Here is a 115,343-nt window from a genome sequence, read left to right on the forward strand (position 1 = left end):
TAAGTATAGACATTGGAGGAACTTTTATTAAATATGGAATTTTAGATCATTCAGGTAATCTTATTTCTAAAAATAAAAAAAGAACTTCAAAAAACATAAATGACTTAATATTAGATTTATCAGAAATAGTGGAAGAACAATCTGAATATATAAGTGGGGTTGGTATTAGTACTCCAGGAAAAGTGGATACAAAGAAAGGTGTAATTTATGGAGGTGGAAATTTAGCTTTTTTAGATAAGTGTCCTATAGTATCAATTTTACATAATAAATATAGAATTCCTGTTGCAGTAGAAAATGATGGGAAGGCAGCAGCTCTTGCAGAGATGTGGTTAGGTAATTTACAAGATGTTGATGATGGTGCTGCAATTATACTTGGTACAGGAATTGGAGGTGGAATAGTATTAGATAAAAAATTAAGAAAAGGAAAGAATTATTCGGCAGGTGAAATTAGTTTCATGATAAATAAATCAGAAGAGACTAGTGATTTAAAGTTTTATGGATTTAATGCTTCAGCTGTAAGAATGGTAAAGATAATTGGAGAATATTTAGGTTTAGAAGATCCTTTAAATGGAGAAGTTGTATTCGAAGCTATCATTTCTGGTAATGATTTTGCAAATAAAGTATTTAAAGATTATTGTGATAGTATTGCTGAACTTATCAACAATATTCAATGTATTTTGGAGTTAGAGAAGTACGTAATAGGAGGAGGAATCAGTGCAAATAAAATAGTAATTGAAGGAATTCAAAATTCATTTAATAGATTGAGAATGAGAGAACCATTATTGCAAAAGTCAGTACATTGTCCCATTATTGAGGCTACAAAATTTAATAATGACGCTAATCTTTATGGGGCTTTATATAATCTACTATTAGATGAAGAGAGTATTAGTATAATAAAAAATAATGAAAAAATGGGAGATTAATTATGAAAACAAACTTTCCAGAAAACTTTTTATGGGGTGGTGCAGTTGCAGCCAACCAATGTGAAGGAGCATATAACATTGATGGTAAAGGATTAAGTGTGCAAGATGTAGCACCAAAGGGAATAAAAGCTGGTCCCACATTAGAGCCTACACAAGATAATATGAAACTTATAGGTATAGATTTTTATCATACATATAAAGACGATATTAAGCTTCTTGCAGAAATGGGATTTAAGGTTTTTAGATTATCAATTGCTTGGTCAAGAATATTCCCAATGGGAGATGAAAAAGAGGCAAATGAGCAGGGATTGCAATTTTATGATGATATTTTTGATGAATGCTTGAAATATGGAATACAACCATTAGTAACTTTATCTCATTATGAAACACCACTACATTTATCTAAAAGCTATGATGGTTGGAAAAGTCGTAAAATGATTGATTTTTTCACACACTATGTTTGCACAGTTTTTAAACGTTATAAAGATAAAGTAAAATACTGGCTAACTTTTAATGAGATTAATTCGATTACTCATGCACCTTTTTTAAGTGGAGGAATTTATACACCTTTAGAAGAATTAAGTAAACAAGATATTTACCAAGCAATTCATCATGAATTAGTGGCAAGTGCAAGGGCAGTAAAAATGTGTCATGAAATTATCCCTGATGCTAAAATAGGGTGTATGATTTTAGGTATGCCTGTCTATCCAATGACTCCATCACCTGATGATGTTTGGGCGACTCTGAATAAAGAGAGAGAAAATTTCTTCTTTTCAGATATTCAAGTACGAGGTCAGTATCCATCATATGCTAAAAGATTCTTTAAAGAAAATAATATTGAATTAAATATTACAACAGAAGATAAAGAAGTATTAAAAAATACTGTTGATTTTATTTCTTTTAGCTATTATATGAGTATTTGTGAATCTAGTGATGCTTCGATTGAATCTGGTGAAGGAAATATTATTGGTGGAGTACCGAATCCTTATTTAGAAGCAAGTGAATGGGGATGGCAGATTGATCCTAAAGGGCTTAGATATTATCTTAATACCTTATATGATCGTTACCAAAAACCATTATTTATTGTGGAAAATGGATTAGGAGCAGTTGATGAATTAGTTGAGTTAGAAGATGGAACCAAAACGGTATTAGATGACTACAGAATTTCTTATTTAAGAGATCATTTAGTTCAAGTAGCAGAAGCAATTGAGGATGGAGTAGAATTAATGGGGTACACTTCTTGGGGATGTATTGATTTAGTCAGCTTCACTACGGCTCAATTAAAGAAACGTTATGGTTTTATATACGTAGATCGTCACGACGATGGGACTGGGACATTAAAGCGTTATAAGAAAAAAAGCTTTAATTGGTATAAAGAAGTAATTGCTAGTAATGGAGCTACTGAAGCATTATATTCTAATAAGAATATTGATAAAAAAATAATATTAAACTAAGAAGACAGAAGATAAAAATTTAAATAGTATAAATAATTGTTACATATGATAATATCTGAGATAACAATTAATTAAGAGAAATAGATTAACTAAGGCTAACTATAAATGATAGTTTAGCAAAACATATAAATAAAGAAGAAGGAGTATCTATAATAGAAGGTACTCCTTCTTCCTTTTGGTGTGCCTAGCATGGGTAAACACTAATATATGAAAATCTGTGAAGGGAGATAATTAAGAAGACGGATTTGGGGCATAATCAAATGTCATTTATTAAAACATTATCAAAAATCAATCAGAATAATATCGGATAAAAAATTAGTAGGATTGACAAATAAGAAGTAAATGCTATAATTCACAATAAATGGAACAAATGTTTTTGCTTTTTCAAGCAATTACAGAAGGAGTTAGGATATAAACCTATTGAAACATGAAAACCAATCATTATAAAACTATATTTACTACTTGTAGAAATTAAGAAAATACAATAAAAGAAAGGAATGAGAAGAAAATGACAAAGAATAAAGATAGGTATTCAGGCCATTTTTTTAATAGCTATGTTATTACACGCATGAATCTATACAAACATACAGTACCAATGGAAAATGATAAAAAAAAGATTTCTCGTGTATATGGTTATCCCATGGAAAAGGTAAATGAGGTATTCAGACAACTGGATGAAGAACTTCAATTGTCAGTTAATTTCATTAATAAGAAGTACAAAAGTGAAATGGATGAGAAGCTCTCTAAGTTGGAGGCAACTTTTGTCTTCATTGGAGATCAGTTTGTCAGCGAATATCAGAGCTTTTTCAACGTTCTTCGTAAAGTGTTTGAGCCATATACCAAGATTAAAATGGTTTGTGCTGCTGCAACAGGTGATAATTCCAATCAAACAATCCAGCATATCTACGACCTTGTGGTTAGTGAAAAACCTATGATTACTTCGGTGTTAATTGGTATAAATGACATGCACCAGAACAATGATATATATTCCAAACCGGTATGTTCACCAGATGAATACCGAGGAAATATAGACTATATGGCAAAGGTTTTGCGTCACTATAAAAGTAAAATTATATTTAATACACTTCCACCATTTGATAATGTAATAGTAGAAAAGTCATTTGTGCATATGAATTGGACATACAATGTGGATATCTGGGATGAGTACAACAACATTATTCGTGAGGTAGCCGAGCAAAATGGCTGCACCTTAAACGATATGGCTGAAAAATTCAACAAATTCGATGGTCTGATTAACATACCTAATGATGGGTTGAATCTTACCTATCAGGCACAATGTTTCTTTGCTGATAAGTTTCTTGAGGTAATGCTCAAGATGCTATAGCTAGAATTCTCTGTCAAGATAGTGTATGTACAATTAATATTGGAAAGGATAGTGGTTTAAAATGAGACAGTTAATAAATAATTCAGAGTATAGTAATGAATATATGGACATACGGTTTAAAGCTTATCAGGGCGGAATCCCATCGATTGAGAATAACAGGGAAATGATAGCCTATGCGTTTGGGTATCCGATAGAGGATGTGGACACGATCTATAAAGAACTCGATAGGGAACTTCAGAGTTCGGTTGATTATATAAATACCAAATACAAGAAGGAGATGGATGATAAACTAAAGAATTTAGAATTCACATTTGCTTTCATCGGATGCTCGTTTGTAAGTGATTACCAGAGCTTCTTTAACGTTGTTCGCAGAGTGCTTGCCCCATATTCAGGTATTAAACTTATAGACGCTAGCGTTACTGGTGATACAACTCCTCAGACGATTTCAAATATATATAATAGGGTATTGCGATATAAACCACAGATTACAGCAGTGTTTATAGGAATTAACGATATGCGTCAGAATAACGATGTGTACTCTAAACCAAATGTGAGCCAGGAGGAGTACCACAAGAACATGAATTATATAGCAAAAATCTTACGCCATAAGGGTAGCCGCATTATTTTTAACACATTATCAGGATATGATACAGAGAGAATGGAAATTGCTGTAGCGGAAAAACGATGGACATATAATGTCGAATTTGATGATGCTTATAATAAAATAATTCGTGAAGTAGCTCTAGAAAACGGATGTATTCTCAATGATATGGATAAAAAATTTAAGGAGTTTGATGGTCCAATGAATATTCCTAATAATGGGTTACACCTAACCTATCAAGCACAGAGCTTTTTTGCTGACAAATTCATGGAGACATTCTTAGGAATGTTATAGGTAATTATAATTCTTACGTGTGTATAGGATAATAGTATTGCTGTATTACACAAATTATTAGTAGCCCATAAAAAGCACTAAAAAGTAAGCCACCCTTAATAAAAAATACTCTTATGTACATAATAATTGGCATAAGGGTGTTTTTTATTAAGGGTTATAAATTTCATGAATAAACAAGATATAATAATATGATATCTCATCCAGAAGATAGATATATAGTGGATTGTTTCAAAGTAGAAAGTAAATTTCTATTTTAGACAGCCCACTTTTTTTAATGCGCATAAACTTAAGGAGTATATATAATAAATATGACATATTGCTTTTTGTTTTCTGTAGATAAAGACTTTGAACAATAAACAAAAGACTTATTTTAACAATAGCAATCAAAATGTTCACATATTATTTCTTCCCACTAACCCAAAGCAATTATTGCACTATCAAATGCAACAGGTAGGAAACCACCAAGATAAACAATAAGAGATTGTCCAGGTGAAATAATTATTTGTCCACCATCATTTGGAGGTTTAGTAATTGTAGTCAAATATTTAATTTCTCCTTTAGACAAATATGTAACTTTTATTTTATGGACAAAGTCAAAAAACTACTATTTTTTAGTCAAGAAAGTTACTTAAAAGAAGGAAATGATTTTTGTAAAATATAAATGTAAAGGATAACAATTATAAAAATTGATGAAAAGGGTGAAGATGATGAAAAGCATTAAACACATTTATAGTAATGGAAAAGATTTTTGGAAAAAGGGAACAGTAGAAAATAAAGAATATGAAGACACTTTAGAAATAACAAATGAAACTAAACAAACTTTAAAAGGCTTTGGTGGTTGCTTTAATGAAATTAGTTGGGATATTTTAAAAAAAGTAGATGAAAATAAGAGAAAAGAAATTTTAGATAATTTATTTACAGAAGACGGTTTGAATTTTAATATAGGACGTTTACCAATTGGAGCTAGTGACTATGCATTACAATGGCATAGTTATGATGAAACAAATGGAGATTATGAATTAAAAGATTTTACTATAAAAAGAGATGAAGAACATTTATTACCATATTTAAGAGAAGCATTAAATCGTAAGTCAGATATGGCATTGTTTGCTTCACCTTGGAGTCCTCCAACATGGATGAAAACAAAGAAAGCATATAATTTTGGAACATTATCTTGGGAACAAGAAAATTTACAAACTTATGCAAATTACTTTGCTAAGTATGTAGAGGAATATAAGAAATGTGGAGTAAAAATTGAACAAGTTCATATTCAAAATGAACCTCATGCTGATCAAAAATTCCCATCATGTATGTGGACAGGAAAAGAAATGAGAGATTTTATTAAAAATCATCTTGGACCAGTGTTCAAGGAAAAGGGTATAGATTCAGAAATTTGGCTTGGCACAATTAACGGCCCATTTCTAGATTTTCAGATATCTCTGCCAGGCTGTGCTCCATTCTCACAATTTTATGATCAATGTGTAAATACAGTACTATCTGATAAAGAAGCAAGAAAGTATATATCAGGAGTAGGTTTTCAATGGGGTGGAAAACATGTAATTGAACAAACTGAATTAAGTTATCCAGAAATAAGACTTATGCAAACAGAAAATGAATGTGGAGATGGTCAAAATACATGGCAACATGCAGAATATGTTTTTGGACTTTTCTGGCATTATTTCGTGCACAATGTTGAAAGCTATGTTTATTGGAATATGGTACTTCCTAAAGGCGGAGTAAGTACTTGGGGTTGGGAACAAAATACAATGATAACAATTAATCCAAAAACAAAAGAAGTAGTATATGAACCAGAGTTTTATGTTATGAAGCATTTTTCACATTTTGTAAAGCCAGGAGCAAAAAGAATAGTAACTAAGGGACACTGGACATCAAACTCTCTTGTATTCGAGAATCCTAATGGAGAATTAGTAGTTATTGTTGGAAATGCAATGGATATAGATCGTGAGTTCACATTTAAGCATCAAGGTGTAAGTTTTTCTACTATTATAAAGGCACATTCTATTAATACATTTTGCATAGAAAGCTAAAGACATTTAATTAAAATTAAGGAGGATGCAGTATGATAAATCAAAATAAAAACAATGTAAACTCAGTTGGCTTTATAGAAAGGTTAGCTTTTGGATCAGGAGATTTAGCAAATAATATTATATATGCAGCCATTTCAACATTTTTAATATTTTATTATACAGATGTAATTGGAGTAAGTGCAGCCGCAGTTGGAACAATAATGCTTATATCACGTTTTTTAGACTGTATAGCTGATTTGACAATGGGAATTATAGTAGATAGAACTAAATCAAAATATGGTAAAGCTAGACCATGGATAATCAAGATGGCAATTCCTTTTGCAATAGGTGGTGTGCTACTATTTTCAGTCCCGACTAGTTTAAGTGCTAATGGTAAACTAATATATATTTTTATCACTTACAACTTGGTATCTACAATAATATACACAGCAATTAATGTACCATATGCAACATTAAATGCACTTATTACACAAGATCAATATGAACGTTCAGTACTTAGTATATTCAGAATGATATTATCAACAGTAGGATCAATGGGAATTGCTTTATTAACTTTACCAGTAGTTAAAATGTTTGGAAATAATACGAGAGCATGGTCATATACTTTTGCATTATTTGGTGTGGTTGCTGCAGGATTATTCTTATTTACTTTTTTAGGAACAAAGGAAAGAGTAAAGCCAGCAGATGAATCAAAAGCAAAAGAAGATGTACCTATAAAAGTTGGTTTAAAAGTTCTTTTTCAAAATAAATATTGGATGTATATCACATTAATATTAATATTAATATTTATTGGTCTGACTATAAATGGAGGGGCTACTGTTTACTATGCTGAAGTTGTATTAGGCAATAAAGAACTTGTTGGAATGTTAACTACAGCAACGAGTTTATCACAAATTGTTGCTATGTTTTTAGTAGCTGGATTGATTAAAAAATTTGGTAAGAGGAACATTATGATATTAGGATCTGCTATTATTATATTAGGATATATTATAATAGCAATATCTCAAAAAAATATACAATTACTACTTGCAGGCAATATTATAAAAGGCATAGGTTTAGCAGGTATAGCAGCTTGTATGTTTGCTATGGTATCAGATACTATTGAATATGGCGAATGGAAAACTGGAGTGAGAATAGAAGGTTTGACTAATAGTGCAGCAAGTTTTGGATTTAAAGTTGGTGGAGGTCTCGGAGCAGCTTCTATAGGTTGGATATTATCAGCTTCAGGGTACGTAGGTACTGCTAGTGTACAAAGTGCTACAACTATATTTGCTATAAAAGCACTATATATATACATACCTATAATTATAACTATAGTTCAGATAGGAATATTAATTTTATATAAGCTAGATAAAGAATATCCTACTATATTAAAAGAACTACAAAAAAGAAGTAAATCAAATTAAAAGTTTGGAACAAAATGCATACTTATAAACTTAATATAGAAATAGTACATAGATATAATTAAAAAAGTAAATTTAGAATCAATAAAAAAACAATAATGATTAGCAAAATATATAAGAACATTCCTTATTTGGTGTAATTGAATCACGACAAACCAAGATGGAATGTTCTTCTAATTTCCGTGGCACATTGTGTACATGTTCTTATTGTTAGTAGAATATTGTTATGCTATAATTCAAACAATAAATATAATAAAAGGTGATTATATGGATTTTGAACATGAAACGATAAATATTAATGAAGATATTAGTGTTAGGTTCCAATATTATGATGATAAAGGCAGTATAATCTCGAAACACTGGCATCGTAGTATTGAAATTATATACATTATAACTGGAAGTCTTGAAGTAAACATAAATGGTGTAGATTATAATTTGGAGGAAAACGATTTAATAGTTGTTAATTCTCTTGAAGTTCACTCAACAATCTGTAAATATGGAAATACGGCAGTAGTATTACAGATACCTTATCAGTTTTGTGAAAATTATATTGAAGATATGTCTACAACAAAATTCTTTTGTAATCCAACTATTGCAGAAAAAATGCTTGCTATTAATAAATTGAAAGAAATTTTAGTTAGTTTTCTTGTCGTTTATAATAAAAAGGAACCAGGCTATAAACTTAAAATTAACAGTTTGATTTTTAATTTACTATTCATTTTAGTAAAGGAATTTAGTAAAATAGATAAAAAATTTGACAACAAAAACAGCGATAAATATCTAGAGAGATTAGCTTTAATCATAGATTATGTAAAAAAACATTATTCAGAGCATATAACGCTTGAATCTGTTGCACGTGAACTTTATTTAAACTCAGAATATTTCTCTCGTTTTTTTAAAAAATATATGGGAATTACATTTTTAAAATACTTAAACACTATTCGTCTGGAGCATGCTTACATAGATCTTGTAAACACAGATAACAATATTTCTCAAATTGTGGAACATAATGGTTTTAAAAATTATAAAATGTTCGTGAAGTTATTTAAGGATGAATATGGCTGTTCTCCTAATGAAAAACGTAAACAAATTAAAAGTAACAATAATTAAAATGTTTAAAGAAATATATGAAGTATCTTTAATAGAACTTATATATTTTAATTTAAATAATAGTGGAGGTTATGAGTGTTGCAATTCACCTCTACCATGAAATACATGACAGTTGAGTTTGTGATGGATTTTTTTAGATTAAAATTTATTAAATGTATTAAAAGAATATAGTTTTAAGGAAGAGAATAGATAAAGAAAGGAAGAAAAATATGAATTGGAAATATGAAAATGAGCGTATATACAGTATAGATGAAAAAGGTGAATTGATGGCCGAAGTTACTTTTACTCATAACAAGAATAGTGAGATAAATATAGATCATGTTTATGTTAATTCAATTTTACGAGGAAAGGGTGTAGCTGGGGAGGCAATGTTAGTTGTTGTAGATTATTTACGCAAGGAAGGTCTTAAAGCAACAGCCACATGTTCATATGCTAGTACATGGTTTAAAAATCATAGAGATTTGTACTCCGATGTGATTTCAAAGGATATAGAAAATCAAGTTGTTGCTTGTAAAATAAATGGAAAGCATTAAATATAGATACTGAAAAATATTTTTTATAAAATTAGTAGGAGCTGTTCAGAATAAATTTATATCATCAATTCTGTGATAGCTCTTTTTTATTTTAAACAGTTGATCATAACTAAGTTTTTTTCATGCTATTTACATAGTCGTGAAACTTATAGTAATCAACTGGATTATGGTATTTATCAATGATCATTACGTCAGGTTTAGTAGATTTAAATATAAGGTGAAGTTAGTATTATTATGAACAATTAACTATATTCAGATTAATTTAAGTATAACATTTTATAAATATTAAAGTATCAATTTGATTTATTTGGTAATAATAATCTAAAACATAGAATAAGGAGATGTGATTTATGGAAACTACCATTATGGCAATAACTATTGATCCAAGAAGTGTTCATGCTAAAGAGGTTCAAACTATTTTAACTAAATATGGATGTATTATAAAAACTAGAATAGGTCTTCATGAACTTAGTCAGGATTCTTGTTCTGAGCAAGGATTAATAATTTTACATATTAATTCTAACTTAGATAAAGTAAAAGTATTTGAAAATGATTTGCTTGATATTGAAGGGGTTAAAGTAAAATATATGATTCTATAATCAAAAGTCACATTTAATGTGGCTTTTTTCTTATATGTATACTAACGATTTAATAAAAGAACAATTAATAAAATCTAATTTAAATAAATGCTTGATTACCATAAATAAATCCATTTTGTCACTTATGTTTTATTATATCTAAATTTTAGTTTATTATAATAAATTTCGGGTTTGACACAAATATTTATCTACCTTATAATTTAATTACAAATTTGAAAACACAAGGAAGCGAAATTGACATGATAAGTATTATTAAAACTGCAATTATAACCATAATAATATCATTTATCTCTGGACTACTATTAGAATACTATAAGAATTTAGCACCTAAGATATTATGCAATATAGGTGAGGGCATACCTTTAGTAATAAAGAATAGAAATGTTTATGCATATATTCTTACCGTTAGAAACCTATCTAATAAAACAATCCATAATATAACATTAAATATACATGATTCTCATAAAGATTTAAATTTTGGAGATGCTGAAATAACAAAAGGATTAAAATTTGATTCCTCTATAAAGGATAACATTTTAGATGTGTACATACCTTTTTTAAGTAAAGATGATGAATTTAAAGTTACACTATATGTAGATTATGATGATGGAGAGTATAATAAACCTACTGTTATAATTAGATCACCTGAAAATTTTAAGGAGGTAGACTCTGTAGAAGCAACTGGAGTTCTAGCCTTATTAATGAATATGCCTAAAAATATAACTAATTTATTTTCAAATGATAAAAAAGAGAATAAAAGAATAAGGATTAATAAAAAAGAAAATTTTACAACTATTATAAATACTTCATCAGATGACACAAAAATTGTAGATAAATCTGATAGAGAGATCTTAAATAGAAATAAGAATAAAAAGATTTTTATAGGTATTATATCTATTACTTTAATTATAAGTATTGGGATTTTAGGAAGATTTTATTTTCAAAAGGTGTCTGCTCATACTCCAAATTCTGATATAAAGGCTGATGCTAAGGAGCAATCAACTGATGTAACAAAATCATCAGAGGTGGAAGATAAAAATAAAGATAAAAAAGCATCAACACATGATACAACTAAAAATTCAAATTCAAAGACTTCAACAAATGAAGAAAATAAGAATACAGAAATAGCACCAGATGTGACAAACAAAAATTTAGATGAAAAACCACAAACAGATAAAGAAAATCAAAATACAAAGCCAGAAGTAAGTAAGCCAACTGAAAATGCAGATACAAAAGTCCCAACTAATAAAACAAATGGAAGTGTAGATGAAAAGTCATCAAATGAAACTACTAAAAATGTAGATACAAAACCTCAAACGGAGAATCAAGCTAAAAATGTACCTTCAAAATCGTCAACAGATGAAACTAAAAATACAAATACATCAGCAACAGGAACAACTGGAAATATAACTAACTAGTAATTAATAAAACCGTATTGGAGAAATCTAATATGGTTTTATTTTATTTAAATTTATGTAAAGTATATTATTTAAGTTTTATTTACATATACCAATTTTATAATAAAAATATAGAAATATTATAAACTAATGTATATTCTTTAAAATATTTATGAGTAATAAAATCTTATAAATATTTTAAGGGATTTCTAATTATATAGTATTAATACAGACATTTTTTTATAAAAATTAAAAATTTATTAACTTAATTGGAACATATATTAATTAAATTATAAATTAGTTACTATATTTTTAAATTAGGAATTTATAAAAAATAAATAATTTAATAAGGTTGATAGACTAAATTACCTTATATAATGCATTCAAACTATAAAATCGTTATGGTAAAATAAAGCTGATTTAGATAATTGATAATTATATCCAAGTAAACATATATTAAGGTTATTTGGATATTATCTTTAAGAATAAAGTAAGCATTTTTATAGGAGATATATTTATGGATTTTACTGATTACAGAATTATTGAGATACTTTTAGAAGATGGAAGGATACCTATGAAGGAACTTGCTAAAAGGGTATCACTTAGTGCACCAGCAGTTGCGGAGAGGGTAAAAAGACTTGAGGAGGAAAATATTATAACAGGCTATAAAGCCAAAATAAACTATGATAAACTTGGAAAAAAAATCAATGTGCTTATAAATATAGATATAAGTGGTCAAAGATCAGAAAAATTTACGGAATTTATTAAGAATGAAGAGTCTATAATAGAATGTTATCATGTTACTGGACCATATTGTAAGATTTTAAAAGCTAGACTTGAGGATATTCCAAGCCTAGAAAGACTTATTGGAAAGATACAAATGTTTGGAAATACTGAGACATTTATAATATTATCTTCATTAGAAAAAGAACATATACTAAACAATGAGAAAAATATTTAATTAAGTTAGAACACTTGAATAATATAAGTGATAGCTTAATTAATGGAATTATAGATTAAAAGATATATAAATTATTATAATAATAAGTTGATTATTACTAAGGAGGAAATATAATATGGATAATTTTAGTCTTCAGCGCAAAGAAATAGAGGAAGTTTACGGGAAGATAAGTCCATTTGAACTTAAAGATAAATTAATTAATCTTGCTGAGGAATCGAAGAAAAGGGGTACACATTCATTACTAGATGCAGGTAGAGGAAATCCTAATTGGATTGCAGCTACACCAAGAGAAGCTTTTTTTACTTTTGGTCAATTTGCCGTTTCAGAAAGTCGCAGAGTATGGAATGATTGTGATTTAGCTGGAATGCCCAATAAAGAAGGAATTGCAAAACGTTTTATAGATTTTACAAAAAAACATAAAGATGCTCCAGGAATTGAACTTCTTAGTAAAATGATTAATTATGGTGTAACAGTAAAAAGATTTGATCCTGATAAATGGATTTATGAGTTAGTAGATGGGATTATTGGTGACAACTATCCTCAGCCAGATAGAATGTTACGTCATGTTGAAAGTGTAGTTAATGACTACCTTATTCAAGAATTATGTTATAATGAACCTCTTGAAGGGAAATTTAAAACATTTGCTGTTGAAGGGGCTACTGCAGCAATGTGCTATATTTTTGATTCATTGATTGCAAACAATATATTATCAAAAGGAGATAAGATAGCGCTTATGGCGCCAATTTTTACACCTTATCTTGAGATACCTCATTTGCCACGTTATAATTTTGAAGTTATAAAGATTATGGCTGATGAAACAACTGAAGATGGTAGACATACATGGCAATATTCGTCTAAAGAAATTGAGAAAATAAGTGATCCATCTATAAAGGCGTTGTTTATAGTTAATCCAAGTAATCCACCTTCTGTTGCAATGAAATCAGAAACTGTTCAACAATTAAAAAATATTGTTGAAAATGATAATCCTAATTTAATGATTATTTCAGATGATGTATATAGCACCTTTGTAGATGATTTTCGTTCATTAATGGCAGATTTACCATACAATACAATAGGAGTATATTCATATTCAAAGTATTTTGGAGTAACAGGATGGCGTCTTGGAACTATTGCAATTTATGAAGATAATGTATTTGATAAATTATTAAGAGAACAAGATGAAGATAAAAAAGAAAGAGCAAGAAGACGTTATGGTGGAATTTCTACTGATCCAGATAGCATTACTTTTATTGATAGAATAGTGGCTGATAGTCGTCAGGTGGCTCTTAATCATACTGCAGGATTATCAACACCACAGCAAGTACAAATGGCTTTCTTTTCTTTATTTGCTATAATTGATAAAGAAGATAGATATAAACAACTAACTAAAAATATTTGTCGTCGTCGTAAAAAACTCTTGTTTGATGGATTAGGATTAGAGTTTCAAAAAGATCCTTTTGATGCTGCTTATTATACACAATTTGATTTACTTGAGTGGGCATATCATAATTATAATGATGAATTTGTGAAGTATTTACAAGAAAGTTACAAACCAGTAGATATTCTTATACGTTTAGCAGAACAATCTTCTATAGTTTTACTAAGTGGTAGTGGATTTGATGGACCAGAATGGTCTATAAGAATATCTCTTGCAAATCTTAATGATGAATCTTATTCTAAAGTTGGTCAAGTTCTTCGTAAAGTATTAGGAGAATATGCAAAAGAATGGAAAGAATATAAAAAGAAAAATATATTAAAATAGAAAATAGCCTAAAGCATGATATAGTATGCTTTAGGCTTAAAAAAGATATGATGTATTTAATTAGACTTTAAAATATATTTACTTAAGGTTATAATGATAAAATGTGGAAGTATATAAGTTCTTTACCATAATAGTTGGGTATATTATTTGTAAATATTGTAAGTTTTATATTAATGAACAAACTTTATTGGAACTTATATATGATTTTAAAAAGTGAGGAGATACATATGAAAACTATAGAAGTAGTTGCAGCAATAATTAAGAAAGAAGATAAAATATTTATTACACGTAGGGGGTATGGCGAATTTATTGATATGTGGGAATTCCCAGGGGGGAAAATTGAAGCAGGAGAATCAAGAGAAGAAGCACTTAAGCGTGAAATTAAAGAAGAATTAGAGTTAGATATAAATGAATTAGAATATTTAACTACAATAGATTATGATTATCCAAATTTTCATTTAACGATGCATTGCTTTATTTGCCAAATAGCAGGTGGTAAATTAAATTTAAATGTTCATAATGATGCTAAGTGGATTACTTTAGATGAGTTAGATAATCAAAAGTGGGTTCCAGCAGATATTTTAGTGGTTGATAAACTTAAAAACAAATAACAAATTGGACATATAAAATTTTAATAGGCAATTAACAAGAGTATTCATTGTTAATTGCCTATTAAAATACATTTAATTAGATTCTTAATATTGAAGCTTTTGGTATTTATATTAAGAAGTAATATATTCATAAATATCTTCTCTTATAGGTGTAATTAATTGATAGTTTATTTCTACAGCTGTTTTAGATAAGTTTGTTGAGCATTTTATTAGAATTAAAAATATATGTAGATAAATACAAAGCAGATTAGATTTTGAACTTGGATATTGTCTTATAATTATGTAATATAATATGTGGGATTAAAATGTAATAAATTGATTTATATAACAAATTTAAGAGGGATATACTAATAGAAATTTTAATTATAAAAAATAAATTATGTATTTAGAGGTAGGTATTGTATGAATATGAAAAATAAGATTTTAATTGTTGAAGATGAAAGTGATATAAATAAATTGCTTTGTAGTATTTTAGAAAATAAGGGTTACAGAGTAAGAAGTGCTTTTTCAGGAACTGAAGCTTTAATGTGTGTAGAAAATGGAAAGTGGGATACAATTTTGCTTGATTTGATGATTCCAGGGATTAGTGGAGAAGAGGTGATATTAAAAATAAGAGAAATTACAAAAACTCCAATAATTGTAGTGAGTGCAAAAACTTCTAAAAAGACTAAATTAGAGTTATTAGAAAATGGAGCTGATGATTTTATTTGCAAGCCTTTTGATCCAGATGAAGTTGTTGCAAGAGTTAAGTCTAATTTAAGAAGATATTTGGAATTTTCTAATCCGAATGAAATAAATAGTGAAGAAAATTTTTTGAAGTTTAAAGATATTATTTTAAATATGGAAAGTAAAGAGGTGAAGGTTGAACAAAGTACTATTACATTAACAGCAAGAGAATTTGCAATATTAGAATTATTATTAACTAATCCTAAAAAGGTATATAGTAAATCTAATATTTTTGAAAGTGTATGGGGGGAAGAGTTTTTAGGAGAAGATAATACTGTAAATGTACATATAAGTAGATTAAGAAATAAATTGGCAAGCGTTAATAACAAAAATTATATAGAAACTATATGGGGAATGGGATACAAGTTAGTTAAGTAAAGTAAGACATTATTATTAATTTAAAAGATTTAAGAGTTTTGAAAGGTTTTAGTAAAGTTTTCTTATAGAACATTGTTTATTATAAAGACAAGTTCATAAGGAGGAGATAAAATGAATGAATATATATTTAGGTGTAGGAATATCAAAAAATTATATAAAAAGGATAAGGTTTTAGATAATATATCTATGAATATAAGAAAAGGTGATATATATGGACTTATAGGGAAAAATGGTGCAGGTAAAACTACAATGATTAGAGTTATTTCTGGACATATTATTCCAAATCATGGACAAGTTGAATTATTTGGATATAGTGAGAATAAGGAAATTACGACTCAAAGAAGTAGAATGGGTGCTTTAATAGAATCACCAGCTATTTATCTTAATATGACATCAAAGGAAAATCTTAAACTTATAAAAATTCAAAGAGGAATTCCAGGAACTAAATGTATTGATGAAACTTTAGATTTAGTAGGACTTAAAGATGCTGAGTATAAGAAAACTAAAAATCTTTCATTAGGGATGAAACAAAGATTAGGAATTGCTATGGCATTATTAAGTGATCCAGAATTTTTAATTTTAGATGAACCTATAAATGGTTTAGATCCAATTGGAATTAAGCAAATAAGAGAACTTTTACTTAGAATTAATCAAGAAAGAGGTACTACTATTCTAGTATCAAGTCATATATTATCAGAACTTACTCAAATTGCTAATAGATATGGATTTATTAATAATGGGAAATTAGTTGAAGAAATTAAAGCAGATGAGTTAATTAGTAAATGCAGAAATTACATTAACTTAAAAGTAAAAGATTCTACAAATGTTTCAGTTATTTTAGAAAAAGAACTTGGAATAAGTGATTATGAAGTTTTTCCACATAATAGTATAAGAATATATGATGAATTTGATTGTGAAAAAATTACGTTATCTCTGGCTAAGCACAATATAGGAGTTACAGAAATAATTCAAAGAGGCGAATCATTAGAAGATTATTTTACAAATTTAGTTGGAGGAAAAGGTAATGAATAATTTAATTAGAGGAGAATTTTATAAATTAATAAAAAGCAAGTATTTTATTTGGATGATAATTTTGTCATTAGTTTTTGGATTTTTTTTAATGTGTCAATGGGATACTGATGTACAAAGATTACAGGAGGTACATCAAGAAAGGATGAATGGATTATATGCAATAACATATGCATTGCAATATATTATAAGTACTATTTTTATAATTGCATTAATAGCAGGAGAATTTATAGCAAAGGATTTTAAAAATAGTAATATAAGTAAAAGTTTTAGTTATGGATATAGTAGAAGCAAAGTTATATTAAGTAAATTAATAGTATTTATAATATTTTGTTTATTTTTAGAATTGATATATATATTAGTTTTAGTTGGATATGTTTCATATAATAGTGGTTTTTGTAATGTTTTAAATTTAAATACTATTTTATACTTATTTAGGATAAGTAGTGTTGGAGTTATGTATATTTTATCAATAATATGTATTATTGGTATGATTGCAATAATAACAAAAAGTAATTTGTATACAATTATTTCACCTATTTTATTATTTATAATTTTTCAATTGTCTAATTTAACTAATGGATCATATATATCAAAAGCAGCTGGTTTTATGCCTTATATTATTGGTCCAGTTGCAACAAGACCATTTTCTACTAAAGAAGAAATTATAATAAGTATAATTTCTTCACTTACAACTTTAATTATAACAATTAGTGTGAGTTTATTATATGGAGAACGTGAAGAGATTAAGTGATAAATTCTATTTATACAAACTAGGAGGAGTGAGATGTGTTTAGTAGCTATCATTTTAGTGATGATTATACTTATTATATATTCTATAACAATAAGTATAAAAGTATTTTCATATAAGCAACAAATATTAGGCATTACAACTGAAATTAAATGTTTTAACGACAGGCAAATATTAAAAAAAATTAATACTGAAATAAATAATAAATATATTGAGGATTTGGCTTTTGAAATTAATGAGTGCTTAGAATTGTATAGAAAAAATGAACAAGAAAAGGTTAAGTTTGAAAATACATTAAAACAAGGGATAGCTAATATGTCTCATGATTTAAGAACACCTTTAACATCAATAATAGGATATTTAAAATTGCTTGAAAATGATGAGGTAGACAAAGAAGAAGCCTTAAAAATAATCAAAAATAAAACTAATAAGCTAAATGTTCTTATAAATGATTTTTTTGAACTTGCATCAATAGAAAGTGAAGATTATGAATTGGAAATTACAAAAATAAATTTATCAAATATATTAAGTGATGAGATTTTATCATTTTATCAAGTTTTTGAAGATAGAAATATAAAACCTAATATTAATCTTTTTGATAAACCAATATTTATAAATGGAAATAAAGAGAGTTTAGAGCGTATAATAGATAATTTACTTTCTAATACATTAAAATATGCAGAAGATGATATTAAAATAAGTTTAGAAGAACTTAATAATAAAATTATTTTAAGCTTTTCAAATAGGTGTATGGGTATTGATAAAGAAGATATAGTGCATATATTTGATAGATTTTATATGGCGGATAAAGTAAGAAAAGGAAAAGGTGCTGGATTAGGATTATCTATCGTAAAATGTTTAATTGAAAAGATGGATGGTGTAGTAAGATGCAAATATGAAGACAATATAATAACTATAGTATGTGAATGGAATGATGGCAATAATATTGAGGGTGATATAGTTAAGATATTTAAGTTTTAAAATAGTATATAAGTTCAAATAAAGTTTGTTTATTAAATATAAATCAAAATATTTATAAAGATATTATTGTTCCTTATAGTAGTGTTGCTTTATTAATAAGATATTTTTGGATATAATATAGGTAATATAATTTATAGTAAAGTTTAGTAAGTTTAAAGAATTTAAATAAAAAATTATAAATATATTAAATCAATTAGAAAATATACATTAAGAACAATTTGAGAGGAGCAATTAAATGTACACATCAGATTATTTTATAGAAAAACTAGATATGATATCTCATCCAGAAGGTGGATTTTATAAACAAAGTTTTATTTCAGAAGAGAATATCTCAGCTAGAGGGTTAAATGTTGAAAGTGAAGAATCAAAAAAGGTTTGGACTAGCATATATTTTCTACTTAGAGATGGTGAAGTTTCAAATTTTCATAGATTAAAATCAGATGAAATGTGGTATTATCATTCAGGTTCTTCATTAACTATTTATATGATTACCCCTGAAGGAAAACTTATCACAGAAGAACTTGGACTTAATATTGAAAAGGGAGAAAAGCCTCAAGTATTGGTTCCTAAGGGATACATATTTGGTTCTGCAATGAACAATGAAGGTTATGCTTTAGTTGGTTGTATGGTATCACCAGGATTTGAATTTAAAGATTTTGAATTGTTTGAGAGAAATTATTTATTAGATAAGTATCCAAATCATAAAGAAGTTATTCTTAAGTTAACAAGATAGATAGATTGAATTTTTTTAATATATGAGAGGACTAATATATGAAGTTAGAGATAATTCATCATGTAGCAATAATAGTATCCGATTATAAGAAGTCTAAAGATTTTTATGTAAACAAATTAGGTTTTAATATAATTAGAGAAAATTATAGAGAATCTAGAGATGATTATAAATTAGATTTAAAATTAGAAGACTGTGAATTAGAGATATTTGGAATGAAAAACAGTCCTAAAAGAGTATCAAGGCCAGAAGCATGTGGACTAAGACATTTAGCGTTTAAGGTTGAATGTATAGAAGATATTATTAGTGAATTAAATAAAAAAGGTATAGAAACTGAACCTATAAGAATCGATGAATTTACTAATAAGAAAATGACATTTTTCTTTGATCCTGATGGTTTGCCATTAGAGTTACATGAATAAAAATTGAACAATAGAAGTTTAATAAATAAAGCATCAATACTTAAATCAGAGTATTGATGTTTTTTCTTATGTTTTAATTATTGTACTGATTTATCAAGAGAAAATTCTTTAAACTTAAATCAAGTTAAAGTCACTACTGGTTCATCAGCTTTTATTTAAGAACAATATAAAAAAATGTTTATATAACTTTAATTAGGAAAACATAATAATATGTATTTACTAAAAGGAGGATTATTTATGTATTGTGTTAGAAAAGTAATGGATGATCTTTATTGGGTTGGTGGAAATGATCGTCATATAACTCTTTTTGAAAATATTCATCCTGTTCCAAGAGGAATTTCTTATAATTCTTATATACTTTTAGACGAAAAAAATATACTTTTAGATACTGTTGATTGGTCAATTGCTTCTCAGTTTATTCAAAATATTGAAGAGGTTTTAAAGGATAAAGAATTAGACTATATGATAGTAAATCATGTTGAGCCAGATCACTCAGGATGTATTGAAGAAATAATTAACCGCTATCCTAATATAAAGATAATTTGTACACAAAAAGCACATATGTTTATGGAACAGTTTGGATTTTGTATAAAGGATAAAATTATAGAGGTTAAAGATGGAGATGAAATGTCTTTTGGTAAACATAATTTAAGATTTTTAACAGCGCCTATGGTACATTGGCCTGAAGCTATGGTAACATATGATACTATTAATGGAGTCTTATTTTCAGCAGATGCATTTGGAACATTTATAAGTTTGGATGGAAAATTATTTAATGATGAAATTAATTTTGAAAAAGAGTGGATTGATGAAGCCAGAAGGTATTATGCTAATATTGTGGGAAAATATGGAATGAACGTACAGACTTTATTAAAAAAGGTTAGTAATTTTGAGGTGAAATGTATATGTCCTTTGCATGGTCCAATATGGCGTAATAATTTGAAATATTTTATAGATAAATATGATAAATGGAGTAAATATGAAGCGGAAGAAAAAGGAGTTTTAATAGTTTATGGAACAATGTATGGAAATACAGAAAGCGCAGCAAATTGTCTAGCTACAAAGCTTGTTGAAAAAGGGATTAATAATGTAGTTATGTATGATGTTTCAAGAACTCATGTATCTTATTTAATATCAGAAACATTTAAATATAGTCATATTGTTTTGGCGTGTGCAACATATAATTTAAATATTTATCCACCAATGTTAAATTACTTACTTGACATGAAAGAACTGAATCTTCAAAAAAGAACTTTTGGTATTATAGAAAATGGTACTTGGGCAAGTAAAGCTGGAAAACTTATGCGTGATTTATTAAATGAAATGAAAGAAGTAGTTGTTTTAGATGAAGAGGTATCATTAAAAACACTCTTAAAGCAAGAAGAAGTTAATTATATTGAAAATTTAGTTGATAGTATAATTTCATCAATGAAATAAACCAGTTATTACTGTGTAAAAAATACTTAAATATTATATTACTGTCTTAAAATAATTATTTTATATTAATATTTACTTTAGCTTATTAGTTAAGTAAATATTTTTTAAAAGATTATTTTTAAGGCAGTTTTTATTTTAGAAATATTAAAGTCTAATTTCATCACTAAAAGTATATTTATATATATGTTGCAATAAGAATTAATTAAGAAAAGAACTATGTATGCCTTTGTTGTGCATTTAAATTTTCATTATGGCTTAATGTTTTGTAATAATTATTATTAAAAGATAAAAATAGGGTTGTAATAATTTGTTTCAAGTAATATAATAAATATGCAAGGTAAATATATACAATTTATGGATATATTTCGGAATATATAAATATATCATATGTTTATAATTTTATTTGCAAAACTAAATAGACATCAGAGGTTTATTGTAGCAGCTCAAGGTTGTAGTTTAAGAGATTTTATGGAATATCATTAATAATAGGTATTGATTAAAGGGAGGAAAATTTATGTTATTTAAGACTACAGTACAACATGAGAATTTGAGGAAAAAAATCAGAGAGTTTGCGGAAGAAGAAGTTAAACCTATAGCATTTATGCTTGATCAAGAAAATAAATTTCCATCAGAAGTTATTAAAAAATTAGCTGATATTAATATGATGGGAATACCTTATGCAAAAGAGTATGGTGGAGCAGGTCTTGATGTAATAAGTTATGCTATTGCTGTTGAAGAATTATCAAGAATTGATGGTGGAACTGGTGTAATTTTATCAGCTCATACATCTTTAGGATCTTATCCAATTGCAGCATATGGAACAGAAAAACAAAAGAAAAAATATTTGATTCCTTTAGCTAAAGGACAAAAAATAGGGGCTTTTGGTCTTACTGAAGAAAATGCTGGAAGTGATGCAGGTGGTACAGAAACTACCGCTGTTTTAGATGGAGATTATTATATATTAAATGGAGAAAAAATATTTATTACTAATGCAGGTAAAGCTGATATTTATATTGTATTTGCAGTTACCACACCTGGTATAGGAATTCGTGGAATTAGTGCATTTATTGTTGAAAAAGGCTGGGAAGGTTTTAGTTTTGGAAAACATTATGATAAAATGGGAATAAGATCTTCTGCAACAGCAGCTTTAATATTTAATGATGTTAGAGTTCCTAAAGAAAATTTGTTAGGTAAAGAAGGTGATGGGTTTAAGATTGCTATGTCTACATTAAATGGAGGACGTATTGGAATTGCAGCACAAGCACTTGGAATTGCACAAGGAGCTTATGAACACGCTTTAGAGTATTCAAAAGAAAGAATACAGTTTGGCAACCCGATTTGTGAGCAGCAATCTATTGCTTTTAAGTTAGCTGATATGGCAACAAAGCTTAGAACAGCTAGAATGCTTGTTTATAGTGCAGCAGAATTAAAGGGAAACAAAGAACCTTATATTATGGAATCTGCAATGGCTAAGCAATATGCGTCTGATGTTTGTTTGGAAATTGTTAATGATGCTCTTCAAATATTTGGAGGTAGTGGTTATCTTAAAGGAATGGAAGTTGAACGTGCTTATAGAGATGCTAAGATTTGTACAATATACGAAGGTACTAATGAGATACAACGTATAGTTATTGCATCTCAGATTATAGGAAAAACTAAAAAGAAAGCAAGTGTAAATAAAAGTTATGGAAGTGAACCTGAAACAGGTTACCGTAAAAAAACTATTTTTAAAGATGGAACACTTGAAGAAAAAGTTAATAATCTTGTAGAAGCTCTTAAAAAAGACGGTTATGATTTTACAGTTGGAATTCCCATAGATACACCAATTAGTAAAGCGGATAGAGTAGTAAGTGTAGGCTTAGGAATAGAGAAAAAAGAAAATATGAAGCTTATTGAAAATTTAGCAGTACAAGCAGGAGCTGCTATAGGATGTTCACGTCCAGTTGCAGAAACTCTTAAGTATTTACCGCTTAACCGATATGTAGGTATGTCAGGTCAAAAATTTAAAGGAAATCTTTACATTGCTTGTGGTATTTCAGGAGCAGGCCAGCATTTAAAAGGTATAAAGGAAGCTACTACAATAGTGGCTATAAACATTAATCCTAATGCAAAAATATTTAAAAATGCTGATTATGGAATAGTTGGAGACATGATGGAGATATTACCTATCCTAATAAAAGCGTTGGACAATGGTGAGCCTAAAAAAGAAGCTAAACCAATGAAAAAGATGAAGAGAAGTATTCCAAAGAAGGTTGTTCCAACATGGAAACATTATGTGTGCAATGGGTGTGGATATGAATATGATCCAGGCATAGGAGATATAGAAAATGAAGTACTTCCAGGTACATTATTTAAAGATATACCTGAAGATTGGACTTGCCCTGCATGTGGAGAAGAGAAAAATGTGTTTATAGAAGTATAATTAATTAAATATGATAATATATGTAGCTAGTGTGAAGGAGGAATTATATTCATGTATTGTGTTAGAAAAATAACAGAAGATCTTTATTGGGTTGGGGGAAATGATCGTCGCCTTGCTCTTTTTGAAAATATTCATCCAATTCCAAGAGGAGTTTCTTATAACTCTTATTTACTTTTAGATAAAGAAACAGTACTTTTTGATACTGTAGATTGGTCAATTTGTCGTCAATTTATTGAAAATATTAAACATCTTTTAGGTGATAAAACTTTAGATTATATGGTTATTAATCATGTTGAACCAGATCATGCTGCGTGTATAGAAGAAATTATTCTTCGTTATCCAGATGTGAAGATAATATGTACCCAAAAGGCTACAATGTTTATGCGTCAATTTGGATTTGATATTGATGGAAGAGTTATAGAAGTTAAAGAGGGTAATAAGATGTCATTTGGAGAACATGAAGTTGTGTTTGTAGGAGCTCCAATGGTACATTGGCCAGAAGCTATGGTAACATATGATCTTACTAATGGTGTGTTATTTTCAGCAGATGCATTTGGAACATTTGGTTCTTTAGATGGTAAATTATTTAATGACGAGGTTGATTTTGATCGTGACTGGATTGATGATGCTAGAAGATATTATACTAATATTGTAGGAAAGTATGGAGTTCATGTACAAGCTTTATTAAAAAAAGCTAGTAATTTAGATATAAAATTTATTTGTCCATTACATGGTCCTGTATGGCGTAATGATTTTGGATACTTTTTAGGTAAGTATGATAAGTGGAGTAGATATGAACCAGAAGAAAAAGGTGTAATGATAGTTTATGGAACAATGTATGGAAATACAGAAGCTGCAGCTAATGATTTAGCAACAAGATTAGTGGAAAAAGGTATGAAAAATGTTGTTATGTATGATGTTTCTAGTACTGATATTTCAGACTTAATTTCAGAAACTTTTAAATATAGTCATATAGTTCTTGCATCTGTAACTTATAATTTAAATTTATATCCACCAATGTTGAATTATATTATGGATATGAAGGCTCTTAATGTTCAAAATCGTACTTTTGCACTTGTGGAGAACGGAACTTGGGCACCTCAATCAGGAAAGATTATGCGTAAACTTTTAGAAGAATTAAAAAATACAACTATTTTAGAAAATGATGTATCTTTAAGTTCTTCAATGAAGGAAGAAGAAGGCACATCAATGGATGATTTGGCTAACAATATTATTGAGTCAATGAAATAAGGCATATTTAAAAAATAAACTTAGTTCCCATTCATGAACAAAATTTGTGAATGGGAACTTTTTATATTTTAAACATAAACAATAAGAAGTATAGTTTTTTTCTTCACATTTTATTACTATAAGAATTAATAATATAGACTTAATATTTATAGGGAAAGATAATATATAAAAATCTTGTTTATGCAGATTTAAGGTACAGAGAGTATTATGGTAAAATGTTCGTTTCAATAAATGGATATTAGGTTGAGCAATTAAAAGAAAACTTAGAAAAATTTATTTTATCTATATGAGGAAGTAAATTTAAATTCAGAAGCTTTTTTTTCTGGAGAAGAGGATTTCTTATAATATGTATTATTAAAAATATAATGCCAGAGTACTTTTATGATTAAAAGTGATTAAATGTGATAAAATATAAAGAAATTAAAATAACTAAGGAGGAAAAAATAAAATCATATGAAGAAATTTTTAAGTGAATTCAAGCAATTTGCATTAAAGGGAAGTGTGATTGATTTAGCAGTAGGTGTATTAATAGGTGGCGCATTTCAAAGTATAGTAAAATCTTTAACAGATGATATAATATCTCCAATAATAGGTGTGTTTGCTAATAAGGATTTTAGCGATTTAACTTTTGAAATTTTTGGTGCAACTATTAAATACGGCTCATTTATAACTGCAGTAATAAATTTTTTAATAATGGCATTTTTAATATTTTTACTTGTTAAAGGTATGAATAAATTAAGCAATCTGGGTAAAAAGGATATTATTGAAGAAGAAAAAGAAATTACAATTAAAGAATGTCCTTTTTGTTATAGTGAAATTGATATAAAAGCAACTCGTTGTCCAAAATGTACATCTCAATTAGAAGTAAATCAAGATGCATAAAATGAGTTCAATTAAAGTATCTACTTTGTTGGTAGATGCTTTTTTGTGCGTTTAATCTTTTTGATAGGTGGAATAGAGAGTTAAAGTAAATTCCTCTAACGATGAGTTTTATACTAAAAGATTAACACTATTAAAAAATAGCCAAAAGTTAAGAAAAATATCTAAAATTATACTATATTAGGATATTTACAGTTAAATTGTAAAAATAGTGTTGACAATTTATATTATGTGTCTTATAATAGACAAGCAGTCAAGTTGCAGGAAAGTTATATTTGATAATAATATAGGATTTATAAATCACTGAAGTTTAAGATTAGATTTATAATATATATTATATTTCAGATTTTACATATATGCGTTTTTAGCTCAGCTGGATAGAGCAACGCCCTTCTAAGGCGTGGGCCAGGGGTTCGAATCCCTTAAAACGCACCATTTTGGTTCACTAGCTCAGTCGGTAGAGCACATGACTTTTAATCATGGTGTCCCGGGTTCGATTCCCGGGTGAGCCACCAAACTTTAAGCTTAAAGTAGAAATATAAATTTTTACTTTAAGCTTTTTTGATGTAAAGTATTATTAAATAAATGGAATAAATAAAAAGAACGATAAACCTCAACAATAGCATTGTTGAGGTTTATTTTAGTTATAATATAGCAATAAAGTTAATGGTGGGATTAATTTTATTAAAAAATTATAGTATAAAAAATTAAAATAATATATTTGGTTTAGTAGATTTTAAGTCATTTGCCTGTTCAATATTCTCTTCAGTTGGTTGATAATTAGCTTTTGAGTCTGGTAAATAAAGTCGCTTAAATTTTTTAAAATCAGCAGGTCCAGGTTCACATTTAGCAGAATTTAAACCATTTGCCTGTTCAACGCTTTCCATACTTGGACGATAATCAGCTTTTAAGATAGAAGGATAAAGTGTTTTAAAGTTTTCAATATTAGAAGTATCAGTTTCTGAAGAATGTATTTGAGGTATTTCTTCTTTAATAGAGTTTCCTTGAACTTGATTATTTAGAATTTTTTCCTTATTCATAGCTATCACTCCTAACATAATAGTTTTAAGATTAGTTTGTATTAAGTAATATCTCAAATTACAGCATAACTAAATAAAATTTAATTATATTATTATTGTTTGAAAAAACGTGTTTATTAATTCAAGGAATATTTAGATTTTAGACAATATAGTGGAAGAACTATTTTAAGTATGTTAATAAAAATAATGAAGATTTAACAGAAATTTTTATAGTTTATTTATAGTTAATTTTATATAACAAATAAAATAATAAATGCTATTTGGGGAAATAATATAAATAGTAGAAAATATGTTTATTTAAAGATAAAAATTTTTATATAACAAAGTAGTAAGGAGAATATAAAGGTGGAAGAATTAATTAAAAATATAGAAAAAGCAAAGGCAATAGATTTTGATAGTTTGGTAAGTTGTAATGAAGGTCAAATAGAAACTGTTACAATGGCTCAAAAGAAAGGCGTAGGACTTACGGCATTAGCATTTGGAAAAGGAGAAGGAGTTGGACCACACGCAGCTAAAGGTGATGCTATGATTTATATTCATAAAGGAGTGGCAACTGTAAAAATAGGTGATGAGGTAATGGAAGCTGATGAAGGCCAAGTTGTAGTTATGCCAGCTAATATTCAGCATCAAGTGACAGCAAAGGAAGATATGAAGATGCTATTAATAGTAGTAAAAGAGGGATAGATATATGAAATATTTAAGAAATATAGATCCATTTAAACCAATAAAAATCAATGAAATGATACATCACTCAGGAAGTAAAATAGCAAGTAAGGCTTTAGTAGATAATGATAAACATGAAATAAGATTTTTTTCGTTTGCAAAAGATGAAAGTATTGATAAGGAATATTATGAAATGGAATCATTATTTATTATAATAGAAGGAAAAGTTAAAGTTGTTTATAATGAAGATGATGAATCAATAATAAGTGATGGTGATATATTTGCATTAGAAGCTGATATTCAATATGGAATAGAAGCACTAACTGATACAAAATTATTAAACATTTTAATAAAAGAATAATTTATGTTAAATAAAAATATAAATTAAAAAATGAAATTTAGTCGTACTATTTATTATTTGAATAATGGTGTTAAGGTGTATAAATAAGTTAAACTTTTTATAGAATATAGATAATAAGTATATAAAAATAGAAAAATAAAAAACATCAATACTTTAAAAAGAAGTATTGATGTTTTTTATATAAGTTAGAATATTATAATAATAAAGTCAATGATAGAGTTAATTCTATTAGATATTTATTTTATAAATAAAGTATGAAAATTGCTTATAGTATTGAATATTTAGATTTTAGATAATATAGTGCTACAGTTATCCTTTTAAATAAGTAATATAGTAATTAAATAAATAATAAAGATAAAATACGATAGGTTTTTTGAAAGGAATCCGTAATTTTTTACAATAAAACTTGATAAGTATATTTATTTAAATTTGGAGGATAACAGTATGAAAAAAACAATTTATAATATTTTATCTAATACTATACTTTACCGAAGAAATACAGCTAAAATAAAAATAAGAGGAATTACATCAAGGCAGTTTCCTTATAAAATTGAAGTTATTGCTGAAAATTTACATGTACCTTGGGCTATAGCAATAAGTGATGATGGTACTTTGTATTTTACAGAACGGTCTGGTGTAATTAGGATTATCAAAAATGGTAAACTTTTTCCACAGCCATTAATAACATTTAGATCACCGTTTGTAAGTCAAGGGGAAGGCGGTTTAATGGGAATTGCTTTAGATCCTAATTATTCACAAAATCATTATATGTATGTTATGTATTCATATAATGAAGGGAATCAAATATATAATCGTGTCGTTAGATTATTAGAAAGTAATAATCAAGCATCAATCAACAAGATCCTATTAGATAAAATCCCAGGTGGAAGAATTCATAATGGTGGAAGGATAAAGATAGGTCCGGATCAAAAATTATATATTACTACAGGAGACGCAGGAAATTCTGCATTGGCACAAGATCCTAAAAGTATAGCTGGAAAAATACTAAGAATAGAATTAGATGGTACTATTCCTAAAGATAATCCAATTTTTAATTCTCCTGTCTATAGTTTAGGACATCGAAATCCACAAGGTTTAGCTTGGAATTCAGAGAATATTTTATATGAATCAGAACATGGACAGTTAGCACATGATGAGATAAATATAATACAAAAGGGTGCAAATTATGGGTGGCCTCTAGTTCAAGGAAATGAAGAGTCTAAGGAAGTTGTGACACAAAAACCATTAATACAAAGTGGAGAAAATACATGGGCACCTTCTGGAATTGCATTTGTAAATGAAGGGCCATGGCAAGGAAAATTACTTGTTGCTAATTTACGTGGACAACAACTATTGGTAATTTCACTTAATGATAAAGGAACAGTAGTAAAGAATGTAGAATCTTGGTTGAGTAATGAGTATGGACGTTTACGTGAAGTTGTTCAGGGAAAAGATGGATCAATTTACTTAACAACAAGTAACAGAGATGGAAGAGGAAATCCAGATATAACTGATGATAGAATTATTAGACTTGTTTTAAAATAAAGAGATAGTAATGTATAGTTATCTTACTATAGTTCTAAATAGAGAAATCTTATATTTATAATATGGTTAAAATAAAAAATATAACTTTATATTATTTATTTTGTGTTTTAAGAAAATTAATATAGGTTATAATAAAATCAATGTAAATCTGAATAAATAGAGTTAATATATATGTTGCAAATTTAAATCTTCACCAGAATAATATATAGTTATTTAATTTATTGAATAATTATTATTGCAACATATATATTATAGATTAATTAATTTAATAGGTATTCATTGTGTTCCGAAAGTTTCAGGTTATTGTAATAAGAAATAAATTAATATTAAAATTACTTGAAGATAAAATTAAGGAGGAAGTAAAAATGAGTTCAATTAAACTCGCAACTTTTGCAGGTGGATGTTTTTGGTGTATGGTTAAACCTTTTGATAAATATGATGGTGTACTAAAAGTAGTTGTAGGATATACTGGTGGAAACATAATAAATCCAACATATGAACAAGTATGTAACATGGATACAGGGCATTATGAAGCGGTAGAAATAACTTATGATGAAGACATAATAGATTATATAGAACTTGTAGAAGCTTTCTTTAGTAGTATTGATCCTACCGATGAGGGGGGACAATTTAATGATAGAGGAGATAGCTACAAGACAGCAGTATTTTATCATGATGATCATCAGAAAAGAATTGTTGAAGAATATATAAAACAATTAGAAGATAGTGGTATTTATAAGGGAACTATTGTTACTAAATTAATAAAAGCTGAGTTTTTTTATCCAGCAGAGGAGTATCATCAAGATTATTATAAGGAAAATCCTTTAAGATATAAACTTTATTATAAAGGATCAGGCAGACAAGATTATATAAAAAATCATTTAAAGAAAAGTGAAGAAGAAAAAAGAAATTTAAAACAGAGATTAACAAATATTCAGTATGCTGTTACTCAAGAGAATGCAACAGAACCACCTTTTAGAAATGAATATAATGATAATTATAAAGAGGGAATATATGTAGACATTGTAACTGGAAAGCCTCTTTTTTCATCTAAAGATAAATTTAATTCAGGATGTGGGTGGCCAGCTTTTTCAAAACCAATAAATAATGGCTATGTAAAAGAAATTGAGGATTATAGTCATGGAATGATAAGAACAGAGGTAAGGAGTAAGAATAGTGATTCCCATCTTGGTCATGTATTTAATGATGGACCAAAAGAACTAGGAGGACTTAGATATTGCATAAATTCTGCTTCTTTAAAATTTATTTCAAAGAATAAAATGAAAGAAGAAGGTTATCAAGAATGGTTAAATAAAATATAGATTATAATGAAATGAAAAATGCCCAGAAAGATTTTTGGACATTTTTTATGTTCTTTATAGATAATATTAAAATATTAAAAGAGATAATCTAGTAAGATTCTTATAATATCCATAAAATAAAGAAGCTTATATTATATAAAAACATAATAAACATATTAAATTATTATATTTAAAATAAAAACAAATATCTAAAATTAAACTATCTTGGGATATTTTCAGATTAATTGTAAAATAGTGTTGACAGTTTGTAGAATATATATTATAATAGACAAGCAGTCAAGTTGCAGGGAATTTATATTTGATAGTGACATACAATTATAAATTGATTATATTTGACAATTACTTTATAATATGTATAATATTTATGTATTATGAATATGCGTTTTTAGCTCAGCTGGATAGAGCAACGCCCTTCTAAGGCGTGGGCCAGGGGTTCGAATCCCTTAAAACGCACCATCTTGGTTCACTAGCTCAGTCGGTAGAGCACATGACTTTTAATCATGGTGTCCCGGGTTCGATTCCCGGGTGAGCCACCAAGTTTTAAGCTTAAAGTAGAAATATGGATTTCTGCTTTAAGCTTTTTTGATGTTAAGTATTATTAAATAAATAGAATAAAAAATAGGAAAGGAAAATTTTATTATAATCTAAACTAAAAAATATTTTTTAGATAAAACATATCTGTTATTTACCTAAAATTCTTTTAAATTGAATATATGTACCTTGAAAACAAGGTGAAATATACCTATCTTTAACTTTAATATCTTCAACAGATTTGATATATTCTTGAACAATAGAATTAGTATTTTTAACTTCAGTTAATTTAAAATACCTAAATTGCTTTCTTTCAAGAGAATTAACATTTGTTTTAAAGTAAGAACATTTTTTCATCCAAGTAAATTGTTTTGATATATTTTTTTGATTAAATCCAGTTGCATAAGCACCTGGTTCTATTAAGGCTACATCTATATTAGCAGATTTTAATTCCTTAAGTTCTTCTTTTAAAGATGTAGCAATTGCTTCAATAGCAAATTTAGTAGCTGTATATGGTGAAAGAAATGGTAAAGTTATTCTTCCAACTAATGAAGATACAAAAACAATACGTCCAGAACCTCTTTCTATCATATTTTTAAGAACTCTTTGTGTTAATTCAATACTAGAAAACACATTAGTCTCAAATGTTTGTCTATATCTATTAACATCTATTTCACATACGGAGCCAGAGTCACCAATAGCTGCATTATTTATTAATACATCTATAGATAAATCATCAACTAAACATCTATCATTATTAGAGAGAATATCTAATTTAAAACTTTTGAGTGGAAGATGATTTTTTTGAGATATTTTATTTAATTCTTCTGCTTGCTCCAAAGTATGAGTAGTTGCATATACATAATGTCCTTTAGAACTTAGTGCGATAGCTGCCTCTTTTCCAATACCTGTACCAGAACCTGTAATCAAAATTTTTTTCATATATTATTACCACCATTAATTTTATACTAATAGTAGTATAGACATATTTGTGTAATTTTATTAAATTTTTCAATAATAATTAGTAGTTGATTTATTAGTATATAAGAATACATCCCTTAATGTTGTTTGTAAATTTAACATTAAATGGTGTATCTTTATCTATTATATTGACAGATTATTACAACAGATATATACTGAAATTATCAATAAATAATGAAAATTATTATCAATGAATCGAATTTATAAATAAAAAGAAATATATAAATGAAAGATTTTAAAATGTAATCTTTATAATATTATTTGTTTTTGACTAGATTTATTGAAAATATAATTTTGGATATAAAAACTATTTTAAATTTATTATATCTAATAATAAGAATTTAGATAGAAGTAGGTGATAATTATACAAGCTATTATAGAAAAATATAATTTTTTTAATTTGAATATGGAAATAAATAAAAGAACCAATTTAAAAACTATATGTAATATTAAATGTAGAGATGGATTTGGCGTTATGACATGTTATCATGTTTTCCCAGGAATAGATTTAATTTTCAATGATTTTCATTCTTATCATTGTGAAGAAGCCCATAATCAAAAAAGTGAACTAATAGAAATTAATTATTGTCATAAAGGGAGATATGAAAGTATATTTGATGGCAAGAAATATGAATATTTAAAGGAAGGAGATTTAGCATACAATATTGTTGGATCCAACTATGAAGCTGGTGGATTTCCAATGGGATATTATGAAGGCTGTTCAATATTAATAGATTATTCCACAGCAAAAAAATTTTTCCTATGTAATTATAATGATTTAAACATTGATTTAGGGAAAATGAAAAGCTTGTTGTTTGATAATAATTGGTATTTTATTGAAAAATCGAAACCTGAAATTGAAAATGTTTTTAAAGATTTATATCATACACCATCAATTAATAAATTATATTTTTATAAATTAAAAGTTTTAGAGGTATTATTGTTTTTAAGTAAATACAGAGATGTAAAAGATCAAGAAAAATCTTATTATTATACAAAAGAACAAGTCAATTTAATTAAGGATATTAGAGATTCAATTTTTAAATATTATAATAAAAAAATGACAGTAAAGGAATTATCCAAAATTTATAATGTAAGCACAACCTTTTTGCAGAATGGATTTAAAGATATTTTAGGTAAAACAGTAGCGGAATATATTAGAGAATTTAGAATATATAAAGCTGCAAAAATGATAAAAGAGACAAATCAAAGTATTATGGAAATTGCATTATGTGTGGGATATGATAACCCAAGTAAGTTTGCCTCTGCATTTAAAAAAGTTATGGGTAGTACTCCACTTAAATATAGAAAAAATTTCTAATTCAAATGGATTATTTTAATTTTTTTGGAGTAGAGAAAGAATATATGGATTAGTAAAATATGAATTAGGCAGATTAAAGAAAATAACAAGTCAAAGATGCGACGTATATTTTGTGCCAGACAAGGAGATAAAATTATCTCATAGCAGGCTATGTGATGATTTTACCGACACAGTATGACGCAAAATAGACTAGCATACTGCCTTGTTATTTATTTTAACGTGCCTTAGCTAGGGGATTTCTAGATAATTCATATTTTATTATTAATTTAGATTTTAAAAAGATGTTAATATAAAATACCAAACAATAAACAGAATTTTAAAATTTAAGTTTTGATGATGATTGAGAATTAAAGAATAATATAAGTGCCTATTTAAAATGTAGAAAATTATTAAAAGGAGAGGTGAATATGAAAGAAAAAAGTGATGAAAAAATTAGTATACTTTCATTTGCAGGTAATTATAAATATTTAACAATATTAGGATGTATCCTGTCAGGTGTCAGTGCAATATTAGCACTTGTACCATATATATATATATGGAAGGTAGTATATGAGATATTTATGGCATTGCCTAATATTAATAATGCGTCAAATATTGCATATTATGGTTGGATGGCAGTAGCTTTTTCAGTTGGAGCAATTTTAATATATTTTATAGCTCTTATGTGTACTCATTTATCAGCTTTTCGTGTGGCAAGAAATATGAGAAGTCAGGCACTTCATCATATAGTAAAATTACCACTTGGATATTTTACAGAGAATGGAAGTGGTAAGCTTCGTAGAATAATTGATGAAAGTTCAGGACAAACAGAGACATTTTTAGCACATCAATTACCAGATTTAGTAGGTGCAATTGTAACTCCGATTGCTATGTTAGTGCTTTTATTAGCATTTGATTGGAGATTGGGTATAATTAGTTTAATTCCTATTGTTATATCATTTACGTTTTTAAGTAGAATGATGGGTGATAAAAGAAAATCAGCTGTGGAAGAATATCAGAATGCATTAGAGGATATGAACAATCAAGCTGTAGAATATATAAGAGGAATTCCTGTAGTTAAGACATTTGGACAAAGTATATTTTCATTTAAAAATTTTCATGATGCAATTATGAGATATACAAAATGGACAGTAAATTATACTATATCACTTAGAATTCCTATGTGTAATTTTACTGTAGCTATTAATGGTATTTTTGCACTTTTAATTCCAGCTGGTATTTTATTGATTGCAAGTGCAGTAGATTATAAAGCATTTTTATTAAATTTTATATTTTATATTATATTTACTCCAATTATTACAGTTATGGTCAATCGTATAATGTTTATGGGAGAAGGCACGATGCTGGCTAAAGACGCAGTAAAACGTGTTTGGAATATATTAAATGAAGAAACATTAAATGAGACAAAAAATTCACAAAAACCAAAGAATTCAACTATTGAATTTAACAATGTTTCTTTTACTTACAAAGATGCAACTAAACCAGCAATTAAGAATTTATCATTTAAGATAAAAGAGGGATCAACAGTAGCGATTGTTGGACCATCAGGAGGTGGTAAAACAACAGTTGCAAGTTTGATTCCAAGATTTTGGGATGTGGATACAGGAAGCATAGCAATTGGTGGTGTAGATGTAAGAAATATTGATACAAAAGATTTAATGAATATGGTATCTTTTGTGTTCCAAGAAACAAATTTATTTAAGGACAGCCTTTTTGAAAATATTAGATTATCAAAGCCTAATGCTACAAGAGAAGAAGTATTAAAGGCTGCAAAAGCGGCACAATGTGAAGAAATATTTGAAAAATTTCCAGATGGAATGGATACAATTGTTGGAACTAAAGGAGTATATTTATCAGGAGGAGAAGCTCAACGTATTGCTTTAGCAAGAGCAATTTTAAAAGATGCTCCTATTGTACTTCTTGATGAAGCAACAGCTTTTGCAGATCCTGAGAATGAATATCAAATACAGCTTGCTTTTGAAAATTTAACAAAGGGTAAAACTGTGCTTATGATTGCACATAGGTTATCAACAATACAAAATGCAGATTGCATTATGGTATTAAAAGATGGAGAAGCTATAGAGAAAGGTAACCATAGTAAATTGATTAAAAATGGTGAAACTTATGCTTCAATGTGGAAAGATTATCAAAGTTCTATTACTTGGAGAGTAGAAAACTCTTATGTTGAAAATAAGAGAGAGGAGGGAGCTTTGAATGGTTAATTATTTGAGATATAAATTTGCATTAAGTGAACAAGGGGCAAAAGATTTAATTAAAGCAAGTATTGCTTGTACTTTAACAAATATAAGTTTAATGTTTCCAATTGGAATTATATATATTCTTTTAAAGGAAATGATAGATCCTATATTAAATGGAGGAAATCCATTATTTAATTTAGGAAAATATATAGCACTTTCAATAGTAGCCTTAATTCTTATATTTGTATTTCAATATTTTCAATATAATAAAACATTTTTTGCTTCATATACAGAAAGTGCTAATAAGAGAATATCTTTAGCTGAACAATTAAGAAAATTACCTTTATCCTTTTTTGGTAAAAAAGATTTATCAGATTTAACAACAACTATAATGGGAGATTGTGCAGGTCTTGAAACAGCTTTTTCTCATTATATTCCTGAATTAATAGGTGCTGTATTATCTGTAATTATTGCTTCAATTGGTTTATTTGTTATGGACTATAAATTATCAATAGCACTTTTATGGGTTATACCAGTAGCATTTATAATTGTAGCTATTGGTAAGAGACAACAAGACAAAGTAAATAATATAAATAAACAAATAAAGCTTGATTATAATGATAATATTCAAGAATGTATTGAAACAATTCGTGAACTCAAGGCTAATAATAAAAGTGATAGTTATTTAAAAGAATTAGATAAAAAACTAAAAAAATCTGAGAGTATTCAAATTAAGGCAGAACTTAATACGGCAATGTTTGTTGTTTCAGCACAGATGCTTTTAAAGATTGGGATTGCAACAGTTGTATTAGTTGGAGGAATGAGTTTATTAAAAGGAGAGACAGATTTACTTACTTTTATTATGTTTTTAATTGCTGCTTCTAGAATATTTGATCCACTTTCTACATCTCTTATTAATCTTGCAGCTATATTTAGTACATTACTTCAAATAAAGCGTATGCAAGAAATTGAAAGTCAAAAGATTCAAACAGGAATAGATAATGCAAGATATAATGGATATGATATTTGTTTTGAAAATGTTGGATTTTCTTATAATGATGATGAACAAGTATTAAATGATACATCATTTACAGCAAAGCAAGGAGAAATTACTGCATTAGTAGGTCCAAGTGGTGGCGGTAAAAGTACAGCAGCTAAATTAGCAGCGAGATTTTGGGATATTGAAAAAGGCAAGATAACTTTAGGAAGTACTGATATTTCACAGGTTGATCCTGAACATTTGCTTAAAAATTATTCTATAGTGTTTCAAGATGTAGTTTTATTTAATAATACTGTTATGGAAAATATTCGTATAGGTAAAAGAAATGCTACAGATGAAGAGGTTATTAAAGCAGCTAAGGCAGCAAGATGTGAGGAATTCATATCTAAAATGCCACAAGGATATAAGACTATTATTGGTGAGAATGGTTGTACATTATCTGGAGGAGAAAGACAAAGATTATCTATTGCAAGAGCGTTATTAAAGGATGCTCCAGTTGTACTTCTTGATGAGGCAACAGCATCACTTGATGTAGAAAATGAGACAAAGATTCAAGAAGCAATTAGTGAACTTGTTAAAAATAAAACTGTTCTTGTTATTGCTCATAGAATGAGAACAGTAGCAGGAGCTGATAAAATCGTGGTCTTAAGTGATGGACATATAGCAGAAATGGGAGCGCCAAAAGAATTATTAAATAATGATGGAATTTATGCTAACATGGTAAGGCTCCAAAAGAAAAGTAGTGAATGGAAGTTAATTAAGTAAATATAAATAGTTATTAAATAAAAAAAGTTATGTTTTAAGTGGGTGTTAATATTATAGTATAAAGCTCATGTACAGAGGAATTTACTTTAAGAACTCTAAAATAAAGTTTAGTCCAATTAATGCATGTTCCCAATCAAAGATTGCTGACAAGCAGATAATTGGACAAATCTTCATTAAGAGTTCTAAAAAGCAAATTCAAATGCCAGTTCGCCATTATACTAAAATATTAACACTGTTTTAAAAGAGAGTGATAATTTAAAAAGCCAATGCTTAATAATATTAAGCATTGGCTTGAATTTTTTTAAAATTTATATCCAAAATACCGATACTCTGATTTTGACACCTATCTCTCGATAGGTGGGTGTTCTCACAGATATTTCAATCAATTTCAATGCCGTAAAAGGACTCACTTGAAAGTACATTTCTTTATCTAAATATTGAACTCCCGAAACTTAGCTGTAGGTTCAAAATAAGAGCCAGCGAATATTCTAGAAAGTGTGAAGAAAACTATTTGTAAAACAGTTACTCTTTGTTGTGAGATTATAATAACACATTTAAATTCTATATACAAGAGATATATAGGTGGTAATTTAAAGGTGAAATTCATAATTTATTTATTTAATTGTATAAATTTGGTGATAATACATGTTTTTACGTAATTTATAGTTTGTAAGATATTATTTATATTTTAGGCTATGTTTTAGGCTATGTTTTAAATAGATATTGAAGATTTATATATTATAATTAAGTCATATATACACATTTGAAGATAGTATTATGGAAATAATGATATAATTAACATATAAGTAACTATTACAAAATAACTAATATAAAAAATATAAAAATTATTTTTTATATTACTAAGTTTGGAAATAGACAATAATTAATATAAATTTAGAAAAATTATTAATCTATAATAAGCAATTTTGGAGGAGAAATTTATGTTTTATAAAGAAATAAAAGATTTATTGAATGAATTAAATAGTAAAAATATTGATAAGTTAAAACCAACCCTAATAAGAAAAATTAATGAAATCATTTTAAATATAAGTGATAATAACATGTCTGATAGTGATTTAGAATCACTATGTAACTTTTTTATAGTTAGAGAGGATTTAAGAAAAGAGGTAAAAAAAGAAGATGCATTAATTGAAGGTTTACTAATAGAAAACTTTATTAAAATATTTGATGAGTTTATAGAGAAAATTAATACTAAAGAGTATATTGCAGATGCCATTAAATTAACTAATACTTCTATAAGAAGCATAGGAGGAATTGCAAGAGGGTATAGGTTAATGAAAAAATATACTTTATCTAAAGATATAAATAATGTAAATAATGTTGAGTATTTAATAGAATTAAAAGACGAATTCTATAAGCAATTAAGATCATATAGCAGTAAAGGTATTTATGAAGAGCAGTTTGTAATATTTGGTCTTATTAATGTTATAAAATTTGAATTAGAGGAACAATTACAGGAACATGGAAGATATGTTATTTCTATGTTTACAGATTATAAGACAAAAAAAATGAAGAGTTTTGAGGAATTTGAAAATGAACCTCATTTAGATCAATTCAAAGTTAAAATGAAAAGAGAATTTGGGATAGAACTTCAAAGAAGAGTTTATTTATGGACTAGTTTAACAGGAAAGTTACAAGATCATTATTATTTAGAAAATCTATATGAAGAAGAATGTAACAATTTAGAGAATATGAATAAAGAATCAAGTAAGTAGAGATTTTTATAGGAGAAAAAAGAATGAATTTCGTAGCAATAGATTTTGAAACTGCAAATGAAAAAAGAAATAGTCCATGCTCTATAGGACTTGTTGTTGTAAAAAATGGTGAGATTATAGAAAAAGTACATCATTTAATAAAGCCTAAAGAAATGAGATTTATGCCAATAAATATTGGAATTCATGGAATAAGACCACGTATGGTTGAGAATGAGTTAGAATTTGATAAAGTGTGGGAAAAAATTAAGTATTATTTTAATGATAATCTAGTAATAGCTCATAATGCTTCATTTGATATGTCTGTATTAAGAAAAACTCTTGAACTTTATAATATAGAAACACCAAATTTTGAATATATATGTACAATGAAACTTTCAAGAAATTTTTATGGTAACCTTGATAATGCAAGGCTTAATACAGTAAATAATTTTTTGGGATATGAATTTAAGCACCATGATGCTTTGGCAGATGCAATGGCATGTAGTAATATTTTATTAAATATATCAGAGGAATTAAAGTCAAAGGACATTAATGAAATATCAAGATTAGCTGGAGTAACTTTAGGATATGTAAATAAAAATGGATATAAGCCGTCTTCAACTAAAGGGAGAATTTTTGAAAGATCTAATAAACAACCTTCAAGACAGAATGAAGATATAATGGATAATCTTAATTTTACTGCGTTTAAAAACGAGGTTGTTGTATTTACAGGTGGATTATCGTCTATGACAAGAGATGAAGCAACAAGATTAGTAAGAAAACTTAGTGGAACTGTTGGAAGTTCTGTAACAAAGAAAACAACATGTTTAGTGACTAATACAAAGGATATAGAAGATTTACATAGAGAAGAAATGAGTAATAAGCTTAAAAAGGCAGTGGACCTAAAGGAAAAGGGACAAGATATACAGTTTTTAAATGAAGAAATATTTTTAAAAAAATGCAAAAACAAAGTATTTTAAATATAATATATTAAAATTAATAGTATTATAAATAAATTAATCATATTTTAAATTAATGTTGAAAATTAATATATCTTTTTTAATGGTGTTGCAACTAAATATATCAGTAATTATATGTACTGGTTCAAATGGTTACAGTTATTTAAAAATGATAAGAAATTAGTGAAAACCAAAAACTTCATGGTTCAATGCAATGTAACCCATGCTTATACAAAAATAAAGCATTTTAAAGAAAGAGAACCTATATTTATTGATTATATAGAAATTAATGTTATAATTAGGGCACGAGTGGACTATAATATAATATTTATTTGTAGAATTATGTGAACTTGAAAGGAACGTAACTATGAATTACTTAACTATTTTTGGAATTGCAGTAGTAGGGTTATTACTATGGATAGTAAGTAGTATTAGCCAGATGCGAACTGATATAACACGCATAAATAAAAATTTAAATAAGATCGCTGAACAAGTTGGAGTACCTGATACAATAACGGATGAATTAAAAAGCCTTATTTTAGAAGGTAAAAAAGTTGAAGCAATAAAAAAATATAGAATTGCTACTGGAATTGGATTGAAAGAAGCGAAAGAATATATTGATTCTTTAAGTAAATAGGAATTTTAAATATGTTAATAATTTCTCAAAATACGAATTAGGGGAAGTTATTTTTCACTTCACTTAAAATTTGATATGTTATCAAAACTATTCTAAAACATAGCAATAAATTAAAAAGCCAATGCTTAATAATATTAAGCATTGGCTTGAATTTTTTTAAATTTATATCCAAAATATCGATACTCTGATTTTGACACCTATCTCTCGATAGGTGGGTGTTCTCACAGATAGTTCAATCAATTTCAATGCCGTAAAAGGACTCACGTGAAAGTACATTTTCGTATCTAAATATTGAACTCCCAAAACTTAGCTGTAGGTTCAAAATAAGAGCCAGCGAATATCCCAGAAAGTGTGAAGAAAACTATTTGTAAAACAGTTACTCTTTGTTGTGAGATTATAATAACACATTTCAATTTTCTATACAAGGGATATATCAGTGGTAATTTAGAACTAAAATGTATAATGTATTTATTATATATAGAAAATTAGTAAATATAGCAAAGTAACAATTTATATATTTAACTAATATATTAAAATTAAGTATTATATTTAGGAGAAGTTAACATGTTATCCAGTAAGAAATTTATACAACAATCACTAGAATTGCATCTTTTTTTTGCAAGAATTATGAAGGAACATTCATTCTTTTTAGAAGTAGGTTTTACGCCAAAGGACTCAGATTATATAAATGAGGCAGATGCTTTTAGAATGGGATTTGATAAACTTTTAGCTGATGTAATTTGTATTTCTGACGGTGTTGTTAGCAATGATGTATTAAAATCCGGTGAAGTAATAACGCCTTTTACATTAGAAGCTGAACAAGCTTCATCATATTTTACAGGAGTAAAAATTCCAACTAACATTACAAAAATAGAAAAAGGACTAGTGGGTGGTTCTTTATTTGAATATAATTATATGAATTTAGAAAAAAGAGTATTTTCAATTAATAATAGAGCAATAGAATTAACTAAAGGCTTAAAAATTCTTAAAACTAGATTATTATCAGATGTTTTATCCTGTAAGGTATTTACAGTTAATTATCCTTTACTTATAGATCATATTTTAAGAGAAGCAAAATTATATCTTAGGCTAATTAATATGTTACAAAACCGTGAAGAAATTAATATACAGAGAGAAGCTTATGAGCAAGAAGTTTTTTGGAATAGAATTATGGCTGAACATTCAAAATTTATACGAGGACTTCTTGATCCAACTGAAAATGAATTGATAAATACAGCAAATAATTTTGGACATGAATTTGATAAGCTGACAATAAAAGCAGAAGAAGCAATGGATGAATCAATATCAATTTCCAAGGTTACAAATGATAGTCTTAAAGAGACTGAAAAAATAAGTAAGTTTAAGCAAGAAGGCACTAAAGGATTATTAGACTGTAAAATTAAATCTATAATAATACCATTATTGGGTGATCATACTTTACGTGAAGCAAATCATTATTTACGTTTATTAAAAATATTTAGAAAATAACCAAAATTTTATTAATAAATTAAGTTTAATTAGCATCAGATTTATCATAAAACATCAATATAAAAAGTATATTGATGTTTTTTATTACTTAAATCTTTTGATTTTTAATATATTATTATTGAGAAAATCAAAAGATTTATTAGAAGAATAATATATAAACACTTTAGCTATATTTAATTAGATATATAAAGAAGATAAATATATAAACCGTTTTCAAAATTAAACTCATACAGAGAATGTAGTAGGCTTTTCATAATATATAATTATTTATTGCAAGTATACGTTTTTAATTCATTTACTACATTAAAGACTTCTTCATCAGTAGTTTGTTCAAAATTTTCATAATATGAACCTACAGCATAAAAATCATACGGAATAAATAAACAGATAACTTCATCTACAATCTTTTCTAACATAGAAATTGTATTTTGTGGCGCTATTGGTACAGCTAAGATAATTTTTTTTGCATTATGTTTTTTTATTGATTTTATAGCAGCTTGTATTGTAAAACCAGTTGCAATTCCATCATCTATAATTATTACTGTTTTGTTCTTTACATCAGGAAAGTTTTCATTTCCCTTATATTTATTTAATCTTCTTTTAATTTCATCTATCTGTTGAAATATTTCATTTTTTATATATTTTTTAGGGATGTTTAACATATCTATATATTGTTCATCAAGAAGATATGTCCCATCTAAAGATACAGCACCAATGGCAACTTCTTTATTATCAGGTAAACCAATTTTTCTTGGAATAATTAAATCCCATTCAAATTTAAATTTTTTAATAGTTTGATATGCTGTTATTATTCCACCCCTTGGAATAGCAAGAACGATAGGATTTTCATCCTTAAACTTTTTTAGTTTTACAGAAAGTTGTTCTCCAGCATCTTTTTTATCTATAAACATATTATCAACTCTTTCTCTTAATATATATATAGATTAGTTTGATTTTAATTTATAAAATTATTCTATAAATCGTATTTTATAAATATATAATAGTGTATTTAAATAATTAATATAGAATATATAAAATAAAGGGCTGTCTCAAAAAATATCTTTATTTACTATATTTAAATAAATGTTGATTTAAGTATAAGGGCAAATTCCTATGCCCATGAGCTTTATACTTAATATGAATCTTTTTATATAGTATATTAATTTTGAGACAATCCCTTTAAGATTAGAGTATATTATTAAGATACAATTATAAAATTTCTAAAATTTCTACTGTATATTTCTCTTCTGGAGCAATAACTTCGACTATGTCACCTTGTTTTTTGCCAGCTAATGCTTTACCTAAATCAGATTCTATACTTATTTTCATATTTTCTGGATCTAAATCCATAGTAGTTACTAAGGTTATAGTATCTTCAAAGTCATCTTCTATAAATCTAATTTTAGCTTTGCTATTAATACCTAATGTTGATTTATCTATATTGTTATCATCTATTACAGTTGCTGTTGAAATCATAGTTAATAAATATTGAATTCTATTATCATTTTCTCTATAGTTCCTACAAGCTTCTTTATATTCTGCATTTTCTGATCTATCACCGTGTGCAGCAGCTACTAACTTTTCTTTTGCTATTTCAGCCCTTTTTACGGTCATTCTATAGTCTAATTCCTCTCTTAATTTTTTTATATTTTCTTCTGTTAGTATATTATTCATAAAAAACTAAACCTCCCCTAACATGTGTTATATTAATATTATATAATATATAGAAAAAATAAAAGGTATTTAATACATTTTATTTTTATTATAATATATGTACCAATTTAATAACAAAACTTAAATATTATGTATGGCGATGTATTAATATCTTTTATTGATAACAGAAAAACAACGTGATATAATTTTACCAACAATCAAAATACAATATTAAAAGAAGGATAATTATATGAAATTAGATTGGAATACCAAATACACGACCATCTCAACTTATGTTTTTACTGTAGCATGTGCAGTAATATTATTTTATTTATCTATATCGGAACTAAGTCTATTTTTAAGTAAAATTAATAAAGTAATAGTGGTTTTTGAACCAATTATTATTGGTTTTTTTATTGCTTATATATTAAATTTTTTACTTATATTTTATGATAGAAAAATATTTAATAAAATTCATATAAAAAGTAAAAGTAAAAGAATATTAGAAATTATTTTTACATATTTAACAGCTTTTTTTATTATATATCTGTTTTCTAAAATAATATTACCTCAATTATTTATGAGTATTGTAAAGTTAAGTGATAACTTCCCCAAATATATTAATAGATCAATTGAGTTTTCTGATCAAATGCTGTTAAAATTAAACATTGAAAGTGAATACTTAGATTTAATAAATAATTACTTTAAAGATTTTACGAATTATCTATTGAAAGTATTTCCAAATTCAGTGATTGTAATAGGTAAGATTTTAACAAATACTTTTTATAGTATATGGAATTTAATATTAGGATTAATAATTTCATTTTATTTACTAATAGATAAAGAAAAATTCTGTGGATTAACTAAAAAAATTATGTATGGAATTTTCCCTAAAATTATTGTGGAAAAAAGTATTAAAATTACTAAAAGGACCGATAATATTTTTGGAAAATTCTTAGTTGGAAAGATATTTAATTCTCTTATTATAGGTATACTTATGTTTATTGTATTAATAATTTTTAGAATACCTTATAGCTTATTAGTTTCATTTATTATAGGAATAACAAATATGGTTCCATTTTTAGGACCATTTATAGGAGCTATTCCATCTTTATTAATAATTTTATTAGTTTCACCGGTTAAAGCATTATGGTTTTTAGTAATAATAATAGTAGTTCAACAAATAGATAGTAACATCATTAGTCCTAAAATACTTGGAGAATCTATTGGAATTTCAGCTTTCTGGATTCTATTTGCTATATTAGTTGGAGAAAAGTGTTTGGGAATAATAGGATTGATTGTAGGTGTACCTTTATTTGCAGTAATATACTCATTAGTTAAGGAAGTAATAGAAAATAGATTAAGAAGAAAAAATCTAAAAGTTGATACTAAAGATTATATGTAATATAAAGCATAACTTATATTAATAAATATTTTTAGCCCTAAGAGTTAGAGTACATTCTCTATTCTTAGGGCTAAAATATTAATATTGTTTTAAAAACATAACTTTATTAATTTAGATATATTTTAATATTCATCATCTTCGTAGTGAGCCCAACAAAACTGGTCATCAGCTAATTTCTGTACTTTCTCTTTTCCTAAGGATATTTTATTTTCTATATATAATGCTTCATCTTCAAAGATGCAATTTAAATCCATATCTTCACACCAACGAAATTTAGCATATATTATTAATTCTTCAATAGATATTCCTGCACATCTTATTACATCTTCAGTTAATTCTTCAAGTTCAATTTGGGCATTTAAAAAATTATAATCAGTTTGTACAGTAAAATATGAAGTTCCTTTTTTTATAATCTTATCTGAAGAATATATACCTTTTGTGGAAAATCTAATTATTGGTTTATCACACCAAGAGTATTCGTAAGAAAGTAAATTTAATTCATTTGAAGGAATAGAAACAAATTCTAAATCGTTTGTACCTTCATCAGAAAAAATATGTATTGAGCCACATATTTTATCGCTTAAAGTTAATAAATTATCTTTTTCTTCTCCTTCTTTAAAGCAAAACCAAGCATCTGAAAAATGTTCATTTGCAATATATATATTCATATGTAATCACCTCATAATAATATAATTTAGGCATATCAAAGAAAATAACCAATCAAATATATAAACATATTTATGCATTATTTTTTTATGTGCCATTAAATATTTTGTAAACACTTATAATTATATACTAAGTTAAATATTATGTAATTATATAACTAATTATTTAGAAAAAAATAGTATTGACATACTAAATATAAACCTTTACCATATCAATATAACATATAATAATCCTGATTATACCTAAAAAGTATAATTATTAAATTTGACTTGTCAATTAGTAATAGAAGATAAATCAAAGGGGAGATGTATTATGGATAAAGGGAAATATATTGAAGAAATTTGCAGGGCCATGATTAGAGACTTTGAAGAAAAAGAAAGTTTTACGTTAGACGAAGGGATTAAGGCAATAAAAGATTTATATAGTGTAAAAGAAGAGAAAGAATTATCTAACGATATTGCAAGTACTATAGAGAGCACTATTGCTGATATTGCAAATAAAATAGGAATTAGTAGCATTACTATTAGTATTTTTAAGTATAAAAATATTAGAGATAAAGTAACTATAGATAAAAATATGGTACTTTGGTATGATGGTTTTGAACGTATAGGAAAAGAATCAGGAATAAAGAGTATAACAGAAAAAAAAGTGGATAATGTTCAAGAGATACTAATAGAGAAGATTAATGGAAGATCTATAAGAATAAATGATAGAGCTTTTATTTTAGGATGGGAATAGATTTAGTATATAATAAATCCTATATTTTTAGTGATTATTGATATTTTAGTTTATAAGCTAAAATATCAATAATCACTTAATGGGAAGCGAATTGGAATCGGTACCGAAATTATAATTTTTATATAAAAAGGGGATGTTAATAAGATGATATGGTTAGTTACAATAGTTTTTGTTATAGTCGTAATAGTAGGAGGAAAAATATATTTTAAATTAAATACTAAGGAAAAAAGTAATGAAAATAAAAATAAAGATTTAAAAACTTCTTTTAAGATAAATGACATTACAGAAGAAAACTTAAACAAAGAAAAAGACAATAAAACAATGATGCAATATTTTGAATGGCATTATCCTAATGATGGTTCTCTTTGGAATAAACTTAAAGAAGAATCAAAAGAACTAAAGGAAGCAGGAATTACCTCTTTATGGCTACCACCAGCATATAAAGGTGCAAAAGGAATAGATGATGTTGGATATGGTATATATGATTTATATGATTTAGGAGAATTTAATCAAAAAGGTACTATAAGAACTAAGTATGGAACAAAAGATGAGTATATATCAGCTATAAATGAAGCAAAAAAAAATGGTATAGAGGTTTATGCTGATATAGTATTTAATCACAAATGTGGAGCAGATGAAAGTGAATTAGTAAATGCACAACTTGTTGATAAAAATGATAGAAATAAAATTATTGAAGATGCTAAAGATATTAAAGCCTTTACTGTTTTTAATTTTCCAGGAAGAGGAGAGAAATATTCTTCTTATAAATGGAAAGCTAATGATTTTACAGGTGTTGATTTTGATGATTTAAATAAACATGAAGGAATTTTTAAATTTTCGAATAAGCAATGGTCTCAGGATGTAGATAATGAAAACGGCAATTATGATTTTTTAATGGGTGCAGATATAGATATGAATAACCCTAATGTGATTAATGAACTTAAAGAATGGGGAGATTGGTATATAAAAGAAACTAACGTGGATGGAATAAGATTGGATGCAATAAAACATATAAAATTTAATTTTTTTAAGGATTGGTTAGATCATGTAAGAATGACTAGTGGTAAAAAATTATTTGCTGTAGGAGAGTATTGGTCTGGAGATATAAATAAACTTAAATATTATAAAGAGAAAGTTCAAGATAGTATGTTATTATTTGATGTTCCTCTTCATTATAAATTTTTTGATGCAGCAAATTTAGAGGGTGAATTTGATATGAGAAGTATTTTAAGAAATACTTTAGTAGAATATGATGAAAAATGTGCTGTTACTTTTATTGAAAACCATGATACACAACCAGGGCAATCACTTGAATCTTGGATAAAGCCATGGTTCAAATTATTATCATATACCTTTATATTAACAAGAAAAGAAGGCTATCCTTGTATTTTTTATGGTGATTATTATGGAATACCTGAAAAGAATTTTTTAGGTTTTAAAAAAGAACTTGATTTAATTTTAAGAGCAAGAAAAGATTATGCTTATGGAATTCAACATGATTATATAGATGATAAAAATGTTATTGGATGGACAAGGGAGGGAGATGATTTTCATAAACAATCAGGAATGGCTGCATTGATTTCTAGTGGAAGAAAAGATAACAAAACTATGTTTATTGGAGAAAAACATTCGGGAATGACTTTCTTTGATATATCAGGTAATATTAAAGAAAAAGTAGTTATAAATGAAAAAGGATATGGTAATTTTAGTGTGAATTCTAAATCATATTCTATTTGGATTAAAGAATAATTCATATACCTTCAGCTTTAAAGATGACTAAATTAAAAGTCATCTTTTTTAGTGTATAGAGAATTTTATAAAATTTTAAAGAATTATCCATTATAAGTTATGAAATATTATTAAAATATAACATAGTAATTTTATTCTAAAGTAAGTGTTTATGTGATTTATGAAGAGTTTTAAATAAAAATTACAAAATTTTTATTAACATACATAAAATTAGGTTCTATGAATAATTTTGGAATATTAAACATAGTATAAAGTAGAGTAACTTGAGGAGGAATAAGAGATGAATTTTATAATAAATAAGCTCGGTGAAACCTTTAGAGATAAAAAAGTATATTTTTTTATGGTACTTATAATGTTCTGCTTAGGAATATCCTTTGGTCTGTATGTAGTTAAGTATATGAGTCCGTCAAATAGAAACGATCTGGTGAGTTATTTTTCAAGTTTTACATCTTCAATAGGGGATAACCCTGTTAATTATGAAAATTTGTTATTTAATGTTATAAAGAAAAATATATTATTAATAATACCTATATTCATATTAGGTTTGACCTTTTTTGGTATACCATTCATATTAATTTTAGATATGTTAAAAGGATTTACACTCGGGTATACATTTTGTTTTATAATGACAACATTTGATGGAAAAGGTATTGGACTAGCATTAGCATCTGTAATTCCTCAGAATTTAATATATATTCCTTGTTTTATAGCATTAAGTGTTATAGCATTAGCTATGTCTACTCAAAGATTTAAAGGGAAATTTTTAAAAAGAACAAATACCAATGACCCATTCTTAAGTTTTATAGGAAATAAACTAATAATAATATTAGGGTTATTTATAGTAGGAGTATTGGTAGAAACTTATGTATCACCTAACTTTGTGAAATTTGTGGTTTCTAAATTTTATTAAAAAGTAAAGGATAGGACGCATTTTAAATTAATAGTTTTTTATGTGTCTAGTGTAAAAAGTTATAAACTTAGGATATAAATCATGGTAAAAAGGGAAAAAGATAATTTTGTCGAATAATAATCATAATCAATGGTATAGGAGAGAGTAATGATAGATATTATAAATAATTATAAAGAATATTTATTTAATAGTGGAAAAAGTGAAAATACTATATATGCTTATGTAACGGATGTGACATTGTATCTTAAGTTTTTAAATAAAAAAGGTATAGATGTATTTAAAAGTGATGATTTAACTATATTAGCATATATACAACATTTATTAGAGTCTGGTAAATCAGAAAGATCTGTAAATAGAATAGTAATAAGTCTTAGAAGTTTTTACTCATATTTGAAAAGTGAATCTTTAATAAAGGAAGTACCAAAGATAGAATATAAGAGTTCTAAAAACAATAGAAAGTTACCACAAATTTTAACTATTGATGAAGTGGACAAGATAATAAAAACAGTAGAAAAAGATTGTCCGAAGGGAATTCGTGATAATGCACTACTGGAATTAATGTATGCAACAGGAATGAAGGTGTCTGAACTTATATCTTTAAATGTAGATGATGTAAACCTTGAGTTACATTTTGTAAGATGCACTGATAGTAAAAATTATGAGAGATTAATACCAATAGGAAGAAGTGCTTGTAGAGCATTAAGTGAGTATTTAAGTATAAGATATAAAATTGCAGAATGTGGAGTACAAAATTTGTTTGTTAATTTAAATGGAAATAAATTAACAAGACAAGGTATTTGGAGAATAGTTAAAGAATATTCTAAAAAAGCAGATGTGGATAAGGATGTAAATTTAAACACCTTTAGACATTCATTTGCAGTTCATCTTCTTCAAAATGGTGCAAATGTAAGAGCAGTACAAAAATTATTAGGAAATCAAGTATTAACATATATGGATACTTATTATGAAATAATTAATAATGATAAAATCAATTATATATATATGAATACACATCCAAGAGCTTGATTTTATAGGGGTTTGAGAAAAAATATTAAAAATCAAACTTAAATAGATTAATTTAATAAGGTAGTATGTAGATTAATTTCTATGTGCTGCCTTTATTTTTTGACTTAAATTACATAAGATAGTAAAATTATTGAGGAAAAAGATGTGAAATATGTAGTATTTGAGTTAGGAGGCAAAATATAATGAAAGAAAAGTGGTATGAAAAAGGCTTTGCAACTGTATTCTTTTTAATTTTTTTCTGCCCTGTAGGATTATATTTGATGTGGAAATATAGAAGTATGAATAAATTAGGTAAAATATTAATAACAATGTTAATTTTAACTATATATTCAACATATTTAAGCAGTTATTAAAATATAAAAAATAGTTAAAAATTAGAAAAAGTAAATACATAGGAGGTTTTATGCAGTTTAATAGTAGTATACAAGCATTTATGGTTGGAGCATTAATAGCAGGAATTATTTTTATAATTAAAAATGTATTAGATCGTAAAAGAAATGATAAACATAGTTTTTAGATATAACATTTATAAGTAAAAAGCAATAGATAAAAATTAAATATATTTTTGAAAATATAATCCAAAAATAACAAAAATTTCGATATATTCACTATTTATTGCCTTACACTGAATCTGATAGTAAAATAATACAAGAAAATATAAAAGTTGTACAAATGAGAAGGAGAATAAAATGAAAATCACTAAAAAGTTCCTAAGTTTGTTATTAATGTTATTATTAACAATGTCTTTAGTAGGGTGTGGACAAACAAAACCTAATGAATCAACTAATACAAGCACTAAAACTCAACAGAGTACTAGTCAAAATGATTTAACAAATCTAAAAATACATTATATTGATGTAGGTCAGGCTGATTCAGAGTTAATTCAAGTTGATGGAAAGAATATTTTGATAGATGCAGGATGTAATGATAATAAAGCATTAAATTATTTAAAATCTATTGGAGTTAAGAATTTAGATTATGTAATAGCGACACATCCACATGAGGATCATATAGGCGGAATGGCTACTATAATAAATAACTTTAATATTGGAAATTTTTATGCTCCAAAAGTTACACATACAACTAAGACTTTTGAAAATATGGTAAAAGCTCTTCAAAGTAAAGGAGTAAAGATTACTGCTCCAACTGTAGGAGACACATTAAATATAGGAAATGCAACATTACAATTTTTGGCACCTAATAGTAGTAAATATGAAGGTTTAAATAATTATTCTATAGTTACAAGATTAAAGTATGGAAATAAATCATTTATTTTTACTGGGGATGCTGAAGCTTTAAGTGAAGATGAAATATTAGCTAAACAGTTAGATATAAGTGGAGATGTGCTTAAATTAGGTCACCATGGAAGTCATTCTTCAACAAGCCAAGCTTTCTTAGATAAGGTTAATCCAAAGTATGCAATAATTTCTTGTGGTAAGGACAATGATTATGGACATCCACATAAAGAAACAATAGATAAAGTAAATGCTAAAAATATAAATGTCTTTAGAACAGATATAGAAGGAACAATAATAGCAACTTCAAATGGTGATGATATTACATTTAATGTAAGTCCGATAGATAATAAATCAAATGTAGCAGGAAATAAACATGAATCAGGTTCATCAAATGATAATACTTTAAATAATAACTCAAAATCTAATAATAATTCAAATAGTAAAATTTCAGCATCTAATAATGGTGATGTAACTACAAATGAATCAGCACAAGGAAGTAGAATAGTTTATTGGACAAAAGATGGAAAATCATATCATTATGATAAAAATTGTAAATCACTTGCTAGAAGTAAAGAGGTTTTAGAGGGAGCGGCCTCAAGTTGCCCTAAAACAGATCCTTGCAATAATTGTGTTAAATAAATATATTATATAAGACTAAGAGTAATTCTTGGTCTTATTTTATTTTCATTATGTATATATCTTAATATACTATGGGATTATTTTTTAAAATATGAAAGTGTATACAAAGGAGTTAAATTATTTTAAGTTTTTATTAAGATTTTTAGTTATATAAATTTAATAATTTAATGTTATTATAAATATAAAAAGGGGGTGATATGATGGGAAATATAATTAAAATTAATATGTATGCAGAAATGAGAAGAAAAAATAATAATAAATTAAAATTAAAAAGCGTAGAAGAAGCTATTTTAGAATACAATAGTTGGATTAAAAAGACCAATAGAGAGGATAAAATAGAAAACTATGAAAGATTTTTGCAAGCTTAATAATTATTTTTAGAGGTAGATTAGATGTTAAAGTTTAATCTACCTTATTTTTTTTATTGAATATAAATATTTAAAATTTTGACTTTTACTTAAGAATTCTAAAAAACAAATTCCAATGATAATCCCCCTTATACTAAAATATCAAAATTGACTTAAAAACATAACGAAAATTTTAAGTAATATTAAATATGTTATAAAAAGAATAGGCTATTTGGTAACAATAATTCATTAGATAGAATATATTGATATCATACAAAATAGTAAAGAAATTTAAAAGTTTTAAATAACAATATTAAGTATTTTGTTATTTAATATTAGTAAAAAGTAAACATTTATATGTATATGTTTTTATAACACATGAATATGCAAAAGAGTAATAGAGTATTATTTTTTAAATAACAGAGGAGGAGTTTTTATGGGATATAATTATGATTGTAATAATGATAAGGAGAAAATTAAAAATCATAATCACGAATTTGAATCAAGTACAGATTATGCAAGAGATGATGAAGGCGTACTACACAATCATCGAATTAGTGGTGTAACTGGTCCTCCAATTAAATGTGGGGATTCTCATATCCATAAAGTAGCTGTTCTTACAGATACTTTTGACGACCATTTTCATAAGATATGTGATACTACTAGTAAAGCTATTAATCTTCCAAATGGAAAACACATTCATCTATTAAAAGGTGAAACAAGTACTGAAGATGGACATGACCATGATTACTATTTTGCAACTTTGATTCAAGATCCTACTAATGTACCCAAAAGATAAAAAACCATAAAATGATATTAATTTTATATTAAAGATAAAATTATAAAAAGTTAGTTTATTTATATAGAAGTAATGGTAGTAAATATAAAAAAGTATTTACTACCATATTTATATGTTATAAATAATGTGATTTGTTTTAATTCTTTGGTGATTTTAGATTTTATTATCATATTATTTATCCTTTTGGTAACACTAATTCTGAAAGGAGGAAGAATGATGAAAAATAATATGAAAAGATTTGTATCTTTTGCTTTAATTTTAATTTTTACAGTATTATTAATTCCAATAACTTCTGTAAAGGCAACTACATTCAAAGATGAGGCTAAACCTGAAGGAATGAATGTTGAAGCTAAATCAGCTCTATTAATTGAACCAAATACAGGAAAAGTTCTTTATGAGAAAAATCCAGATGAAAAATTTGCTCCAGCATCTGTAACTAAAATAATGACAATGTTACTTACTATGGAAGCAATAGATAGTGGGAAAATGCAACTAGATGATAAGGTGACTTGTAGTGAAAATGCGAAAAAAATGGGTGGAAGCACAATGCTACTTGATACAGGAGAAATAAGAACTGTAGAAGAACTTTTAAAAGGTGTAGCTATAGCTTCAGGAAATGATGCAGCGGTTGCATTAGCTGAATATATAGCAGGGAATGAAGCTGATTTTGTTGTATTAATGAATAAAAGAGCACAAGAATTAGGAATGAAAAATACAACATTTAAAAATTGTAATGGATTGCCAGCAGAGGGACATTTATCAACAGCTACAGATATAGGAATAATGTCTAGAGAATTATTAAAGCATCCAACCGTATTAAAATATACAGGGACTTATATGGACTCTATTTCAGAGGGAAGAAAATCTCCAATTGAACTAGTAAACCATAATAAATTAGTTAGATTTTTTGAGGGCTGTGATGGATTAAAGACTGGTTTCACTAGTGAAGCAAAATATTGTATTTCTGCTACTGCAACTAGAAATGGAGTAAGAATGTTAACAGTAATTATGGGAGCTCCAACTTATAAAATAAGAAATAGAGATGCAGGAATATTATTAAATCATGGTTTTTCAAAATATGAGGGTAAAAAGGTAGTATCAAAGGATGAAGATGTAGAAAAAGTTCCTATGAGCAAACAAACAGATAAATTCTTTATGGCAAAAGCAAAGGATGACTTAACAGCAGTAATACCTAAAGGTAGTAGTGGTGAATTAACAAAGAAAGTAGTTATTGATGAATTAAAGCCAGAATATAAAGAAGGCGAAATTGTTGGTAAATGTGAAGTTTACTTAGGAGAAGAAAAAGTAGGAGAAATAGATATATATTCTGATAGAGATATTAAAAAAGGCAATATATTTGATAATATTAAGTATAATATTAAGAATTTATTTGAAAAAGGCGTATAGAATCACTGTACATAGAAAAGAGATAGGTAAAATGATACCTGTCTCTTTTTATGTGTAAAAATCAGTAGTGGCTTTAAGTTTAAGAAGCTAATTGTTAAAGATTTATTTAAGTGTAAAGTAAGTATTTTACTATATAATTATATTGTAGGATAGATTAAGTGATTTAGGAAATATAGCTGATTTTTAACCAATAATCTTGTTTAAAATCTAGATAATTGTTATTATGTAAAGAAGAGAATTAAAATAACAGATATCCATGCTGTAAAAAGGTGGGTGAATATATGGATTTTCCTAATATTAGGATTAAAAATTTTGAAGGGCCATTTGATTTATTACTTCATTTAATTAAAAAAAATCAAATGGATATTTATAATGTAGAAATATCAAAAATAACCAATCAATATCTAAAATACCTTGATGATATGAAGGTTATGGATTTAGAACTTACTTCTGAATTTATTGTTGTAGCAGCTACATTAATTGAAATAAAATCTAAACATTTATTACCAAAATCTAAAAAGGAAGACGAAGAGGAAGAAGACCAGGAAAAAGATCTTCTTGAGAAGCTTATAGTATACAGAAAAATAAAAAGAGCAGCAGAATTCTTCAAAGAAAAATATATAAGTTCAGGAGAATTATATACTAAAAAGCCAGAAATAATAGAAGAAATCAAGAAGCCAGAAAGTAATGAGGATTTACTGAAAAATTTAACTCTTTTAGAATTATATAATATGTATAATAATCTTTTAGAGATTTACAACAATAAGCGAAATACAGCGAATGTAATCCAAAAGAAAATATTTGTTGATAAATATAAAATTGAAGATAAAATGGAACAGATGTTACTTTTATTAAAAGAAAATAAAAGTAGTAGATTTTCAGAAATAATGGCTGGATGTGAATGTAAGTTAGAATGTATTGTAAGTTTTTTAGCATTACTCGAAATGGTAAAATTAAGAAAAATCAAGGTATATCAAAGTGATAATTTCAATAATATAATAATTGAAAGGAGAGACGATATTGAAGAAGAATAGCACTTTACAAATCCAATTCATAGAAGATTTTACAAAGAAGTCTTTAAAATCAGCAATAGAAGCATTATTATTTGCAAGTGGAGAACCGTTAAGTTTAAAAGATTTATCGATTTATCTTGAAGAAGAAACAGAGGTTGTTGAGTCAGTTATACATGAAATGATTGAAGAATACGATAAACAGGAGAGAGGAATAAAACTTATTTTTATAAAAGGATCATATCAATTAGTTACTAAATCAGAAAATAGTAATTATATTCAAAAGCTTTTAAAAAAGAGTAAAAGGCAATCATTATCTCAGGCATCATTAGAAAGTTTAGCTATTATAGCATATCAACAACCTATAACAAGAATTGATATTGATGAAATAAGAGGTGTAAAATCTGAAAGTGCTATACAAAGATTAATAGAGAGAGAACTTGTTAAAGAAGTAGGAAGATTAGAAGTTCCAGGAAGACCTATATTATATGGTACAACAGAAGAATTTTTAAGACAATTTGGAATTCAAGACTTAAAACAACTTCCATCATTAGATCTTTTTGCAGAAGAAAATTCTCAAAATGATATTATTGATGAAGAGTTTAATGAGGACTAGCTAAGTTTTATTATAAATTAAAATAGGTGTACTGAATTTAATCAGTACACCTATTCCATGTTAATGTGTATGAAATTAAAAAATTAGGAGTTATTTTTAATCAGATGTAGTATCACTAGAAGAAGTATTAATTTCTTCTGTAACATCTACATCGATATTAGTAGTATTACCAGCTTTATCGTTTTTATTCTTTTTTCCTACATCTTTTAATAAATCTTTTATAATATCTATAACTTGGGGAACAGTATCAACAATTCTATCATAAGTACAATCTTGATCAACTGGTAGCATTCTCACACCATCTTCTTTAACAACTAAAAATGCAACTGGTTTAACAGAAACTCCAGCACCAGAACCACCACCAAATGGAAATTTTGATTCTTTATTAGCATTTTGTTGCAATGTGGAGTATTCAGTTCCCCCTGACGCAAAACCAAAGCTTAGTTTGGAAATAGGTATTATATAAGTACCGTCTTTGGTTTCAACGGCATCACCTATTACTGTATTTACATCGATCATATCTCTAAGATTTTCCATTGTACTTCTCATTAAGTTCTCAACGGGTTGTTCATTTGTCATAATATTACCCTATTAAGGGTCCACCTCCTTTGAATAAATCATACATTTAAATATAATGATTAATATATTTATAATGTTTGCAATTGAAAAGAATAATATACTTGAAATTTCAAATTTTACTAAAATTTTATCTTTAAATACAGGATTTAGATTAAATTTGAATTTATTTGTTTTAAATAATATATTAAAAAGAAAATATATTATTGGACAAACTTGATATAAGATTCCATATGAAATTGCAGTATTTGCTGCATCTCCAAGAGAATAAGATAAATCACCTGTTAAATTAATAAATGGTTTAAACTTTGAACTATATAGTTTATTAATTAAATATCTTTTATTTATTTTTTTAAATAATTCAAAATAATTTTTCTTTGAGAGTTTCCTTTTTACTTTTTTATGAGTATCTTCTTTTTCATTTTTTTCTAATTTAACATTATGTGTAGTATTTTTTTTTGACAAAATAATAATTTTATATAATTTTATATAATAATCTTCGTCTGAAAAGTACATACTAATTTTTAAAGGAAAAGGTATTAATATAATTATTAAAATTATTAAGCAAATAAAAAATAATTTCATAAATATACCTCCAACTGTTATGCATTTTATAAGTATTGACATATTATCCAAAAATAAAACCACTTTTTTTTAGAGTATAGGTTTAAAAATTAACTTTAAAGGAAAACTAGGATTAAATAGTGATTAAGAAGGTGAGTATTATGAGAAAAATTATTAAAAATAATATAATAATATTATTAATAAATATTATATTTTTTCAAATTTTCTCAACGACTGTTAAAGCAGATAATAAAATAAAAAATAATTTTAGAGTTAATGCAAGATGTGCAATTGCTTTAGATAGGGATTCAGGTCAAGTTCTTTTTGAACAAAATGGATATGAAATAGTACCTATGGCAAGTACAACTAAAATACTTACAGCAATTATTGCTATTGAACAAGGTAAGTTAGATGATAAAGTAACTATAAGTAAAAATGCTGCAAGTATTAGAGGTTCTAAGGTAGGATATAAAGCAGGAGAAGAAATTACATTAAAAGAGTTAGTATTTGGACTGATGTTTAAATCTGGAAATGATGCAGCAATAGCTATTGCAGAATCATTAGGAGGATCAATAGAAGGATTTGCTAAAATAATGAATCATTATGCTAAAGGAATAGGCGTAATAGATTCGCATTTTGAATCTCCACATGGATTAGATAGTAATTCACATTATTCATCAGCGTATGATTTAGCTATATTGACAGCTAAAGGAATGAAATATGATTTATTTAGAGAGATTGTTGGCAGTAAACAGATTTCAAAAGATAAATATAATTTTACGAGAGATTATAATAATATAAATAAGATATTATGGCTTATACCAGAAGCAAATGGTGTAAAGACAGGATACACAGGTGGAGCAGGTAAATGTTTAGTTTCATCTATTAATCATAAGGGCAGAGATATAATAATAGTTGTTTTAAATTGTCCTGACAGATGGAATCAAACGCAAAAAATATATAATCATGTTTTAGAAACTGTTGCATTTGAAAATCACAATGTTAAGGAACTTGTCTACGAAAACTATAAATAGTTTTTTAATAACATATAAGATAAAATGTAATATTATGTAGTTTCAAATATTCTTATATTTATAAACAATAAGAAAATCAGGAAGTGTTTTAAGCTTCCTGATTTTTATCTGATTTTTAACATAGCTTTTGTTCAAATATATTGTCCAAATTAACTTTCTTAACACGATCTTGTATTTCATCTATATTTGTTGTATAAAGCCCTAGTTCCTGCATTCTCTTGAAGTAACCAGCTCCAGCAAATGTATATCTATTTTTTCTACCTTCTCTTGTATTAGCTTTTTCATTTGCAAAACTTATAATATCCCCAATTGCAATAGAAGATGGAAGTATAAGAAGAGGCATTCCCATTATTAATCTAACTGCATTATGTCCAGCTAAAGAACCAGTGCAAATTGCTTCAGTATGACCTACAAATAAGCCACTTTTTTCCCCAGCACAGAATAAATTATCTACTCCAACAACTTTTAAGTCATTAGTTCTAGGGGCAACAGAAAGATATCTAATTGAATTACCTTTACTTCCGGCATATGGATCAACATATTTAGCATTTTCTAATCCTTTAATTTTCCTTAATTTCTCTAATGGATAATAAGTAGTCATTAGCTTTGCATGTCCAAGGTGAACAAAAGGACAAGCTTTCTATAATATTTTCCAAATCCTCATTTATTTTTTTTTAGAACCTATAATATTAATTTCAATTTCTTGTGTTTCAGAATTATATATAATATCATCTGTTATAGCATTAATTAATTGTTTTTGTTCACTTGTTGGTAAAATTCTGATATTTATACATTTATCTAATATAGTAGAAATAAAACTAATATTTAATTCTTCTTTTTTATTATCTTCGATATCAGTAGTTATCTCTAATAACTCCAATTCTATCTTTTTAACATCTTTTTTTAAAGATTTAATTTTATCAATTAAAATATCTGAGATACTATCATCTAACGATAGCTTGTTTACAAGATTATCTATTTGTTTCTTTTTATCTGCAATTTGTTTTTCTAAAATAACTTTTTTATTACTTTGATTATTTGTCTTTAAATTTTCTTTATTTCTTTTTTTAAGAGAATCTAAATAATCTTGCTTATTTTTTGCTAGGTTTTCTAACTCTGTTAATACAGATGTTTCTATCTCCACAGCTTTTAAGTTCTTAGCATTACATAATTGACTTTTAGATCTTCTTTTCATGCTACAAACATAATAAAAAAGTTGTTTGCCAGTAGTTTTTGAAATTTTACCATGGCTTACAATCATAGTATTTCCACAACTACATTTAAGCTTACCTGTTAATATTGCATTATTTGTTTTACCAAGGTTAGGAAAGGTATCTTTATTTCTTTTAAATTGTTCTTGAACAGAAATCCATGTGTCAGCATCAATAACTCCTTCGACCTTTTCACTAACAGCAGCAATCCATTCAGATTTATCTTTTACCTTTTTTGTTGCTTTACCATTAATAGTAATAGATTCTGTTTTATTATAACTTAATACTCCATGTTCAGCATCAGCAGTACCGTATACGTTCCAACCATCATCATGTAACCATTGTAAAACTTTATCGTTTGCTTTAACATATACAGGATTTTGAAGAATTACTTTTAAAGAAGTTTTTTCTAATAAAACACCTGAATTAGATTTTATATTATGCTGTGTAAACCAAACTTCTGTCTTGTGCAGAGATCCTTCTTTTAAATAAGTTTCATATATTAAATTTACTAATTTTAATTCTTCTTCATTTTTCACTAGTTTAACTGATTTACGCTCATTTCCTTCAGTATCTAAATATAGTATAGACTCACTGTCATAACCTAGTGGAGTTCTTCCACCGGTCCACATTCCACGTTTAGCCATTTCTAACATGTTATCTCTAACACGTTCTGCAATAGTTTCACGTTCTAGTTGCGCAAATACGCTTGCTATGTATATCATAGCTCTACCCATAGGGGAACTAGTATCAAATTGCTCTTTTATACTGATAAAATCACAACTATTAGCTTGTAATAGTTCTAATGTAGAAGAAAAGTCTGCTACATTTCTACTTATTCTATCTAATCTATAACATATTAATACATCATATTCTTTTATGCTTTTCATTAATAATTTAAATTGTGGTCTATTAGTATTACTACCTGTATAACCTTCATCTTCAAATATAAAAAATTCAATTTTATCATTTTTAAATTTACTGTTTGCATAATCTTTACACATTTCTATCTGGTTTTCTATAGATTCTCCAACACCAGTAAATTTTGATTTTCTACTATATATTGCTACTCTCATTTTAAATTCTCCTCAAAATCACATCTAGTTCTACATTCTATTATACAAGGTAATAGTAATCGAGGGCAAATTTCAAGAGCATCTGCAAGCCTATAAAGCATACGTATAGTAGGTGATTTATGTCCTTTTTCTATAGCAGATATATAACCTTGACTGATGCTGAGCATAATTGATAATTGTCTTTGAGAGATGCCTTTGTGTTCTCTATAATACTTTAAATTTATCTTTGGATTATCCATCTTATGTTTAACTCCTTATTAAAGCTACCTATTATAAATATAAACTATAAAGATATAGCAACTAATAGTAGATGGGAGGGAAATATGGTAATATATTGATTATATATATTTTTAGAGTTAATATATATAATAAACTATTTATATTAGAGGTGTATTTATGGTAGATAATTTAGACAATGAAATATGGAAGGATATTATAGGATATGAAGGATTATATCAAGTTAGCAATTTAGGACGTGTAAAAAAAGTAAAAGCCATATATGGAAAGCTTGATAAATTAGTTAAAAATCATAAAAACAAAGATGGATATATAGTAGTAGCATTATATAAAAATAGTTGTAAAAATAAAAAATACAGAGTACATAGACTAGTGGCGGAAGCATTTATCCCTAATCCTAATAACTACCCTATAGTAAATCATAAAGATGAAAACCCAAGTAATCCAAGAGTTGATAATTTAGAGTGGTGTACAATTAAATATAATAATACATATGGAAATGCTATTTCTAAAAGGATAGCACATATTAATTATAAGAAAACAGTTGCAAATACTGATTATAAAAAAAGAACTCAAAATACTAATTATAAAACTAAAAAATTATACCAATATGATGAAAATCTTCATTTAGTAAGAATTTGGAGTAGCATAAAAGAAGCATTAGAACACGGATATAAATATAATGGAATTTATGCTTGCTGTACAAATAAGCAAAAAAAACATAAAAATTATATATGGAGTTATGTAGAAAAATGACATATTTTATGTATATGTCATTTTTTCATTTATTATAGGGAACGAAAATTCATTATTCATTAAAGTATCTCTGACAGAGATATATTTTTGGGTTTATAATAAAAACACAGTAAAGAAAAGAGAACAATTTGAAATAAAAAATATATAATATAAAACAAGTAAACAAGCCATTTTATAAATGTTAATAGAACATGTGTTCGCAAAATAATTGACTAATATATGGATGTAGTAGTAGAATAATAAGAGAACATATGTATGGAATAAGAATAATTTAGGGGTTGGAGAGGATGACAAACAAAATAGATTGTACAAACTTAGAAAAGATATCTTTAATTAAAATAGCAGATTTATTAGATAAGATTCCGGGACACGGAGAAAATATAGATTTAGATTTTCTTGAAAAAGAATGCAAAAAAATAGAAGTATGTACTAGCATTGCCTAGGACTACTTCTATTTTTCTACATTTGCTAATCTTAAAAGCTGTTCTAATTTTTCATAATCAATATTTTCAAGATTTATTCCAGCTTTTTTTATCACGTCTAAAATTTCTTTAGCTTTATCCATTGGATCATATTCTTTTTTTGTATTTTCAACATTATTTGTTTTGCCTAAAAGAAAATCAACAGACACAGAAAATATATTAGCTAATTTTATTAATGTTTCTGCATCAGGAGTTCTATTTCCTTTTTCCCAATTAGAAACGGTTTGTTTGCTTACATTTAATATTTTAGCTAATTCAGGTTGATTATATCCTAATAATAACCTTCTTTCTTTAATTCTTTTACTAAGAATATCAGTCATTTTTATCACTCCTAATATAAAATAATTATAAACTATTTGTTGATTTATATAAATGATAGTAAACAAAAAGAATATAATTTAAAGAAAAAGTCAAAAAAAGTGTTGACAGTCAACTAAAAGTTGATTAATATATAAATATACCAAGTAAACATAAAGTTTACGAAAAGAGGAGGTGGTATGATGATAAATAAAACATTAAAAGCTTATAGGATGTTGAAAGGTATTAAGCAAGAAGAAGTTGCAGAGATACTTGGAATATCTTTAACAACTTATAGTAAAAAAGAAACTGGAAAAACTCAGTTCTCTCTTGAAGAAGCTAAAAAAATGTCAGATTATTTTAATATATCAATAGAACAACTTTTTTTTGCAGATAGAGTAAACTTATCGAATACTATTTGAGTATAGTTTCTTCAAAAAAATAAAATTAAAACTATTAAATAAAATACAACTTAGTCAAATAAATGTAACCAAAATAGGATAAGAAGAATAGATTAACAATGAGGTGGTTAAATGCTAAAAGTCAAAGTTAATCTCCCAGAAGATATGACAGATGTATACAACAAAATAGCTGATTTTCAAGCTGAAATGATAATGAAAAAATGTACGCCAACTCAAGTAGAAGCAATTATCAAATATTTAGAGAGTAAAGAACAATAGAGAAATAGGCAGAAATGCCTTTTAAAAAAACTTTTTATTAGGAAAAAAGCATAGAGTTTCTCAATATATTCTATGCAAGGAAGATTGTATTAATTACAAAAATCTAATAAAAGGTGGGGTAAAAATGATGGAGGGTGGAAAAGCATTTTTAAATTTTTATTCTATAGTAGTTATTTTAATTTTAGGATTTAAATCACTTAAATTAATAGGTACTAAGAAGGATAATCGAGGTTCAATTACATTTGCAGCTATTATTCCAATTTTAATTTACTTAATAAATATTTAGGTGAATGCTATGGAAGCTAAATGTTGTCAATGTAGAGAATACTGAAACATCAGTATAAAAGCTCAAATACCTGTTGATGGATATGTTTGCCCTTGGTGTAGAGCTAAAGAAGCAAAAGAAAAACAAAAAGCTAAAGAATTAAGAAAGGGGAGAATAACAAGTGTTTTGCTTAAGAATAGGCAAAGAGTTCATGCATAAAAACAATAAGCTTGAAGTTGTAAAGATTTCAAGGAATTATTTCTTAGCAGAAGATGAATTTAAGACAACAATTAAACGATTTCCTATATTGAATGTTATTAAGGGAGGTGAATAAGGTGATTTCAATTTATACGCTTAATCAGGATTTGGCTGATGTTGAAGGTCATTTAAATGATGGAAATTTAGAAGCTGCAAAAGATGCATTTTTAAAGTTAAAGGATGATAACAGAGAGGTGATAGAGTTTTTAGATGAATGTTCATCAATACAAAAATAAGCTGCTAAGAAAAGCCTAGGAAACTTAAAACTTAGCAACTTACAAAATAATTCACGTTTAGTATAACACAATTTAATTAAAATTAGGAGGTTATTACATGATTAGACTTAAAAAATTAGAAATTAAAAATTTTAAGGGTATTAAAGAATTAACAGTTACATTTGGAACACTAACAAGTATTTTAGGAGAAAACGGAACAGGCAAAAGTACTATATTTGATGGATTTAGCTGGCTGCTATTTGGAAAAGACAGTCACGATAAAAAGGACTTTGAAGTACAAACATTAGATGAATATAATAACGTAATTCATGGATTAGAACATTATGTAATAGGATATTTAGAAGTTGATGGTGTAGAAAAAACATTTAAAAGAAGGTTAAAGGAAAGATGGGTAAAACCTAATGGCAAGGCTGAAAAAGAACTTAAGGGATGTACAACAGAATTTGAGATAGATGATATTCCAGTAAAGCAAAAAGAATATCAAACAGCGATAAATGAGCTTATAGATGAAAATTTATTTAAGATGGTAACTAACCCTTTGTATTTTAGCTCACTTAACTGGACCAAACAAAGAGAAATCTTACTTGACATTATAGGAGACATAAGTGAAGAAAATGTAATCAACTATAACAAAGATTTAGAACCACTAAAAGCTTTATTAACTGATGGCATTGATAATTTTAATAAGAGGATTAAGGCAAGTATTTCAAAACTTAAAGAACAAGTTAAATCAATACCTTATCGTATAGATGAATGTAATAACTCAATAGTAGAAGTTGATTTTTCAGAATTGGAACTTAAAAAAGCACATATTCAAAGTAAGATTAATGTTATTGATGAACAAATAGCAGATGAATCTAAAGTTAATGATACAAAGTTAAGGCTTCAAGATGAACTTTATAAACTTAAAGAGGAACGTTCTAAAAAACAACAAGAAGTTTTAAAAAGTGCAAATAAACCTTTAGATGATATTCAAAACAATATAAATCAAGTAAGAAATAGAGTTCAAGACTTAGCTTATAAAATTCAAGATTCAGAAAGAGATAAAGAAAGAAAAAATAAATATATTGAAGCTGTTAAGAAAGATTTAGAGGAACAAAAGCTAGAAAAACAAGCGCTACTTGATAAATATCATATTGAATATGATAAAGAATTTGAATTTGATACTTCATTAATTTGTTGTCCAACATGTGGAAGAGAATACGAGACAGATAAACTTGGAGAAATTAAAACTAACGCTGAAAGTAGATTTAATATAGAGAAATCTAAACTTATATCAAAAATTATAACCGATGGTAAGATCATAGCAGCTGATATTGAAAAATTAACTATAAAAATAGAATCTTGTGATAAAGAAATTCAAGAAATAGCAGCATTAATAAAAGGAATGAATTTAGAAAAAACATCATTAGATGAACAATTAGAGTTACTTGAAAAAGAAAAAGAACCTTTAACTATTACAAAAGAGATACATTTTAAAGGGGAAGAAGAACTAAATTCTAAGATTGATAAATTAAAAAATCAAATAGAAGAATTTAAGGAAGTAGATAATTCAGAATTGAAAGCTAAAAAGAGAGCATTACAAGAAGAAGTAGAAGATATTACAAAAATATTAGGCAAAAAAGATACTAATTCAGAGCTTAAGAAGAGAATGGAAGAACTTAATCAAGAAGAAAAAGACTTACAAATTAAGATTGCTGAATTAGAAGGACAACAATATCTAGGTGAAGAGTTTATAAGAACTAAAGTTGAGCTTTTAGAAGATAGTATAAACAAAAAATTTAAAGGAGCAGTAACATTTAAACTATTTAACCAACAAGTGAATGGTGGTCTATCAGAAACATGTGAAGCACTTATAAATGGAGTTCCATTTAGTAATGCAAATACTGCAAGTAGAATAAATGCTGGATTAAGCATAATAAATACTCTATGTCAACATTACAAAGTATCAGCACCAGTTTTTATAGATAATGCTGAGGCTATAAATGAAATAGGTAATACAGATAGTCAATTAATCAAGCTAGTTGTTAGTTTGGATAAAAATATAAAAGTTGAGGTGAATAACTAATGAGCGAAACAGGATTAACTATTACAAAAGAAAATGCATTAAACAATGTAATGGCAAAGATTGAAACTTTAAAAAAAGATACAGGAATAGTTTTACCTAAAAATTATTCAGCATCTAATGCAATTAATTCAGCTTGGTTAAAGTTACAAGATGTTAAAGATAAAACTGATAAACCAGCATTAGAAGTATGTAGCAAAAATTCAATTATAGAAACTTTATACAATATGGTATTACAAGGTTTATCTCCAGCAAAGGATCAATGCTATTTTATAGTATTTGGAGGGAAGCTTCAATTAATGAAGTCTTATTTAGGAAATATAGCTGCAGCTAAAAGATTAAAAGGTGTTGTAGATGTAGTTGCAAATGTAATTTATCAAGGTGATGAATTTAAATATACTATAGATCCTACAAATGGAAGAATGAAAATATTAAAACATGAACAGGAATTTGACAATATAGATGATGATAAAATTCGTGGTGCTTATGCAATGGTAATTTTAGAAAATGAAGAAAATTTTATTGAAATGATGACTATAAAGCAAATAGAAAGTGCTTGGAAAATGAAACCTTTCTTTAAAAATTTTTCAAAAGCTCATATGGATTTTAAAGGAGAAATGTGTAAAAAAACTGTTATAAATAGAGCTTGCAAACACTTTACTAAAACAAGTGATGATTCAGATGCACTTGTAGAGATTGTTAATAAAACATATGAGTATGATGAAAAAGATATTGTTGAAAGTACACATCAAGAAGTTAAAGAAGAAATTAAAGAAAATGCAAACCAAGAAATAATTGATATTCCAATTGATATTCCAGTAGATGAAGTAAAAGCTGAAAAAGTTCAAAGTGAAGCAAATAAACAAATGAAATTAGGAGATGAACCATTTTAATGATTAAAGTAGTTGCTACTGGATCAACAGGAAATTCATATATTATTCAAGCTGGAGAAGAAATTCTCTTGCTTGAATTAGGAATTAACTTTAAGAATATCAAAAAAGCTTTAAATTATGATTTAAGTAAGGTTGTAGGTGCATTAGTAACTCATGAACATAAGGACCATAGTAAAGGTGTAAATGATGCTATGAAAAGTGGAATAGATGTTTATATGAGTGAAGGAACTAAAAAAGGAATAGGATTAGAAAATAGTGAGTATTTACACAGAATTACTATGATTAGTACTAAATATGTGTATCCTATAGGTCATTTTCTTATATTACCTTTTAAAACTGAACATGATGTAAATGAACCACTTGGCTTTTTAATATATCATCCAGAATTAGGGAAAATATTATTTGCAACTGATACTTATTACCTTAGAAACAGATTTAAAGATATAAACCACATCTTTATTGAATGTAATTATTCAGAAGATGTATTACCAACATTACCTGCATGGAGAGCAAGAACTATAAAAAGTCATATGTCATTAGAAACATTAAAAGAAACTCTTAAAACTTGGGATTTAGAAGTAACTAAGGATATAACACTTATTCATATATCACATGACAATGGTAATCCGGATAGATTTAAAGAAGAGATTGAAGAAATGACAGGAATTAAAACTTATGCAGCAATACCAGGACTAGAAATAAAATAAGCTCCCATAAGGGAGCTACAGCAAAAAAACTACAGAATAAAACCTTGGCAGAGGTTTATATTCAACAAATTAAATTAAGTAGTGATATTACTATTACCATACTTAATAAATCTATTTTTATTATATCCAAAATACTAGAAAATATTCAACTAAGGAAGGTGAAAAGATGAATGACCAATTAAATTTTAGTAAAGATTCTATTTATAGAGAAGGTTATGGAATAGTTGCTAAAACCGTTATGAGAAATAAAGAGTTAAGTGCAGAAGCTAAAGCAATTTATAGTTATATTTGTAGCTTTGCTGGAAGTGGAGTTACTGCCTTTCCTAGTGCAGAATTAATGATGCATGAGCTTAATATGGGAGATAAAAGATTTTATAAGTTTAGAAAAGAATTAGTTGATAAAGGATATATAACAATTATTAAACAAAGAAATGGAAATCGAAGAGAAAAGAATATATATCAAATTGAAATAGAACCAAATAAAGTTCTTGAACACCGTCGATTTGAAAGTGTTCAAAATGAAAGCATTCAATTTGAAAGCGTTCAAAATAACGGTAGTAATATTAACAGTATTACTATTAACAATCTTAATAGTAACAGTTCTACTAATTTATTATTGTTATATGAGCAACTAGGATTTGGACTAATTAATCCTACAAATAAAGAAGATTTAAAAATATTATCAGAACAATACACAGAAACTTGGGTAATAGAAGCTATGAAAGAAGCTAATGAACAAGGTGTTAGAAATATAAAGTATGTTAAGGGGATATTAAAAAATTGGAGAACAAAAGGTTTTAAAGCTGCAAAAGGAGGGAAAACAAATGGAACTACCAGCAAGTCTAATGAGAATAATGGAACAAAGGAAGGACCACAGTACAAATTCGAATTCGACTAATTATAAATGTTCTAAATGTAGAGATACTGGTTGGATTCAAACAGATACTGGTTTTTCAAGATGTGAGTGTTATGAAACAGATTATCTTAATAGACTTTGGGAAAATTTTGGTGTCAATCCTATGGATGTTAAAAAGCTTAATGACTATAAACCATACAATGATTTAACCAAAAGAGCTAAAGAAAAGACTTATGAATATATTACAAATTTTAATGATCTAGAAGAAGAAAAGTGGTTATGCCTTATGGGACAACCAGGAGGTGGAAAAACGCATTTAGTATTAGCTGTTGGAAAAGCTTTATTAGAACAAAAAATTAAAGTAGTGTATATGCCTTATCTTGAAGCTACTAGGGAACTAAAATCTAATGCTATGGATGATGAATATTACAACAAATTAAGCAACAGATATAAGAGGGCAGAAGTACTTATAATTGATGATTTATTTAAAGATAAAGTAAAGAAAGGAAGACTTGCAGGAGAAATAACACCAGCAGATATGAATCATATTTATCCTATTATTAATTTTAGATATTCTAATAAGTTACTAACTTTAATTTCTACAGAATGTACGCCTAATATGCTTTTAGATTTAGATGAAGCATTAGCAGGAAGAATATTAGAAATGTGTGGTAAAAGATTTGGAAATGTATTTAACAATGAATGCAATTATAGGTTAAGACAATTTATGAGTTAAAGGGGGATTTTAAAATGGACCTGGCTATAGAAAATAACTATCTTAAGAGAGTTATAAAAACTAAGGAGATTCAAATTACTAATTTAAAAAATGAAAATGCAATATTAAAAACAAGATTGCAGGATTTAATAGAATTAGCAGTTATGAATGTAGAAGCTGGCTTAACTATTAAGAGAGCATTAGAAATATTAAGAACTAATTCAATCAAAGAAGGAATCTTATGATATTAAACTTTATGCAGTTTTAATTTTACAATAGTCAGAAAGGACGAAGAAAGTATGGAATTTAGATTTTGTAAATTTGAAGATAAAAATTTACTTATAATACAACATGAAGAACATACAATAGGAGCTATAAAGCTTGATGATATAAGAGAATTTGTAAATGATAAAGAGCAAAGTGTTAAATTTTTAAATGATGAAATGAATAAATAAATTTAATAAGGGGGAAAGGGTAAAGGAATATGGGGAAAATAAGTAAAGATGAAGCTTACAAGATTTTAGATGCTTATGATACTAAAGAATTAGCAAGAGTATTTGTTGAATATATGATAAGTATTGGCGTTAGAAAGTTTGATAGAAGAAGAAAGGATAAAGTTAATACTTATTCAGTAGATGGAGATAGCACTGGTTGGAATAGAGTAGAGTGCTATTACCATAAAGATTCTATAAAGTATTGTGAAGAAGATTTAGATATAACTTTAAGGAAAAGATCAGGATATTATTTGATTATTGGAAGAAAAGGTGAAAGAGCTTTTGAAAGAAGTTATGATTCAATAGTTCATTATGATTATAAGTTATTTAATGAAATTGTACAAGATCATCAGAAACTATTTCAAATGTTACTTAGTGGAATGTAGAAGTTAGAAAGGGTGTAGAAAGATGAATAAAGATAAAATGCAAGAAGCTATAGAAGTATTGTTAAGGAGTTTTACAGCAAAATCAGATGAAGAAGCTATAAAATTAACAGCAAATGCTTTGGCTAATTTAGAAGAAAGTGAATATAAGATAGATGGGCCAGAAGATTTTAACTGCTTTATTATGTGTAAAGTTAATAATGGTTTAAAAGCAATAACTAGAACAATGCATGAAGCTCCAGGAGAAGAAATAAAAGATAAAAGTAAAGCAGATTTTATATTTATTAATTATGGTTTCTTAGAACGTAATATAAGAGAACTTTGTACATTAAGGGAAGGTTCTGCATGTTGTGTAGATAAATCTAGACATATTTTAAACATGTATTTAGAATATGCTTTGCATGGAACCATACCTAATTTTGATCCTACAATAGAACATTATTGGACTCCTAATTTTGGAGATAATGAGATGTGGATCAATCTTTGTAATGGTCTTTATAGATTATATTATGGGTATACAGAAGAATATTTTAAAGCATATAACTCATTAATTCAATGTGAAATAAGAAGGTTTAAGCATATTCTTCATAGATGGTTTATTGAATATATAAATGGAGAAGTTGTACCATTTACTACAAGTTGGGATGATCGTACTAATAATCCTTTAAAAACAGATAAAGAAGGAGATTATTATATTATCAATAAGAAATATGCTGGATCAATTGAAACAGAACCTTATAATGCAGCAGATGAAGAATTTAAATTTTTATATAAAGATTGTGTTAAGGTTCATAAAGATAAAATAGCACGTATTTATTATGAAGATGAAGAGAGAATGTGTTAAGAGCAATGCTATTCAATATGTAAAGGAGGAAAAAGTATGGATAAGAAATGCAAAAATTGTTGTTATAAAATAATGAATATAAATAATCCTACTTGCACAAATGATAGTGTAAATCAGATTTGTAATTCTCCAAGAGATAAATATGTATCTTGTTTACTTGCAAGAACTTTAATGATTGATTGTAAATTTAAGGAGGAAATAAAAATGTTTTGTAAGAAGTGTGAAGAAATGGTGACCATGAGTGCATTTAGTTATTCCAATTGTGAAAGATGCGGAAAAGCGATAACTACACCACATATTCCACCATATAAAATTTGTGAAGAATGTGCTAAATATTCTGGTGATTGTCAACAATGTGGCGAAAATATTGAGGATAGAAATAATTCGTAATATGTAAAAAGTGCGAACATATTACTGATGTCAGCAAAATGATAAGAGGAGTGAATGTTATGGAGTATAAAAAAGCAAAAATTATTAAAGTGGATAAGTTTGACATTGAAAATGGTATTAAAGTGGGAGATATTGTTGAGGTTAGACAATATAGACAACATGGATACAAAGATAGACATGATGAAATATATACAGAAGACCAACTGGATTTCAATATTAAATAATTCGCAATACTATTATTTAGACAAGTTGTAAATTTGACGAAAGAAAGGTTGATGGTAATGTTTATATTTAAAAAAGATTTTGAGGATGATTCTACCAATATAAAATATAAAAAGGGACAGGAATTATTAATTGAATTAGGCGAAGAGGGACTATGTGTTGATGGTATTTGGATATGTGATATAGATAGTGATATATATAACGAATATGTGAAAGAAATAAACTAATTTTACACAATACTATTATTTAGACAAGTTGTAAAAAGTACGAAGGAGAGATAAGGAATGAAATATTATTATTTCGTAAGTTATGTATGTCAAGATGCATTAAATAGAGGAATGGGTTATGGGAATCTTTTCTTTGATACATTTTTTAAAATAAGAAATAAAGATGATGGTGACTTAGTAATTAAAGAGATTGAAAAAACTGGAGTAAGTAAAATAACTATAATGAATATAACATTACTAGACATGGAGGAGATTAAAAATGAGTTGTCAAGCAGTTAAAAATGGTGAAGTTAAAACAAAAGGTAAGCCAAGTATTGAATATCATGATAACAATGGAAAACCAGTATATTACTGTTATGGTTGGATTGATTATGGTACAGAAGGTTTAATATCAACGTGTTTAAATTGTGAAAAGAATGTGATATATGCACAAAGAGATTTAGAAAAAATAAATGAGAATTAGTTCACAATACTACTACAGGATGAAATAACTAAATAGAGAATGAAGTGGAGATATTTTTGTAAAACTTCATTCTCAATAAATAATCAATTTCATAAGAGGGGGAAGAGAAAATGAGCAACTTAAACGAAGAAGTAAGCATTAAATTAATAGGAAAATTAACATTGTTATTACCTTTTTTAGAACAAAAATTAGATTTGCAATTAGAAATTAAAAGATCTATAGATGAGACTTTATACAACTATGAAGTACAAACAAAATGTACAGAACTAGTTTGTAGTGATATAGAAGAAAAGGCTCAATTATATCTTGCTTGTAAGAAACTAGAAGGTTTAAGCAGTAAGACATTATATAATTACAGATTATTTCTTAATAAGCTAGATCAATATTTTACTAAACCATGCTCTACTATAAGCACAATGGATTTAAGAATGTTCTTGGCACTCTTAGGAAAAGGTAAGAAAGCAAGTACTGTTAATGGATATATAACTTGTTTAAAAAACTTCTTCGGATGGTTGCAATCAGAGGAATACATTTTAAATAATCCAGCTTATAAGCTAAAACAAACAAAGGTGCCAAGAATCATTCAGCAACCTTATAAAGCAGAGAATCTTGAAAAATTAAGAGAAGGATGTAAAACAGAAAGAGAAAAGGCATTGTTTGAATTGTTAGATAGTACAGCTTGCAGAATTAGCGAGATAGACAATATTGCTTTAGATGATATTAACTGGTCAGAACAAAGCATAAAGGTAACAGGAAAAGGAAGTAAAGAGAGAATAGTTTATTTTTCTACTAAAGCTAAACTTCATATGCAAGAATATATAAATACAAGAAAAGGAGAGTCAAATTATTTATTTATATCACAAAAAGCACCATATCAAGTAATAGGAACCAGAGCTCTACAGTTAATTATTAAAAAGATAAGGGATAGGACAGATGTAACTGAAAGGGTTCATGCTCATAAATTTAGAAGAACTCAGGCGACTAGGCTATTAAATAGCGGAATGAGGATTGAAGGAGTTCAAGGAATTTTAGGCCATACTACTCCAACTACAACTCAGATTTATGCGCAATTAAGTCAGGAAAACTTAAGGAATGAATATAGAAGATTAGTAGTTTAATAATTTAGGAGAAAAGATAATGGAATATATAAATGATATTAATATAAATCAAGCTGTAATTCATGTATTAGATAGAAATGCAGCAGAACCAGTTTTAAATGAATATATGTTAGAACTAAATGAAGAAGTGTACAAGTTCTTATATAAGCATGTAGAGAAATGCTTAAAAGATGATGAACTTAAATATGCAAAATTTTTGCAAGGTACTAATACTGTTAAGGAATGTGTTAAAGATTATTTAAATGGAATAGATAATGATTTAATATCTGTTTCAAAAAAATTAGCTAGACAATTATTTGCTGTAATGCAACTAGATGAAAATATTCCATCATGTGATTTAATTGTTATATCTTTAATTACAGATAAAGGGTCAATGATTGGAATTTTAAAGATGGATTATATTAAAAATTTTACACATGAAATTCAATTTATAGATGAAAAAATAGGAGTAGATATAGTACAACAAACAGCAGGGCTTCCAGGAAGAGGTCAAAAAGTTCAAAAGGCAGCTTTTATAAAACCTTTTAGAGAAGATGATTTATTTAATCTTTATGTTTTAGATAAGAAAAAGAGAACTAAGGAAGATACAGAGCTAGGAATTAATTTATTCTTATCAGATTATTTATACTCTTCAATAGTTACAAATGAGAGGGATATGACAAAAGAATTTATTCAAGCAAGTGAAAACTTTGTAAGAAGAGCTATAGTAAATGATGCAGTTCTAGCTGAAAAAGTTAGAAGTACAATTAAAAATAAGTTAGAAGAAAATGATTCAATAAACTTAGATGAATTAGCACAAGAGTTATTTAAACATGACAATAACTTAAAAGAAAGCTTTACTACAGATTTAAAGATGAAAGCTATAACAGAAGATGTAGCAATAGATAAAACTTACATTGAGAAAAAATTAAAGCGAGTAAGACTTAATATTGATAAAGAAATTGATCTTTATATCAATAAAGAAACTTATAATGATAAAAATAAATTTGAGATTATAAAAAATGGTGATGGATCAATTAACTTAGTGATTAAAAATGTTACTAACTATATAGAAAAGTAAAAAAACTAAATATGAGAGTTTAAAAATGCTACGATACTAGTTTTATATTCTCATATGATAATCATTTGATAATAAGGAGGACAAGCAAATGAATGAATTAATAAAATTAAATACAACAGACACTGGTATGAAAACAGTAAGTGCAAGAGAATTATATTTAGGGCTAGGATTAAATAAATCTCAATGGTCAAGATGGTATACAACTAATATAGTAAATAATGAATTTTTCCATGCAGGGCACGATTTTGTAGGGGTTCGACTTGATGTCGAGGGTAATGAAACACAAGATTTTGCTATTAGCTTAGAATTTGCAAAACATATTGCAATGATGGCGAGAACAGAAAAATCTCATGAGTATAGAAACTATTTTATAGAATGTGAGAAAAAAGCTTTTAAAGTTAAACAATTATCACCTATGGATCAATTAAGACTTCAATATCAAGTTTTGGGAGAACATGAGGAAAAGCTTAATAAAGTTGAAAGTAAGGTAAATACTTTAGAAAATAACATGACAATAGATCATGGCCAAGCATGCAATATTAAGTTGGCTGTAGATATAGAAGTCAAAAAACTATGCTGTGGGAATGAAAGTGCTGCATACCAAAATAAAAAGATTAGAAGTAAAGTTTATAGATATGTCTGGAGAAGTATTAAGGAGTATTTCAACATTACTGCTTATCACAATCTATTAAGAAAAGATATTGATACAGCAATTAATTATATTAGCAGTTTAAAATTGCAAGGTGGTTTATTAAGAGAAGTTCAAGAAACTAATAATCAAATGTGTTTTTAATGGGAGGTACAAATGATAGTAGTAGAAGGAAAAATTAAGGGTAAAGCTCGTCCAAGAGTATTTGGTAGACATGCAGTAACACCTGAAGATACTGTTAACTATGAAAACTGGGTAAAGATTTGTTATCAACAACAGGATGGAAAACATATTGATGGTCCAGTTAAAGCAGTAATTAATGTTTATCATAAAGTACCTAAGAGTTACACAAAAAAGAGATTAAAAGCTATAAGAGAAGGACTAGAACGTCCACAAAAGAAACCAGATGCAGATAATATAGCAAAGATAATTTTAGATTCACTAAATAAAATTGCTTATGATGATGATAGTCAAGTAGTAGAGCTTATAGTTAATAAACTATGGACTGAGGAATTGGAAAGAGTTGAATTTGAATTACAGCAACTCTAATTATTCATAAATAAACAGAGTTACAAGCCTGTAGACAAGCTAAATTGAAATATGTACAGGCTTAGCAATTCATAAGGAGGATAAGATGAATCCAGAATTATTAATGGAAAATTTGGATAAATGTATTTTAGCACTATCTAAAGGTAATATAGAGCTTAAAACATTAGGATTAAAGAAAGCTGAAACAGAGAAAAAATACAGAGTAGCATTAGCTCAAGAAATATTGAAACTTAAGACAGAGAAGTATCCAGCTACTTTAATTATATATATGGCCAAAGGAAATAAAAGAGTAGCAGAGTTAAGACTTAATAGAGATATAGCAGAATCAGCTTACTTTGTAGCATTAGATGCAGTAAATAATTTAAGGTCAGAAATTGAAATATTAAGGTCAAAGCTTACCTGGATGCGAACAGAATTAAAAAATAGTTAGGGGGATTAACATGGAATATAAATTTTTAAATATGTGGAACAATGTAAAAACTATAGGAAATAAGGCTATTGTAGAGCAACTTAAAAATATAGATTTAGAGGTAGGACAAACATATGAGGTAAAAAAGAATACAGCTGTAAATATCTATTCAAGTGTTAGATTAAAAGTCATATCTATAAAGGAAAATGAAGTTTTATTAAAGATTGTAGATAAAAAGAGGATATAGCTATGAGCAAATTTTTAATAAATTTAAGTTACAAAGATTGCTGTATATTAAAACACGCATTAAGAGATAAATTAAAATTAAAAAAGAATGTATATGAAGGATTAAAAATGTTAGATGATTGTGACCATGGTTTTTTATCAAAAGAATCGAAAAATGAATTAAAAGAGTGCAAAGAAGAAAGCAAAACTTTAGAAAGATTTACAGAAGAAATAGAACGTAATAAAGAAAATCATCACATGAAGGCTAGGTGATAAGATGGATAAAGAATTGTTTGATAAAACAGAAGATCAGCTTAAACGTTACTATAGATATAAAAATAAAATTAATAAAAAATATCGAAAAGTTGAAATGCTAGAGGATCAAATTAAAGTTATAGATAATCAAATAAGAAATGTTCATAACTATATTAGCTTAGATACAATGCCACCAGGAGCAGGATGTGGAGAAAGAGTTCAATCAAGTATTAGTGGAAGCTCTTATATGGAAAAGCAAATGGAGAATGAGGTTACTAAACTAGAAAAAAGAAAAGTAGAAAAGATAAGGCAAAAGATTAAAGCAGAATCTAAAATAATGGACATGCAATCTTTTATAAGAATTATGGATACTAATATAGAAATGCTTAATGAAGAAGATAAAAGATTTATAGAGCTGAAATATGGAGATGAAAAAGAAGTACCTTATATAGCAATGCAACTTAATATGGCTCAAGCTACTGCTTACAGACATAGGGAAGAATTAGTTGAGAATATTGCTGATTCTATGTGGATGTATAAATAATAGAAAAAGGCATCTAGTTATTTAGATGTCTTTATATTGTTTGTTACAGAATTATTTGGTAAAATTACCTAATGAAAGGGGAGGAGAATGATGAATAAAATATCATTAATAAGAGATACTTTAGTAGTGATAACTACAGCGGCAACTATATTAGGTATATTTATAAAAGCATTAAATAATTTGTTATTAGATTGTATAAGAAATAAATATATAAACGTGCCTGGAAAGCAATCTAATTTTGATGCAGTAACTAGAAGCGTAAGTTATATGCTTATATCCGTTAGTATAATTAATTCATTTATAAGATTAGGAGTAATAATATATAATCCAAGCACACTTATAAATACCACTGTTATTCCTGAAAATGGGATTCAAGTAATAGCATTAATTATTGCTATGTTGTTTACATTTATAGTAATATATACAACTCAACTATTTTTGTACTCAATAGAAGAAGCAAGAAAAAAATTAGAAGAAAAATTTAAAAATGAAATTAAAAAACAGAATAAAAAAACTATATTTGATAATAAGTGGATAAATATTGCTAATAAGATAATATCAATAATTTTTACCGGCTCAAGCATTGCTTTAATACTTTTTGTATACATACCGAATGGAATAAAATTACAAAATAGAGGTGAAATACTTACAATAACATTTTTTGGTTTAGTAAGTTTAAGTACATTCATAATATCAAATAGTGTAACACCAATTGTTAATACATTAAAAAATGAATATTTATATTATTTAGTTACAAAATCAGAAACTGTAGTATGTAAATTTTTCTTAGAATATCCAGAATGCTACTTAGTTATAGAAAAGGGAAGTGAAAGGTATATTAATAAAAGTGAAGTAAAAGAAATTAAAAAATATCATGATAAGAAAATGAGAAGAATTTGAGAAAAATAATTAAAAATAACATTTATAATAATAAGTAAGAGGTATCTATTAGGACATGCCCTTACATGTAATACTGAATATCTTGGGTTATTGACCATATAACCTCTCATAAATTCTCGATCCCCTTTTATATTTTTATGTAAATATATAGAGTAAATGCTTATTACTTGAAATAAAATGGAATTAATTATAAAATAAAAGAAAAATGTTGTAAATTAGGGGGATTAAATTGAAGTATATACAACCAGAATATAAGAAAAAGAGCTTTACATGTCCTAGCTGTGGAGCAATAACAGAACAAAAATGGGATTATAGAACTATGTATAAAGATAGAACCCAAAGAAAATTTACCTTTGACTATATTACATGTTCTAACGAGAATGAAAATAAAGAATTGGCAGTAGCAACATGTAATGTTTGTGGGGGATATTCTTTTTGGATAAATGAAAAAATGATTTTACCAAACGAAATTAATGTACCACTTCCAATAGAAGAAATGCCAGAAGAAATTAAAAAAATATATGATGAAGCACGTAATGTGTATCCAATATCACCTAAAGCTTCAGCAGCACTTTTAAGATTAGCAATACAACATTTATGTAAGCTTTTGGGAGAAAAAGGAAAGAATATAAATGATGATATAAAGGAATTAGTTAAGAAAGGACTTCCTGTACAGATACAACAAGCTTTAGATTCTATAAGGGTAATAGGTAACAATGCTGTTCATCCAGGAACAATAGATTTTGATGATGATAATAATTATGCTATTCAGTTATTTAATATGTTAAATATAATAGTTAATGATAGAGTAATACAGCCTAAAAAAATTGAAGAAATTTATAAATCGTTACCTCAAAATGTATTATCTGGTATAGAAGAAAGAGATAAATAAGAATTATAGCTTTTCTTTAAGACTATTTTTAAATTAGGAAATTATAAGTAGTTTAAATAAAAATGCTCTGTATTAACCGGAAATTTAAGTTTATGTTTGAATGTCTTATGTAGGTTATATATGGAGTATTTTTGTTATTATAAATAAGGAACTTAATAATCTAATAACAAATTGTATACAAAAAAGGAAGGAAAAATATGAAGAATGAGAAAAATACACATTTAAATAAATATATATATTTTATTATATTTTTAATTCTATTGATATCCACTATATATTGTATATCTAGATCAATTGGAAATTCTAATATTGTAATACAATCTAATCAAGAATATACCAAAGATCAGATAGATGCTATAAATGCAGTAGCGGATAGTACTGTAAGCAAGATAAATAATATAATAGCTGTTACAGCTATATTTTTTACTATAATTGTTGCATCAATATCTTTTTTTCAATTCATAAAAATGAAGGACATAGATGAAGTTGTAAAAAGAGCAGAGAATTTAGAAAAAAGTATTGAATCAAGCAAATTTCAAATTAAAAAATTAAATATAGAGTATGAAAAAATGAACATAATGAGAGAAAACTTAGAACTAATAACAGCTAAAACACAAATGGAATTTAATATTCATAAAATTGCAGATATTATTAATACTGAATGTTACTATGTTAAAGATATTATTGAAATAATAGATAAAACAATAGAATTAGATAAAATATATCCTAATATATTAGATAATTATGAAAAGGCTAAGTTATATTATAGAAAAGGATTAGAATATAATAAGATGTCTAAAAAACAATCTCTAACAGAATTTTATAAAGCATTAAATTATATGAAGACTTTAGATATGCATCAAATTGTATATTTAAATTTTACTGAGCAAATATGCCGTGATATTATAGAGATTGAGCGAAGTAATGAAAATATAGGAAATGTTAAAGAATTAATTAATAATATGAGAGATATAATTGAACACTGGATAAGCGATAAGTTTTTAGGTATAGAAGCAATGGATTTTGACATGTTTATTGATACAATGATTGAGTGTTCATCTTATTATGAAGAATTAAGTAAAAAAGAATTAATAAAACTATATCAAGATGGATATTTAAGTAGATTTGAGAAATATAAAAACTTTAAAGAGTTAATGGAAGAAATTTTAAAGAATTAATTAGAACTCTAAAAATAGGGTTCTTTTTTAATACAATAAAATAGAAAGAAGGGAGAAAATGAAAGTTAAATGCTATGTAAGATTTAAAGGTAAAGAATTAAGGTGCTTATGTAAGAAAGATAATCCAGGGTGTGATAGATATAAAAGTTGCAATAAAACAGAAGTAACATTGGATCAATATAAAGGATGGAGAGAATGTTTTAAGAATAGTGAAAGGAGAAGATAACATGATAGCACCATTAGAAAATCCATGCATGAAATGTTGTTTTAATTGTAAAAGATATAAAACAGTAAAAGAAATGAAAAGTAAGTGTGAAACTTATAAAGAACGTAATAGAATTATTAATAGGGAAATATATAAATCTAAAAAAGAAAGAAGGTCATAGCTTGTATATAATGAATTGAGGTGGTGACAGTGAGGTATGGCTAGAGAGAAATATGAATTAGCAGAAGAAGATTATATAAAAGGAATGAAGTATAAAGAAATAGCAGAAAAGTATGATGTATCTATTAATACAGTTAAGTCTTGGAAGACTAGATATAAATGGTGCAAAGATAAAAAAAGTATGCACACAAAAAACAAAAAGGTATGCACACAAAATAAAAGTGGTGCAAGTATAAAAAAGAATAAAGAAAATAATAAAGAGCCTATTGCAGATGAAGTTAAAGAAGTCATGGAGAATGAAGAACTTAACGACAAGCAAAGGCTCTTTTGTGTTATATATGCTAAAAGACAAAATGCTACTAAAGCCTATCAGAAAGTATATAAGTGCACATATGAAACGGCTATGGTTAATGGAAATAAAATGCTTAGAAATACTAAGATAAGAGAGCAAATAGATAAGTTACTAGAAATGGAACTAAATAAGGAGTTTCTTAAGAAAGGATTAATACAACAATATAAAGATATAGCATTTTCAGATATTGGTGATTACATTAAGTTTGGTAAAAAGTATAAGTTAGTATGGACTAAAGATAAGAATGATAAGGATATACCAGTTATAGATCCTAATACTGGAGAACAAAAGATAAATGAATATAGTTATGTGGATTTAAAAGAAAGTACAATGGTTGATACAAGTTTAATAACGGAAGTATCTGAGGGAAAAGACGGAATAAAATTTAAGTTAGCAGATAAGATGAAAGCTATGGAAGTATTGTCTAAATTGAGCAATCTATTATCTGATGAAGAAAAGACTAGACTTGATTTAGAATACAAGAAATTACAAGGTCAAAAACTGCAGGCCGATATTGAAAAGATTAAGGCTGAAACTAATAGAATTACTGATAATGATGAGATAGAGGTTGAAGATGATGGATTCTTAGAAGCACTAAAGGGAAAAACAGCGCAGGTATGGAACAATGAGTAAGAAAAAGAAAAAAGAAAAAGTATTTAAGTTCCAACCTTTTAGCGATAAACAAATTCAAGTATTAACATGGTGGAATCAAGTATCTCCAGTACACGATAAAGATATATTAATAGCAGATGGTTCGGTAAGAGCAGGAAAAACAGTTGTAATGTCATTGTCATTTATAATGTGGGCAACAGAGGAATTTGATGATGAAAACTTTGCTTTATGTGGTAAGACAATAGGTTCATTAAGAAGAAATGTTATAAAACCACTTAAGAAAATGTTAAAAGGTAGAGGTTATAAATGTAAGGATCATAGAAGTTCAAATGAAAACTATCTTACTATATCTAAAAACGGACATAGTAATGATTTTTATTTATTTGGTGGTAAAGATGAAGGATCACAAGACTTAGTACAAGGTATTACATTAGCGGGAGTACTATTTGATGAAGTTGCTTTAATGCCACAATCATTTGTTAATCAAGCTACTTCAAGATGCTCAGTTGATGGTGCTAAAATGTGGTTTAATTGTAATCCAGATGGACCATATCACTGGTTTAAAACTGAATTTTTAGATAAATTAGAAGAAAAAAACGCAGTACATTTACACTTTACTATGGATGATAATTTAAGTTTATCTGAAAGAGTAAAAGAAAGATATAAAAGAATGTATTCAGGAATATTCTATAAACGATATATATTAGGATTGTGGTGTCTTGCAGAAGGTGTCATTTATGATATGTTCAATGAAGATATTCATAAAGTAAAAACCATAAAAAGAAGGTATGAAAAGTATTATGTGAGTATAGATTATGGTACTCAAAATGCTACAGTATTTCTATTATGGGGATTATGTGAAGGTAAGTGGTATATAGTTAAGGAATATTACTATAGCGGACGAAATACAGGAATACAAAAAGCAGATGTTCAATATTCTAAAGATTTAAAGAAGTTTTTAGGAGATATAATTCCAGTTAAAATTATAATAGATCCAAGTGCAGCAAGTTTTATAAAACAGTTACGTGACGATGAATTTAAAAATATATTATCAGCCAATAATGATGTATTAGATGGAATAAGAACTGTCGCAAGTGCATTAAGTATTGGCTTATTTTACGTTAATGATTGTTGCAAAAACACTCTTAAAGAATTTAGCTCTTATGTTTGGGATGCTAAAAAAGGAAATAAGGGCATAGAAGAAGTTATTAAAGAAAATGACCATGCTATGGATGCAATAAGATACTTTATCTATACAATATTAAGATTTAAAGTTGATGAATATGATGATGGAATTTATCAAAAAGGAAAAGGTGTTGTTAAAACTGCAACTACTGATCCATATAATAGAAAAGGAGGAACAGTATTTTAATGGAACAACAAGCAAAGAGTATAAGAGATACGTTGCTTAATCTCCCTGATAATGAAATAGCAGAAAGAAAACGTATCTTTACTGACTATTATTTTTATAGAGGTAAGTCTATAGATTTAGATAAAGCAAAAGATAACCCGGCTTTATATGGTCAAAATTGGCCAATAGATGATGTTGTTGATTATAAGCCTACACAAGACATTAGAAATAAGGTTAAACCGTTGCTTAAGAAACAAGCACGTTGGATGTTTGGTAAGAAACCTACTTTATCCTTTAAAGCTGATGATTTAAAGGATAAAGAACAATGTGAGGAATTAAGAAAGTTTATAGAGGATGTATTTGAAAACAATAATTTCTGGAATAACACTAGAAAAGCTTTTTTAGAAGCTACTATAAAGAAAAGAGTATTACTTAGAGCAGAAGCTAATCCAGGACAACCAGTAGTAATTAAATATGAAAGTATAGAGAATTTCTTTTACAAAGAGAAGAATGGAAAGCTATTAAAAGCTATTTTCTTTGAAGAAGATGAAATGAATGTCTATAGAGAAGAGGATAAGGATAAAATTTATTATCTTCATACTTATTATTATAAAGTCAATGAAATAACTAAATCACTTCAAGCTTGGTATAGAAAAGAAACTTATATAAATACAGATTTACAAAAGGAATTAACAATAGATCAAGATACAGGATTTTCTACTATTCCATGCTGGTTAATTCGTAATGGTGGAGAATTAAATAATACTTTTGGTGAAAGTGATGTTACAGATTTAAGAGATGCTCAAAATCAATACAATAGGAGAAATAGTGATTTTGCTGATGCATTAAGATTTCAAATGTTTGGCTCTGAAAGTATTATTGATGGAAAAGAAGAAGATGTAAATAAGTTAAATGTTGCACCAGGAGCGTTACATGCTATAAGAACATCAGATGAAGCATTGACACAAGGAAAACAAGCAACTGTTCAAAAGCAAGAATATAATATAGGAAATAGTGAAGCTATGAATTCTTATCTAGATAGAGCAGATAGTGACATGAAAGAAACGTTAGATATGCCTAAAATAAGTGATTTAAATAATATTCCAAGTGCTAAGGCTATGATTTACTTATATAATGACTTAATAGCTAGAATGGAAGAAAAATTTAATGATTGGGAAAAACCTTTATTATCTTTAATAAATTTTATTATTGAAGTAGGTTCAATATGTTATCCAGGTATATTTAATAAAGCTTGGACTAATTTAAAATATACTAAAATAATAAAGCAAAATTATCCTATTCCTAACGATATTGATGAAAAGAAAACTTTAGCTATGAAAGAAGTAGAGGCAGATGTACGAAGCAAAAAATCATATATTAAAGAATATAGTGATGAAGAAGATGCAAAAAAGGCATTTGATGAAATATTGGAGGAAAAAGCACAGATAATTAATGCTGAAACTGACCAGTACAGTAAAGGCTTGGATGATGATTTAGAAGATATAGATAATAAAACTAATAGTGAAGGTAAATAATCATGACTACTTATCAAGAAGTTGTTTTAAATGCTAGAAAGAAGTTTTTAATGTTAAATAAAATACAGGAAAAAGAGTTATTAAATTTATATAAAGAATTAGCAAATCAATTACAAAATGATATAGCTGCTTGTAGAACATCTTCTCAAGATGCTTATTTAAGAAAATTAAATGAAATAGTACAAGTTAATATTAACCAGTTAAACTCTCAATTAAGTGCAATGGTAAAAGCTAATATAGAAACTAGCTCTCAAATTGCAAGTACAGTTGAGAGTTTTTATTATCAGCAAATTACAGATGATTCAGTATTATCAACTATGTTTAATAATGTAGTTTTAAATACATCAAGAAAAACCGTAACTAAACTTATTCAAGGTGCTTATTATGAAGATGGTAAAACATTAGATCAAAGACTTTGGAACATAACTAAAAGCAATGCTAAAGATATAGATACTTTAATTAAAGTTAATGTATTAAAGGGTGCAAATGCTAGAGAATTAGCACTGCAGGTAAATAAGTATGTTAATCCAACTAAAGTATTAGAAGCTCATGCACTAGAAGATGGAATGAGTGAAAAGATAGCTTATCAATCACAAAGATTAGCTAGAACTTCAATTACTCATGCTTTTGCTGAAACAACTATTGAAAATGCTAAGAATAATCCATTTAATAAGGGAATCAAATGGAACTTAAGTGCTAGTCATAGTTTTAGGATGCATGGTAAAACAGATATATGTGATGATTATTCTGGTAGAGTATTTAAACCAAATGAAATACCACTTCAACATCCAAATTGTTTATGTTATTTCACTGAAGAAAATATAGATATTGACCAAGCTATTAAAGAATTGAAAGAATGGAACAATGGTGGAACTAATCTTAAATTAGATAAATGGTATAAAGAAAATAATAAAAATAATGAATTAAATCAAAGCATAAGTGATATAATTAAAGGAAGAAAAAAAGCATTTAAACCAGCTAAAAATATTAAAAAAGCAGAAGGATTTGTTAAAGATATTTTAGGTATAAGAAATGTAAGTTATAAGGGTTGTGACTTAGCAACAGCTAACGAATGGAATAAAGGATTATATGAGAGTTTTAATAAATTCCCAGAATTAAAGAATAACTTTGGATTTGTAGGAGAATGTCATGAAAGAAATACTAACTTAAAGCCTATAGCTAAGCAATATTATTTAGATAGATTAATAAAAGACAATCCTAAAGTTGCTGAAAATAACATTGAATTATTAAAAAAATATGCAGATAAACAAGTAAGAACCTTAATGAAAAATGTATCAGTTAGCAAAAATACATTTGCACAAAGTTGGTCTCCAAGGACAGAAGTATTTAAAGGATTTAGAGGTGTAACAGTTAATAGAGATTGGGGAAAGAACTCTGAAATATTTAAATCTGCATTAAGTGATAATGTAAAATCTAAATTTCATCCTGAATACTGTGATACTATTAAATCAGTATTAGATCATGAAATAGGACATCAATTGGATGATTTACTTAAGATAAGTGAAATAGAAGAAATACAAGATCTGTTTGATAGTAAAACTAATTTACAATTAACAGAAGAAATATCTCAATATTCTTGGAATAATGATAATTCTAACAAATATGGAGAGTTTATAGCAGAAGGATGGGCGGAATATTGTAATAATCCTACCCCAAGACTTATAGCTAAAAGGATAGGTGAAACTATAGAAAGGGTATATAAAGAATGGAAAAAGAAGAATTTATAATGCAAGCTAAAAAATTAGGGTATTCTAAAGAAATTATAAGTGAAATTATAAAAAATCATGAGCAAGCAGAAAAGAATGGAATTAAAATGTCTTATGAAATTGAACTTGAAAATTTACCAGTATCATATTAACAACAAAAATGAGAAGATTTTGAGAAAAACTTGAGAACTTTTCAAAGTCATATATGCTAAACTAAATATAGTAGGTATTATGATTAAGCACTTAGAGGAATCTAGGTGCTTTTATTATGCAAAATTTAAGGAGGAGTATAGATGCATCACTATATAACCCAATACGAAGAAAATGGGAAAAAATACGCAGAAGCTTGGATACAAATAAACATATTTAATATCTGCTTCTGCATATGGAAAAAGAAAATTGAGATCTAATTATTTTTTAGTCCATTTATTTCCCTTTGATTGAGTAGGTGGCAATCTATCACCAGAATCAATCTTAACAGTTCTTGCATGAGGAACAGTACCACCACGAGGACCAACTTCCTTATATTTTCCTGCTGGTTGATTGTCTGTTCCAGGTTTAATTAAATCACTCATAGCTAATAACTCCTTTCATGATATTTCAGCAATTAGCTGATAAGAATATTTTAGCATAATATAGAAATTAAAGTAAAATAATGTTATTTCAAATTCATAATAAGGAGTTATTTTTAGTCTTTTTAGCTTAATTACAGACACTAAATATTAATTAAGCATAAATACTCTAACGTGGTTCAGTAGCACGTAAAAAACTGTAATTAGAGATCAAGGAGGAATTAGAACAATGGCAAATATTAAAGACATTATAGGAGAAGAAGCATACAATGCTCTTTCAGAAGATAAAAGAAAAGAATTAGGCAATAAAGACTTTGAAGATATAAGTGGAGGTGCCTTTATTCCAAAGAGCAGATTTGATCAAGTAAATGAACAGGCTAAAGAATATAAAAAGCAAGTTGGAGAACGAGATACTCAAATTTCTAAACTAAAAGATGAATACAAAGATGTTGATGGACTAAAAGAAAAAGTTGAAAAGCTTGAATTAGATAATAAAACTCAAAAAGAAGGATATGAAAAGCAATTAAATGATATTGCTTTCGATAATGCTTTAGAAAAGGCGTTAGGAGCATTCAATGTTAAAGATAAAGTGTCAGTTATGGCTCATATCGATAGAAAGAAACTTCATTTAGATGGTGAATCTATTACAGGATTAAAAGACCAAATAGAACCACTTAAAACAAGTCATGATTTTTTATTTGAGAAAGAAATAAAAGGAACTGGTTCATTTAATTCTGGTGGTTCAGAACCAAATAATAAAGAACCAAACCAAGAACATATTGCTACAAGATTAGCTAAAAGACATGCAGAAGCAGCTAAGTCTAAAGGCATTTTAGATTTTGCAAAATAAATTAATTTAAGGAGGGATGCAAAATGCATCAAAGTTCATATGAAGTCATAGGAGGACAAAAAAAACTAAGATTAATTGCTGGTGATCACTTTATTTCTCTACCTATGAAAATTAAAAAGTCAGATGTTTCAACTGTATTAAATTCTGATGAAGTGTTAGAAGCTGGAACATTAATAACCATTAGTGGAAAACCAGTAACATCAACAAATACTAGTACGGATGTTTATGGAATTGTATATCAAGATATTAGTTTTAAAGGCTCAATGTCACCAACCTCAAATCCTGGAGATGCAACAGAAGTTGTACCTATATTCATTCATGGAGTTCTATATGAGTCAGCAGTTAAATTTAATGCTGATGTTACCATTAAAGCAGTAGAAAAAGCTGCATTAAAACAAATTATATTTGGAGCATAAGGAGGAATCTTAATTATGAAATTAAATGATTTTATAAATTCACAGGCTATAGCTTTATATATGAAAGAGTTACCTGCTGAAAATACAATTGATAGGTCTTTGTTCCCGGATAGAAAAGTAACAGGAACAAAATTAGAGCAGGCAAAAGGTGCAAAACGAAAAGCCGTAGCTTTAAGACAAAGTACATTTGATGTAGCAGCAAAAATGAGAGCATTAAATGCTAAAGTAACAGTTAAGTCAACAGAAATTCCTTTCTTTAAAGAAGCAATAGGAATTGATGAAACTACTAGAAGAGAAATTATTAATGCTATGAATGCTAATAATCAAAATCTAGTTGATGCAGTTTTAGATCAAGTTTATGAAGGACAAGTAAATTTAATAAGAGGTGCTGAAATAGTAGCAAAGAAAATGAGAGCTAGTGTAATTCAAAATGGATTATTGAACTTTACTTCTAAGGATGGCGATATTGTAGTTGACTATGGAGTCCCTTCAAATCATAAAGTTGTATTAACTGCTGATGCTAAGTGGACAAATCCAGCAGCTGATATAGTTGGAGACGTTAAAAAGTTTCAAAAATCTATAACTGATGATCATTATGCAAAGCCAACTATTTTATTATTAACTGAAAGTACTTTTGATAAGACTTTCTTAATTAATACAGTTATTACAAATCACATAAAGAATAGTAATTTAAATACATCCTTAATTCTTTCTCAAGCAAATTACTTACAATTTGCAAAAGAAGTTCTAGGATTAACAGTTATCTTTTTAGAAGATACTACTTATATCCCAGAGGAAGGGGAAAATCCAGTACCTTATTATGAAAATGGAAAAATTACTCTTATGAGTGGTGCTACATTAGGTGATACTGTATATGGAACTACACCAGAAGAATATGATAAACAAAGTGGCTCTGGTAAATTAGATACTACTATGGTAGGAACAGGAGTTGCAGTTACAACAATGGTAAAAGAAGATCCAGTTACTGTAGACACAAAAGTTTCAGTAATGCCTATTGTAAGTTTCGATAGAGCAGATGAAGTATTCTTTGGAATAGTATATTAATTGGAGTAGTCAAATAAGGCTACTCTTTAATTTAAATCAAGAAAGGAAGATTTAGCATGGCTAAAGAAAAAACTTATCCAGCAATAGCAAATCAAAATATTAAATATGATGGAAAATTTATAAATAAAGATGAAAAATTCAAAGTAAAAGTTAGTGATGTAGATGAATTAAAGCAATTTGCAAAGATAGATATACCAGAGGGTGAAGAAGATAATCAAGATCTTAATGGAGATGGTGGACAACAAGGAGATGGTGGAGGAGAATAATTATGAAACTTATACCTTTAGAAATATTAAAAATAAATCTTAATGAAAACCAGTATCCAGTATTTTCAGATCTGGAACTACAAAATTTACTTGAAGTGAATGAAAATAATGTTCTTAAAGCTAGTTGGCGTGGCTGTTTAATGAAAGCTAATACAGATAAAAAAATAAAAGTAGGGCCAATAGAAATAGAAAATGCTGATCCTGATTATTGGAATAACCTTGCTAATATTTATCAAGCTGATTATTTACAAGAACAGGCTAATTTAATGCCAAATAAAACTATAGGATATAAAACATCTATGAGAAGGGTAGATGGCTGTTAATGAGTAAGTTAAAAGCTAAAAAGATTATTGAAGCAATAAATAAAGGTATAACAGCTAATCCTACTGAAATAAGCATTAAACAAATTAAGAAAATAGAAGTTGATGGAGCTTTTGAAAAGGTAGAAGTTAAAAGAAACCTAAAAGTAATTATTTATTTAGAAGATAATTTTAATAAGATTTCTATAGAGAGCAAAACTCAAGGAACTTCTTATAGCTCTAATAGATATAAAATGTTAGCTGATAAAGATGCAGATATAGAAGTTAATCCTAAAGAAGCTATTAGATTTAAATGTTTAGAAGGAAATATGAAAATAGAAGCTACTTATCCTATTGTAGTTGAAAATATTGTTTGTGGTTATTTATGTGATCTTGAAAGGTATGATTAACATGAGCTTTGAAGTTGTTAAATTTATTGATAGAAAAAAAGCAGGAATGGTATTATTATGCCAAGTTATAGCTAAAAGTTTAGAGGGTAAGGCAAAGAATGGTGCTAATTGGAAAGATAGAACATCTAATGCTAGACAAGGTATTAGTTCAGACTCAACTGGAGGAAATGGTAACTACAAAATTTCTCTTAGTCATGGTGTTAGTTATGGAGAAATATTAGAAGAAGGAAGTAAACCACATACTATAACTCCTAAGAATGGTAAAGCATTGTATTGGAAAGGTGCAGCACATCCAGTTAAAAAAGTTAATCATCCTGGTACAGAAGGCTTTCATACTTTTTTAAATACTTTAGAAGAAAGTAAAAGTGAACTAATAAATACAATTACTGAGTATTGGAGTGATTAAAATTGAGACATGGAATAAGACAGAAACTTTTAGATACAGTTAAAAATTTAAAAGGATGCTATGAACCATCCGTACCTAATAAAGATACATTGAAACCTTATGCAGTAGTTTTACAAGGGGCTGATGATGATAATGGAGAAGTAGTAGGCTTTAAAAGGACCATAGAAATATGGTTATATGAGGATAAGACTACTTTTAAAAATCTTGATAAACTTGTAGAAGAAGTAATAAAAGCTTTAAATATGCAAGTAATAGAGGATATTAAGACTAGTGAAACATTTACTTGTATCTTTGATGGTGCTATAGGACAAGACCTCATAGACGAAGAATGGGAAGCAATAACAAGAGGATTAAGATTTACTATTATAGCATTACATGAAGAAGATGAAATTAATAATGATACTTGGTTAACTGCTTTAAATGATTTTACTAAGACTTTTACAAGTCATACAGTATATCTTAATAGCTGGAAAAAGAATTTTGAAATACCTTCAATTCTTTGGAGAGTTCAAAATCAAAGTAAAGAAAGAGAAAATAATAGACTCATAAAAGAAAGTAAAACTCTTATATGTCATATAGCTAGTAACAATAAAAATGAAATTAATAAATTACTTAATGATATAGAAGATCAGCTTATTACTAGTTTAAAAATACCTTTAGATTTAACAGAAAGACGTTATCTTACTATAGAAAGCATAAGTGAAGATAGAGAAGCTGATATGTTATCAAAAGGACAATTAACAGTAAAGCTATTTAGAAGAAAGATGATAGAAGATAATAAACCTGTTATAAATAAAATTTATAGTAAAGGTGAATTAAAGGAGGAGTAGTGATGGAAGATGACTTAAAAAAGGTACAAGAGGAGGAAATTTCAACCGATACACCAAGTATGATAAAAGTAAAACAGGAGGAAATTGAAGTGGCAGAACCGTTAGAAGTTCAAGAAGAAGTTTATCCAACACAAGACTTAATAGATAATTGTGAAGCACTTGGCTACAGAATAGAAGTAGTTGCAGGTGCTTTTTATAATTGCGAAAAAACAGAAATGAAAAAATCTGAATTTAAAGAAATAATTAAAGATTTTTTAGGAAAGAAGGTTGAATAATTTGGCTGGAACATGGAGTGAAACAAATAAACCTAGTATACCAGGTTTTTATAATAGATTTAAAACTATTGCTGAAAAAAGAATTGAAGTAGGTACGAGTGGTACATTAGCTATGCCAGTTAAAAGCAATTGGGGACCAGTTAAGAGTGTTGTATCTATATTAAATGAAAAAGATTTAATAAGGAATTTTGGTAATGATATAAAGTTTACTGCTTATAAGCTAGGCAGATTAGCATTATTAGGACAACCAAAAGAATTATTACTTTACAGATTGACAGATGGAACAGAAAAGGTTGCTTCTTTAAAGTTAAAGAACACAGAACCGTCTCCAACAGATGTTATTACGTTAGAAACTAAATATCCAAGTACAAGAGCATTTAATGTTACTATAAGAACAAATATAGCAGATGCTTCAAAGAAAGATTTACTTATCTTTGAAGGAACTATACTATTAGTTACAATTCAAAATTTAGGTGGAACTATTGATGAAATAGTATCTGCTATAAATAGTTATGAGGATAATGTTTATTTAATTGCTAAAAAGGTTACAGGAGCTACAGGAACATTAGCTAATATAGTAAATCAAGCGTTAACAGGTGGAAATGATGGAGCAACTAAAGTAACTAATGAACATTATTTAGAAGCTATGAATGTTTTTGAAGGATATTCTCTTGATGCATTTGCTTTGGATGGTGTTTCCGATAGTTCATTACAAACTAGTATTAAGATTTGGACAGAAACTCAAAAAAATAATGGAAATAACTTTATTTCTTTCTTAGGTGGTGGAAGTGAAACTACTTTAGTGCAAACTAATATGAAATCAAAAGAATTAAATAATCCTAGTGTAGTTAATATTGCTGATTCAGCCTATTATGAAGAAGTCCTATATTCTCCAGCAGAAGTTGCTGTATATGTTGCAGCATTGTCTATTGGATTAGATTTAAAAGAAAGTATTTGTAATAAAAGAACAATATTTAGTGGTATTAAAAATAAACATAGTAAGCCTGAAGAAGACATTGCCTTAAAGGCAGGTACTTTAATTTTTAGAGAAAATAATGGATCTGTAATAATTGTTGATGATAAAAATACCTTTACAGAATATCAAGATGAAAAAAATGAAGTTTTAGGATATATAAGAGCAGAAAGATTTATTAGCACAGTTGATGAAGATACAACTCTTAGTGGAGATGATTTTATTGGGAAAACTCCTAATGATGACTTAGGTCAAATAACTGTAATAACAGCATTAAAAAAATACTTTGAAGCCTTTATTACTGCAAGAATAATAAAAGATGATTTTACAGTTGAAGTTGATAAAGAATTACAAGTAAATGCTAAAAATGATGAATTCTTTTGGAAATGGAATGCAAATTACATCAATGTAATGAAAAAAATCTATGGAACAGGATATATAAGATAGGAGGGAATTTAGATGCCATTAGATGCAAGTAGAACTATTCATTCAATGTATGCGAAAATACTTATGGATGGAGAAGAACAAACAAATGTTAGTGAATGTACTGCAGAAGTAGCATTAGACAAAAAAGAGTTAAATGTTGTTGGAGATGATTGGACAAGATATAAAAGAGGTACTAAAAAAGGTACAGGAAGTTTTACTGGTTATAAAGTTACATCAGAAATGATTAAAAGAGACTTTAAAAGATTTGAACTTATAGTAGCTTTAGAAGATCCAGAAGCTTATGGATTTGAGAGAATAAGACTTAAGAACTGTATGGCAGATAAAGTTAATCTTGTGAATTTAAAGGTTGGAGACTTAGTTATGGAAGAGTCTCCTTTCACGTTTGAAGGTTATGAATTATTAGATGCAATAGAAGAGGAATAAGAAGCCAGCCTTAGGATTTTAAGATTTCAAGGCTTATTATAATTTAAAAAAATAAATTTAATTGGAGGAATTTATAATGGGAAAAATGACAGATGAACAAATAATGAATATGAAGGAAGAAGATATACTTGCTAAATTAATGGGAACTTATGAAGTTCCAGAAGCTACAGTATTTATAGAAAGGATGGAAATACCAGTTACACTTAAAGGCCTTTCAGAAAAAGAAATAAGCAAAATAAGAAAAGAATGTACTTATACTAGAAAAGTAAAAGGAAAAATTGAAGATAAATTTGATGGAAATGAATTTGATGCAGGATTAATTATTGCATCAACTAGTAATTTTGATTGGAATAATTCTAAATTACTAGAATCAGCTAAAGCAAGTGATGGAAAGCAATTTATAAGAAAAAAATTACTTGCTGGGGAAATTTCAGCGTTAACAGATAAAATATTAGAATTAAGTGGTTTTAACAATGAACTTGAAGAGGTTGAAGATATAAAAAACTCATAGAATCTGGTGGTAAAATTACAGCACTATATAATTTATTTTCAGTGCATAATATAACACCAGATTATTTTTATGGAATAAAGATAAATGATATGGCCAGGAGATTACTCCTGGCTTTTTCTTCATATGAGGTAGAAGAAAAAAATAGGGCTATTAAAAAGGCGAATAGCAGATAGAAGGTGATTCTAACTGGCAATAAAAGAAATATATAGGATAGGTATAGGGCTTGAAGTAACAGGAGATAAAGAGGTAAAACAAAAACTTACTGCTACTGAAAAAATGGCCGAACAAACTAAAAAAAAGATGCAAGTCTTAGGTAAAATCACTGCTAATCCTACTGCTAAATTAAAAGATGATGCATCTAGTAAAATAGATAAATTAAATTCTAAAATTACAAAATTTAAAAGCACAAATATGAATGCCACTGCAAAAATAAATGATCAAGCTTCAAGCAAAATAGATAATTTAAAAAAGAAAACAGATAAATTAAATAACTCAAATGCTAAGATTAAGATAAAAGCAGAGGATGAAGCTAGTAAAACTCTAACTAATATGCAAAATAAAGTTAATGGATGGATAAAAACTGGTGCAAAAAAAATAATATCTATTGGTTTAGCAGGAACAGTTGCTCTTGGTGGAATAGGAATAGGATCTAGCATAAAAACATTTTCTAATTTTGAAAAAGGACTTTCAAATGTAAAAGCTGTAACTAGTGCAACTAATGCTGAAATGAAAACATTAAAAGATACTGCAAAGGATTTAGGAGCAAGTACTGAATGGTCTGCTGTACAGGTTACACAAGCTGAAGAACTTTTAGGTCAAGCTGGGTTTAGTGTACAAGAAACTACATCAGCCTTACCAGGTTTATTAAGTTTGGCTAGTGCTGGGGATTTAGATTTAGCTACTGCTACAGATATAGCTTCAGGTACTTTAAGAGCTTTCAATATAGAAGCAAGTCAAACCGGACATGTTGCAGATGTACTCGCATTAAGTGCTAGTGCTACAAACTCTGATGTAACTGATTTGGGTGAGACAATGAAATATGCTGCACCGGTAGCACAATCTCTAGGAATTTCACTTGAAGATACAGCTGCAGCAGCTGGACTTTTAAGTAATGCAAATATAAAAGGCTCACAAGCAGGTACAGTATTAAGAGCTTCACTTGCAAGATTAGCAAGTCCAACTAAAGAAGCAGCTGGATTAATGAAATATTATGGAATTAATGCATTTGATACTCAAGGAAATATGAAATCTTTAAGTGATGTTGTAGGCAATTTAAATAGTTCACTTGGAAGTTTAACCAGTCAGAAGAGAGCAGATGTAATATCTACTATTTTTGGTACAGAAGCAATGTCAGGTGTACTCGCATTAATGAATCAAGGTGGAAAAGGGTTAGGAGACCTAAGTAAAGAACTTAAAGAGGCTAATGGTGCTTCAAAAGAAATGGCAGATACTAAGTTAGATAATTTAGTAGGACAATGGACTATTTTAAAGAGTGCAGTAGAAGGAGCTCAAATAGAACTCGGGGAAAGATTAGCACCTTATGCTAAGCAATTTGTAACATGGTTAACTAATAAAATGCCAGATATAACAAATGGAATAGTCAAATTCGTAGATTATATAAGTAAGCATACAGAAAAATTAAAAACATTAGCTACAAGTGTAATAGGATTAGGAGTTGCTTTTACAGGCTTTTCGGCAGTAGGGAAATTTAGCAATACAATTACTAGTGTTAGTGGATTAGTAAAAATTCTTAAAGGAGCTAAAGTATCAGGAGAAACCACTGCTATAGCAGGAGGTCTTAAAAATATAGGTTTAATGGGAAAATTACTACCTGCAGTATTAAGTCCAACTGGATTAGCAATAGGAACAGCTGTTATAACTGCTGGAGTAGCTGTATCAAATTATAAAAAGCTTATGAATAGAACCGTTACGACAACAACAGAGGAACTAGGAACGGTTGAAAAAATAATGAATAGTTTAACAGGCAATGTTATTAAATCTAAAAGAGAATTACGGAATGCTGGTCTTATCTATGATGACTTTGGAGAAGGTGTTTCAGATTCTTTCAAAACTGCTGCAAAAGATGCTTCTAAGAGTTTATTAAAAATGGAAATGGATATTAAAAAATTAACTCGTAATGGAAGCATGGATGAATCACATATCAATCAATTTAAAAATTATATAAATGATTTTACTTATGAAGGTATTAATGCTATAAAAGCTAAACAATCTGAGGTTAAGAGTGAACTATCAAAAACATTTAGTTTAGATGGTGTAACATCTGCAGAACAAGGCACTTTAGACTATATGGATAAGTTCTTTGGTGAAGGAGTAAATAAAGAACTTCAAATAAGAGATGAAATGTATAAAATAGGTGATGCTGCAATAAAAGATCATGGTGCTATATTGGATGGAGATATGCAACAAATAAAAGAAAAATTAGCTGAATTGCAAGCAATTAGACTAGAATATGCCAATGCAGAAAATGCTGGAGAACAGGCTTATGCTAGAAGTAAATTTACAAGTGCAGCTGAAAGAGTAACAGGAATTGACGGTGCCAGCGAATTACTTCAAGAAAGAGTAAAGGGACATCAAAGTTCTATAGATGAAATAAAAGGTAAATATGATAGAGCTATTACAGCAACTCAATATCATTTAGATAATGACAAGAATTTAACTGATACAGATAAAACAAATTTACAAAATACAATAAATGAAAATAAAGTGGCAAGAGATAAAGCACTAGAACAGGCAAAAGAAGATTGGCAATCAGATTTAGAAACTTTGTATAATGCTTTCCCAGATGCTAAAGGTAAATTAAATGAAAAAACTGGTGAAAAATTCTCATATGAAGATATAAAAAGAAATCAAACACTTGGAGTAATGACTAATAGTAAATTTGCCGGATTAGCAAATGTAAAAGAAAGTGGAATGTATAGTTTAATAAACAATGAGACGGGAAAATTTGAAAGTGTATATGCAGAAGTAGACAAAGCAACAGGAGAGGTTATTGGAGCATATGCACAATGTAGTGGTCAAGTTGGTGGGTATACTGCTGAAATGGCCGATAATGCTAAAAAATCTGCATTAGAGATAAGTAATAGTAATTCACACATAATATCTACATTAGATACTGTAAAAAGCGCGTCAGTAAATGCTGCTGGTGAAATGATAGGAGATGGTAACAGATTAATAGCTCAATTAGGTGAAGTGCAAACCGCACAAGATGGAACACTATACAGAATTATGAATATAAATGGAACACCTATTAATGTTCAAGTTGATTCAAGTGGTGCAATAACTAATCTTGATGAGGTGCGTATAAAAGCTGAAGAAGCCAGTAGGGGAAGAAGTATTGAAATAACTTCAAGTGCAAATGAAGTCACAGAAGAAGTAAACAATACAACTAATGCAATAAACAGCATTCCAGCAGATACACCTGCTAATATAAGAACAAATGCAGGAGAAGCTAAAGGAATAGTAGATGAGTTATTAGGTAGTTTAAAAGGATTAGGTGGAAAAATATGGACTGCAACAATAAATATTAGCAAAAAGATATTTGGAGCAGGTGATATAAGCAATGAAGAAATAGCTAAAAATATTGATCATCATGCTGATGGTACTTCTTTTTCAAATGCTGGATTAACAACCGTTAATGAAAGAGGTTTGGAATTAACAGAAAGTAAATCTGTACCTATTTTAGGTAGATATAATGGTGAACAACTAGCATATACTAATAGAGGGACTAAAATACTTAATCATATGCAATCAGTACAAGATATGAAAGAAGAGGTATCAAGACAAGTTGATTTTAAAATATCTAAGCAACAGGTTCCTCAACAAATTCAATATCAGATAGTTAAACCTCAACAACAGCTACAAGTTGCAGGAATAGGAGGAGTGAGTTTTGGTGATATTAATTTGAATATTGATGGTAAACAAGATGTTGATGAAATAATTGCACAAGCTACAAAAGAAGTTGCTAGGAAACTAAAGGAAGCCTTTACAAATATTAAAAAGTAATATAAAATGTGGTATAATTGGGATGGGGGTGTGACAATGAAATTAAGCTATAAAGATAATGATTTTTATATTTCAACGAAAGGATTAGAGTTTTTAAAAAAATTGATGTATGCTAATATCGTGATAATAGTTTTAATAGCATTATTTCTATCTAAACATGCAAGCGATACTACATATGTTGGCGAATCTGCTTTTCCACAAATTATTACTATTTTTATGATAGCTTTTGCTTTAGCAGTTCCAAGTATTATAGTATGCCTGTTGATAACAATGATAATTGATTGGACTTATAATGTTGAGCAACAGAGTAAAATACAATATAATATTAGCAATAATACTGAGGAAATGAAAAGTATTCTAAATAATATATTAGAATTAAAAAAGATCGAAACAAATAATGAAAATGAAAAGAAAAATTTGTGATAACATTTTGATAAAAAAATGAGAGAAAGATAACAAAAAAAGCAATATAATGAATATAGATATAATTTTAAGAAGCACTTACACAATAGTAGGTGCTTTTATTATGTCTAAAAATAAGGAGCTGGTTAAATGGATGTTTATTTAATTGATGAAAGCAAAAATTACACTTTTCATTTCCCAGTTAATCCATTAGATAAAATATATATTGAAAAAGAAAAAAGATTTATAACAGTTGATATTTTAGATTTTGGAGAAGTAGATATAGCACAAAATGGTAAAAAAGTAACCGAAATCAGCTTTAACACTCTATTTCCGAAAGAATATGATTCATCCTACTGTAGATATTCATCTATTCCTTTACCAAGTGAAGCTATAAGTTTATTAGAATATTGGAAAGACATAGAACAACCAATAAGATTAATAATTACTGATTTTAATTTTAATGAATTGGTTAGTATTTCTAAGTTTTCACAAGAAGAGAGAGCAGGAGAAATAGGCGATAAATATATAGCTATTACTTTTAGAAGTTATTCTGAAATAAAAATTGAATCAGTTGAAAACACTTCTACTTTACAAGATAATAGATCAAATCAAAGTTCTGATTTTAATTCAGAAGATACTGTTAAAGTTACTGCAAGTGCATTAAATGTCAGAAGTGGACCAGGAACAAGCTATGATATTTTAGGTTCTGTTTCAAATGGAACTACTCTTAGAATTTATAGCGTTGATGGTAATTGGGCTGATGTTTATTGGGGCAATCATGGCGGGTATATTTGCTTAGATTATGTGGTAAAGGCGTGATAATATGGAATTATGGTTAAGAAATAATATAAAAATTAATATGGGAAGTGAAGCAGCTACTTTAAAAGAAAGCATAGATGGAGTTGCTTATATCTTATCAACAACTCTTACTAATTCAAAAGCTATAGAAGAATTATCACTAAAAAAAGGCGATAGAATATCATTATATGATTATGATTATTATACTGGTGCTTATATAATGCTGTTTGATGGTGTTATATGGAATTTAGATACTGATAAAAAAAGCAAAAAAATATTAATAACAGGAAAAGAGAGAACTATTTATATTGAAGAATCAGAAGATGAATATTTATGGAGTGAAGGGCAAACAGCTAATCAAAGAATTTCGATAATAGCAAATGATTGGGGTATTCCTATAGGTACTTTAACAGATACAAAAATAGGATTAGCTAAAGGTTTAAGAAAAGAAAAATTATATGGAATGATTAGAAAAGATTTAAAAGAAACAGCTCAAAAAGGTGGTTCTTTATATAGATTAAGAATGGATGAAAAGCTTGATTTATGGGAATTAGGAACAAATATTCTAGTTCCCAAATTAGAAACAGCAATAGAGGAAATGAAAGAAAATTCTACATTAGATGGATCTATCACTCAAGTTAAAGTTCTTGGAAAGAATGAAAAAGATACTACTAAGTCTCCGATTATTGGTGTATTTAAGCAAGATACAGAAAATTATGGTACTATTCAAAAATTAGTTCAAGACGATAAAGTGGATGATTATGCTAAAGCTCAAAGTAAAGCTAACAGTTTATTTTCTACGGGAGAAGATAGTATTTCTGTTAAGTGCGCATTAGATATTAATACGTTACGAGCTGGAAATAAAGTTAGTATATATTCAAGTGAATATATAGTTACTGAAATAACGCATAATTTTGGAGGAAAAGGGAAAATGGATTTAAACTTAATGACTTGGGAAGGGGTGAAAACTAAATTTTATGGAGAACGATAATGTTTTTAATGAAATAAAAAGAATTATGGATCAAAACACAAGTGAACATATTGGAAATGCAATGTTTACTAATGGTTTAACATTAGCTACTTTAACTAGTTCAGGATTAAAGTTAGATAATTTTAAGTATGAAATTAATGATTATTTAATACTGGATTATTTAAAATTAAATTTAGTAACTGAAACTGCAGGAGATCCTTCTCATTCTCATAGTGTTAATTTTCCAAACTTTAAAGCTGGAGATAGAGTTTTAGTAGCACAAATAGGTAATGAATGTATAGTGGTTGGGAGAGTGGTCGCTAATGGCTAATTTATTTCCTATTGATAGTTTAGAGAGTTCTAAAATTATTCAAGAATCTAAAAATATAGAATTTAAAGGTACTTATGCTTTTAATTTTAAAACAGGAGAATTTATTAAAAATTCAGATGGAAGTGTAAAAATATTAGATGAATTTGAAGCATATATTCAATGGTGTGAAAAAGCTATGCTTACTAATAGATATGAATATAATGCTTATTCAGAAAAATATGGAAAAGATATAATAGGTTCATTTATAGATAAAAAGGCTATTGAATTAGAATTAAAAAGAATCACACAAGAGGCATTAATGGTACATCCATTAACCAAAAGTGTTGATTCTTTTTCGTTTGAATGGAAAGATAGCGACGTTTATTATAATTTTGAAGTTACTACTACTAAAAATAGAAATCAAATGCTTAAAAGTAATACAAAAGTGTGGTGATAAAAATGGAAATGCCTGATTTTTTAACAGAAAGTGTAGATAAAATTCATAGAAGGATGATGGAGAAAGCACATTCAGGAGTATCTACAATAGAAGGAGATATATTTTGGGATGCAACTAGACCTGCTGCAATAGAAAAAGAAAGAACAGAAAAAATTCAAATGCAAAATATTCTTAAAATGGCACATACTCAAACAGCAACAGGAAAATATTTAGAATATCTAGGTGAGTGTCAAGGCATATTTAAGAATAATGCAACAGCTTCAACTGGATATATTAAACTTAAAGCAGCTAAAGGAACTATAATTCCATTAAACTATTTAGTAGGAATAAAATCTACAGATGTAGAAGAGTCTGTTAGTTTTAAGACCTTGGAATCTAAAACTATAGATGAAAGGGAAGAAGCTATGATTAAATGTCAATGTCTTAAAACAGGTATTATTGGTAATGTAGAAGAAAATACAATTACTATAGCTTATAAACCTATAAATGGAGTACAAAGTATAACAAATCCTGAAAAATTTACTGGTGGCACAGAAATAGAAGATGAAGAACATTATAGGCAGAGAGTTATAGAAGCTGAACAGGAAGATAAATTAAGTGGAGCAGATACAGATTATATTAGATGGGCCAAAGAAATTGATGGAGTTGGTTATGCTGATTGTATAGAACTATGGAATGGACCACAAACAGTAAAAGTTTTAATTCTTGATTCTAACAATGAACCAGCTAATCAAGAATTAATTGCTAAAGTTAAAAATTATATATATCCAGATAAAAAGCTTGGAGAAAGTCGTGGAGGTAAAGCACCAGCAGGAGCAATAGTTACTATAGCTACAGCAACAACATTAAAAATTAATGTTAGTGCTAAGTTTATATTTACTGATGGTTTTAATTCTAAGACTATATTAACAGCTTTAAAAAATAAAATTAATGTGTATTTAAAGAGAATAAAAATTAATGGAGTTATAAAGTATAAAGCTATTGATACTATTATAGGCTCTTATGTACTAGAAGCTGATGGGATAGATGATTATAGTAATTTAACTATAAATAATTCTACTACTAATATAAAATTAGTAGATCAAATTGCCACTATAGGAGAGGTGATAAATATAAATGATTAATTCTAAAAAAGGATTAAAAATGTATAGTTCAGTTTCTCCTATATATGATAAAAGTATAATTATGAAATCTATATTTGAAGCTATAGGAAGTGAAGCAGATTTAACTGAAAAACAATTAGATGATATAATGCTTCAACTCTATCCACAAACTGCAACTTGGGGACTTATATTTTGGGAACAAAGATATAAATTAAAGAGCAATTTAGATGAATCTATAGAAATAAGACGAGCTAAAGTTATTAGCAGAATACAAACTAAAAATAAAATAGTTAATCCAAAAAGGATTGAACTAACAATAAAAAATTTTATTGATGCACAGGTAGAAGTTTTAGATAGTATTGCCCCATATGTAATGGGGATAAATATATTAAGTGAAAATGGATTTACTGATAATTTAAAATCTATGTATAAAGAAATTAAAAGAATAAAACCATCACATTTAGATATTAAATATAATTTAACATCCAGGACAATATGTAAGCAAAATATTGCTTCTGCATGTATTACAGGCAATAAAATAACAATTTATCCATGGAGAACTAGAAAATTGCAAACAAAAGTTAATATAAATATAGCTGGACCTATAATTAGGGAAGCTCAATTGATAAGAGTTTATCCAAAAAAATAAATAAAGGAGTGTGATTTAAATGGATTTATATACTATTGTAACTAATATAGGGAAAGCAAAAATTACAAATGCTACAGTATATGGAACTAAAGTAAATTTTGTAAAGCTTAAAGTAGGAGATGGAAATGGAAATTACTATGAACCAAGCGAAACCCAAACAGATTTAGTACATACTGTTTGGGAAGGAAATATAAATAATGTATTATCAGGAGGGGAAGAAAATCCTAATTGGATTATTACACAAACAGTAATACCACCTACTATTGGTGGTTTTTTTATTAGAGAAGCTGGAATATTTGATAATGAAGATAATTTATTAGCAATATCAAAGTATCCTGAAAGCTATAAACCTTCCATGGAAGATGGAAGTACTAGTGATTTAACTATAGAACTTATTTTTGAAGTAAGTAATTCTGATAGTATAAGTTTAAAAATAGATCCACTCGTGACAACTGCAAGTAAAAAAGACTTAAATGATTTAGATGAAAAAATTAAGAAAAAGATAGATAATATTAATTTATTATTAAAAGAAGTACAGGGAAAAGAAAATATTATTGAAAAAGATCTAAGTAATGAAATAAACAGGTCTAAAAGCGCTGAAAAAACATTAACTGATAACCTACAAAATGAAATTAACAGGTCAAAACAAAAAGAAAATGAAATTGAAAACAGCTTAGCGAATGAAAAACAAAGAGCACAAAATGTTGAAAGTGATATAAGAAACATTATTAATACTAATAAACCAAAATGGGATGATAAGTATACCAGGAATGAAATTGATAATAAGATAAGTCAAGTTATTACTGATTTAGATTGGAAGGAAAGTGTAAATACTTTTAGTGACATAGCTAAAACTTATCCTAAACCTGATGATGGTTGGACCGTAAATGTAAGAGATAATGATATCACTTATAGATTTGATGGTGATAAATGGATAGATATATCGTCAAATTCTATTCCATTAGCAACACATAATTTAGATGGTAGAATGTCTAAACAGGATAAAATCGAGCATGATGATATGGTTTCAAAAAAGCATGTACATGATAATAAGTCTATAATAGATAAAATTACTCAAACCTTAGTAGATGCTTGGAATAGTGCATATGATCATATAGGTGATACAGTAAAACATATTACAAGTTCTGAAAGGAATCTTTGGAATACAGTAAGTAATAAAGCTAATAAAACAGATATACCTACTAAATTATCACAATTCACTAATGATCCTGGATTTATTACTCAAAAAGATATTGATACTAGTCAAAATCACATTCATACAAATAAACCTATATTGGATAAAATAAAACAAGAAACATTAGATGATATAGACTTACTAAAAGAACAAACATTAAAACATGAATTAATGCCTTTAGAGACAGATTCCACGCTCACAAAATTAAAGGATTGCTCAGGTGGTTTTGTTCGTAATATGCAGATATTAGGAAAGACTTTGCAGAATTTAGTTACAAAAACACAACCTGCAACATCACAATATGCTCCAATGGTTTTTTCAGATTTATTAAGACCAAATACTAAATATACAATAGTTGTATATAATGAATCTGATACAGAATACAAGTATTATTTTAATGAAAATAATTTTACTAGTTCTACACCTAGCACCTTTAAAAAGGGTTTGAATGTTGTGGTAAATACAACTAAAAATACAATAAATGAAAACATTGTTTTAAAAAATTATATTGGTGGGAATAGTACGTTTACTTTAAAAGATTTAATGATTCTTGAGGGTGATTGGACAGGTAAAGAAACCCCTCCATACTTCGAGGGAATCAAGTCAGTTGGAGAAGCAGAAGGTAATAAAATTAGTATTTTAAGTAAATCAAAAAATCTAGCAAGCTCAATTATTGATAACAAAATTGTTAATGACCAAAATGGAAATTTAGAAAATAATAATAATTGTTATGCTGTTGATTTTATACCAGTTAAACCTAATATGAATCTAGTTAACAGTCATAATAGCGTTGCAACTTTAACGAATTGGTTTTATTATGATTTAAATAAAAGTTATTTAGGTACAAAAACTTCTGTAAATATAACAACTCCACAAAATTGTTATTATGTTAGAACTTATGCTGGAAAAGACAATAAAAATATAAATGATATAAATATCCAAATAGAAGAAAATACAATAGCTACACAGTATGTGTCAGGTGAAGGGGATAAAACAACAATTTTACTAAAAGAGCCACTTGGGGGACTACCAGATGGTACTTGTGACATTGTTGACGTTGAAAAAAGTGAGAAAACTAAGAATGTTACAAAGGAAATAATTGATGGCAGTAATGAAATCACATTACACTCTATAAAAAATAATACAATTATCTTTAGATGTTCTACAACACAAGATGTTAAATATAAATATGGCAATATTGCTAACATTATTTCAGATAAATTTTATTATACTAATTTTAATATCGTATATGACAGCAAAGATGGGATAGAATGTATAAGTCCACACGTTGACTTAGTGCAAAAAATTGTTTATATTTCTATTTCAAAATCAAAACTATCAAGTCCAGATTTAGCAGGATTTAAAGCTTGGTTACAAGCTAATCCAGTAACAATATATTACCAATTAGCAGAACCTAAAATAGAAAAATTAGACATAAAAGATACGCTACAGGCTTTTGAGAATGGATATATACAACTAGATAATGCTATTACACCTTTTGCGCATTTGGAATATAGCACGAACTTACCATCTGCAATTAACAAGTGTGTTGAAGTTACAGACAAGATTGTTGATGAAGTAGCTAATGTAGAATCTACTATAACCGATATGGATGCCGAAATAGATGAAGCTAGAAAAGGTAAAACTACAATTAATGAAAGATTGGAAGATGATAAAAAAGAAATTTTAAATATTATAAACCAGTTAAGTAATCCTAACTTATTGATTAATGGAGATTTTCAAATATGGCAACGGGATATATCATTTGATATTGAAAATAATAAATATACTGCTGATAGATGGAAAAGTTATTTTTATTCTAACATTAGTAAATCAGAGCATGGATTAATGCTTAAGGGCAATAAAATAGATGGTTCATGTGGAATAGAACAGATTTTAGAGAGCTATAAGTTTTTACTCGGAAAAAAAGTTACTCTTTCAATAAAAGCTAAAGTATCTAAAAAGGTAATGGTTTGGATTGGTGACACTCATACAAGCATTGAGCTTGAACCTAATAATAATTATCAAGTATATGCTAAAACTTTCGATATTCCTAGTACCTTAGATAAGTTTAGAGTTATTATACAAAACCATTCTAGTGTGTTATCAGTAGGAACTGAATTTATAGACATAGAATACGTTAAACTTGAACTAGGTTCAGTAGCAACATCTTTTATTCCTAGACCTTACGGGGAAGAATTAGCGTTGTGTCAGAGGTATTATCAAAAAATAGTATGTTTAGGTACTCCATTTAGAGATAATAATGATAATCTTGCTTTATTCTCAACTTTTCCAATTCCTATGAGGTCTAATCCTACTTGTAAATTAACCAATGGAACACTTTATGACATTGAAAAACAGGGTGAACCAACTATATTCACACTAAAAAATGTAAATGCACAAAATTATTTTATTGGAAATATTACTTCGAATGAAACAAGCCTTATTGTTGGTCATCATTATCAAACACATTTAGAATTAGATTCAGAAATATACTAAACAAATTAAATTAATAAAAGAAAGGAATGGTCTTATGGAAGAAAATAAAATAAAAGTATATATAAAAATAGATAAAAATAACTGTATAACTAATGTAGATAGTTCTATATTTATTCAAGATATAACAGATTGGATTTATATAGATGAAGGGTATGGAGATAAATACGCTTTAGCGCAAAATAATTATTTTCCAAAAGAAAAACCTTTAAGAGATATGCAAGGAAGATGTAATTATAAACTAGTTAACAATAAACCAGTAGAGTTAACAGAACAAGAAAAAGAACAATTATTTCTACCTATTCCACCAGTTCCAACAAGAGAAGAAATATTACAAAAACAATTACTAGAAACTCAAGATTTAGTATTGCAATTACAAGAACAAATATTATTAAATAATAAATAAAAATAAGAAAGGATGATGTATAAATGTACTCATTATATTCAGTAATTGAAAATTTAATTAATCACAAATTCTATAAAAGTGTGGAGGAAATCATAAACAAAGTAACTTTATATAATTCTTATAAAGTTCTTAAAGATGAAGACTATCAAAAATTAATGAATTTGGCTATAGCAAAATATCAAATAGTTGAACCAGTTCAAGAAGTTAAGGTCGAAGAAAAGAAGGAAGATGTTAAGGGTGAAGAAAAACCAGTAGATAAAGTAACAGAGGTTAAGCCAGTTGAAACTGCAAATACAAATGTAGAAAATGCTAATAAAATAGAAGAACCAAAGACAGAAGTTGTTACACAATAGACAGATAGGACGAAGTTTAAATTAAATATCAAAAGCAGTAGATCAGGACTTTTTTAGAAGTCTTTTTTTATTGCATGAAAAGCAAGTGTTTAAAAATACTATATTCATACTTGTAAAAATTTACTAAATTTCTTAGATATAAAGGAATTTGTATTACGATTGTTATTGGATTTTTCCAATTGTCCAGTTAAAATAATTTATGGACGCGTTCAATATAGTTAAAATAAGGGAGAAATATTATAATGAAAAATTACTTTAAAAAGTTTAGTATAATGTTTGTAATGTTATTAGCTCTTGTAGGAGTTGGAATATTGCAAAATGTAACTGTTGTTAATGCAGCTACTGTTGGAGAACAATTATCACAACCAGAAGATGGATGGAGAAGATATGATGATGGAGATTCTAAAATAAAATATAATGGAAACTGGTCTAATAGATATGCACCATATAAATACGAAAATACTGATCATTTTACAAGGAATGTTAATGATTCTGCAACGTTTGCATTTTATGGCTCAAAATTAAGAATATTATCTCAATATGCGAGTACGAATAGTGATAATATAGTTATTTCTGTGGATGGTGTTGATACTAAAGTTAGCACAGCTTTTGGAAGTGTAACAGAATATGCGCTATTATTTGAAGGTGAATATTCTTTAGGAAATCATATTGTAAAAATAACCAATTATGGCAATTGGTACAATTTGGATGCTATAGATATAGATAAGGATGGACATTTAATAAACCTTAATGAAGCAATATGTAATCAATCAATAATATTAAATAAATCATCATTAAGTTTAAAAGAAGGTACTTTAGAGAAGTTAACAGCTACTACAACACCAGCTGGAGCAAAAATAGTTTGGTCATCAAGTGATGAAAATATAGCTAAAGTAGATGAAAATGGAAATGTAACTGGTGTAAAAGAAGGACAAGTAACGATAACAGCACAAATTAAAGGTTCTGAAACAAAAGCTATATGTTCAGTAACTGTAAGTAACACAATTGATCCTAATGATGGGAATGCTAATCCAACGGATAATAATGATGGAACATCTAATATAGTTAATATTGCGCATGCCAAAGGTGATAATACCAATAATGCTGGTGGTCAAGTATCTATAATATTTAAGGGAGTTGCTGAGGCACAATTAAAAGTTGTGAAAACAGCAGATGTAGATTCTGTGTATGTAGGAGATACTTTTACATATACAATAGAAGTTACTAACACAAGTGATAAAGTTGCTAAGTCAGTAGTAATAAATGATAGTGCTCCTAATCACATTGATTTTATAGTTAATGGTGTAACAACTACTCAAGGCAAAGTTGACCCAAGTTCAACTTCTAAAAATATTGTAGTTAATGTTGGTGATATTCCACCTTCAGGAAAAGTTACAATTAAAATACCTGCAAATGTAGTTCTTTAGATAGATAAAATAATAAACTTGAAATAAGAATTTGTACAAGGCACTTACAGAAATGTAGGTGTCTTTTCTTATACAAAAAATTAGAAAGGAGAATTTTATGGATGAAATAATGAAAATGGCATTAAGTCAGGGGTTGGGATATGCATTATTTGTTTTTCTACTATTATATGTTTTAAAAACAACAGGAGATAGGGAAAATAGATATCAGGATTTATTGGACGCATTAGCTGAAAAATTCTATGTTGTTGAAGATATCAAGGAAGATGTAAAAGAAATAAAAAATAAAATTGAAAAATAGAAAGAAGGATTTGAATGAATAATTATGTAAAAAGGTTTAAGAACACTGGAACATTAATGAGTTTAGTGGGTTTAATAGGTTTATTACTTTTACAATTTGGAGTAAAAATAGATTTGGATTGGTTAAATGTTACAGCTAATTTAGTTTGTAGTATTTTAGTTATTTTAGGTGTATGTAATAATCCAGAAACTATAGGGATAGATTTACCACAAAAACAAGATAATAAAGAAGAGTAATTTTTAGGTAGCATTTTTAGCTACCTTTTTTCTTTATGTATTAAAAGGAGGAATGTATAGATGTCTAATTGGAAATGGTGCGTTGAAGATGACAATGGAAAAGTTATAAAAGGTTGGTATCAAGATAATGAAACTTGGTACTATTTAAATGATGAAGGTGTAATGCAAACTGGATGGCTTCATGATAAAGATGGAAAATGGTATTACCTTGATAATAATGGAGCAATGAAAACAGGATGGCTAAAATCTCCGTACTCTGGTAAATGGTTTTACCTAGAGCCTAATTCTACAGGTTACAAAGGCTCTATGTACTATAATTGTATTGCTAAAATAGGCAATAAAGAATATACATTTTTAGAAGATGGGTCATTACTAGAAAGTTTAGTATCAGATGCTTGCATTAATTTTATAAAAAGCTGGGAAGGGTTTTCAGCTACTCCATATTATGATGAAGTTGGAGTATTAACATTAGGATATGGAATGACTGGTGATGAAATAAAGGGGCTATCAAGTGTTACAGAGAACCAAGCTAGTGAAATGCTAAAGAATCTAGTAAATAATAAATATGCTAAAGCAATTAAGAAAGATTTAGATTCTAAAAATATTAATTTAAAACAAAATGAGTTTGATGCACTAGTAAGCTTTGCATACAATTGTGGTACTACAGGATTACTAGGCTCTACATTATATAAAAATGTAGTTTTAGGAATAAGAGATACAGATACTATTGTTGCAAATTTTCAAGCATGGTCTAATGGTGGAGGAAGAAGAATAGAAGGTTTGTATAGGAGAAGAACTAAAGAAGCAGCTATGTTTTTAAATGCAGATTATACAGGTAATGTATAAAAATTATTAAGTAACAATTAGATGTGGAATGAGTATACTAATAATATAATAAATATTGATTAGAAGTATTAGCTAAAGGTTATGTATAGTGCCATATATAATACTAATAATTATAAATTACACTTAAATATGTGTGGCTGAATTACAATTAGAAAACGAAGGGTAGCAGATAGGAGAAATCTTATTTGCTACCCTTTTCTTTTTATGGAAAACTTGTCCATTTTATAGTATTATATAAATGTAACAAATAAAAAAGAACTCATAAGACTATCAATCAATCATGAGTTCTTTGTTATAATAGAGTTCATTTAATATACCTCTATTATAGCATATTATTGGTTAAATATGATAATAAGGGGTAAGTGTAATGAAACTTAATGAAATAATTGCATATTCTGATTTTAAGAATTTAACTAAAGAAGACATTGATAAAATAGTAAAAAAACTAGAAATAAATGATATTGATGATGATAAAAAACATTATTTATATGAGATAAAACAACTTATATATCGTGATCAAGAATTAAATGAGCTAATTGAAAATAGAGTTTTTGCAGGAAGAACATCTCTAAAGTGGTACAAATTATTAATAGAAGATTCGCAGATTATGGAAATTGTTGAAAAATTAGAGTCAAATGAAAATTATTACAATGCAATAGATAAAGTTAATACTAACGAATTAAGTGATATGCATAAGTATACTTGCATGAAATTAGGAAATAATAAATACATTATAAGGCTGTATGTACCTACTGGACAAAAGACAGTTGATAATGGTTTGGAATTAAAAAGAATAAAAACAATAAGTAATACTACTGTTATTATTGATTTGAATGAAAAATTACTTGAAGTTAGGAGCAGTAGCAAATATGCAGATAAAATAGCAAATTCAATATGTGATTATTTACATATTATTAATCATGATGGAAAAAGAATACTTGGAAATCATAGTAATTCATTAGAAAAATTTAGAGATTCATTAAATAATGGGAAATTTATAGATACTACATCGATACCTGATGAAAACATAGAATTGACAAGTAGTGAAAATCAATTAGTAGTAAAAACATTAGAATCTTTAGATGAATATTTTATAGATAAAGGTTTAGATAAATTAATAAATTCATTAAACGATATGAATCCGGAGGGGACTCCATTTACCCAATTACTATTAGCAGGTATGTCTAAAATAGGAATGGCTGTTAAACCTAATGCGGATGATGATTTATCTCAAAAATCACTATACAAACTATTTAAAGGATATATGACTGATTATAGTGGATATATTACATTTACGTTGCCCGGAGATATACATGAAATTAGATATACATTATTAGTAGGTGTAAAAACCAATACTATAAGTTTTAGGTCAAGTGTAACAGAGGAAGTTATTGACTATGTAAAAAGTAAAATAGTATAATTATATAAAGGGAGGGAGATGATGATATGAATGATAATTTTGCAATAGATCAACTAATTGAAGAGATTGCTTCTAGTGGGAAAATTAAAAGTTTTTACCCAATCAGCATATCCAAAAGATTAAATCTCTCACTTACTATCGTTTTAAATAGGTTAAACTATTTAGTTGAAGGTGGAATATTAAGATTAAGATATGAAGTAAGGTGTACAGAACATTTAACAGAATTAAACATAGTTGATTCATATGATAAAGTATTAGGTACATATATTAATTGTTATGAATGTAACGATGATATACTAATAGGATTAGAAAATATATTTATAGTTTATTTTTTAAATAATGATTATATAGATAGTATAAAAAAAAAGAAAAGTATTTTTCTAAACAGTGCATATAATAAGCAAGAAAAATTAAATTTTTCCGATGCCCCTCAAGATATGGTCTCTATACTTAAAGAAGTAATCGGACAGACTGAGAATACTAATTTTAAAAATATAGAGAATATAGATAATAATATAGGTAAAATAGCAAATATTTTATCAAACTCAGGAGATAAAGAACTTATTAATAATTTTAAAGAAATAGATGAGGAAATAGAGAAGGATAAGAAAAAAAGTATAGGTAAGAAAATACTTGATGGGGCTGAAGGTTTGGGAAAGCTAAAGGATGGAACAGAAGCTATTGAAAAATTTTCTCCAATAATAATAGATACGATGAATAGAGCAATTACAAAATGGCCAGAAATTCATATTTATATTGATAATTTTATAAAATATATACATTCTCTATTTTAAATAGTAACTATAAGCAGTAAACAAAAGCAATCAAACTCAACAACATTAAGGGCAGTATGTAGATTAATTTCTAGGTACTGCCCTTAATATTCTATATTATTTGTTTTTAATATGTTACATATAATTTTATTGTATTTTATCAAGTAATATTCTTTTCTTTTCAATAAATTCTTCTTTTGTTAATATACCTTTATCTTTTAGTTTAGATAATTGTTCGATATCATGATATATATTATTGTTTTCTTTAGGTATATTAGTTTCTATAATTTTATTTTTTTCAATGAATCCAAAATCTTTATTTGGTATTAATTTTAATAGAATATTGTAAGTATCTGAATCAAATATTATACGTTTGTCTTGATTATCTTCAATATAATATAAATATGTTTGTCTTTTATCTACTTCTTTTTGAGATGTTTTTATCTTTTTTCTACCTGCTAATACTGCACCAGCTTCACCTGCAATAACTCCGCCAATAATTGCACCAGGTAAATTAATGCTACCCCCTTCCACTATATTATCAACTCGATATTCACCATCTCTAGTAAAAAATTTTATATTTTTAATAGGTATTATTATTTTCTCTACTATGTTATTTGGATTATTTTTATAAAAATAAGTTGTACATAATTTTATAAAATCAGTATCTTTCCATATAAATAAACGTAATCCAGTATGAACCTTACCTTTTTCATCTATAACTGGAATATTACATTCACATGGTTGATCATTTAATTCATTACAAGTAACTATACTCGTGTTTTGTGGTATTTTATTATTTTGTTCATATAAAGAGGAAGCTTTTTTTAATTTCTCAGCAGAAGATTCTCCTACTGCAATAATAATTAATAGCACTACTATAACTATTAAAATTAATATATACATTACTATCTCACATCCTTATTTAATATTTAAATAACTTTAAAATACTTTTTTAAATTTAGTATATCATTTCTAAATTAATCTCTTTATAAACATATTATAAACATTAAAGTTAAGTTATTCCAATATTTCTTGCCTTAAATTGAAATTAATAGTAAAATAATACGCGGAAATATAAAAAATTACATAAATAAGGGGGATAAGGTAATAAAAAGAATGAGTTTTATTTTATAGTGAAATAATACAAATTATAATTTTTAGAACTAATATTTATTAAAAAGGGGAAGCAATTATGACTTTATTATTTTTTATGTGCTTAGTTTGTTTTATAACAGGACTTATCAAACCAGATAAAATAGTATTTTGGAAAGCACCAAATGAAAGAACTAAAAAAGATGTTTTAAAATATCTTGGTACAACAACAGCTATACTTTTTGTTTTAGTGGGGGTATTTAATCATAATAGTTCACAAAGTACCACAACTACTAATAATGTAACAAATAGTAAATCACAAACAGAAACAGTAAAAAAGACAGATGAAAACATACAAAAACAAAAGGATGAACCTAAGGAAACTAAAAAAATAGGTTGGATAAAAGAAAATCAGAACTGGCATTATTATGATAATAATGGTAAAGCTAAAACTGGCTGGATAGAAGATAATAATAAATATTATTATCTAAGTACTTCAGGGGTTATGCAAAAAGGTTGGATAAAAGATCAAGGAAAAGATTATTATCTAGATAATTCAGGTATAATGCAAACTGGATGGAAAGAAAGTAATGGAAAGTGGTATTATTTAAATGAAAATGGAACTATGGCAACTAATAAGACAGTTAATGGATACTATTTAGGTGCCAATGGGGAAATGCAAGAAAAAGTTGTAGAACATCAAGCTGTTACAAATAATAAGTCCAATAATAACAACAATATTAATGGAGCTGGAGAAGAAAAAGGTGAAACAGCATATTTGCCTGCAACAGGACAAAAATATCATTCTAGACCTGATTGTGGAAGGATGAATCCGAACAAAGCTACAAAAACTACAGTTTCTAAAGCAGAACAACAAGGATATGGACGTTGTAGCAAGTGTTGGTAGAAAAATACTATAGTTAACATAATAAAACAAGAGATAGTATTTAGAAGTTATCTGTGCTATCTCTTTTTTGGTAGTGATATTGTCTTTTAATATTATTGACAATAATTTCCGGTAGTATACAATTATAATTACAAAGATAGGAGGAGTGACATTGGAGGTATTGGGACTTATTTTAGGATTTGTAGCATTTATAGGTATGATAAGTACAAGTGGATTATGTATTTATTCTATTTATAACATAAAATTTAAATATAGACCTAAACAATTGTTAATGGTTTTGATTGTTTTTAGTATGGCTTTAGTTATTTCATCTGAAATTTTATTGGCAGACTCAAATAAACAAAATAAATCTAATAAAACTAATATTGAAGAAAGTAGTAAAAGAATAAAATAATATTATAAATGAGAAAGGGGATTAAAAAAATGAAAGCTACTAAAAAATTACTTAGTTTATCATTAGCAATATTATTGTCGACATTTACACTAGGATGCAAACAAGCTAATGCTACAGATAAAACTAATACAAATGTTGCTAATACACAAGTTACATCTTTAAATGATATGAAAGTGCATTATATTGATGTAGGACAAGGAGATTCTGAACTTATACAAGTTGATGGAAAGAATATTTTAATTGATGCAGGATGTAACGATAATAAAGCATTGAATTACTTAAAATCTATTGGCGTTACTAATTTAGACTATGTAATAGCCACACATCCACACGAAGATCATATAGGTGGAATGACGACTATAATAAATAATTTTAATGTTAAAGAGTTTTATTCACCTAAAGTAGCTCATACAACTAAGACTTTTGAAAATATGATAAAAGCTCTACAAAATAAAGGAGTAAAGATTACGTCTCCAACTGTAGGAGATACATTAACTATAGGTAATGCTACAATGCAATTTTTAGCACCTAATAGTAGTAAATATCAAGATTTAAATAATTATTCAATAGTTTGTAAATTGAAGTATGGTA

At 27.2% G+C, this 115,343-nt stretch carries 131 protein-coding genes, 4 tRNA genes, 1 other RNA gene and 2 pseudogenes (2 of these 138 running past the window's edge); 123 read left to right on the forward strand and 15 right to left on the reverse strand.

The genetic code is table 11. The features are described from left to right. The 4 genes from ACYUET_RS02290 to ACYUET_RS02305 form a co-directional block, all read left to right on the forward strand. Nucleotides 1–923, forward strand: the 3' portion of a protein-coding gene (locus ACYUET_RS02290; protein WP_460277586.1) for an ROK family protein. Its footprint begins 19 nt before the window's first position; only the last 923 of its 942 coding nucleotides appear in the window; the start codon falls outside the window, past its left edge; the stop codon is at nucleotides 921–923. 2 nt (nucleotides 924–925) lie between these two features. Then, nucleotides 926–2,377 (forward strand): glycoside hydrolase family 1 protein, encoded by a 1,452-nt coding sequence (locus ACYUET_RS02295; protein WP_460277588.1) that lies wholly within the window; start codon nucleotides 926–928, stop codon nucleotides 2,375–2,377. A gap of 508 nt (nucleotides 2,378–2,885) precedes the next feature. Further along, entirely contained in the window at nucleotides 2,886–3,722 is an 837-nt protein-coding gene (locus ACYUET_RS02300; protein ID WP_460277590.1) for an SGNH/GDSL hydrolase family protein, read from the forward strand. A gap of 61 nt (nucleotides 3,723–3,783) precedes the next feature. Next, the gene (locus ACYUET_RS02305) at nucleotides 3,784–4,617 is read left to right on the forward strand and encodes an SGNH/GDSL hydrolase family protein (RefSeq protein ID WP_460277591.1); all 834 of its coding nucleotides are present in this window, start codon (nucleotides 3,784–3,786) and stop codon (nucleotides 4,615–4,617) included. A gap of 412 nt (nucleotides 4,618–5,029) precedes the next feature. Here the strand turns inward: ACYUET_RS02305 and ACYUET_RS02310 are convergent, their stop codons facing one another. Beyond that, complete coding sequence (locus ACYUET_RS02310) at nucleotides 5,030–5,158, reverse strand: hypothetical protein (protein WP_460277593.1); 129 nt, start codon at nucleotides 5,156–5,158, stop codon at nucleotides 5,030–5,032. 166 nt (nucleotides 5,159–5,324) lie between these two features. Between ACYUET_RS02310 and ACYUET_RS02315 the strand changes: the two genes are divergently transcribed. From ACYUET_RS02315 to ACYUET_RS02415, 21 genes are all read left to right on the forward strand, one after another. Beyond that, nucleotides 5,325–6,665: a glycoside hydrolase family 30 protein gene (locus ACYUET_RS02315; RefSeq protein ID WP_460277594.1), complete on the forward strand. Its 1,341-nt coding sequence runs from the start codon at nucleotides 5,325–5,327 to the stop codon at nucleotides 6,663–6,665. A gap of 32 nt (nucleotides 6,666–6,697) precedes the next feature. Beyond that, nucleotides 6,698–8,071: an MFS transporter gene (locus tag ACYUET_RS02320; RefSeq protein ID WP_460277596.1), complete on the forward strand. Its 1,374-nt coding sequence runs from the start codon at nucleotides 6,698–6,700 to the stop codon at nucleotides 8,069–8,071. Nucleotides 8,072–8,335: 264 nt separating this feature from the next. After that, nucleotides 8,336–9,178, forward strand: coding sequence for an AraC family transcriptional regulator (locus tag ACYUET_RS02325; RefSeq protein WP_460277597.1), 843 nt, complete (start codon nucleotides 8,336–8,338; stop codon nucleotides 9,176–9,178). A 209-nt stretch (nucleotides 9,179–9,387) separates the two neighbouring features. Then, nucleotides 9,388–9,711 (forward strand): GNAT family N-acetyltransferase, encoded by a 324-nt coding sequence (locus tag ACYUET_RS02330; protein ID WP_460277598.1) that lies wholly within the window; start codon nucleotides 9,388–9,390, stop codon nucleotides 9,709–9,711. Nucleotides 9,712–10,061: 350 nt separating this feature from the next. Then, a complete protein-coding gene (locus tag ACYUET_RS02335; RefSeq protein ID WP_460277599.1) occupies nucleotides 10,062–10,310 on the forward strand; it encodes a CPF_0552 family protein in 249 nt (82 codons plus the stop codon). A 239-nt stretch (nucleotides 10,311–10,549) separates the two neighbouring features. After that, nucleotides 10,550–11,728, forward strand: coding sequence for a hypothetical protein (locus tag ACYUET_RS02340; protein ID WP_460277601.1), 1,179 nt, complete (start codon nucleotides 10,550–10,552; stop codon nucleotides 11,726–11,728). Between the two features lie 496 nt (nucleotides 11,729–12,224). Continuing rightward, nucleotides 12,225–12,668 carry an Lrp/AsnC family transcriptional regulator gene (locus tag ACYUET_RS02345; RefSeq protein WP_460277602.1) on the forward strand — a complete coding sequence of 148 codons (444 nt, stop codon included), beginning with the start codon at nucleotides 12,225–12,227 and terminating at the stop codon, nucleotides 12,666–12,668. A 115-nt stretch (nucleotides 12,669–12,783) separates the two neighbouring features. After that, nucleotides 12,784–14,430 (forward strand): aspartate 4-decarboxylase, encoded by a 1,647-nt coding sequence (aspD, locus tag ACYUET_RS02350; protein WP_460277603.1) that lies wholly within the window; start codon nucleotides 12,784–12,786, stop codon nucleotides 14,428–14,430. Nucleotides 14,431–14,657: 227 nt separating this feature from the next. After that, a complete protein-coding gene (gene mutT / locus ACYUET_RS02355; protein ID WP_460277604.1) occupies nucleotides 14,658–15,041 on the forward strand; it encodes an 8-oxo-dGTP diphosphatase MutT in 384 nt (127 codons plus the stop codon). A 402-nt stretch (nucleotides 15,042–15,443) separates the two neighbouring features. Further along, entirely contained in the window at nucleotides 15,444–16,145 is a 702-nt protein-coding gene (locus ACYUET_RS02360) for a response regulator transcription factor (RefSeq protein ID WP_460277605.1), read from the forward strand. 111 nt (nucleotides 16,146–16,256) lie between these two features. Next, nucleotides 16,257–17,177 carry an ATP-binding cassette domain-containing protein gene (locus ACYUET_RS02365; RefSeq protein WP_460277606.1) on the forward strand — a complete coding sequence of 307 codons (921 nt, stop codon included), beginning with the start codon at nucleotides 16,257–16,259 and terminating at the stop codon, nucleotides 17,175–17,177. Next, the gene (locus ACYUET_RS02370; protein ID WP_460277607.1) at nucleotides 17,170–17,928 is read left to right on the forward strand and encodes an ABC transporter permease; all 759 of its coding nucleotides are present in this window, start codon (nucleotides 17,170–17,172) and stop codon (nucleotides 17,926–17,928) included. Before ACYUET_RS02365 ends, ACYUET_RS02370 begins: the two co-directional genes overlap by 8 nt. A gap of 33 nt (nucleotides 17,929–17,961) precedes the next feature. Further along, the gene (locus ACYUET_RS02375; protein WP_460277609.1) at nucleotides 17,962–18,906 is read left to right on the forward strand and encodes a sensor histidine kinase; all 945 of its coding nucleotides are present in this window, start codon (nucleotides 17,962–17,964) and stop codon (nucleotides 18,904–18,906) included. A gap of 235 nt (nucleotides 18,907–19,141) precedes the next feature. Then, entirely contained in the window at nucleotides 19,142–19,639 is a 498-nt protein-coding gene (locus ACYUET_RS02380) for a cupin domain-containing protein (RefSeq protein ID WP_460277610.1), read from the forward strand. A 38-nt stretch (nucleotides 19,640–19,677) separates the two neighbouring features. Continuing rightward, complete coding sequence (gene gloA2, locus ACYUET_RS02385) at nucleotides 19,678–20,058, forward strand: SMU1112c/YaeR family gloxylase I-like metalloprotein (protein WP_460277611.1); 381 nt, start codon at nucleotides 19,678–19,680, stop codon at nucleotides 20,056–20,058. 237 nt (nucleotides 20,059–20,295) lie between these two features. Next, nucleotides 20,296–21,495, forward strand: coding sequence for an FprA family A-type flavoprotein (locus ACYUET_RS02390; protein ID WP_460277613.1), 1,200 nt, complete (start codon nucleotides 20,296–20,298; stop codon nucleotides 21,493–21,495). A gap of 514 nt (nucleotides 21,496–22,009) precedes the next feature. After that, a complete protein-coding gene (locus tag ACYUET_RS02395) occupies nucleotides 22,010–23,917 on the forward strand; it encodes an acyl-CoA dehydrogenase family protein (RefSeq protein WP_460277614.1) in 1,908 nt (635 codons plus the stop codon). 51 nt (nucleotides 23,918–23,968) lie between these two features. Then, nucleotides 23,969–25,168, forward strand: coding sequence for an FprA family A-type flavoprotein (locus tag ACYUET_RS02400; protein WP_460277616.1), 1,200 nt, complete (start codon nucleotides 23,969–23,971; stop codon nucleotides 25,166–25,168). A 453-nt stretch (nucleotides 25,169–25,621) separates the two neighbouring features. Next, entirely contained in the window at nucleotides 25,622–26,050 is a 429-nt protein-coding gene (gene mscL / locus ACYUET_RS02405) for a large conductance mechanosensitive channel protein MscL (protein WP_460277617.1), read from the forward strand. A gap of 355 nt (nucleotides 26,051–26,405) precedes the next feature. Beyond that, a tRNA-Arg gene (locus ACYUET_RS02410) sits at nucleotides 26,406–26,482 on the forward strand. A 4-nt stretch (nucleotides 26,483–26,486) separates the two neighbouring features. Then, nucleotides 26,487–26,562: transfer RNA gene (locus ACYUET_RS02415), tRNA-Lys, on the forward strand. A gap of 192 nt (nucleotides 26,563–26,754) precedes the next feature. On the opposite strand, the gene ACYUET_RS02420 is transcribed toward ACYUET_RS02415, so the two are convergent. Continuing rightward, entirely contained in the window at nucleotides 26,755–27,087 is a 333-nt protein-coding gene (locus tag ACYUET_RS02420) for a hypothetical protein (protein WP_460277619.1), read from the reverse strand. Nucleotides 27,088–27,432: 345 nt separating this feature from the next. Between ACYUET_RS02420 and ACYUET_RS02425 the strand changes: the two genes are divergently transcribed. From ACYUET_RS02425 to ACYUET_RS02450, 6 genes are all read left to right on the forward strand, one after another. After that, complete coding sequence (locus ACYUET_RS02425; protein WP_460277620.1) at nucleotides 27,433–27,771, forward strand: cupin domain-containing protein; 339 nt, start codon at nucleotides 27,433–27,435, stop codon at nucleotides 27,769–27,771. 4 nt (nucleotides 27,772–27,775) lie between these two features. After that, nucleotides 27,776–28,111: a cupin domain-containing protein gene (locus ACYUET_RS02430; protein WP_460277621.1), complete on the forward strand. Its 336-nt coding sequence runs from the start codon at nucleotides 27,776–27,778 to the stop codon at nucleotides 28,109–28,111. Nucleotides 28,112–28,555: 444 nt separating this feature from the next. Then, on the forward strand, nucleotides 28,556–29,656 hold the full coding sequence (locus ACYUET_RS02435) for a PQQ-dependent sugar dehydrogenase (RefSeq protein WP_460277622.1): 1,101 nt from the start codon (nucleotides 28,556–28,558) through the stop codon (nucleotides 29,654–29,656). 365 nt (nucleotides 29,657–30,021) lie between these two features. After that, complete coding sequence (gene msrB / locus ACYUET_RS02440; RefSeq protein WP_460277623.1) at nucleotides 30,022–30,978, forward strand: peptide-methionine (R)-S-oxide reductase MsrB; 957 nt, start codon at nucleotides 30,022–30,024, stop codon at nucleotides 30,976–30,978. A gap of 379 nt (nucleotides 30,979–31,357) precedes the next feature. Then, nucleotides 31,358–31,434, forward strand: a tRNA-Arg gene (locus ACYUET_RS02445). A 4-nt stretch (nucleotides 31,435–31,438) separates the two neighbouring features. Continuing rightward, nucleotides 31,439–31,514 (forward strand) — tRNA-Lys (locus tag ACYUET_RS02450). Between the two features lie 145 nt (nucleotides 31,515–31,659). Here ACYUET_RS02450 and ACYUET_RS02455 read toward each other — a convergent pair. Further along, a complete protein-coding gene (locus ACYUET_RS02455) occupies nucleotides 31,660–32,451 on the reverse strand; it encodes an SDR family NAD(P)-dependent oxidoreductase (RefSeq protein ID WP_460277624.1) in 792 nt (263 codons plus the stop codon). Between the two features lie 394 nt (nucleotides 32,452–32,845). Here ACYUET_RS02455 and ACYUET_RS02460 point away from each other — a divergent pair, with 394 nt between their 5' ends. The 3 genes from ACYUET_RS02460 (at nucleotide 32,846) to ACYUET_RS02470 (ending at nucleotide 37,774) form a co-directional block, all read left to right on the forward strand. Then, nucleotides 32,846–33,811 (forward strand): helix-turn-helix domain-containing protein, encoded by a 966-nt coding sequence (locus ACYUET_RS02460; protein WP_460277625.1) that lies wholly within the window; start codon nucleotides 32,846–32,848, stop codon nucleotides 33,809–33,811. 407 nt (nucleotides 33,812–34,218) lie between these two features. After that, entirely contained in the window at nucleotides 34,219–36,033 is a 1,815-nt protein-coding gene (locus ACYUET_RS02465; RefSeq protein WP_460277626.1) for an ABC transporter ATP-binding protein, read from the forward strand. Further along, on the forward strand, nucleotides 36,026–37,774 hold the full coding sequence (locus ACYUET_RS02470; RefSeq protein WP_460277627.1) for an ABC transporter ATP-binding protein: 1,749 nt from the start codon (nucleotides 36,026–36,028) through the stop codon (nucleotides 37,772–37,774). The genes ACYUET_RS02465 and ACYUET_RS02470 overlap by 8 nt, the downstream gene beginning before the upstream one ends. A gap of 307 nt (nucleotides 37,775–38,081) precedes the next feature. Here the strand turns inward: ACYUET_RS02470 and ssrS are convergent. Further along, nucleotides 38,082–38,272, reverse strand: a non-coding RNA gene (gene ssrS, locus ACYUET_RS02475) — 6S RNA. 443 nt (nucleotides 38,273–38,715) lie between these two features. On the opposite strand from ssrS, the gene ACYUET_RS02480 reads away from it, so the two are divergent. The 5 genes and pseudogenes from ACYUET_RS02480 to ACYUET_RS02500 all read left to right on the forward strand — a co-directional run bounded on the left by ACYUET_RS02480 (nucleotide 38,716) and on the right by ACYUET_RS02500 (nucleotide 42,573). Next, nucleotides 38,716–39,510: a hypothetical protein gene (locus tag ACYUET_RS02480; RefSeq protein ID WP_460277629.1), complete on the forward strand. Its 795-nt coding sequence runs from the start codon at nucleotides 38,716–38,718 to the stop codon at nucleotides 39,508–39,510. Between the two features lie 23 nt (nucleotides 39,511–39,533). Then, on the forward strand, nucleotides 39,534–40,469 hold the full coding sequence (locus ACYUET_RS02485; RefSeq protein WP_460277630.1) for an exonuclease domain-containing protein: 936 nt from the start codon (nucleotides 39,534–39,536) through the stop codon (nucleotides 40,467–40,469). 78 nt (nucleotides 40,470–40,547) lie between these two features. Continuing rightward, nucleotides 40,548–40,721, forward strand: a pseudogene (locus tag ACYUET_RS02490) (IS1595 family transposase); the annotation flags it as partial. Nucleotides 40,722–40,815: 94 nt separating this feature from the next. Next, entirely contained in the window at nucleotides 40,816–41,085 is a 270-nt protein-coding gene (locus ACYUET_RS02495; protein ID WP_460277631.1) for a ribosomal protein L7/L12, read from the forward strand. 564 nt (nucleotides 41,086–41,649) lie between these two features. Continuing rightward, complete coding sequence (locus ACYUET_RS02500; RefSeq protein ID WP_460277632.1) at nucleotides 41,650–42,573, forward strand: DUF2935 domain-containing protein; 924 nt, start codon at nucleotides 41,650–41,652, stop codon at nucleotides 42,571–42,573. Between the two features lie 263 nt (nucleotides 42,574–42,836). Here the strand turns inward: ACYUET_RS02500 and ACYUET_RS02505 are convergent, their stop codons facing one another. Continuing rightward, nucleotides 42,837–43,484 carry a phosphoribosyltransferase gene (locus ACYUET_RS02505; protein WP_460277634.1) on the reverse strand — a complete coding sequence of 216 codons (648 nt, stop codon included), beginning with the start codon at nucleotides 43,482–43,484 and terminating at the stop codon, nucleotides 42,837–42,839. 298 nt (nucleotides 43,485–43,782) lie between these two features. Continuing rightward, entirely contained in the window at nucleotides 43,783–44,247 is a 465-nt protein-coding gene (locus tag ACYUET_RS02510) for a GreA/GreB family elongation factor (RefSeq protein WP_460277635.1), read from the reverse strand. Nucleotides 44,248–44,476: 229 nt separating this feature from the next. Here ACYUET_RS02510 and ACYUET_RS02515 point away from each other — a divergent pair, with 229 nt between their 5' ends. Beyond that, complete coding sequence (locus ACYUET_RS02515; protein ID WP_460277637.1) at nucleotides 44,477–45,631, forward strand: AI-2E family transporter; 1,155 nt, start codon at nucleotides 44,477–44,479, stop codon at nucleotides 45,629–45,631. 122 nt (nucleotides 45,632–45,753) lie between these two features. Here ACYUET_RS02515 and ACYUET_RS02520 read toward each other — a convergent pair whose 3' ends face one another. Further along, complete coding sequence (locus tag ACYUET_RS02520; protein WP_460277639.1) at nucleotides 45,754–46,299, reverse strand: hypothetical protein; 546 nt, start codon at nucleotides 46,297–46,299, stop codon at nucleotides 45,754–45,756. A 310-nt stretch (nucleotides 46,300–46,609) separates the two neighbouring features. Here ACYUET_RS02520 and ACYUET_RS02525 point away from each other — a divergent pair, with 310 nt between their 5' ends. The 11 genes from ACYUET_RS02525 (at nucleotide 46,610) to scpB (ending at nucleotide 56,776) form a co-directional block, all read left to right on the forward strand. Next, a complete protein-coding gene (locus tag ACYUET_RS02525) occupies nucleotides 46,610–47,035 on the forward strand; it encodes a hypothetical protein (protein WP_460277640.1) in 426 nt (141 codons plus the stop codon). 144 nt (nucleotides 47,036–47,179) lie between these two features. Continuing rightward, nucleotides 47,180–48,784 (forward strand): alpha-amylase, encoded by a 1,605-nt coding sequence (locus ACYUET_RS02530; RefSeq protein WP_460277642.1) that lies wholly within the window; start codon nucleotides 47,180–47,182, stop codon nucleotides 48,782–48,784. Nucleotides 48,785–49,064: 280 nt separating this feature from the next. Next, nucleotides 49,065–49,694, forward strand: a complete 630-nt coding sequence (gene spoIIM / locus ACYUET_RS02535) for a stage II sporulation protein M (RefSeq protein WP_460277644.1) — start codon at nucleotides 49,065–49,067, stop codon at nucleotides 49,692–49,694. A gap of 147 nt (nucleotides 49,695–49,841) precedes the next feature. Then, on the forward strand, nucleotides 49,842–50,720 hold the full coding sequence (locus tag ACYUET_RS02540) for a tyrosine-type recombinase/integrase (RefSeq protein ID WP_460277645.1): 879 nt from the start codon (nucleotides 49,842–49,844) through the stop codon (nucleotides 50,718–50,720). 182 nt (nucleotides 50,721–50,902) lie between these two features. Then, nucleotides 50,903–51,073 carry a surface lipoprotein-related protein gene (locus tag ACYUET_RS02545; RefSeq protein WP_460277646.1) on the forward strand — a complete coding sequence of 57 codons (171 nt, stop codon included), beginning with the start codon at nucleotides 50,903–50,905 and terminating at the stop codon, nucleotides 51,071–51,073. 336 nt (nucleotides 51,074–51,409) lie between these two features. Then, nucleotides 51,410–52,597, forward strand: coding sequence for a ComEC/Rec2 family competence protein (locus ACYUET_RS02550; RefSeq protein WP_460277647.1), 1,188 nt, complete (start codon nucleotides 51,410–51,412; stop codon nucleotides 52,595–52,597). 200 nt (nucleotides 52,598–52,797) lie between these two features. Continuing rightward, nucleotides 52,798–52,965: a BTB/POZ domain-containing protein gene (locus ACYUET_RS02555; RefSeq protein WP_460277649.1), complete on the forward strand. Its 168-nt coding sequence runs from the start codon at nucleotides 52,798–52,800 to the stop codon at nucleotides 52,963–52,965. Nucleotides 52,966–53,380: 415 nt separating this feature from the next. Continuing rightward, nucleotides 53,381–53,743 (forward strand): YmaF family protein, encoded by a 363-nt coding sequence (locus tag ACYUET_RS02560; RefSeq protein ID WP_460277651.1) that lies wholly within the window; start codon nucleotides 53,381–53,383, stop codon nucleotides 53,741–53,743. A gap of 216 nt (nucleotides 53,744–53,959) precedes the next feature. After that, nucleotides 53,960–55,150 (forward strand): D-alanyl-D-alanine carboxypeptidase family protein, encoded by a 1,191-nt coding sequence (locus tag ACYUET_RS02565; protein WP_460277652.1) that lies wholly within the window; start codon nucleotides 53,960–53,962, stop codon nucleotides 55,148–55,150. A 281-nt stretch (nucleotides 55,151–55,431) separates the two neighbouring features. Further along, nucleotides 55,432–56,184, forward strand: coding sequence for a segregation/condensation protein A (locus tag ACYUET_RS02570; RefSeq protein WP_460277654.1), 753 nt, complete (start codon nucleotides 55,432–55,434; stop codon nucleotides 56,182–56,184). Next, nucleotides 56,171–56,776, forward strand: coding sequence for an SMC-Scp complex subunit ScpB (gene scpB / locus ACYUET_RS02575; protein WP_460277655.1), 606 nt, complete (start codon nucleotides 56,171–56,173; stop codon nucleotides 56,774–56,776). Before ACYUET_RS02570 ends, scpB begins: the two co-directional genes overlap by 14 nt. Before the next feature lie 96 nt (nucleotides 56,777–56,872). Here the strand turns inward: scpB and ytfJ are convergent, their stop codons facing one another. Together ytfJ and ACYUET_RS02585 are read right to left on the reverse strand one after the other, a co-directional pair. Beyond that, the gene (ytfJ, locus tag ACYUET_RS02580; RefSeq protein ID WP_460277656.1) at nucleotides 56,873–57,355 is read right to left on the reverse strand and encodes a GerW family sporulation protein; all 483 of its coding nucleotides are present in this window, start codon (nucleotides 57,353–57,355) and stop codon (nucleotides 56,873–56,875) included. A 12-nt stretch (nucleotides 57,356–57,367) separates the two neighbouring features. Next, a complete protein-coding gene (locus ACYUET_RS02585; RefSeq protein WP_460277657.1) occupies nucleotides 57,368–57,937 on the reverse strand; it encodes a DUF2953 domain-containing protein in 570 nt (189 codons plus the stop codon). Nucleotides 57,938–58,077: 140 nt separating this feature from the next. Between ACYUET_RS02585 and ACYUET_RS02590 the strand changes: the two genes are divergently transcribed. Further along, entirely contained in the window at nucleotides 58,078–58,950 is an 873-nt protein-coding gene (locus ACYUET_RS02590; protein ID WP_460277658.1) for a D-alanyl-D-alanine carboxypeptidase family protein, read from the forward strand. Between the two features lie 115 nt (nucleotides 58,951–59,065). Here ACYUET_RS02590 and ACYUET_RS02595 read toward each other — a convergent pair. The 3 genes and pseudogenes from ACYUET_RS02595 to ACYUET_RS02605 all read right to left on the reverse strand — a co-directional run. Continuing rightward, a pseudogene (locus ACYUET_RS02595) lies at nucleotides 59,066–59,566 on the reverse strand (FAD-dependent oxidoreductase); the annotation flags it as partial. A gap of 48 nt (nucleotides 59,567–59,614) precedes the next feature. After that, nucleotides 59,615–61,237 carry a recombinase family protein gene (locus ACYUET_RS02600; protein ID WP_460277659.1) on the reverse strand — a complete coding sequence of 541 codons (1,623 nt, stop codon included), beginning with the start codon at nucleotides 61,235–61,237 and terminating at the stop codon, nucleotides 59,615–59,617. After that, complete coding sequence (locus tag ACYUET_RS02605) at nucleotides 61,234–61,476, reverse strand: helix-turn-helix domain-containing protein (protein WP_460277660.1); 243 nt, start codon at nucleotides 61,474–61,476, stop codon at nucleotides 61,234–61,236. Before ACYUET_RS02605 ends, ACYUET_RS02600 begins: the two co-directional genes overlap by 4 nt. Before the next feature lie 157 nt (nucleotides 61,477–61,633). On the opposite strand from ACYUET_RS02605, the gene ACYUET_RS02610 reads away from it, so the two are divergent. Together ACYUET_RS02610 and ACYUET_RS02615 are read left to right on the forward strand one after the other, a co-directional pair. After that, complete coding sequence (locus ACYUET_RS02610; RefSeq protein ID WP_460277661.1) at nucleotides 61,634–62,230, forward strand: NUMOD4 domain-containing protein; 597 nt, start codon at nucleotides 61,634–61,636, stop codon at nucleotides 62,228–62,230. A 287-nt stretch (nucleotides 62,231–62,517) separates the two neighbouring features. Next, the gene (locus tag ACYUET_RS02615) at nucleotides 62,518–62,673 is read left to right on the forward strand and encodes a hypothetical protein (protein ID WP_460277663.1); all 156 of its coding nucleotides are present in this window, start codon (nucleotides 62,518–62,520) and stop codon (nucleotides 62,671–62,673) included. An 8-nt stretch (nucleotides 62,674–62,681) separates the two neighbouring features. On the opposite strand, the gene ACYUET_RS02620 is transcribed toward ACYUET_RS02615, so the two are convergent. After that, a complete protein-coding gene (locus ACYUET_RS02620; protein ID WP_460277664.1) occupies nucleotides 62,682–63,032 on the reverse strand; it encodes a helix-turn-helix transcriptional regulator in 351 nt (116 codons plus the stop codon). Between the two features lie 180 nt (nucleotides 63,033–63,212). Between ACYUET_RS02620 and ACYUET_RS02625 the strand changes: the two genes are divergently transcribed. The 37 genes from ACYUET_RS02625 (at nucleotide 63,213) to ACYUET_RS02805 (ending at nucleotide 86,600) form a co-directional block, all read left to right on the forward strand. Further along, nucleotides 63,213–63,431 carry a helix-turn-helix transcriptional regulator gene (locus ACYUET_RS02625; RefSeq protein ID WP_460277666.1) on the forward strand — a complete coding sequence of 73 codons (219 nt, stop codon included), beginning with the start codon at nucleotides 63,213–63,215 and terminating at the stop codon, nucleotides 63,429–63,431. Nucleotides 63,432–63,542: 111 nt separating this feature from the next. Further along, nucleotides 63,543–63,689, forward strand: coding sequence for a hypothetical protein (locus ACYUET_RS02630; RefSeq protein WP_460277668.1), 147 nt, complete (start codon nucleotides 63,543–63,545; stop codon nucleotides 63,687–63,689). Nucleotides 63,690–63,813: 124 nt separating this feature from the next. After that, nucleotides 63,814–63,975, forward strand: coding sequence for a hypothetical protein (locus ACYUET_RS02635; protein ID WP_460277669.1), 162 nt, complete (start codon nucleotides 63,814–63,816; stop codon nucleotides 63,973–63,975). Between the two features lie 160 nt (nucleotides 63,976–64,135). Further along, entirely contained in the window at nucleotides 64,136–64,288 is a 153-nt protein-coding gene (locus tag ACYUET_RS02640; RefSeq protein WP_460277670.1) for a hypothetical protein, read from the forward strand. A 1-nt stretch (nucleotide 64,289) separates the two neighbouring features. Further along, on the forward strand, nucleotides 64,290–64,448 hold the full coding sequence (locus tag ACYUET_RS02645; RefSeq protein WP_460277672.1) for a hypothetical protein: 159 nt from the start codon (nucleotides 64,290–64,292) through the stop codon (nucleotides 64,446–64,448). Between the two features lie 97 nt (nucleotides 64,449–64,545). Then, entirely contained in the window at nucleotides 64,546–66,516 is a 1,971-nt protein-coding gene (locus ACYUET_RS02650; RefSeq protein WP_460277673.1) for a DUF2813 domain-containing protein, read from the forward strand. Next, the gene (locus ACYUET_RS02655; RefSeq protein ID WP_460277674.1) at nucleotides 66,516–67,406 is read left to right on the forward strand and encodes a recombinase RecT; all 891 of its coding nucleotides are present in this window, start codon (nucleotides 66,516–66,518) and stop codon (nucleotides 67,404–67,406) included. The genes ACYUET_RS02650 and ACYUET_RS02655 overlap by 1 nt, the downstream gene beginning before the upstream one ends. Further along, entirely contained in the window at nucleotides 67,406–68,113 is a 708-nt protein-coding gene (locus ACYUET_RS02660) for an MBL fold metallo-hydrolase (RefSeq protein ID WP_460277675.1), read from the forward strand. Before ACYUET_RS02655 ends, ACYUET_RS02660 begins: the two co-directional genes overlap by 1 nt. A gap of 166 nt (nucleotides 68,114–68,279) precedes the next feature. After that, nucleotides 68,280–69,011, forward strand: coding sequence for a helix-turn-helix domain-containing protein (locus ACYUET_RS02665; RefSeq protein ID WP_460277677.1), 732 nt, complete (start codon nucleotides 68,280–68,282; stop codon nucleotides 69,009–69,011). Next, a complete protein-coding gene (locus ACYUET_RS02670) occupies nucleotides 68,938–69,705 on the forward strand; it encodes an ATP-binding protein (RefSeq protein ID WP_460277679.1) in 768 nt (255 codons plus the stop codon). Before ACYUET_RS02665 ends, ACYUET_RS02670 begins: the two co-directional genes overlap by 74 nt. Before the next feature lie 14 nt (nucleotides 69,706–69,719). Next, a complete protein-coding gene (locus ACYUET_RS02675) occupies nucleotides 69,720–69,929 on the forward strand; it encodes a glucose-1-phosphatase (protein ID WP_460277680.1) in 210 nt (69 codons plus the stop codon). Between the two features lie 54 nt (nucleotides 69,930–69,983). After that, nucleotides 69,984–70,139: a hypothetical protein gene (locus ACYUET_RS02680; protein ID WP_460277682.1), complete on the forward strand. Its 156-nt coding sequence runs from the start codon at nucleotides 69,984–69,986 to the stop codon at nucleotides 70,137–70,139. 29 nt (nucleotides 70,140–70,168) lie between these two features. Further along, nucleotides 70,169–70,564: a zinc ribbon domain-containing protein gene (locus tag ACYUET_RS02685; RefSeq protein WP_460277684.1), complete on the forward strand. Its 396-nt coding sequence runs from the start codon at nucleotides 70,169–70,171 to the stop codon at nucleotides 70,562–70,564. A gap of 22 nt (nucleotides 70,565–70,586) precedes the next feature. After that, on the forward strand, nucleotides 70,587–71,405 hold the full coding sequence (locus tag ACYUET_RS02690) for a hypothetical protein (protein ID WP_460277686.1): 819 nt from the start codon (nucleotides 70,587–70,589) through the stop codon (nucleotides 71,403–71,405). A 36-nt stretch (nucleotides 71,406–71,441) separates the two neighbouring features. Then, on the forward strand, nucleotides 71,442–71,795 hold the full coding sequence (locus ACYUET_RS02695) for a hypothetical protein (RefSeq protein ID WP_460277687.1): 354 nt from the start codon (nucleotides 71,442–71,444) through the stop codon (nucleotides 71,793–71,795). A 59-nt stretch (nucleotides 71,796–71,854) separates the two neighbouring features. Beyond that, a complete protein-coding gene (locus ACYUET_RS02700; protein ID WP_460277688.1) occupies nucleotides 71,855–72,019 on the forward strand; it encodes a hypothetical protein in 165 nt (54 codons plus the stop codon). A gap of 57 nt (nucleotides 72,020–72,076) precedes the next feature. Continuing rightward, on the forward strand, nucleotides 72,077–72,244 hold the full coding sequence (locus ACYUET_RS02705; protein WP_460277690.1) for a hypothetical protein: 168 nt from the start codon (nucleotides 72,077–72,079) through the stop codon (nucleotides 72,242–72,244). A gap of 57 nt (nucleotides 72,245–72,301) precedes the next feature. Beyond that, nucleotides 72,302–72,523, forward strand: a complete 222-nt coding sequence (locus ACYUET_RS02710) for a hypothetical protein (RefSeq protein WP_460277692.1) — start codon at nucleotides 72,302–72,304, stop codon at nucleotides 72,521–72,523. Next, nucleotides 72,504–72,707 (forward strand): hypothetical protein, encoded by a 204-nt coding sequence (locus ACYUET_RS02715; RefSeq protein ID WP_460277694.1) that lies wholly within the window; start codon nucleotides 72,504–72,506, stop codon nucleotides 72,705–72,707. The genes ACYUET_RS02710 and ACYUET_RS02715 overlap by 20 nt, the downstream gene beginning before the upstream one ends. A 110-nt stretch (nucleotides 72,708–72,817) precedes the next feature. Then, the gene (locus ACYUET_RS02720; RefSeq protein ID WP_460277696.1) at nucleotides 72,818–73,825 is read left to right on the forward strand and encodes a tyrosine-type recombinase/integrase; all 1,008 of its coding nucleotides are present in this window, start codon (nucleotides 72,818–72,820) and stop codon (nucleotides 73,823–73,825) included. 19 nt (nucleotides 73,826–73,844) lie between these two features. Next, nucleotides 73,845–74,885 carry a nucleoid-associated protein gene (locus tag ACYUET_RS02725; protein ID WP_460277698.1) on the forward strand — a complete coding sequence of 347 codons (1,041 nt, stop codon included), beginning with the start codon at nucleotides 73,845–73,847 and terminating at the stop codon, nucleotides 74,883–74,885. Between the two features lie 88 nt (nucleotides 74,886–74,973). After that, entirely contained in the window at nucleotides 74,974–75,678 is a 705-nt protein-coding gene (locus ACYUET_RS02730; protein ID WP_460277700.1) for an ORF6C domain-containing protein, read from the forward strand. 12 nt (nucleotides 75,679–75,690) lie between these two features. Further along, entirely contained in the window at nucleotides 75,691–76,083 is a 393-nt protein-coding gene (locus ACYUET_RS02735; protein WP_460277702.1) for a RusA family crossover junction endodeoxyribonuclease, read from the forward strand. 85 nt (nucleotides 76,084–76,168) lie between these two features. After that, nucleotides 76,169–76,513, forward strand: coding sequence for a hypothetical protein (locus tag ACYUET_RS02740; RefSeq protein WP_460277703.1), 345 nt, complete (start codon nucleotides 76,169–76,171; stop codon nucleotides 76,511–76,513). Between the two features lie 10 nt (nucleotides 76,514–76,523). Continuing rightward, nucleotides 76,524–76,739, forward strand: coding sequence for a hypothetical protein (locus ACYUET_RS02745; protein WP_219778054.1), 216 nt, complete (start codon nucleotides 76,524–76,526; stop codon nucleotides 76,737–76,739). Between the two features lie 2 nt (nucleotides 76,740–76,741). Next, nucleotides 76,742–76,990: a hypothetical protein gene (locus ACYUET_RS02750; RefSeq protein WP_460277705.1), complete on the forward strand. Its 249-nt coding sequence runs from the start codon at nucleotides 76,742–76,744 to the stop codon at nucleotides 76,988–76,990. A 4-nt stretch (nucleotides 76,991–76,994) separates the two neighbouring features. Further along, nucleotides 76,995–77,516: a transcriptional regulator gene (locus ACYUET_RS02755; protein WP_460277707.1), complete on the forward strand. Its 522-nt coding sequence runs from the start codon at nucleotides 76,995–76,997 to the stop codon at nucleotides 77,514–77,516. 90 nt (nucleotides 77,517–77,606) lie between these two features. Beyond that, nucleotides 77,607–78,416 (forward strand): hypothetical protein, encoded by an 810-nt coding sequence (locus ACYUET_RS02760; RefSeq protein WP_460277708.1) that lies wholly within the window; start codon nucleotides 77,607–77,609, stop codon nucleotides 78,414–78,416. Between the two features lie 229 nt (nucleotides 78,417–78,645). Then, nucleotides 78,646–79,308 (forward strand): DUF4145 domain-containing protein, encoded by a 663-nt coding sequence (locus tag ACYUET_RS02765; protein WP_460277710.1) that lies wholly within the window; start codon nucleotides 78,646–78,648, stop codon nucleotides 79,306–79,308. A gap of 197 nt (nucleotides 79,309–79,505) precedes the next feature. Beyond that, nucleotides 79,506–80,486, forward strand: a complete 981-nt coding sequence (locus tag ACYUET_RS02770) for a hypothetical protein (protein WP_460277712.1) — start codon at nucleotides 79,506–79,508, stop codon at nucleotides 80,484–80,486. 58 nt (nucleotides 80,487–80,544) lie between these two features. After that, on the forward strand, nucleotides 80,545–80,712 hold the full coding sequence (locus ACYUET_RS02775; protein ID WP_460277714.1) for a hypothetical protein: 168 nt from the start codon (nucleotides 80,545–80,547) through the stop codon (nucleotides 80,710–80,712). A 1-nt stretch (nucleotide 80,713) separates the two neighbouring features. Next, nucleotides 80,714–80,872: a hypothetical protein gene (locus tag ACYUET_RS02780; RefSeq protein ID WP_460277716.1), complete on the forward strand. Its 159-nt coding sequence runs from the start codon at nucleotides 80,714–80,716 to the stop codon at nucleotides 80,870–80,872. Between the two features lie 36 nt (nucleotides 80,873–80,908). Beyond that, the gene (locus ACYUET_RS02785; RefSeq protein ID WP_460277718.1) at nucleotides 80,909–81,856 is read left to right on the forward strand and encodes a terminase small subunit; all 948 of its coding nucleotides are present in this window, start codon (nucleotides 80,909–80,911) and stop codon (nucleotides 81,854–81,856) included. Next, a complete protein-coding gene (locus ACYUET_RS02790; protein WP_460277719.1) occupies nucleotides 81,849–83,207 on the forward strand; it encodes a PBSX family phage terminase large subunit in 1,359 nt (452 codons plus the stop codon). The genes ACYUET_RS02785 and ACYUET_RS02790 overlap by 8 nt, the downstream gene beginning before the upstream one ends. Continuing rightward, nucleotides 83,207–84,721, forward strand: a complete 1,515-nt coding sequence (locus ACYUET_RS02795; RefSeq protein ID WP_460277720.1) for a phage portal protein — start codon at nucleotides 83,207–83,209, stop codon at nucleotides 84,719–84,721. Before ACYUET_RS02790 ends, ACYUET_RS02795 begins: the two co-directional genes overlap by 1 nt. A 2-nt stretch (nucleotides 84,722–84,723) precedes the next feature. After that, nucleotides 84,724–86,469, forward strand: coding sequence for an exonuclease SbcC (locus tag ACYUET_RS02800; protein WP_460277721.1), 1,746 nt, complete (start codon nucleotides 84,724–84,726; stop codon nucleotides 86,467–86,469). After that, nucleotides 86,448–86,600 carry a hypothetical protein gene (locus ACYUET_RS02805; protein ID WP_460277722.1) on the forward strand — a complete coding sequence of 51 codons (153 nt, stop codon included), beginning with the start codon at nucleotides 86,448–86,450 and terminating at the stop codon, nucleotides 86,598–86,600. The genes ACYUET_RS02800 and ACYUET_RS02805 overlap by 22 nt, the downstream gene beginning before the upstream one ends. Nucleotides 86,601–86,858: 258 nt before the next feature. Here ACYUET_RS02805 and ACYUET_RS02810 read toward each other — a convergent pair whose 3' ends face one another. Further along, complete coding sequence (locus tag ACYUET_RS02810) at nucleotides 86,859–87,023, reverse strand: YjzC family protein (protein ID WP_460277723.1); 165 nt, start codon at nucleotides 87,021–87,023, stop codon at nucleotides 86,859–86,861. A gap of 226 nt (nucleotides 87,024–87,249) precedes the next feature. Here ACYUET_RS02810 and ACYUET_RS02815 point away from each other — a divergent pair, with 226 nt between their 5' ends. The 29 genes from ACYUET_RS02815 (at nucleotide 87,250) to ACYUET_RS02955 (ending at nucleotide 112,377) form a co-directional block, all read left to right on the forward strand. Next, nucleotides 87,250–87,870: a phage scaffolding protein gene (locus tag ACYUET_RS02815; RefSeq protein WP_460277724.1), complete on the forward strand. Its 621-nt coding sequence runs from the start codon at nucleotides 87,250–87,252 to the stop codon at nucleotides 87,868–87,870. 23 nt (nucleotides 87,871–87,893) lie between these two features. Further along, nucleotides 87,894–88,286 (forward strand): hypothetical protein, encoded by a 393-nt coding sequence (locus tag ACYUET_RS02820; protein ID WP_460277725.1) that lies wholly within the window; start codon nucleotides 87,894–87,896, stop codon nucleotides 88,284–88,286. A 15-nt stretch (nucleotides 88,287–88,301) separates the two neighbouring features. Next, nucleotides 88,302–89,351: a major capsid protein gene (locus tag ACYUET_RS02825; RefSeq protein ID WP_460277726.1), complete on the forward strand. Its 1,050-nt coding sequence runs from the start codon at nucleotides 88,302–88,304 to the stop codon at nucleotides 89,349–89,351. Nucleotides 89,352–89,407: 56 nt separating this feature from the next. Then, nucleotides 89,408–89,617: a hypothetical protein gene (locus ACYUET_RS02830; RefSeq protein ID WP_460277727.1), complete on the forward strand. Its 210-nt coding sequence runs from the start codon at nucleotides 89,408–89,410 to the stop codon at nucleotides 89,615–89,617. A gap of 2 nt (nucleotides 89,618–89,619) precedes the next feature. Next, entirely contained in the window at nucleotides 89,620–89,940 is a 321-nt protein-coding gene (locus ACYUET_RS02835) for a hypothetical protein (RefSeq protein WP_460277728.1), read from the forward strand. Further along, nucleotides 89,940–90,326 (forward strand): hypothetical protein, encoded by a 387-nt coding sequence (locus tag ACYUET_RS02840; RefSeq protein ID WP_460277729.1) that lies wholly within the window; start codon nucleotides 89,940–89,942, stop codon nucleotides 90,324–90,326. Before ACYUET_RS02835 ends, ACYUET_RS02840 begins: the two co-directional genes overlap by 1 nt. Nucleotide 90,327: 1 nt before the next feature. Then, complete coding sequence (locus ACYUET_RS02845) at nucleotides 90,328–90,732, forward strand: hypothetical protein (RefSeq protein WP_460277730.1); 405 nt, start codon at nucleotides 90,328–90,330, stop codon at nucleotides 90,730–90,732. A gap of 2 nt (nucleotides 90,733–90,734) precedes the next feature. Further along, nucleotides 90,735–91,562 carry a hypothetical protein gene (locus tag ACYUET_RS02850; RefSeq protein WP_460277731.1) on the forward strand — a complete coding sequence of 276 codons (828 nt, stop codon included), beginning with the start codon at nucleotides 90,735–90,737 and terminating at the stop codon, nucleotides 91,560–91,562. A 2-nt stretch (nucleotides 91,563–91,564) separates the two neighbouring features. Next, nucleotides 91,565–91,837 carry a hypothetical protein gene (locus ACYUET_RS02855; RefSeq protein ID WP_460277732.1) on the forward strand — a complete coding sequence of 91 codons (273 nt, stop codon included), beginning with the start codon at nucleotides 91,565–91,567 and terminating at the stop codon, nucleotides 91,835–91,837. Between the two features lies 1 nt (nucleotide 91,838). Then, entirely contained in the window at nucleotides 91,839–93,257 is a 1,419-nt protein-coding gene (locus ACYUET_RS02860; RefSeq protein ID WP_460277733.1) for a phage tail sheath subtilisin-like domain-containing protein, read from the forward strand. 12 nt (nucleotides 93,258–93,269) lie between these two features. Continuing rightward, a complete protein-coding gene (locus tag ACYUET_RS02865) occupies nucleotides 93,270–93,680 on the forward strand; it encodes a phage tail tube protein (protein ID WP_460277734.1) in 411 nt (136 codons plus the stop codon). A 76-nt stretch (nucleotides 93,681–93,756) separates the two neighbouring features. Continuing rightward, a complete protein-coding gene (locus ACYUET_RS02870; protein WP_460277735.1) occupies nucleotides 93,757–94,191 on the forward strand; it encodes a phage tail assembly chaperone in 435 nt (144 codons plus the stop codon). Between the two features lie 276 nt (nucleotides 94,192–94,467). Then, nucleotides 94,468–98,214: a phage tail tape measure protein gene (locus ACYUET_RS02875; RefSeq protein ID WP_460277736.1), complete on the forward strand. Its 3,747-nt coding sequence runs from the start codon at nucleotides 94,468–94,470 to the stop codon at nucleotides 98,212–98,214. A 36-nt stretch (nucleotides 98,215–98,250) separates the two neighbouring features. Continuing rightward, complete coding sequence (locus tag ACYUET_RS02880; protein WP_460277737.1) at nucleotides 98,251–98,637, forward strand: hypothetical protein; 387 nt, start codon at nucleotides 98,251–98,253, stop codon at nucleotides 98,635–98,637. Between the two features lie 129 nt (nucleotides 98,638–98,766). Continuing rightward, nucleotides 98,767–99,438, forward strand: coding sequence for an SH3 domain-containing protein (locus ACYUET_RS02885; protein ID WP_460277738.1), 672 nt, complete (start codon nucleotides 98,767–98,769; stop codon nucleotides 99,436–99,438). A gap of 4 nt (nucleotides 99,439–99,442) precedes the next feature. Beyond that, entirely contained in the window at nucleotides 99,443–100,408 is a 966-nt protein-coding gene (locus ACYUET_RS02890) for an XkdQ/YqbQ family protein (RefSeq protein ID WP_460277739.1), read from the forward strand. Further along, complete coding sequence (locus ACYUET_RS02895) at nucleotides 100,395–100,718, forward strand: hypothetical protein (protein WP_460277740.1); 324 nt, start codon at nucleotides 100,395–100,397, stop codon at nucleotides 100,716–100,718. The genes ACYUET_RS02890 and ACYUET_RS02895 overlap by 14 nt, the downstream gene beginning before the upstream one ends. Next, nucleotides 100,711–101,151 carry a DUF2634 domain-containing protein gene (locus tag ACYUET_RS02900; RefSeq protein ID WP_460277741.1) on the forward strand — a complete coding sequence of 147 codons (441 nt, stop codon included), beginning with the start codon at nucleotides 100,711–100,713 and terminating at the stop codon, nucleotides 101,149–101,151. The genes ACYUET_RS02895 and ACYUET_RS02900 overlap by 8 nt, the downstream gene beginning before the upstream one ends. Before the next feature lie 5 nt (nucleotides 101,152–101,156). After that, a complete protein-coding gene (locus tag ACYUET_RS02905) occupies nucleotides 101,157–102,278 on the forward strand; it encodes a baseplate J/gp47 family protein (RefSeq protein ID WP_460277742.1) in 1,122 nt (373 codons plus the stop codon). Then, a complete protein-coding gene (locus ACYUET_RS02910) occupies nucleotides 102,271–102,906 on the forward strand; it encodes a putative phage tail protein (RefSeq protein WP_460277743.1) in 636 nt (211 codons plus the stop codon). The genes ACYUET_RS02905 and ACYUET_RS02910 overlap by 8 nt, the downstream gene beginning before the upstream one ends. A 19-nt stretch (nucleotides 102,907–102,925) precedes the next feature. Beyond that, nucleotides 102,926–106,600, forward strand: a complete 3,675-nt coding sequence (locus tag ACYUET_RS02915) for a phage tail protein (protein ID WP_460277744.1) — start codon at nucleotides 102,926–102,928, stop codon at nucleotides 106,598–106,600. A 34-nt stretch (nucleotides 106,601–106,634) separates the two neighbouring features. Then, nucleotides 106,635–107,003, forward strand: a complete 369-nt coding sequence (locus ACYUET_RS02920; RefSeq protein WP_460277745.1) for a hypothetical protein — start codon at nucleotides 106,635–106,637, stop codon at nucleotides 107,001–107,003. A gap of 23 nt (nucleotides 107,004–107,026) precedes the next feature. Beyond that, nucleotides 107,027–107,356 carry a hypothetical protein gene (locus tag ACYUET_RS02925; protein ID WP_460277746.1) on the forward strand — a complete coding sequence of 110 codons (330 nt, stop codon included), beginning with the start codon at nucleotides 107,027–107,029 and terminating at the stop codon, nucleotides 107,354–107,356. Between the two features lie 242 nt (nucleotides 107,357–107,598). Continuing rightward, complete coding sequence (locus ACYUET_RS02930; protein WP_460277747.1) at nucleotides 107,599–108,783, forward strand: Ig-like domain-containing protein; 1,185 nt, start codon at nucleotides 107,599–107,601, stop codon at nucleotides 108,781–108,783. Between the two features lie 97 nt (nucleotides 108,784–108,880). After that, nucleotides 108,881–109,081, forward strand: coding sequence for a BhlA/UviB family holin-like peptide (locus ACYUET_RS02935; RefSeq protein ID WP_460277748.1), 201 nt, complete (start codon nucleotides 108,881–108,883; stop codon nucleotides 109,079–109,081). A 14-nt stretch (nucleotides 109,082–109,095) separates the two neighbouring features. After that, nucleotides 109,096–109,317, forward strand: a complete 222-nt coding sequence (locus tag ACYUET_RS02940; protein ID WP_460277749.1) for a hypothetical protein — start codon at nucleotides 109,096–109,098, stop codon at nucleotides 109,315–109,317. A gap of 60 nt (nucleotides 109,318–109,377) precedes the next feature. Then, a complete protein-coding gene (locus ACYUET_RS02945) occupies nucleotides 109,378–110,163 on the forward strand; it encodes a lysozyme (RefSeq protein ID WP_460277750.1) in 786 nt (261 codons plus the stop codon). 367 nt (nucleotides 110,164–110,530) lie between these two features. Further along, nucleotides 110,531–111,583, forward strand: coding sequence for a hypothetical protein (locus ACYUET_RS02950; protein WP_460277751.1), 1,053 nt, complete (start codon nucleotides 110,531–110,533; stop codon nucleotides 111,581–111,583). A 26-nt stretch (nucleotides 111,584–111,609) separates the two neighbouring features. After that, on the forward strand, nucleotides 111,610–112,377 hold the full coding sequence (locus ACYUET_RS02955) for a hypothetical protein (protein ID WP_460277752.1): 768 nt from the start codon (nucleotides 111,610–111,612) through the stop codon (nucleotides 112,375–112,377). A 126-nt stretch (nucleotides 112,378–112,503) separates the two neighbouring features. On the opposite strand, the gene ACYUET_RS02960 is transcribed toward ACYUET_RS02955, so the two are convergent. After that, entirely contained in the window at nucleotides 112,504–113,262 is a 759-nt protein-coding gene (locus tag ACYUET_RS02960) for an SHOCT domain-containing protein (protein WP_460277753.1), read from the reverse strand. A 289-nt stretch (nucleotides 113,263–113,551) separates the two neighbouring features. Between ACYUET_RS02960 and ACYUET_RS02965 the strand changes: the two genes are divergently transcribed. The 3 genes from ACYUET_RS02965 to ACYUET_RS02975 form a co-directional block, all read left to right on the forward strand. Next, a complete protein-coding gene (locus tag ACYUET_RS02965; protein ID WP_460277754.1) occupies nucleotides 113,552–114,358 on the forward strand; it encodes an N-acetylmuramoyl-L-alanine amidase family protein in 807 nt (268 codons plus the stop codon). 145 nt (nucleotides 114,359–114,503) lie between these two features. Next, the gene (locus tag ACYUET_RS02970; protein WP_460277755.1) at nucleotides 114,504–114,752 is read left to right on the forward strand and encodes a hypothetical protein; all 249 of its coding nucleotides are present in this window, start codon (nucleotides 114,504–114,506) and stop codon (nucleotides 114,750–114,752) included. 29 nt (nucleotides 114,753–114,781) lie between these two features. Next, on the forward strand, nucleotides 114,782–115,343 hold the 5' portion of the coding sequence (locus ACYUET_RS02975; RefSeq protein WP_460277756.1) for a ComEC/Rec2 family competence protein. The gene runs 515 nt beyond the window's last position; only the first 562 of its 1,077 coding nucleotides appear in the window; it begins with the start codon at nucleotides 114,782–114,784; its stop codon lies beyond the right edge, outside the window.

Source organism: Clostridium sp. CTA-5, from assembly GCF_054768135.1.

Coding starts and splice junctions, on each gene's coding strand:
- ACYUET_RS02665 (WP_460277677.1), top strand. CDS start 68,280: ATGAATGACCAATTAAATTTTAGTAAAGATTCTATTTATAGAGAAGGT.
- ACYUET_RS02495 (WP_460277631.1), top strand. CDS start 40,816: ATGAATTACTTAACTATTTTTGGAATTGCAGTAGTAGGGTTATTACTA.
- ACYUET_RS02745 (WP_219778054.1), top strand. CDS start 76,524: ATGGAATATAAATTTTTAAATATGTGGAACAATGTAAAAACTATAGGA.
- ACYUET_RS02485 (WP_460277630.1), top strand. CDS start 39,534: ATGAATTTCGTAGCAATAGATTTTGAAACTGCAAATGAAAAAAGAAAT.
- ACYUET_RS02730 (WP_460277700.1), top strand. CDS start 74,974: ATGAATGAATTAATAAAATTAAATACAACAGACACTGGTATGAAAACA.
- ACYUET_RS02865 (WP_460277734.1), top strand. CDS start 93,270: ATGCCATTAGATGCAAGTAGAACTATTCATTCAATGTATGCGAAAATA.
- ACYUET_RS02470 (WP_460277627.1), top strand. CDS start 36,026: ATGGTTAATTATTTGAGATATAAATTTGCATTAAGTGAACAAGGGGCA.
- ACYUET_RS02805 (WP_460277722.1), top strand. CDS start 86,448: ATGGAAAAAGAAGAATTTATAATGCAAGCTAAAAAATTAGGGTATTCT.
- ACYUET_RS02780 (WP_460277716.1), top strand. CDS start 80,714: ATGATAGCACCATTAGAAAATCCATGCATGAAATGTTGTTTTAATTGT.
- ACYUET_RS02615 (WP_460277663.1), top strand. CDS start 62,518: ATGACAAACAAAATAGATTGTACAAACTTAGAAAAGATATCTTTAATT.
- ACYUET_RS02785 (WP_460277718.1), top strand. CDS start 80,909: ATGGCTAGAGAGAAATATGAATTAGCAGAAGAAGATTATATAAAAGGA.
- ACYUET_RS02880 (WP_460277737.1), top strand. CDS start 98,251: ATGAAATTAAGCTATAAAGATAATGATTTTTATATTTCAACGAAAGGA.
- ACYUET_RS02695 (WP_460277687.1), top strand. CDS start 71,442: ATGGATAAGAAATGCAAAAATTGTTGTTATAAAATAATGAATATAAAT.
- ACYUET_RS02560 (WP_460277651.1), top strand. CDS start 53,381: ATGGGATATAATTATGATTGTAATAATGATAAGGAGAAAATTAAAAAT.
- ACYUET_RS02320 (WP_460277596.1), top strand. CDS start 6,698: ATGATAAATCAAAATAAAAACAATGTAAACTCAGTTGGCTTTATAGAA.
- ACYUET_RS02760 (WP_460277708.1), top strand. CDS start 77,607: ATGAATAAAATATCATTAATAAGAGATACTTTAGTAGTGATAACTACA.
- ACYUET_RS02895 (WP_460277740.1), top strand. CDS start 100,395: ATGGAGAACGATAATGTTTTTAATGAAATAAAAAGAATTATGGATCAA.
- ACYUET_RS02525 (WP_460277640.1), top strand. CDS start 46,610: ATGGATAAAGGGAAATATATTGAAGAAATTTGCAGGGCCATGATTAGA.
- ACYUET_RS02905 (WP_460277742.1), top strand. CDS start 101,157: ATGGAAATGCCTGATTTTTTAACAGAAAGTGTAGATAAAATTCATAGA.
- ACYUET_RS02680 (WP_460277682.1), top strand. CDS start 69,984: ATGGAATTTAGATTTTGTAAATTTGAAGATAAAAATTTACTTATAATA.
- ACYUET_RS02920 (WP_460277745.1), top strand. CDS start 106,635: ATGGAAGAAAATAAAATAAAAGTATATATAAAAATAGATAAAAATAAC.
- ACYUET_RS02750 (WP_460277705.1), top strand. CDS start 76,742: ATGAGCAAATTTTTAATAAATTTAAGTTACAAAGATTGCTGTATATTA.
- ACYUET_RS02840 (WP_460277729.1), top strand. CDS start 89,940: ATGAGTAAGTTAAAAGCTAAAAAGATTATTGAAGCAATAAATAAAGGT.
- ACYUET_RS02295 (WP_460277588.1), top strand. CDS start 926: ATGAAAACAAACTTTCCAGAAAACTTTTTATGGGGTGGTGCAGTTGCA.
- ACYUET_RS02500 (WP_460277632.1), top strand. CDS start 41,650: ATGTTATCCAGTAAGAAATTTATACAACAATCACTAGAATTGCATCTT.
- ACYUET_RS02875 (WP_460277736.1), top strand. CDS start 94,468: ATGGCCGAACAAACTAAAAAAAAGATGCAAGTCTTAGGTAAAATCACT.
- mscL (WP_460277617.1), top strand. CDS start 25,622: ATGAAGAAATTTTTAAGTGAATTCAAGCAATTTGCATTAAAGGGAAGT.
- ACYUET_RS02530 (WP_460277642.1), top strand. CDS start 47,180: ATGATATGGTTAGTTACAATAGTTTTTGTTATAGTCGTAATAGTAGGA.
- ACYUET_RS02890 (WP_460277739.1), top strand. CDS start 99,443: ATGGAATTATGGTTAAGAAATAATATAAAAATTAATATGGGAAGTGAA.
- ACYUET_RS02515 (WP_460277637.1), top strand. CDS start 44,477: ATGAAATTAGATTGGAATACCAAATACACGACCATCTCAACTTATGTT.
- ACYUET_RS02945 (WP_460277750.1), top strand. CDS start 109,378: ATGTCTAATTGGAAATGGTGCGTTGAAGATGACAATGGAAAAGTTATA.
- ACYUET_RS02660 (WP_460277675.1), top strand. CDS start 67,406: ATGATTAAAGTAGTTGCTACTGGATCAACAGGAAATTCATATATTATT.
- ACYUET_RS02685 (WP_460277684.1), top strand. CDS start 70,169: ATGGGGAAAATAAGTAAAGATGAAGCTTACAAGATTTTAGATGCTTAT.
- ACYUET_RS02725 (WP_460277698.1), top strand. CDS start 73,845: ATGGAATATATAAATGATATTAATATAAATCAAGCTGTAATTCATGTA.
- ACYUET_RS02935 (WP_460277748.1), top strand. CDS start 108,881: ATGGATGAAATAATGAAAATGGCATTAAGTCAGGGGTTGGGATATGCA.
- ACYUET_RS02670 (WP_460277679.1), top strand. CDS start 68,938: ATGGAACTACCAGCAAGTCTAATGAGAATAATGGAACAAAGGAAGGAC.
- ACYUET_RS02430 (WP_460277621.1), top strand. CDS start 27,776: ATGAAATATTTAAGAAATATAGATCCATTTAAACCAATAAAAATCAAT.
- ACYUET_RS02520 (WP_460277639.1), bottom strand. CDS start 46,299: ATGAATATATATATTGCAAATGAACATTTTTCAGATGCTTGGTTTTGC.
- ACYUET_RS02510 (WP_460277635.1), bottom strand. CDS start 44,247: ATGAATAATATACTAACAGAAGAAAATATAAAAAAATTAAGAGAGGAA.
- ACYUET_RS02610 (WP_460277661.1), top strand. CDS start 61,634: ATGGTAGATAATTTAGACAATGAAATATGGAAGGATATTATAGGATAT.
- ACYUET_RS02505 (WP_460277634.1), bottom strand. CDS start 43,484: ATGTTTATAGATAAAAAAGATGCTGGAGAACAACTTTCTGTAAAACTA.
- ACYUET_RS02650 (WP_460277673.1), top strand. CDS start 64,546: ATGATTAGACTTAAAAAATTAGAAATTAAAAATTTTAAGGGTATTAAA.
- ACYUET_RS02545 (WP_460277646.1), top strand. CDS start 50,903: ATGAAAGAAAAGTGGTATGAAAAAGGCTTTGCAACTGTATTCTTTTTA.
- ACYUET_RS02930 (WP_460277747.1), top strand. CDS start 107,599: ATGAAAAATTACTTTAAAAAGTTTAGTATAATGTTTGTAATGTTATTA.
- ACYUET_RS02555 (WP_460277649.1), top strand. CDS start 52,798: ATGGGAAATATAATTAAAATTAATATGTATGCAGAAATGAGAAGAAAA.
- ACYUET_RS02955 (WP_460277752.1), top strand. CDS start 111,610: ATGAATGATAATTTTGCAATAGATCAACTAATTGAAGAGATTGCTTCT.
- ACYUET_RS02735 (WP_460277702.1), top strand. CDS start 75,691: ATGATAGTAGTAGAAGGAAAAATTAAGGGTAAAGCTCGTCCAAGAGTA.
- ACYUET_RS02815 (WP_460277724.1), top strand. CDS start 87,250: ATGGCAAATATTAAAGACATTATAGGAGAAGAAGCATACAATGCTCTT.
- mutT (WP_460277604.1), top strand. CDS start 14,658: ATGAAAACTATAGAAGTAGTTGCAGCAATAATTAAGAAAGAAGATAAA.
- ACYUET_RS02590 (WP_460277658.1), top strand. CDS start 58,078: ATGAGAAAAATTATTAAAAATAATATAATAATATTATTAATAAATATT.
- ACYUET_RS02465 (WP_460277626.1), top strand. CDS start 34,219: ATGAAAGAAAAAAGTGATGAAAAAATTAGTATACTTTCATTTGCAGGT.
- ytfJ (WP_460277656.1), bottom strand. CDS start 57,355: ATGACAAATGAACAACCCGTTGAGAACTTAATGAGAAGTACAATGGAA.
- ACYUET_RS02960 (WP_460277753.1), bottom strand. CDS start 113,262: ATGTATATATTAATTTTAATAGTTATAGTAGTGCTATTAATTATTATT.
- ACYUET_RS02770 (WP_460277712.1), top strand. CDS start 79,506: ATGAAGAATGAGAAAAATACACATTTAAATAAATATATATATTTTATT.
- ACYUET_RS02825 (WP_460277726.1), top strand. CDS start 88,302: ATGAAATTAAATGATTTTATAAATTCACAGGCTATAGCTTTATATATG.
- ACYUET_RS02570 (WP_460277654.1), top strand. CDS start 55,432: ATGGATTTTCCTAATATTAGGATTAAAAATTTTGAAGGGCCATTTGAT.
- ACYUET_RS02915 (WP_460277744.1), top strand. CDS start 102,926: ATGGATTTATATACTATTGTAACTAATATAGGGAAAGCAAAAATTACA.
- ACYUET_RS02370 (WP_460277607.1), top strand. CDS start 17,170: ATGAATAATTTAATTAGAGGAGAATTTTATAAATTAATAAAAAGCAAG.
- ACYUET_RS02325 (WP_460277597.1), top strand. CDS start 8,336: ATGGATTTTGAACATGAAACGATAAATATTAATGAAGATATTAGTGTT.
- ACYUET_RS02715 (WP_460277694.1), top strand. CDS start 72,504: ATGAGTTGTCAAGCAGTTAAAAATGGTGAAGTTAAAACAAAAGGTAAG.
- gloA2 (WP_460277611.1), top strand. CDS start 19,678: ATGAAGTTAGAGATAATTCATCATGTAGCAATAATAGTATCCGATTAT.
- aspD (WP_460277603.1), top strand. CDS start 12,784: ATGGATAATTTTAGTCTTCAGCGCAAAGAAATAGAGGAAGTTTACGGG.
- ACYUET_RS02315 (WP_460277594.1), top strand. CDS start 5,325: ATGAAAAGCATTAAACACATTTATAGTAATGGAAAAGATTTTTGGAAA.
- ACYUET_RS02380 (WP_460277610.1), top strand. CDS start 19,142: ATGTACACATCAGATTATTTTATAGAAAAACTAGATATGATATCTCAT.
- ACYUET_RS02540 (WP_460277645.1), top strand. CDS start 49,842: ATGATAGATATTATAAATAATTATAAAGAATATTTATTTAATAGTGGA.
- ACYUET_RS02910 (WP_460277743.1), top strand. CDS start 102,271: ATGATTAATTCTAAAAAAGGATTAAAAATGTATAGTTCAGTTTCTCCT.
- ACYUET_RS02675 (WP_460277680.1), top strand. CDS start 69,720: ATGGACCTGGCTATAGAAAATAACTATCTTAAGAGAGTTATAAAAACT.
- ACYUET_RS02395 (WP_460277614.1), top strand. CDS start 22,010: ATGTTATTTAAGACTACAGTACAACATGAGAATTTGAGGAAAAAAATC.
- ACYUET_RS02420 (WP_460277619.1), bottom strand. CDS start 27,087: ATGAATAAGGAAAAAATTCTAAATAATCAAGTTCAAGGAAACTCTATT.
- ACYUET_RS02305 (WP_460277591.1), top strand. CDS start 3,784: ATGAGACAGTTAATAAATAATTCAGAGTATAGTAATGAATATATGGAC.
- ACYUET_RS02720 (WP_460277696.1), top strand. CDS start 72,818: ATGAGCAACTTAAACGAAGAAGTAAGCATTAAATTAATAGGAAAATTA.
- ACYUET_RS02360 (WP_460277605.1), top strand. CDS start 15,444: ATGAATATGAAAAATAAGATTTTAATTGTTGAAGATGAAAGTGATATA.
- ACYUET_RS02940 (WP_460277749.1), top strand. CDS start 109,096: ATGAATAATTATGTAAAAAGGTTTAAGAACACTGGAACATTAATGAGT.
- ACYUET_RS02345 (WP_460277602.1), top strand. CDS start 12,225: ATGGATTTTACTGATTACAGAATTATTGAGATACTTTTAGAAGATGGA.
- ACYUET_RS02605 (WP_460277660.1), bottom strand. CDS start 61,476: ATGGATAATCCAAAGATAAATTTAAAGTATTATAGAGAACACAAAGGC.
- ACYUET_RS02600 (WP_460277659.1), bottom strand. CDS start 61,237: ATGAGAGTAGCAATATATAGTAGAAAATCAAAATTTACTGGTGTTGGA.
- ACYUET_RS02375 (WP_460277609.1), top strand. CDS start 17,962: ATGTGTTTAGTAGCTATCATTTTAGTGATGATTATACTTATTATATAT.
- ACYUET_RS02635 (WP_460277669.1), top strand. CDS start 63,814: ATGATGGAGGGTGGAAAAGCATTTTTAAATTTTTATTCTATAGTAGTT.
- ACYUET_RS02455 (WP_460277624.1), bottom strand. CDS start 32,451: ATGAAAAAAATTTTGATTACAGGTTCTGGTACAGGTATTGGAAAAGAG.
- ACYUET_RS02330 (WP_460277598.1), top strand. CDS start 9,388: ATGAATTGGAAATATGAAAATGAGCGTATATACAGTATAGATGAAAAA.
- ACYUET_RS02795 (WP_460277720.1), top strand. CDS start 83,207: ATGGAACAACAAGCAAAGAGTATAAGAGATACGTTGCTTAATCTCCCT.
- ACYUET_RS02775 (WP_460277714.1), top strand. CDS start 80,545: ATGAAAGTTAAATGCTATGTAAGATTTAAAGGTAAAGAATTAAGGTGC.
- ACYUET_RS02845 (WP_460277730.1), top strand. CDS start 90,328: ATGAGCTTTGAAGTTGTTAAATTTATTGATAGAAAAAAAGCAGGAATG.
- ACYUET_RS02630 (WP_460277668.1), top strand. CDS start 63,543: ATGCTAAAAGTCAAAGTTAATCTCCCAGAAGATATGACAGATGTATAC.
- ACYUET_RS02390 (WP_460277613.1), top strand. CDS start 20,296: ATGTATTGTGTTAGAAAAGTAATGGATGATCTTTATTGGGTTGGTGGA.
- ACYUET_RS02965 (WP_460277754.1), top strand. CDS start 113,552: ATGACTTTATTATTTTTTATGTGCTTAGTTTGTTTTATAACAGGACTT.
- ACYUET_RS02705 (WP_460277690.1), top strand. CDS start 72,077: ATGTTTATATTTAAAAAAGATTTTGAGGATGATTCTACCAATATAAAA.
- ACYUET_RS02700 (WP_460277688.1), top strand. CDS start 71,855: ATGGAGTATAAAAAAGCAAAAATTATTAAAGTGGATAAGTTTGACATT.
- ACYUET_RS02625 (WP_460277666.1), top strand. CDS start 63,213: ATGATAAATAAAACATTAAAAGCTTATAGGATGTTGAAAGGTATTAAG.
- ACYUET_RS02655 (WP_460277674.1), top strand. CDS start 66,516: ATGAGCGAAACAGGATTAACTATTACAAAAGAAAATGCATTAAACAAT.
- ACYUET_RS02690 (WP_460277686.1), top strand. CDS start 70,587: ATGAATAAAGATAAAATGCAAGAAGCTATAGAAGTATTGTTAAGGAGT.
- ACYUET_RS02400 (WP_460277616.1), top strand. CDS start 23,969: ATGTATTGTGTTAGAAAAATAACAGAAGATCTTTATTGGGTTGGGGGA.
- ACYUET_RS02565 (WP_460277652.1), top strand. CDS start 53,960: ATGAAAAATAATATGAAAAGATTTGTATCTTTTGCTTTAATTTTAATT.
- ACYUET_RS02900 (WP_460277741.1), top strand. CDS start 100,711: ATGGCTAATTTATTTCCTATTGATAGTTTAGAGAGTTCTAAAATTATT.
- ACYUET_RS02365 (WP_460277606.1), top strand. CDS start 16,257: ATGAATGAATATATATTTAGGTGTAGGAATATCAAAAAATTATATAAA.
- msrB (WP_460277623.1), top strand. CDS start 30,022: ATGAGTTCAATTAAACTCGCAACTTTTGCAGGTGGATGTTTTTGGTGT.
- ACYUET_RS02300 (WP_460277590.1), top strand. CDS start 2,886: ATGACAAAGAATAAAGATAGGTATTCAGGCCATTTTTTTAATAGCTAT.
- ACYUET_RS02950 (WP_460277751.1), top strand. CDS start 110,531: ATGAAACTTAATGAAATAATTGCATATTCTGATTTTAAGAATTTAACT.
- spoIIM (WP_460277644.1), top strand. CDS start 49,065: ATGAATTTTATAATAAATAAGCTCGGTGAAACCTTTAGAGATAAAAAA.
- ACYUET_RS02870 (WP_460277735.1), top strand. CDS start 93,757: ATGGGAAAAATGACAGATGAACAAATAATGAATATGAAGGAAGAAGAT.
- ACYUET_RS02855 (WP_460277732.1), top strand. CDS start 91,565: ATGGAAGATGACTTAAAAAAGGTACAAGAGGAGGAAATTTCAACCGAT.
- ACYUET_RS02800 (WP_460277721.1), top strand. CDS start 84,724: ATGACTACTTATCAAGAAGTTGTTTTAAATGCTAGAAAGAAGTTTTTA.
- ACYUET_RS02740 (WP_460277703.1), top strand. CDS start 76,169: ATGAATCCAGAATTATTAATGGAAAATTTGGATAAATGTATTTTAGCA.
- ACYUET_RS02340 (WP_460277601.1), top strand. CDS start 10,550: ATGATAAGTATTATTAAAACTGCAATTATAACCATAATAATATCATTT.
- ACYUET_RS02810 (WP_460277723.1), bottom strand. CDS start 87,023: ATGAGTGATTTAATTAAACCTGGAACAGACAATCAACCAGCAGGAAAA.
- ACYUET_RS02585 (WP_460277657.1), bottom strand. CDS start 57,937: ATGAAATTATTTTTTATTTGCTTAATAATTTTAATAATTATATTAATA.
- ACYUET_RS02820 (WP_460277725.1), top strand. CDS start 87,894: ATGCATCAAAGTTCATATGAAGTCATAGGAGGACAAAAAAAACTAAGA.
- ACYUET_RS02925 (WP_460277746.1), top strand. CDS start 107,027: ATGTACTCATTATATTCAGTAATTGAAAATTTAATTAATCACAAATTC.
- ACYUET_RS02830 (WP_460277727.1), top strand. CDS start 89,408: ATGGCTAAAGAAAAAACTTATCCAGCAATAGCAAATCAAAATATTAAA.
- ACYUET_RS02480 (WP_460277629.1), top strand. CDS start 38,716: ATGTTTTATAAAGAAATAAAAGATTTATTGAATGAATTAAATAGTAAA.
- ACYUET_RS02790 (WP_460277719.1), top strand. CDS start 81,849: ATGAGTAAGAAAAAGAAAAAAGAAAAAGTATTTAAGTTCCAACCTTTT.
- ACYUET_RS02620 (WP_460277664.1), bottom strand. CDS start 63,032: ATGACTGATATTCTTAGTAAAAGAATTAAAGAAAGAAGGTTATTATTA.
- ACYUET_RS02755 (WP_460277707.1), top strand. CDS start 76,995: ATGGATAAAGAATTGTTTGATAAAACAGAAGATCAGCTTAAACGTTAC.
- ACYUET_RS02885 (WP_460277738.1), top strand. CDS start 98,767: ATGGATGTTTATTTAATTGATGAAAGCAAAAATTACACTTTTCATTTC.
- ACYUET_RS02835 (WP_460277728.1), top strand. CDS start 89,620: ATGAAACTTATACCTTTAGAAATATTAAAAATAAATCTTAATGAAAAC.
- ACYUET_RS02710 (WP_460277692.1), top strand. CDS start 72,302: ATGAAATATTATTATTTCGTAAGTTATGTATGTCAAGATGCATTAAAT.
- ACYUET_RS02435 (WP_460277622.1), top strand. CDS start 28,556: ATGAAAAAAACAATTTATAATATTTTATCTAATACTATACTTTACCGA.
- ACYUET_RS02335 (WP_460277599.1), top strand. CDS start 10,062: ATGGAAACTACCATTATGGCAATAACTATTGATCCAAGAAGTGTTCAT.
- ACYUET_RS02550 (WP_460277647.1), top strand. CDS start 51,410: ATGAAAATCACTAAAAAGTTCCTAAGTTTGTTATTAATGTTATTATTA.